A 115,343-nucleotide genomic window follows, 5' to 3' on the forward strand; every position below is an offset into this window, starting at 1 on the left:
CAATAATACAGAGTTCAAGTGCATCTATGGGTATGTTGGTTGCATTAGCAGCAGAAGGTTTAATACCACTAGCAGCAGCATTACCAATTCTTTATGGTCAAAATATTGGTACATGTGTAACTTCATTGCTATCAAGTATTGGTGCTAATAAAAATGCACGAAGAGCAGCTATGATGCATTTAATCTTCAATGTTTTGGGAACAGTAATATTCTTATTGTTGTTGAATAAACCAATTGTAAATTTAGTTACAAGTTGGGACCCAAGTAATGTTGCAAGACAAATAGCTAATACACACACATTGTTTAATATTATATCCGTCTTAATACTTCTACCATTTACAAAGGTTATCATAAAACTAGCCATTAAGCTTGTTCCTGATAAAGCTGGTGATGCAGATGAAGATGAAGCTAAGACTATTAAATATATAGATGATAGAATGATAGAAACTCCTTCCATAGCTCTTGCCAATACGATAAAAGAAGCACTTCGTATGGGAGAAAAAGCTAAGGAAAGCTTAAATGCATCTATGGAAGCGTTAGTAGAACATTCAACTGAAAAAATAGATAAGACATACAGACGTGAAAAACTAATAAATGATTTACAAAAAGCTATCTTAAATTACTTGCTTAAACTTTCAAAGGCACCTTTAGATGATAATTCTAGAGAAGTTGTAGACACCTTATTTAATACAGTTAATGATATAGAAAGAATTGGTGACCATGCTAAAAATATAGCTGAATTATCTCAAGTTGCAATAGATTCAAATATTTCTTTCTCTGAAGAAGGACAAGCTGAACTTGATATTATGTACAATAAAGTTGTTTCAGCTTATACTTATGCTTTAGAGTCAATGAGAACTGATGATGTGGATTTAGCCTGTAAGGTTATAAAAATTGAAGAGCAAGTTGATATAATGGAGAAGTCTTGTAGAGCTAATCATATGTATAGATTGAATAATAATTTATGTAGTATAGAAAATGGAGTTATTTATTTAGATGTAATAAGTAATCTAGAAAGAATATCTGACCACGCTGTTAATATAGCACAACAAGTTATAGCTAAGAGATTGGGAACTGATTAAAAATAGTAATTTAAAATAAAATAAGAATTAAAATAGATAATGAACAAAAAAGAAGGAGTTGTCTTAAAATTGATTTTTTCTAATCAAATTTTAAGTTCAACTCCTTTAAAATTTAGGCTAATTATTCTTAATGAATCATCATAAAGAATAATTGTTTTAATGTCTAATGGCGATACAATTTGTTTATAACACTGTATATTTTATAATCAAAATATTAAGCTATTTCTTTAATTTGTTTAAATGAATTTTCATTTCCATTTCCACCAATTTGTGTTACTGATTTAAATCTCATAGTTTTAAATAGTTCTTTTTGACTATAGTCTAGTAAATTTCCTACTAGTATTACAGGAGATTTAGTTTTTCCAGCTAAAACCCCAACAGATAAACCATCTATTAAATCATCTTGTTTATTGATTCCATTTTTAGCTACATATAGGTTATTTATATTAGAATCCTTGTAGAACTCTTTTATTACTTTTGCATTTGTTTCATTTCTAGTACTACCTGATATTCTTTGTGGATTTTTAAGTTTGTTTTCTATATTTTTAGAAACTGTATATTCTCCACCTATTATATAAGATTTATCTATTTTTTTATCTTTGAATAAATCATTTATTTCAGTTATATTACTATTTTCATTAGTAAGTATTATAGGCATATCATTTTGAGCTGATGCTGCACCAATACTTACTGCATCTGCTAATCCTTTTTCACCATTAACTACTGATATTTTTGATATATTACTAATTCCTTTTAATTCTTTAGCAAGATTTAGAGAAGTCTCATATCTATCATTTCCTGAAATTCTAGATACAGACATATTATCTGACTTTATAGTATCTAAAGATTTTTCGTTTACAGAAGCTTCACCACCGATTACATATACATTTTTAACTTTTAATCTCTTTAATTCAGCTAAAGTCTTCTCATTTATTTGAGAACTTCCAGTTAACAATATAGGAGCATCTTTTTTATATGCAAATGGTGTTGCAGCCAAAGCATCTGCAATTGCAGAATCATTTATTAAAACGGCATTTTCAGCGTTTTCCCAACCTGCTTGGCTTATCTTAATAGAAGTTTCATATCTATCAGTTCCTGTTAATGCATTTGCATTTACTTCATCTTGGTATGTAACTTCAAATTTGGCATTTGGACTTCCTAAGAAAGCTATTACGCCTCCTTTTGGCAATCTAACTCTATTATTCTTTGTCACTAAAGAGTAATTTACAGGAGTTCCTTTATCATCATAAACTGCAAAAGATGAATTTTGAGGAAGATTAACTTCTATTTTTTTATTTGCTATATCATCGCCAATTTTGTACCATTTTGCATACCCTTTTGAATCTATTTGATATGTAAAAGATTTTTCTGATGATAAATTAGTTAGGGAATCTTCACTTACATATGTTTGTGTTGCAAATTTTAGGTATTCTGTACCATTTTCTTTATACAGTTTGATATCACTCAAATCACGACCCATTACACCAGGTATTTCTATAAAAGCATTTGAATTATTCTCATCTATTATTTTAGTATTAGCTAAAAAACCTGGAGTTTTATCAGAAACACCAAGCATTGCTTTAACAGAGCCAAACATATAGTATTGAGAAGTATATTTTTCATCTACTAGATAGTAACCTTTTTCACCTCTTTTTTCCCATGCTTCTTTGACACTATTTGATATATTATTGTCATCTACCTTTTGAGCTACATAGTATAAACTTGCTGTCTGACCTAATCCAGGAACATCATCATAAGAGCTCATATTTAAATATGTGATATTATTTTTTTCTTTTACAAATTTTAGGCAACTATTACCTTTTTCAGATACGAATCTATCTTGACCTATGTATACATATTTATCTTCAGGTCCATTTTCTATGTATGGAGAAGATACTGTTAGAGTACCATTATCATTAACATCAACTTTTAGCATATTTGAAGAAGCATAAAGTCCACTATTTTCTTTTAAGTAACTTGGCATTTTGACTTGTTGTGGCTTACTAAATGTTTTATCAGGTTTTATTTCTTTAATTTTACCTTTTTCTTTTAATGCAGATAGTAAAATTTCTTGTCCGATTACTTCGTTAAGTTGACTACTTCCACCAGAAGAAACAACTGCAACTGCCATATTTTCATCTGGAAGCACTGTAAGATTACTATGGAATAATAAAGAATCTCCACCTTTTGTAAGTGCTTTTAGATTATATTGATTAAATGGATAAGTGTTGACACAATCCCATCCTAAACCATATCCAAGGATAGAGTCTTCTCCCTCAGGCCATAGACCATTTAAATATTCTTTACTTTCCATAGCTTTTACTGAAGCAGGAGAAAGAATTCCATTTGATTTTTTCATAAATGTTTGTGCAAATGTACATAGATTTTCTGCACTTGAATATAAACCACCTGCACCTATAGTATTAAGGTTATCTTGTGGAACTGCATCTTCCCAATAAGGTACATAGGCTTTTGCAAGTTTTGAACTATCAAAGCTATTTTCTGGAGTTTTTGTGTTTTGTAAGTTAAGTGGATTGTTTATGTATTTATCAAGAAAATTAGTAAATGACATACCAGATACTCTTTCTACTAAAATTTCAGCTAAAGTAAATCCATCATTACAATAAACAGAAAAAGCTCCTGGCTTAGCTTTTAATCTTTGTTTCTTTAATTCTTCTAAGAAATTATCATGATTATAAGAATCATTGTCTCCCAATAAAAGGGCATTTTTAAAACTACTTCCCATTAGCCCTGATGAGTGATTTAATAACATTCTTGGAGTGATTTCTTTATATCTATCATCAGCCATTTTAAATTCAGGTATATATTTTACAACAGGAGTATCTAAATTTACTTTTCCCTGTTCAACCAACTTCATAACAGCTGTAGTAGTAAATACTTTACTGATAGAGGCAATATTGTACATATTATCCTTAGTTAAATTTTTATTATCTTGTTTGCTGTATACTCCACCATTTCCAGAAATCTCAATTTTACCATTATCAATTAGAGCATATTGAGCGCTTACAGCTCCATATTTAGATAGTAAAGTTTGAATTTTCTCTTTAGCAAGAGCTCTAGTTTTTGTGTAAGACTCCGAACCTTTACTATAATCATTTAACTCTATATCAGAGCTTTGATACTTATCAGAGATGTTTTTTGTGTCATTATCAGCAAAAGCAATATTTGGAGTAGCTGTAAATAACATACTAAGTACCAATGTGCTAGATAATAACTTAAATAATCTTTGCTTAAACATATTAAATTACCTCTTTTCCCTTTTAATAATTACAATTAGCATAACATTCTTAATTATTTTAATCAACAGATTATTATTAAGAAAAATACATTTATAATAAGTTACATTTTATATATATGAGAGAAATAAAAAGATAACATTTTGCTATTGGACTATTCATTTATTTAATTAAAATTTTATAATTGACAAATAGTTGTAATATTTAGAAGAATCGATTTCCTAATAATGCTTGAGGATATATGCATTATTTTGTGGCAAACTTTTTAAAAAAACACCTAGATTTTATGTTATAATCTCTGTAAAACGCATATGCTGAAAAGAGGGATTTAAATGGGAAAAATAAATTTTGATTATAGTAAAGCTACGGAATTTTTTTGCCAAAAAGAAATAGATGTCATGCAGCCGTATGTAGATGTGGCACATGATATGTTACATAATAAAACTGGTTTAGGAAATACTTTTTTAGGATGGATAGACCTTCCTAAAAATTATGATAAGGAAGAGTTTGCTAGAATAAAAAAATCTGCTGAGAAGATAAAATCTGATTCAGAGGTTCTTCTAGTAATCGGTATAGGAGGCTCTTATTTGGGTTCAAGAGCTGCGATAGACATGGTAAGTCATTCTTTTAGAAATGGGCTTAAAAAAGAGCAAAGAAATGCTCCTGAAGTATATTTTGTAGGTCATAACATAAGCTCAACATATATTATGGATTTACTAGATGTAATTGAAGGTAAAGATGTTTCTGTAAATGTAATATCTAAATCAGGTACTACTACAGAGCCAGCTCTTGCTTTTAGAATATTTAAAAATTATTTAGAAAAAAAATATGGAAAAGAAGAAGCTAGAAAGAGAATATATGCAACAACAGATTCAAGTAAAGGGGCGCTTAGACAATTAGCTACAGAAGAAGGATATGAGACTTTTGTAATACCAGATGATGTAGGTGGTCGTTTTTCTGTATTGACAGCTGTTGGATTACTTCCTATTGCAGCTGCAGGACTTGATATTGATGCCATAATGAATGGTGCAAATGATGCTCGTGAAGCATTTCAAAATTCTGACTTAAAAAATAATGACAGTTATAAATATGCTGTAGCTAGAACAATTTTACATAGAAAAGGAAAAGATGTAGAGTTATTGGTTAACTATGAACCTCAACTACATTATATGAGTGAGTGGTGGAAACAACTTTATGGAGAAAGTGAAGGAAAAGAAAATAAAGGATTATTTCCTGCTTCTGTAGATTTTTCAACAGACTTACATTCTATGGGACAATATATTCAAGATGGAAAAAGACTTTTATTTGAAACAGTACTTAATGTTGAAAGTTCTAAGAGAAATATAACTATAAATTCAGAAGAAGTAGATTTAGATGGTTTAAATTATTTAGCAGGCAAAACTGTAGATTTTGTAAATCATAAAGCTTTTGAAGGTACTCTATTAGCACATACTGATGGAAAAGTGCCTAACTTGGTAATAAATATACCTAAATTAGATGAGTATAATTTTGGATATTTAGTGTATTTCTTTGAAAAAGCTTGTGGAATAAGTGGATATTTACTAGGAGTTAATCCATTTGACCAACCAGGAGTAGAAGCATACAAGAAAAATATGTTTGCTTTACTAGGAAAACCAGGTTATGAAAAAGAAAAAGAAGAATTAGAAAAAAGACTTAAATAATTTTAGATAGTTAAGGTTTAATTAAGATTAGAATAATATAATGAAATCATCGAAAGAGAGTTTACTCAAAATAGATGATTTCATTTTTTTATGGAAAATTGGGAAAAATATATTTTGATAATTTATATTATATTTAGATAGGGAGTGGTATGAGATGTCAAGAAGAAAGAAAGGTATAAGTTTAGTAATATTAGTCGCTATAATAAGTTCAATACTTAGTAGTTTGCTAACAATAATTTTAGTTAAAGATAATTTAGGAAGTAAATCTACAGGAAGTTCTACGCCCATAGTTGTAAATGATGATGGAAAGAGCCAAAACATTTACCAAGCAGTTGCAGAAAAGGCAACACCATCTGTTGTAGGTATTACGACAACTAGCGTCGATACTAGTAATATGTTTGCAATACCAACTGAAACACAAGGAGTAGGAACTGGGATTATAGTAGATTCAAATGGATATATACTTACTAATTCTCATGTTATATCAGATGGCCAAGCAACTAGTGTTAATGTTTTATTTAATGATGGTTCAACAACATCAGGTAAAGTGGTATGGTTTGACCAACAACTTGATTTGGCCATAGTTAAAGTTGATAAAACTGGATTAACACCAGCTGAATTTGCAGATAGTGATAAAGTAAAAGTTGGAGATATATCAATAGCAATAGGTAACCCACTTGGACTAGACTTCCAAAAGACAGTTACTCAAGGTATAATAAGTGGATTAGATAGAACTATACAAACAGAAAAAACTAATATGACAGGGTTATTACAAACTGATGCAAGTATAAATGCAGGAAATAGTGGAGGGCCATTGTTAAATCAAAAAGGTCAAGTAATTGGTATAAATACAGCAAAAGCTTCTCAAGCAGAAGGGTTAGGATTTGCGATACCAATCAATACAGCTAAAAGTATAGTTGAAGAAGTAATAAAAACTGGAAAATATGAAAAAGTAACTTTAGGTATAAAAGGGACAGATGTATCAAATTATGAAGCAGCTACAGGTACAAAATTAAGTACTGACAAAGGAGTATATGTTGCAGAAGTAATATCTGGTTCATCAGCAGAAAAAGCAGGAGTAAAAGTAGGGGATATTATAACTAAAGTAGGAGATGCAGATATAACTGGTATGAATGACCTTAATAAAAAGTTATATACTTTCTCAAAAGGTGCTAGCACAAAAATTACATTAAATAGAGGCGGAAAAGCAGTAACAATAAATGTAAAATTCTAAATGTTACTAGAGAAACAGAGACTACATGGTAAAGTGTAGTCTCTGTTTTTATTTAATTTTTATAGTATATATATCTAAATTAATTAAAATAACATATTGTTTATAGAGATTATCTATATTTACTTATAAAAATAAAATTAATAAATATTTAAATTTAATTTATAAAATCAATATAAATATCATAATAAAATAAAAATTTTTAATATTACTAAAAAAATATAGACAAAATAATAACGAATATAGTATTATGTAATTGTAGAAATGCTTTTCATAGAAATAACCTATGAAGATGAATTACATAAAGATAAAAAAAAGGAATGGATATTCTTTAGGGGTGAAAAAATTATGAATCCATTAGTTATAAATTTACAAAAATGTAGTATACATGATGGTCCAGGGATAAGAAGTACAGTTTTTTTTAAAGGATGCCCACTTGAATGTGTTTGGTGTCATAATCCAGAAAGTCAAACATATACAAAACAAGTTTTGTATAATGAAGAGAGATGTTCAAGATGTGAAGCATGTATAAATATATGTCCTCACAAAGCAATTTACAAAGGTAAAACAAAAATATGTCTAGACCAAGAAAAATGTGAGTTTTGTGAAACTTGTTTAGATTATTGTATAAACAATGCTAGAGAAATAGTAGGTCAAGAGTATTCTGTTAAAGAACTGGTTAAAGAGATAGAAAAAGATAGAATTTTCTATGAAGAATCAGGTGGAGGAGTAACTTTATCAGGTGGAGAAGTAATGGCTCAAGATATGGATTTTATTTGTGGAGTAATAAACATGTGTAAATCAAAGGGAATTCATGTGGCAATTGATACTTGTGGATATGCAAAGTCAGAAAATTACGAAAGAGTTGCTGAATGTGCAGATTTGTTCTTATACGATATTAAACTTATTGATGAGGAAAAACATATAAAATTTACAGGAAAATCAAATGATTTAATACTTAAAAATGTTAAACTTTTGAGTGAATCAGGAGCTAATATAAATATAAGAATACCATTAATTGTAGGAGTAAATGTAGATGATGAAAATTTAGAGGTTAAAAAAATGATAGAGTTTTTAAAGCCTTTGAATATAAAAGATGTAAGTCTTCTTCCATATCATAACATTGGTAAACATAAGTATTATAAAATTTATAAAAAGTATGAAGGAGAAGAGTTACAAAGACCTACTGAAGAAAAATTAGAAGAAATAAAAAGGCTGTTTGAAGCAAGTAATTTCAATACTAAGATTGGGGGGTAATAAAATGTTAAGAGGAACTTTTGAAAGAACTAAAAAATTAAGAGAAGAAAGTGTTAATGCAGAACCACACATATCTATTGAAAGAGCAGTACTTATGACAGAAGCTTATAAAAAATATGAAGGAAGTGTAGAAATTCCTGTACTTCGTGCTTTATCATTTAAACATTACATTGAAAACAGAACTCTTAGTATAAATGATGGAGAATTAATAGTAGGCGAAAAAGGAGATTCACCTAATGGAGCACCAACATATCCAGAAATTTGTTGTCATACAATGGAAGATTTAGAAGTAATGCATAATAGAGACATAATAAATTTTAGTGTGTCTGAAGAATCTAGAAAAATACATCAAGAGGAAATAATACCTTTCTGGAAGAAGAGACAAACCAGAGATAAGATAATAAATGCTATGACACCTGAATGGTTAGCAGCATATGAAGCAGGTATGTTTACAGAGTTTATGGAACAAAGAGCTCCAGGACACACAGTTTGTGGAGATACAATATATAAAAAAGGATTTTTAGATTTAAAGAAAGATATAGAAGCAAGACTAAAAGAATTAGATTTCCTTAATGACTTAGATGCATATAATAAAAAAGCTGATTTAGAAGCTATGGCAATAGCTTGTGATGCAATGGTTATATTAGGAAAGAGATATGCTGAAAAGGCAAGAAAAATGGCAGAAGAAGAAACTGATGAAGCTAAGAAAAAAGACTTATTGTTAATTGCTGAAACTTGTGATGTTGTACCAGCTCATAAACCAGAAACTTATCATCAAGCTATACAAATGTACTGGTTTGTTCATATAGGGGTTACTACTGAGCTTAATATATGGGATGCATTTACTCCAGGAAGACTAGACCAACATCTAAATCCTTTTTATGAAAGAGATGTAGAAAATGGAATATTAGATAGAGATAGAGCACAAGAATTACTTGAATGTTTATGGGTTAAATTTAACAATCAACCAGCACCACCAAAAGTTGGTATAACACTGAAAGAGAGTAGCACATATACAGACTTTGCAAATATAAATACTGGTGGAATAAATCCAGATGGTCAAGATGGTGTTAATGAAGTTAGTTATATAATACTTGATGTTATGGATGAAATGAAATTAATACAACCTAGTTCAAATGTTCAAATAAGTAAAAAGACTCCTCAAAAATTCTTAAAGAGAGCTTGTGAAATATCAAGAAAAGGATGGGGTCAACCAGCATTTTATAATACTGAAGCAATAGTTCAAGAGCTTATGGAAGCTGGTAAAACTATAGAAGATGCAAGACTTGGAGGAACTAGTGGTTGTGTTGAAACTGGATGTTTTGGTAAAGAAGCATATGTTTTAACTGGATATATGAATATTCCAAAAATACTTGAATTAACACTAAATAACGGTTATGACCCAATTGCGAAAAAGCAAATAGGTATTGAAACTGGAGACCCTAGAGATTTTAAATCTTATGAAGAATTATTTGACGCATTTAAAAAGCAGTTACATTATATGATTGATATAAAAATACAAGGAAATGCTGTAATAGAAAATATATGTGCAAAACATATGCCTTGCCCACTTATGTCTACAATAGTTGATGATTGTATAGCAAAAGGTAAAGACTATCAAAGAGGTGGAGCAAGATATAACACTAGATATATACAAGGTGTTGGTATAGGAACTATAACAGATAGTTTAACAGCAATAAAATATAATGTATTTGACAAGAAAAAATTTGATATGGATACATTACTTAAGGCACTTGATTCTAACTTTGAAGGATATGAAGCTATACTTAATATAGTTTCAAATAAAACTCCTAAGTATGGAAATGATGATGATTATGCTGATGGAATAATGGAAGAAATATTTAATGCATATTACAATGAAGTAACTGGTAGACCAACTGTTTGTGGTGGAGAATATAGAGTAGATATGTTGCCAACTACTTGCCATGTATACTTTGGAGAAATTATGGGAGCAAGTGCAAATGGTAGACTTTGTGCAAAGCCAGTTTCAGAAGGAATCTCTCCAGAAAAAGGTGGAGATACTAATGGACCTACAGCAGTTATAAAATCTTGTGCTAAGATGGACCATATAAAAACTGGTGGAACATTGTTAAATCAAAGATTTGCACCATCAGTAGTACAAGGTGAAAAAGGATTAGACAACATGGCTAATCTAGTAAGAGCATACTTTAATATGGATGGACATCATATACAATTCAATGTATTTGATAAAAATGTATTATTAGAGGCTCAAAAGAATCCTCAAGATTACAAAGACTTAATAGTTAGAGTTGCAGGATATAGTGACCATTTCAACAATTTAAGTAGAACATTACAAGATGAAATAATAGGTAGAACTGAGCAAACATTCTAGGATTGTTTGTAAATAAAACTTCTTACTATATAAAAATGTAACTGGTATAATAGTATATATTACCAGATACCATTTTAAAAAATTTTAGATTAATTCTGAGCTAACTTTCTGGATGGGAAGTTAGCTCGTTGAGTTTAATGAAAAAATCGTTAAATTTATATTTAATAAACTATATAAAGAAGTAATTTATAATAATCATAATAAAATTATATTTTATAATAACTAAGATAATTTTAAGCAGTTAAAATATTATAAATTTAGCTACTTTAAAATAAAAACTAATAGAAAAAGAGGAGATTTGATATGAAAACTTTAGGATTTATTGGTTCAGGAAATATGGGAAGTGCAATGATAGGTGGTATAGTAAAATCAGGATTAGTAAAAGCAGAAGATATAACTGTATCAGACTTAAGTCAAGTTGCTTTAGATAAAGTAAAAGAACAATTTGGAATAAATACTACAACTGATTCAAAGGTGGCTGTTGCAAATTCAGATGTAGTGATAGTAGCACTTAAGCCTAATATATGTGAAAAAGCTTTAGCTCCACTTAAAGAATTAATAGATGCAAGTAAAATAATAGTATCAATAGCAGCAGGAAAAACTATAGAAACTCTTGAAAGTATTATAGGTTCAGATAAAAAGATAGTAAGAGTAATGCCAAATACTCCAGCACTTGTTGGAGAAGGTATGTCAGCTCTTTGTAAAAATTCAAATGTTACTGATGAAGAATTGAATATGATTAAAGCTCTATTTGAATCATTCGGAGAAGCAGAAATAGTAGCAGAATATTTAATGGATACAGTTACAGGTATTAGTGGCTCTTCTCCTGCATATGTATTTATGTTTATAGAAGCTATTGCAGACGCAGCAGTACTAGCTGGTATGCCAAGACAGCAAGCTTATAAATTTGCATCTCAAGCTGTTATGGGCTCAGCTAAGATGGTTCTTGAAACTGGAAAACATCCAGGAGAATTAAAAGATATGGTTTGTTCTCCAGCAGGAACTACTATAGAAGCAGTTAAAGTGTTAGAAGAAGAAGGATTTAGATCAGCAGTTATAAAATCTATTGTCGCTTGCATAGATAAATCTAAAGATATGAGTAAATAGTAAATTAAGAATAAGATAAAAATATATGTCTCAAAATGAATTTTGTAGTTTATTTTGAGACATTATTTATATGTATTAACAACTATAATTCTACTAAATAAAAAAGAAGTAATCTTCATATTGATTTTTTACAGATTATATAGATATGTATTAATCTTTTTAAATATTAGTTTGATAATATGAATTTTATTTTAAAATAAAATATTTATATAAATAGCCAATAGAATCTATTATTTTAACGGTTTTTGATATATGGAAAAACTAGCAAAAGAACTTGGTGTTGAAATTGATATATGTCTTAGTTCTATTAAAGATAGAAAAACACAAAATGAAGTGTACATAGAGCTAATTGACAGTAGTATATATGTCTTAATTATAAGACCTAAAGATACTACAGATATGGATGCCCAGTTAGAAGCAGTGAAACAAATCATTGCAGGAACACAATCAAGTACTATATATGGACGGAAAGGTATTAGCATAAACCGCTATAAATGAAGCCTATTACGTGGCTAGAGGAGAAAGAATTAACTATACTGACACTTTGGATAATGGTAGTGAAAAACCAATATCAGCGAGTCTTATTATTGGACGCTTGGTTATAAAAGAAAATTTAGATAAGATACTAATTGATAGCAAATGTTATACAAAAGAAGAAGTTTATGGTTCTAATTAATTAATAATTATAACCATAATTAATAAAAATTCTTATGGTTTTTTAATGATACCATAGGAATTTTTATTTTATATTTTATTTTTCAGCCCATGCATACCTTTTGTAATAAATATACTAATAATTTTTGCAGTTTTTTCTGCTGCTTCTGAATTATTTCCACTATATTCTTTAGAAATCATTTCTAAACAGCCATCTATAATTCCTCCTATAATACAAGCATCCAAAATATCAACTGTTTTTTTATCTTCTATTGTATGACTACTTTCTTGAATGCCTTTTTTCAGTATTTCTTTATATTTATAAAAAAAGGATGTACTTTTACCATTACAAGATAAATTTTTAATTGTGTTTGCATGTTCTTGGAAAAAGGTAACAATTTCTAAAATTTGAGGATATGGATTTTCAACAATATCATAAATATTACTTTCCTTCATTAGACTTATACATTTATTGAATAGTTCTTCTTCTATTTGTTCTTGAACATCATAAATATCTTTAAAGTGTGCATAAAATGTTCCTCTACTTACATCAGCTAATTCTAAAACTTCTTTCACAGTAATTTTACTAATATCACTATTTATACTTAGTTTAATAAATGCTTGCTTTATTGCTTCTTTTGATTTTCTTATATCTCTTCTTTCTTTTTTCATCTTCTAATTATCTCCAATAATTTTTTGATATATGTATAAATTCATACAAAATTTATTTAATTTGTATAGAACTATACAAAATATTTATAATTTATACATTGTGTATAATATTATATAATAGTATACTCTATCTAAAATAAAAATCAAGTTTTTGGAAAGGTGGAATTTTATATGAATAGTATAAAAAAAGAAATAGAAAATATAGTATCTTCTTCTAAAAAAATTGGGAAAGCATACCATGAAACTGGTGTTGAAGTTGGAAAAGCTTATGCAAAAGCAGGTAAAAAAACTGCAAAATTATTCAAAGAATTATATGATGGTGAAGAAACATATGAGGTAAAAACAAAAGAAGATTGATTTGTAGAAACATAGGGAGTTGAACATGAAGTTAGGTAATAAGAGACTAAATAAGTAAATAAGAGACTAAATAAGTAAAAAAGAAGCTATTACACAACAATTTACATTTGTTTGTGTGATAGCTTCTATATTGTTATAATAAGATTTTTGTAAGAACTATTTTTGAAAGATAGCTCTTTAAATTTATTTTTAAATTAAAATATTTACATATTAGTGTGTACTACTTTTTTTATTACTGTTTTCCTCACCTGAGCAAGAATTAGTACTTGGACATCCAGAACAACCAGAACATCCACTACAGCTATTTCCATTTTTGGTAGATTTAAATTTATTAAACAAAATTAAAAATGCAAGAACTATGATTATTCCGCCGATTAAAGCTTCCATTATTGAATTTCCCATAAATAATACTCCGCCAATACTTTTAACTATAAAAGCCATTATCCATGCTAATATAAACTGATATGCAAATGATGTAAACATCATTTTATTTCCATATTCTTTTTTCATAGTTGCAAGAGCAGCTATACATGGAGTATATAGAGCTGTAAATATTAAGAATGTATATGCAGTAACACCATTAAATATTGTTGGTAATACAACAGTCAAATTACCATATAGTATATTCAAAGAGTTTACCACGATTTCTTTTGCTCCAAGACCACTTAAGATAGCAACTGAAGTTCTCCAGTCATCAAAACCAAGAGGTTTAAATATAGGAGATATAATATGACCTATAGTAGCTAAAAAGCTTACATTTATATCTTCTGTAAATCCAAATACATTAAATGAAGAAAGTCCCCAAATAACAACTGACATTGCAAACATTACAGTAACTACTCTTATTAAAAACCCTTTTGATTTATTCCAAGTATTTTTAATAAGTGCGTCTATAGTAGGTATTCTATATTCTGGTAACTCTAATATAAATGGTTCAGCCTCTGTCTTAAAAGCTGTTTTATTTAAAACTAGTGCAACCACAATTGCCATAATGATACCGACCAAGTATAATGATGTAGTTACTAAAGCAGCATGGTGTGGGAAAAATATAGCTACAAATAATGCATATATAGGTAGCTTTGCTCCACAAGTCATAAGTGGTGCAATAAGAGCTGTAACTCTTCTGTCTTTTTCACTTTCTAGTGTTCTAGTTGCCATTATAGCAGGAGAAGAACATCCCATACCCATAACTATGGGTATAAAAGCTTTACCAGATAGACCAACCTTTCTCATAACTTTATCCATCAAAAATGCTGTTCTTGACATATATCCACTATCTTCAAATAGAGATATACCAAAGAATAATGTAAATATTAAAGGGAAGAATGGTAAAGTACCACCAACACCTCCAATTATTCCATCAACAATAAGTGATTTAAACCATGGGCTAGAGTTAGCTAACATATCACTAACGGGTGTAGAGATATAAGCTTCTATAAGGCCTGCAAAGCCCTCTTGAAGTGGGCCTCCAACCCAATCAAAGGTGAACTTAAATAAAAGAAACAATACACCAATAAATATTGGATAGGCTAATATAGGATTTAAAACTATATTGTCTATTTTATCACTGATAGATTTTTTGTGTGTATATGTAGTCTTTGTACATCTTGATAAGATAGATTCTAACTTCTTATACGTTTCTGTTTCGCTTCCAAAGTCTGTTCGATATTTAAATGATTTTTTAGTAGCATCTTTAATTTCTGATTCTATTTTTTCTACGCCATCTTTCTTTTTTGCGATGATTGGAACAACAATTACTCCAAGTTCTTCACTTAATTTTTTATCATCTATATTAACACCCTTAGATTCTGCAATATCTAACATGTTAAGCAGTATAACGATAGGTTTATTAAATTGCATAAGTTGAGTTGTTAAGTAGAGATTTCTTGATAAGTTAGAAGCATCTACTACATTCACTATTACATCAACATCTTCATTTTCTAAATATGACTTAGAAACCTTTTCTTCATTTGAGAAAGTATCCATTGCATATATACCAGGTAAATCTACAACCTTTATTTCTTTCCCAATAAATCCTTCTTTTTTCTCAATAGTAACACCAGGCCAGTTACCAACATACTGATTTGAGCCTGTAAGCAAGTTAAAAACAGTAGTCTTACCAACATTTGGGTTTCCTAATAATGCTACATTAATCACAGGTAGCTCCTCCTCTATTATTGTAAAGAAATATTTTTAGCATCAGATTTTCTAATAGCTAAGTCAAATCCTCTAAATCTAATTATAATTGGGTCTCCAAATGGAGCAACTTTTTTAACTTCTATTTCAGTACTATTTATACATCCAAGTGCAAGTAATCTTTTAGATAATTTAATATCTCCATCTATATTATTAATAAGTCCTTTTTCTCCTATTTTCAAATCGTAAACAGTCATTATTAACACCTCCTAATGAAATTCATTATCATTAAAATTGTAACAAGTATGATACAAAAAGTCAAGGATTATAGGGGGAATTACAAGTTCAAATTGATGATATTTACTTTAAATATATTATAGAATATTTTAGTCTAAATTAGGTGTTTTTATATATTTTGTATTATAATGTAATATGATATATAAAATTTGGAGGAATTAACTTAATGAAAACTAGAAAAATGACATTTTTAGGTCTTATGATAGGATACAGTTTAGCCTTATATGTACTAGAGGCATATATACCAAACCCTCTTATAATTATATTTCCAGGAGCAAAATTGGGTTTGAGTAATATTATAACTTTAATTTCATTAATGTTGTTAGGTGTCAGAGATACTGTTATAATTGTTACTATCAGGGTAATTTTGTCATCAATATTTGCAGGTCCTCTATCTTATCTTTTATTTAGCATAGGAGGAGCTTATTTGAGCCTTTTATTTATGTATTTAGCAAGTAAAATAAAGGGATTATCAATGATAGGAATAAGTATTTTAGGGGCAATAGGGCATAATATAGGTCAATTAATAGTTGCAAGTTTAATAATAGAAAATATACTTGCTATAGGATACTTGCCATTTATGTTAATGGCATCATTAGTAACGGGTATGTTTGTAGGATTAGTATCTAGGTATACGGTGCCCAAATTAAAGCATTTTTATAGTAAGTTTTATTGACATAATATTGACAAAATATAATATTGTTTGATAAAATGTATATAAAAATATACAAATTTGTAATAGTGGTGATTATTATGGCGAACAATGAATTAGAAGCGTTAAAAAATGAAATTGAAGCAGTTAGGGAAGAGATAAATACATACATAGAATATCCAGAAATATTTCAAGAAGAGCTCGTAGAATCAAGTAAGAAAATAGATATATTAATAAATAAATACATGTACTTAAGCAAATAGCCCACAGTTGTGGGTTTTTTTGTATTAAAAATTAACAGATATTACTATTTATCATATACTAATAATAATATTAAGGTATAAGATGTTATTTCTGATATAGAAATTATCTGTATGATATGATGTAGAAGTTATTTATATGATATAAATTATAATTGGGTCAGGAGGTTTTATATTATGGGCGATATAGGAACTAAGGAGATAGCAATAAGATTATTATTAGCATTAGTTATAGGAGGAATAATAGGACTAGAGAGAGAAAAGATAAGGCAATTTGCAGGATTTAGAACACATATATTAATAGCAATAGGTTCTTGTATTACTTCAATAACTTCAATCCAGTTATTGTCTGACTATAGTTTATATACAAATGCTGACCCAGCAAGAATGCCTGCTCAAGTGTTGTCTGGAATTGGTTTTTTAGGTGCAGGAGCAATTCTAAAGAACAAAGGTGGAGTGAAGGGGCTTACTACAGCCGCTGGGATGTGGGCAACTGCATGTATTGGTATAGCGGTTGGTTATGGTTATTATGAGCTAGCAATTTTAGGATGGTTGTTTGTAATGATAGCATTATTTGTGCTTAGGATACTAAATACGTTTCTATTTAGTCAAGAAAAAAATGTATTGATATTAAAAATAAATAATTTAGATTCAATACCTTTTTTATATGATAAATTTGAAAAAAATCAACTTATTGTAAGGAATATGGAAATAGAATGTCGTAGTGAAGAATATTGGAAAGTAAACTTTTTTATATCTTATGATAAGAGAATACACTTACATGATATTATGAAAGAAATAAATATGATAGAAGGAGTAATAAATGTAGATTATTTGGACTAAAATATATACAATATATTTTGTAAAGTAAATAAAATATAAAAATGAATTAAAATAGAGGTGTATAATATGGGAACTGATAGAAGTACGATAGAAGAAAAATACAAATGGAAAATAGATAAGATGTACTCTACTAAAGAAGATATTGAAAAAGACATAAGTAAAGTAAAAAATCTTATTCAAGAAGTAAAAGAATACAAAGGTAAATTTTCTGAGAGTAAGGAAAATTTATACAAAGTATTAAGTATCTCTGAAAATGCATCTAGAATCATCCAAAATCTATATGTATATACTCATATGAAACAACATGAAGATACTAGAATCAATGATAATCAAGGAAGAGCCACTAAGACAGAAATGTTATCAACTGATTTAGGAGTGGCTACTTCTTATATAGTTCCAGAAATACTGTCCATAGAAGAAGACAGATTAAATGAATATTTGAAGGATGAGAAGTTATCATTTTATACAAAATATATAAAAGATATATTGAGAGATAAGCCTCATACTTTGAGTGAAAAAGAAGAAGAGATACTTGCAGCTACATCTGAATTATCAACAGTTCCAGAAAATGTATATGATATGTTAGCATATGCAGATATGGAATTTCCTGAGATAGAGGATGAAAAAGGTAATAAGGTTAAACTTTCTCATTCAAACTATTCTCTATTTATAAAAAGTAAAAATGGAAGAGTTAGAAAAGAAGCTTTTGAAGGAGAATTTTCTACTTATGGAAAATATAAAAACACATTTGCTTCAACACTTTATGGTGGAATAAAGTCAGAGATATTTTATGCAAAAACTAGAAAATATAATTCAGCAATAGAAGCATCGCTATTTTCAGATGATGTAAGCTTAGAGGTTTATAATAATCTTATATCAGCAATAGATGAAAGTATTCCTACTTTGAATAAGTATGTTGAACTTAAAAAGAAGTTCTTGGGATTAAATGAAATACACATGTATGACTTATATGTTCCTCTAACTGATAAATTTGATATGGATATACCTTATGAAAAAGCACAGAGCATTATATTAAAGGCACTTAAGCCTTTAGGAGAAGAATACTTAAAAGTTATAAAAAATGCATTTGAAGAAGGTTGGATTGATGTATATGATAATGAAGGTAAAAAAGGAGGAGCTTACTCTTGGGGAAGCTATGATTCACATCCTTATATATTAATGAGTTATAAAAATGACCTTAACTCTCTATTTACATTAATTCATGAATTAGGTCATTCTGTCCATAGCCATTATTCGAGAACAAGTCAGCCATTTTTATATTCAGATTATAAAATATTTGTTGCAGAAGTTGCATCTACATTAAATGAATTACTTCTTATAAATTATTTATTAGAAAATTCTAAGTCTAAAGATGAAACTATATATCTATTAAATTATTATTTAGAGCAATTTAGGACTACTGTTTATAGACAAACTATGTTTGCTGAATTTGAAAAAATTGTACATGAAAGAGTAGAAAGTGGAGAGCCACTTACTGCTGATGAATTTACTGATATATACTATAAATTAAATGAGAAGTATTATGGAAAATCTGCAATAGTAGATGAGCAAATAGGGATAGAGTGGGCAAGAATTCCACATTTTTATTCAAATTTCTATGTGTATAAGTATGCTACAGGATTTTCTGCTGCAAGTGCATTAAGTCAACAGATACTTTCAGAAGGTAGTAAAGCTGTAGATAGATATATAAACTTCTTAAAAAGTGGAGGGTCAGAGTATCCTTTAGAACAATTGAAATCTGCTGGTGTAGATATGACGAAAAAACAATCTATAGAAGAAGCTTTAAATGTGTTTGCTAGTTTGGTTAATAAATTAGAAAAAGAATTATAAAATATGATAAATTAATAGCTTAGATAAAAAATTATAAGAATATTATATGATGTATTATACTAGTGTTGATTGGAAAACACTTAAAAAAATTAATCTAATTTTAAATATACTATATAAAATTAGATTTTTACATGTATTTAACAATATTTACATTTACTTAACCTCGCTCTAATATTCACTTAACAAAAAATATGTATTATTAAAATATAGCAAATATGAAAACAAAAAAATTAAAATATAAGCGGGGGTAAGTAAAATGTTCAAAAAGAAAATAGGAGTTCTTTTAGCTAGTACAATGTTGGTTGGAGTCTTAGCAGTAGGATGTGGTTCTGACTCTGGAGGTTCAGGAGATTCAAATAAAGTTTCTGTTTCAGGTTCAACTTCAATAGGGCCTCTTATGGAAACTATTGGAGAGAAGTTTCAGGAAAAAAATCAAGGTGTTAGTGTAGAAGTACAACAAATTGGTTCTTCTGGAGGTATAAAAAATGCAATAGAAGGAACGTCTGAAATAGGTATGAGTTCAAGAGATTTAAAAGATGAAGAAAAAAGTGCTGGATTAAAGGAAACTAAGATAGCAATAGATGGTATAGCATTAATAACTAATAAAGACAACCCAGTAAAAAATCTTACAATGGACCAAATAAAAGGTATATACACAGGAAAGATAACTAACTGGAAAGAAGTTAACGGAAATGATGAACCAATAGTAATAGTATCAAGAGAAGAAGGTTCAGGAACTAGAGATGGATTCCAAGAAATTGTAGGATTCAAGTCAGAAGAATTGACTAAAGATGCACAAATAAGTGATGGTTCAGGAAATATAAAAACTACAGTTGAAGGAAATAAAAATGCTATAGGATATATATCATTTGGATATGTTGATGAGAAAGTAAATAGTTTAAAAGTAAATGATGTTGATGCAACTGATGCCAATGTAATAGCTAATAAATATCCAATATCAAGACCATTTATATTAGTTAATAAAGAAGATAAATTATCAGAAAAAGGTAAGGCTTTGATAGACTATATATTGAGTGATGAAGGACAAGCACTTGTTTCAGAAAAAGGATTCATTAAAGTTAATCAATAAGATAAAGCTAATTATTAAGATAAAAACTTAACATAAAAAAATATATGATACCCTGCAAAGTCAGCTTATAAAAATGCTACTATAACTTGCAGGGTATTGTCTATTATTGATGATAGAAATATAAACATTTTTAAATAAAAAATATATATAGTTAGTACATTATATTTAAAAAATATGTAAATATTGACAAGATAATATTACAATGTTAGAATAGAAATGAAATTTATCAGAACAATTTAAACAAGTTTAATGAAAATATTTTAGAAACTGAGAAGTATATCTTATTATTGGGCATCTAGAGGTATATGGAGTTAGTGGTGCAACCGGCTATGAATATAATTTTATATTACATAGCCTTTTTTTTGTTTTAAATTTAACATAGTTGATATGAAATTTGAAAATTATAAGCTTTAATAACTTTACTTATATATATAAATGGCTATATTTAGCCAAAGTAGCCCTTTGTTGGAAAAGGGAAATTTTTTAAAAAATATAATGCAATTATAACGAAGATATAATAATTTTATAATCAATTAAAATACATAATATAATTTTTTTATAACAATGTACTTACCAAAATAATACAATTTATTTTATATTATAACCATATAAATCGTATAAATCAATACTCAAACTGGCTAATGGACAAGTTTCTATAAATATCGTATATATATGAGATATAATGATTTTAAGTTCCATTTTTCCAACAATCGGAGACTTTGATTAGTATTTAATAATGAATGCTTAATATTTAAGACAATGTTCAAGAATTATTCAAAAATACTTAAGTTTTATAGTCTAGTTTGTAAAGATATTATAAAATAATAATATTAGTTAGATAAGAGGTAAAACATTATAATTTGTAATACTTATAACTTTAGATTATGATTAAAATATTTTTGAATGGAGTGGTGTAATGTATAACTTATTAGTTGTAGATGATGATGTTGATATTTTAAACATAAATCAAATTTATTTTTCTAACATAGGTTTTAACGTATACACAGCAGAGACTGCTAAACGTGCAATGAAGATAGTAGAAAGTATAGTTTTAGACTGTATAATACTAGATATTGCACTACCAGATTCAGATGGATATAAAATATGTAATGCTATAAAAGAAAAGGTTAACATACCTATAATATTTTTATCTAATTACGAACATGAAGAGGAAAGAGTGCAAGGTTTTTTATCTGGAGGAGATGATTATATAACAAAGCCATATAGCTTAAAAGAACTTGAACTTAGAATCTATGCTCGGATGAGGCAATATAAAAACATTACATCAGTTCCTAATGTGTTAAAGTTTTCATCCCTAGTAATAAATGTAAATTCAAGAAAAGTAACCTTTGATGAAAAGGGTATTGACTTAACCACCATGGAGTTTGAAATACTATTATTTTTAGCTGAAAATAAAGAACAAGTATTTTCAAAAATAGAGATATATAATCAAGTTTGGAAAATGCCTGATGTTGGAGATCAACATACTGTACAAGTTCATATTGCACAGATGAGGAAAAAAATTAATTCTTTAAGCAGAGAGCATCAATATATTCAAACCGTGTGGGGTAAAGGATATAAGTTTGTACCATAAGCAAGATAATCTAAGCAATAAATAGTTCTTATTTTATCATTTAATATTACTACAAAAGAAAGAGATGTGGTTAATGCAATGAAAAAGTCTAATGTACTAAAAGGAACTCTCATTGTATTGATAGTCTCTCTGTTGGCAATAATAGGATTAAATTTTCTTTATAAATATGATAATAAATATACATATAAGTCTATTAGAGCAAGTAATGGAATTTTAATTATAGATGAGGATACTTTTTCTAAAAATAAACTTGTTTTTCTAATAGATGATTGGGAATTTTATAACCATAAGATATTTAAGCCAAAAGATTTTAGAGAGAAACATATAAAACCAGAATACATTTTCATAGGACAATATCCAGATTTTTCCATGAGAAAAGAAAAACAATCGCCATATGGAAATGCAACTTATCGCATGAGGATAAAAAATGAAGGTAAAGACAAAGTACTAAGCCTAGAACTTCCAGAAATCTTTTGTTCAAGTGAAGTTTGGATAAATGGTGAAATAGTCTCTAAGTTAGGAGATATAGGTACAGAAAGATATAGACCTAAAATTAAAAACACAGTAGTAAGTTTTGTTGCAAAGAAAGATACAGAAATTATAATCAATGTGTCCAATTTCTCACATTATTATAGCGGTTTGTATTATCCACCTGCATTAGGAAAAACAAAAGATGTAAGTAATATGATATTTTATAGATTAGTTTTTTATAGTGTTATTTGTTTTACAACTATTGCAATAGCTATATTTTCTCTAGCTGTTTGGGTACTTTCAAAACAAAGCAAGCTATATTTATACTTTGGATGTATGTGTATTTTTTTTGCTATACACGTGTCATATCCTTTTATACATTTAATGGGGCTTCCTTTAGTGAACTTTACATATGCAGTTGAAGATTCATCATACTTTATAGCAGTTTTATGTATTATTTGTATAAATGGAAATATATCCAAAATTGAAAGAAATAAAGTATATAGATTTTTAATTTTACCATTAGGAATTACTATGTGTATCATATCCATTGTGATACCAGTTATTCTTCTTCCATATGATATATACTTTGTTAATATCTATGGAAAATTAATAGACATATATAAATATGTTGTATTTATTTATATATTGATGTCTTCAATAGTTTCAATTTATAAAAAAACATACTTTGAGCAATTAAGCTCCTATATTTTAGTTTCAGCAAACATAGTGTTTGGTGTCAGTATATTATTTGATGTAGTGACTAGTAATAGGTTTGAACCTATATTTACAGGATGGCAAACAGAATACTGTGGTTTTTTAATAGTTATTTTATTTTCTATTATGATGATAAATAGAAATAGAATAATAATAAAAGAAAATGAAAAACTCACACAAAATCTTGAGCATGAAGTTGAAGTAAGAACTAATGAACTTACAACACTATTAAATGAACGTAAAAAATTCTTGGCAGATGTAGCACATGATTTAAAGGCACCTGTTTCAGCTATACAGGCATTTATAGATTTAATAAAGGTGGGGAATATTCATGTAGATGAGGAGACAAGAACCTATCTTTATGCAATAAACCAAAAATCAAATGAAGTTCAAAATAGAGTACGTAGTTTACAAGAATTTACATTACAAGATAAAAAAATTGGTCTTAGTGAAAAAATATGTCTGAATGATTTTATTAAAGAGGTATATGAAAATAATTTACCAGATACACAAGCATGTGGTGTAAATTTTGAAGTTTATATATTAGATAAAAAAATATATGCAAAAGTAAATAAAGAAAGATTGGCTAGAGCATTTGAAAATTTAATTTATAATGCTTTGAGCTTTACTTCATTTGATGGGAAAATAATTTTGTCAGTGAATAAAGAAGATGGATTTGCAATTATTAAAATTTCTGATAATGGTAAAGGTATACCAGCAGAAAATATACCAAAGATATTTGACCGATTCTTTACAGAAAGGGACAATAGTACTTCAAAAGGTCAAGGGTTAGGATTATATATTGTTAAATCCATTATAAGAGAGCATGATGGAGAGATTTTTGTAGATTCAGAGTTGGGAAAAGGAACTGTTTTTACAATAAAATTAAGTTTATGTTTTTTATAATAAATAGTTATTTAATATAAAAGAATAATGATATTTAGGAGTGATTATAATGCAAACTAAGATATTAATAATAGATGGAGACAAGAATAATTGCCAGGAATTAAAAAATTTCTTGGAGCAAAAAGGAATAAATGTAGATTTGGCGTATAACTGTGAAGAAGCTATTGGAAAAATATTTAGCAATAAATACGATTTGATATTTTTAGAAATAATCTTAACTGATGGTGATGGATGGACTTTATGTAAAAAGATTAGAAATGTAACTACGTGTCCGATTGTTTATATGACTTATATAAATGAAGACCAAAGTATTTTAAATGCTTTAAATTCTGGTGGTGATGATTATTTAATCAAACCTTTAAATTTGGAAATACTATATGCAAAGGTAAAAGCAATTTTAAGAAGAGTAAATTCATATATAAATAACAATGAAAGCAATACAAGATTAGAAGAATACAATAGAACAAGTGGAGTAATAAAATTAGAAGATAAAATAATAAAATTAACTCCAACAGAAAATAAGTTGTTGAACTATTTTATAGAGAATCCAGAAAAGACATTAACTACCAAAGAGATATATGAACATGTATGGTTAAATGATTATCTAGAGGATAATTATAGTGTAGTAGTTGCAGTGAACGGACTGAGAAAGAAAATAGAGAAAGATTACAAAAATCCTCAAAAAATCATAACAATAAGAGGAGCAGGGTATTACTTTAATAAGGAATAATAAATATATAGATTATAAAAGGTTAAATCTAGTTAACAAATTTTAATAGCAGATATAAATAATAAATTACGTGTAGTACGTATTATTACTTATATCTGCTATTTTATTGTTGCCAAATATAGTTAAATTGTAAAGTAAATGTCAAATATAGTCCAAAAAGTAAAATTAATGTTAAAAAAGTGAATATAATTTTACACTTGTTTAACTTAAACCTAATATAGATTTAACTTAAAAAAAGTAGAATAAAAATATAGAAAATTTAATAATGACGAACTTATAAAAATTTAAATTTTAAATACAGAACGAAAATAAATAGGTATATTTTAATGGGAGGATATTATGATAGTAAAATCTAGGTTAGTAGGTTTAGAAAAAAATGACAATAATGGAAATAAGACTAAATATATAGTCGAAAAAGTAGCAAAAAATATATTTCTATTAAGTGCTTTAGTAGCAGTCGCAAGTTTACTTTTGATAATAGGATTTGTATTTTATAAAGGGTTAAGACCTTTTATATTTGAGGGATACTCATTTATAGATTTTTTAACAGGTGCGGATTGGGTTCCTTCAGCTAATAAGTTTGGAATATCATCTATGATAGCAGCATCAATAGTTGCTACAATTGGTGCACTTATAATAGGAGTACCAATTGGAATATTAACATCTATATTTATAGCAGAAGTAGCACCTAAAAGATTAGCAAAAATAATGTCACCAGCAGTTGAACTTCTGGCAGGTATACCTTCAGTACTATATGGGGTGTTTGGCCTTGCAGTAATAGTTCCAATGATACAAAGTATATTTAATCTTCCAAAAGGACAGAGTTTATTAGCAATAATAATAGTATTAGCAGTAATGATGCTTCCAACAATAATATCTGTATCAGAAACAGCTATAAGAGCAGTACCAAAAGCATATAAAGAGGGTTCATTAGCACTTGGTGCATCAAAAATAGAAACAATATTTAAAGTTGTATTACCAGCTGCAAAGTCTGGAGTATTAGCAGCAGTAGTACTAGGCGTAGGAAGAGCTTTAGGAGAGACAATGGCAGTAATACTTGTTGCAGGAAATTCACCAGTTATGCCAACTTCTATAACAGATAGTGTAAGACCACTTACAACTAATATAGCACTTGAAATGGGATATGCATTTGGGACACATCAAGAAATGTTATTTGCAACTGGAGTAGTATTGTTTACATTTATATTAATTTTAAACTTAGTTTTAAATAAACTTTCAAATAAGGCGGTAAATTAAGATGAGAAAGTTCAGAGAGAATATATTGAAATTATTAGTATATCTATCAGCATTATTTACAATAGTATCACTAGTAGTTATAGTAGGATTTATATTTATAAAGGGAATCGGAAATATGAATTTTAACTTCTTATTTAGTAATTATTCAGCATCAGGTGATGGTGGTATATTCCCAATGATAATTACAACATTATATACTGTATTGGTTTCTATAATTGTAGCAACACCAATAGGAATCTTAGCAGCTATATATTTACAAGAATATGCTAAAAAAGGAAAAGCAGTTACAGCTATAAGGTTTGCCACTGAAAGTTTGTCAGGAATACCATCTATAGTTTATGGATTATTTGGAGGAATTTTCTTTGTAGTTACCTTAAAAATGGGATATTCAATAGTTGCAGGGTCACTTACAGTTGCAATAATAATATTACCAGTAATAATTCGTACAACAGAAGAAGCTTTAAAGACAGTTCCTCAATCATATAGGGAATCATCTCTAGCATTAGGAGCTACTAAATTTCAAACTTTATATAAAGTAGTACTTCCAAGTGCAGTACCAGGAATTTTGTCAGGAGTAATATTGTCAGTTGGTCGTATAATTGGAGAATCAGCTGCTATACTACTTACAGCAGGTACTGTAGCTAAGATGCCAGGAGGAATATTTGATAGTGCAAGAACACTAACTGTACACTCATACTTACTAACTAAAGAGAGTGGAGACATAGCAACAGCAGCTAGTATAGGTATTGTTTTAATAGTAATTGTATTAGTATTAAATATGTTAGCAAGATTTGTTGCTAAGAAGTTAAATAAGGCTAATTATTAAATTTAAGAGGTGTGAATGATGGAATTAATCAATAAAATAAAAATGAGTGTAAAAGATTTGGATTTATTTTATGGTGACAAACAAGCTCTAAATAAAATAAATATGGATATAAAAGAAAATAAAGTTACTGCCTTAATAGGTCCATCTGGATGTGGAAAATCTACTTTTATAAGAACATTAAATAGAATGAATGACCTAATAGAAAATGTAACAATTACAGGGACTATTTCCGTTGATGGAGAAGATATCTATACTTCAGATGATGTTATAAACCTTCGTACAAAAGTAGGAATGGTATTTCAAAAACCCAATCCATTTCCTATGAGTATATATGATAATGTTGCATATGGACCTCGTACGCATGGGTTAAGAGATAAAAAGCAACTAGACAAGATAGTAGAAGAAAGTTTGAAGGGAGCAGCTATTTGGGAGGAAGTTAAAGATAGGCTTAAATCATCTGCATTAGGATTATCTGGAGGACAACAACAACGTATATGTATAGCGAGAGCAATTGCTATGAGACCAGAAGTTATACTTATGGATGAACCTACATCTGCTTTAGACCCAATTTCAACATTAAAAGTAGAAGAACTTATAGAAGATTTGAAAAAGGACTATACAATAGTCATAGTTACACATAATATGCAACAAGCTGCTCGTATATCAGATGAAACAGCTTTTTTCCTAAATGGAGAGGTTATAGAATTTAGTGATACAAAAACTATGTTTACTACTCCTGTGGATAAAAGAACAGAAGACTATATAACAGGTAGATTCGGTTAAAATATATAACTATAAAGGAGTTAGACAATGGTCAATAATAGTTTAGATATAAGTATTGATACTTTAAAAGAGCAGACAGTACTTATGATGGAAAAATGTGAAGAGGCAATAGAAAAGTCTGTAACTTGTATGATAGAAAAAGATTTAGAAGGTGCAAGAAAAGTAGTGGATGATGATGAAGAAATAAATAAATTGAGAGAAGAAATAAGAGATAAAAGTATAGAATTAATAGTGCTAAAACAGCCAATGGCGAGAGACTTAAGATTTATTTATTCTTTGGGAAACATATCAATAGAATTAGAACGAATTGGAGATTATGCAGCAAATATAGCTAGAGAAATGTTGAAAATAGGTGGAGAAGCTTATATAAAAGAGTTGATAGATATACCTAAAATGGCAAAGGAATGTAAGAATATGATGTCTCAAACTAGAGAGGCTTTAATATCATTTGATGCAAGTATAGCTTATAATGTTGGAAGTAAAGATGACATTGTAGATGATTTATATGAGCAAGTACAAATTGATTGTTTAAAAATAATGCATGAAAATTCAAATACAATAGATCAAGGTGTAAAACTTTTACTTATAGGAAGATACCTTGAACGAATTGGAGACCATATAACAAATGTATGTGAAAAAATAATCTTTGCAATTGAAGGTAAAATGGTAGAGATAGGATAAAAAACTGCTTTATAGCAGTTTTTTTATTGTCTAAATTAAAAAGCAATTGTTAAAAAAATGCGATTAATGGGTAAATTTAAAAAATTGTGATATACTAGGAACATATTAAATATGAGGATGCGTATTTTATATAAGGTGCTTTTAGGAGGTGGAAATTTGAAACTTCAAAAGATGGGTATGAGGACTATAAAGACAGGAATTAGTGTAACTTTATGTATGCTTCTTGGTAATTATTTAGTTGAGAATATGTTTTATTCTCTAGTAGCATGTATAATTTCTGTTCAGGACACAGTGAAAGGTTCTTTAAAGACAGGAATCAATAGAGTAGAAGGTACTATTTTGGGTGGTATAATAGGATTTTTATTTGCTATCACCAAAGCAGGAGACCCATTTTTATGTGGTCTTGGTGTAATGTGTTCAATATATCTATGTAATCTGTTTAAAATAAAGTCAGTAGTTGTTGCCTGTGTCACTTTTCTAGCCATACATCTAGGTGTAGGAAACAATGACCCCGTATACTATTCTTTACACAGGGTATTAGATACATCTGTAGGAGTTTTATTTGGTGTACTCGTTAATTATTATGTTGCTAGACCAAACTACCTAAATAGTGTTATAGATGAGTTTAAAAAAATAGAAGAACTTTCAATGTTGCTTATTGAAGAAAAAATACTTAGAAAAGAAAATCTAGATGTAGAAAAATTTGAAGAAGAAGTAGAAAAATTGGAAGAAATATATTCAAAACTTATCGACGAGCTAGACTATAGTTTAAGTGAAACCAATATAGAAAAAATAGAAAATGCCTTAAGGATATGTAGAGAAATCCACTTTCACATGCAATCTATAGAGTTACTAGAAAATAAACTCTATTTAAAAGAGCATACATATAAATACCTTAAGAAAACATATGGTGTGGATGAACTGGATTGGAATGTAGATGAAGAAAAAAGTCCAGTGTTTAACTATCATTTAATGAAAATAATGCTTGAAATAGAATTATTGAAAAAATTAAATAAGTCATATCAATAATAGTCAATAAATAATAAATAAAAAATAGTATCTTTGTAAATATTAAACATATATAAGTTTAATTTACGGAGGTACTATTTTTTATGAATACTATAAATGATAATTCTAAAATATTAGAAAGATACAAAATGAAGCTTTTTGGAGAACTTGTAAAGGCAGTATGGAATGAGGATACAGAAGATATTGAAAACTTGCCTGAAAAAATTTTAAGTGAAGAGTTAAACGAAAATTTAGATAGTCATTTTGATAATCAATTTGACAAAGATACTATGGTGAATTTAATCAGGGTAACTATGGGATTGGATGTAACAGGAGATACAGATAAAAACCTAAAAGATGCATTGCACGAAGCTGTAAATTTGGATGAAGTAAAAAGACCAATAATATCTATAATATCAGATGCTTGTAAATATTGTGATGAAAATAATAAAGAAGATGAGTCATGCAATATAAGAAATAAGCATATTAATTGTAATGAGGAAGATACATGTAGTGCCTGTGGTGATTGTGTGTCAAGATGTAAATTAGGTGCGATATCAGATAAGATTGAATTCATACCAATGATAAAGCTATTAAAAGATATAAAGAGTCCCGTATATGCAATAGTCGCACCAGCTTTTGTAGGTCAATTTGGAAAAGATGTAAGTCCTGGTAAGTTAAGAACTGCATTAAAAAAGATAGGATTTGAAGATATGATAGAAGTTGCTTTAGCAGCAGATATGCTTACTGCAAAAGAAGCATATGACTATTATGAGCATATGAAAAAGGACGAAGAAGGATGCTTTATAACTAGTTGCTGTTGCCCTATTTGGGTTAGCTTAATACAAAATAGTTTTCCTCAAATATTAGATAAGGTATCACCATCTGTGTCACCTATGATTGCTTGTGGTAGAGCTGTAAAGATTTTAAATCCAGAGGCTAAAGTTGTATTTATAGGCCCTTGTATGGCAAAGAAGAAAGAAGCAATGTTGGAAGATATAAAGGATGCAGTTGATTTTGTACTTACGTTTAAAGAATTACAGGAAATATTTGATGCATTAGAACTAAATCCAGCAGTAATGGATGAAAGTAATAGAGTAGAAGCATCTCTTTCAGGTAGAGTTTATGCTAGAACAGGGGGTGTAAGTAAAGCAGTCAAATTATCAGTTAGAAGAATTGATAAAAACATAAAGTTTAAAGAAAAAGCATTTGAAGGAACAAAAGAATGTATGGATGGTCTGAAGAAAGTTTTAAATAAAGAGATAGAGGCTACTTTCATAGAAGGAATGGGCTGCGTAGGAGGTTGTGTGGGAGGTCCTAAGCGTATTTTAAGTGTAGAAGAAGGTACTAAGAATGTTGATGAATACAGTGAAAGTACAAATATGGAAACACCATTTGATAATTTAAATGTTCTACAATTTTTAACTTCTATGGGAATAAAGAGAGTAGAATCATTGGGAGAAAAAGAAGAAGAACAAGTAAAGAAAATATTTAGCAGAGACATAAAAAGTAATAAGAAGGACAATAAATATAAAAAATAATTTTTTTAGTTTGAGTTTATGTTTTTATAAAAAGGGAGATATGGGGGATGAAAATTAAAGATAATAAAACTGTTTTTCATGTAATTATACGTGTATTTCTTGTAGCTGTTTTAATTTTAACTGGGACATTATTAGAAGAAAAAATTAACAATGTTCCAGTTGAAAATCTCAATACAAAAGATAAAACTACATTAGAATTACTTTCTCAAAATAACACTTTAGGAGAAATTATATATAAAACATCTCAAGAAGAGAGGAAAGGACCAGGAGCTACATCTGAAAAAGTTGCATACATAACAATAGATGATGGACCATCAAAATATACAAATGCGTTGCTCGATATTTTAAAAGAAAATGATGTCAAAGCGACATTTTTCATGCTTAATCAAAATATGAAAAACCACAAAGAAGAGGTGAAGAGAGTCTTAGAAGAACAAAATTCGATAGGATTTCATAGTGTAAGTCATGATATACATAAGTTGTATAAGAGTCCAGAAGTAACAGTTGGAGAATTTGACACATGTAATAAAACGCTACAGGATATAACTGGTCAAAGCTCAAAGTTAATAAGACTACCATATGGAAGTAAGCCATATATGCCAGAAGGTTCATACGATAAGCTTATGGCAAATAATTACCTAATTTGGGATTGGAATTTAGATACACAAGACTGGAAATCGTCCACAAGTCAAATAGTTAGTAATATTTTATATTATGGAAGAAAAAGAGATGAATTAGTAGTATTAATTCATGAAAAAGAACAAAGTGTAAATGCTTTAAATAATATGATAAGAATTTTAAAAGAGAGAGGATATACTATATTGCCAATTACAGAGAATGTTATGCCTAAAAACTTCTGGCAAGAAAACCTATAGTGAACTTTAAAAAATATAAAATAAAGCATTTATAAAATATAATACATAACTTAATTACATTTAAAATATTATAGTTAAAATGTCATATAGGAAAATAACATATAAAGTGAAACTAACATAAAATTAATAAAATAGTAGTAAAAATGTCAATAAAGTAATAGAATAATTATTGACTATGTAAAACAAAATAATTTAAAAAAATAGTATAGATTATAATAATTAGCATAGAATATAAAAAATGATAATTGGGAAAATTCAGAAAAAATAAAATAAAAATAATTGACAAAGAGAATAATATTTGTATATAATAATATATAATATTAAAGACTAAGAAGAAGAGGAGTAAGTAAATACTACTAAAAGAGAGGAAAATTCACTGGCTGTAAGATTTTCTAAGTATAAGGTTTGCTGAATGTAGCTTTGGAGTTTCTAAACTGAACTATTAGTAAGTTTAGACGGTTAGAATCGTTAAATTCTTTGAGAGTCAAAGTTATTAAGATTGTCATTAACTATTAATTTAATTATGTGTTGATGAATTTTTAATCTTTGGAATTAAGGTGGTAACGCGAGCTTTTCGTCCTTTTAAAAGAGGATGAAAGGCTCTTTTTTATTCCCAAAAATATTTAAAAAATTTATTTATAAAAATATAGGAGGCAATACAATGGAAAATACGAACTTATCAAAAACTTATAATCCTAAAGATTTTGAGGCTAGGCTATATAAAAAATGGATGGATGAAGGGTATTTTAAATCTAAACCAAACCCAGATAAAAAACCATTTACAATAATGATGCCGCCTCCAAATATAACAGGTCAATTGCACATGGGACATGCTCTTGACCATACTCTTCAAGATATACTTATTAGATGGAAACGTATGGATGGATATGAAGCTTTTTGGCTTCCAGGAACTGACCATGCTTCTATAGCAACTGAAGTTAAAGTTGTTGAAAGAATAAAAAAAGAAGAAGGTAAGACTAAATACGAAATAGGAAGAGAAGAATTTTTGAAGAGAGCTTGGGCATGGAGAGACGAATTTGGAGGAAAAATAGTTAATCAGCTTAAACAATTAGGAGATTCTTGTGATTGGGATAAAGAAAGATTTACTATGGATGAAGGTTGTAATGAAGCAGTTATAGAGTTCTTTGTAAACCTATATGAAAAAGGACATATATATAGAGGGAATAGAATAATAAACTGGTGTCCAGACTGTAAAACTACTTTATCAGATGCAGAAGTTGAGCATGAAGAGCAGGATGGAAACTTTTATCATATAAAATATCCATTAAAAGATAGTGAAGACTTCTTGGAAATAGCTACTACTAGACCTGAAACAATGATAGGGGATACTGGTATAGCTGTGAATCCAGACGATGATAGATACAAACACTTAATAGGAAAAACAGCAATACTTCCATTAGTAGGAAGAGAACTTCCAATAGTTGCAGATAGCTATGTAGATTTAGAGTTTGGAACTGGTGCTGTTAAGATGACTCCAGCTCATGACCCTAACGATTTTGAAGTAGGTTTAAGACATAATCTTGAGCAATTAAATACAATGAATGAAGATGGAACTATGAACGAAGTTTGTGGAAAATATGAAGGTATGGATAGATTTGAGTGTAGAAAAGCCATCATAGCAGACTTAAAAGAACAAGGGTATCTAATCAAGATAAAAGAGCATAATCACAATGTAGGAACTTGTTATAGATGCCATACAGTAATTGAGCCTAGATTATCAGAGCAATGGTTTGTTAAGATGGAAGAACTTGCAAAACCAGCTATAGATATTCTTAAAAAAGGAGAATTAGAATTTGTTCCAGATAAATTTGATAAAACTTATTTACAATGGTTAGAAAATATAAGAGATTGGTGTATATCAAGACAATTATGGTGGGGTCATCAAATACCAGCTTACTATTGTCAAGAGTGTGGAGAAATAGTAGTTGCTAAAAAGATGCCAGATAAATGTCCTAAATGTGAAAGCACTCATTTTAAACAAGATGAAGACGCACTAGATACTTGGTTTAGTTCTGCATTATGGCCTTTCTCTACCCTAGGATGGCCAAATAAGACAGATGCATTAGATTATTATTATCCAACAAGTGTACTTGTTACAGGATACGATATAATATTCTTCTGGGTAGTTAGAATGGCATTTGCAGGTATGTTCTGTATGAATGAAAAGCCATTTGACCATGTACTAGTTCATGGCTTAGTAAGAGACTCTCAAGGTAGAAAAATGAGTAAATCTTTAGGAAATGGTATCGACCCATTAGAAATAATCGAGCAATATGGAGCTGATGCACTAAGATTTACATTAACAACTGGAAATTCCCCAGGAAATGATATGAGATTCTATATGGAAAGAGTAGAATTTGCTAGAAACTTTGCTAATAAATTGTGGAATGCATCAAGATTTGTATTTATGAATATTGATGAGGAGATAATTAAGAATATAAATAGAGAAAATGTAAAAGATAATTTAACTCTAGCTGACAAATGGATAATATCAAGAGCCAATAATATTGTAAAAGAAGCTACTAATAATATGGATAAATTTGATTTAGGGATAGCATTACAAAAGATATATGATTTTACTTGGTCAGAATACTGTGACTGGTATATTGAAATGGTAAAACCTAGATTATATGGAGACGATACAGATGCTAAGTCTGCTGCTTTATATACATTAACTTATGTACTTGAAAAAATATTAAAATTACTACATCCATATATGCCATTTATAACAGAGGAAATATACACTCATCTTCCTACTGTTGAAGGTTGTATAATAGTATCTGAATGGCCAAAATATAATGAAGAAGATAATATGGTTGATGAAGAAGAAATGATGAGTTTATTAATGGAAGGTATAAGAAGTATAAGAAATGTGAGAGCAGAAATGAATGTACCACCTTCTAAGAAGGCTAAATTAATAATAGTACCAAGTGAAGATAAGATAGAAACTATTGAACTTGGTAAGGATTATTTTATAACTTTAGCATCTGCTTCAACTGTTGAGATAGCAAAAGACAAATCAAATGTACCAGAAGATGCAGTTGGTGTAGTTATTGATGGTGTTGAAATATTCATACCTCTTAATGAATTAGTTGACTTTGAAAAAGAAATTGAAAGGCTATCTAAAGAAATGAAAAAGTTAGAGGGAGAGATAAAGAGAGTTAATGGAAAACTTGCAAATCAAGGATTCTTAGCAAAAGCTCCTGAAAGCTTAATAGAAGAAGAAAAAGCTAAAAAAGAAAAATTTGAAGAAATGATTAAATCTGTTGAGGAAAGATTAGCAAATTTAAAAACTAAAGTAAAATAAATGTGTGGGATAAAAACATACAAAGAGTACTAAATATGTATTCTTTGTATGTTTTTCTTTCTATGTAGATAAATATGATGTTATAATTTTTTAGAGATATGTGATATTTTTATCTTATTATGACTGTATTAATTTTATATTTTTGAACTTTATAATCAATAAAAAATTGATATATTATAATATTTAATATAGGATAATAAATACATGTTGCGTTTGTTTTCCTATATTTTTTATGTTGTATAGTTAAAAAAAAAGATAAATATGTCAAAAAATAAGTTTATATATCAAAAATAATTGTTATGAGTAATTTAATCGACAATTTAAATTTATATCAAAATTTAAATATAAAGCTAGTTAGATACAGTTTGTAAATTGAAATAAAGTAAACTAAATGATATTTTAGATTTGGAGGTGATATTATGTTTAGGGTAGTTATATGTGATGACGAGAAAATACAAAGAAGCATACTAAAAGAGTTTGCAGAAAAACTGTTGTCTGAAAGGTGTCTAAATTATCAAATATTGGAATTTTCCTGTGGAGAAGATTTACTCTCCAAATACCCAGAAAAAATTGACATTATATTTTTGGATATCCAAATGAAAGATATTAATGGAATCGAGGTGGCTAAAAAAATAAGAAAATTTGATGAAAAGGTAGAGATTATATTTACGACAGCTTTTTCAGAGTATGCCCCACAAGGTTATGAAGTTCGTGCTTATAGGTATTTAGTAAAACCTATAGAGTATAGTAATTTCGCAATGGGTGTAAATCTTTGTATTGACAACCTTCAAAGAAAGAAGGAGCGTTATATAGTTTTGTACAATAAAAAAGGATTTAACAGAATACTGATAGATTCTATTTTGTATGTTGAAACTGTAAAGAGAGATTTAGTTGTACATACATCAGGTAGAGATTATAAAGCTAATATGAGTATGAAACAAGCGGAAAAGTTATTGTGTGAAAATGGCTTTTTTAGATGTCATACAAGTTTCATTGTTAACTTGAGAAGAATAGAAGATATTGGAGACAATATGATTACTATTAATGAAAAATTTATACCTATTAGTAAGTACAGACTTAAAGATTTAAAAGCAACTTTAACAAGCTTGTTATGTGATATAATGTATTAATTTTGAAAAAGGTAAAGAAATATAGTAAAAAATATTTAATGTCATCACAAAGCTATTGATTCAAAGCTGTCTTAATGTAGAAGAAATTTTCTATATTAAGACAGTTTCTATTATGTAAAGTGGTAATTTAGTAGTTATCAATATTGTTTTATATGTAAGGTATCCCAATTATAATCTGCATTAATTTAATTTTTAAATATTAACCTCAATATAGTATATTTTATATTTTGTACTATATCATATGTTGTATATAGTATTATAATATAATTCCAAATAAAAATATGGATATTGCACCTACAGCTATTGATACTGCAATAGATTTAAATTTATAAGCTACTAATAGTACTATTATGCTTGAAATAATCTTAGGATTAGTAAATGAAAGGTATAGATTATCTCCATTAAAGAAAATATCTTTTGCTATTAGTGAACTAAGTATAGCAATAGGTATAAATTTCATGATATCTTTAATAGATTCAGGCATATCATTTTTTGAGAATATTATCATAGGTAAAATTCTTGGAATATAAGTAACAATTGCCATGCCTAAGATAACTATAATTATGTAGTTATTATTCATAGTTGCCTTCCTTTCTATGTGTTAATTTTTGAATATAAAAACCAAATAAAGCAGATAAAATAGATGCTATTATAATAACTAAACTATTCTTAAAGAAAGTATATAAAACTACTGATAATAATATAGAAAGTATAGAAACAAGTACATATATTTTATTTTTAATTTGATTAACTATTAGAGTAATGAACATAGCTGTCAGCAGAAAGCCAGCAACAGAATCGCTTATATGAACAATCTCTCCAAGAAATGCACCCACGAAGCAACTTACAGCCCATACTATTATACAAAGGTTATTTAAGTATAAAGCATGTGTATCAGTCCAATTTCCATAAGTATATTTTTCTAAGTTTATAGCAAATGTTTCATCTGTAACACCATGACAAAAATACATTAAAAATTTCATGTTCTTATTTTTTATGTGCATATGTAAGTTAGAGCTCATTAGGAAGTTGCGAAGATTCAATATAAATGTAGTTAAAATTATTGAAGTAATACTTCCGTTTGAAGCGAGCATAGAAGCAGCTACAAATTGTGAGCTACCAGCAAATACTATAAATGACATAAACAATATATAGAAGGCTGGTAGACCTGATTTTTGAAGCATAATACCACAAATAAGTCCTAAGGGAATATATCCTAGAAATATTGGGATTGATGCTAGAAAGCTTTCCTTTAAGATTTCTCTTTTTGACATGTCTTTTTTCAAATACAATCACCCCTTAAAAATAATGAATATTTATAAAATTCTATAAATAATTGTTTCATTTTATTATAGCTATTTTAGCTAGTTATATCAATGATTAAGATGGTAGCCTGTAAGTATCAAAAATTCACTTATAGTCTGTAGAACTTATGGTAATGATTTTATAAATAGTTTAATTCTATTAAAAGATTTCCTTTTATGCAATTTATTTATTGAAATATGATATAATGTATAGATATATGGTATTATTTAACATGCAAGAGAAATTTTATTTGATTGGATTTTTTAGATACTAACAAAATATAGTTTTTTAATATTACTTACGGATATTAATTTTTAGAATAGTGCTTAAATGGGTTGTACAACATATAAAGATAATTATTCCCCTAGATAAATAGAATTAAGATATATAACATTTAAATTACAAAATATGAAATATAATTAATTGTGAATAATAAATAATAAAATATACAAGGGGATTGTCTAATAAAAAAGACAGTCCCCTTTTTACAAATAATTCTAAAATGTGATATAAATCTAAAAATTTTATCGTAATATTTAACAATTTAATGACAATAATTGATATAATTAAGATGAATTAAGTATATAGTGTACTTATTTTACGTTTTTAGCAACAAATATAGCATTTAAAAGATAAATTGTGCCACATAAATTAAAGTTTAAGATGAACTATTAATGTAGATATATTAAAAACTTTTAGTAATGGAGAATATATGTGATATGAATAATAAAGTTAAGGTTGCAGTATTAGATACAGGAATAGATAAAGAACATGATTACTTAAAAGATAACTTAGTTGGAGGAATTGCTTTTGAATGTATGCATGACTATATCTTTATATCAGACAAATTTGATGATGAGGATGGTCATGGAACTGCTTGTGCATCAATAATAAAAAAGGAGTATGAAGATGTAGAACTATTTGTGATAAAAGTTTTAGGTAAAGATAGTATTGCAAATATAAAGGTTCTTGAAGAGGCATTAAAATACCTTTTGGATACTAATATAAGACTGATTAACTTAAGTTTATCAGTTATAGGTGTAGAAAGTGTTAAAGGTTTATTTGAAGTTTGCTATGAATTGTTTAGAAAAGGAAAGATAATAGTATGTTCCTTAGCCAATAACTTTGACTTGAGTTATCCAGCTATGTTTAACAATGTTATAGGTGTAAGGGCTTCTACTTTAGATATAGAGAATTCTTTTTGGTACAATAAAAAATATGATGTTCAATGTGTTATGGATAGTAATTCATATATAAGTTGTGATATAAATAATTCTTTCAGATTGCCACCAAAATGTAATAGTTATGTAGCTGCAAAATTTACTGGGAAAATAGCTAAAATATTGTCAGAAGAACCAAACATAACAGTATCTGCGTTAAATAAAAAACTTGAGTCTCTAGCAACCAAAAATTGTTGGAGTAGTCGTGATTTAGATAAGTATAGTAGGATTCCAGATTTTAAAGTGGATTTATATGATAAGGAAAATGCTCTGCTTATGGAAGTTGCGGATGTTATTAGAGAGTGTTTAAATACTGAAGCTGAGAATGAAAAATTATTTCAATGTAGTCTTTTTAATAAAGAGATAGGATTAGTTTATGATAATTGTTTTAATCTATTAGAAAAATTAGAGAAAAGATTTGATTTGAAATTTAATTATATGGATATATCAAAATATGACTTAGTTTCAATATATATATTAACTGAATTAGTAGAAAGATATAAAAATACAAAAAATAAATAAAAATTTATTAACTAAATTTAATGTAGAAGGTGTTAGATTATATGTATTCTTTGTCAGTAGATTAAAAGTTAAAAATATACTATAATTAGATAACATAAAATAAAATGCCAATACAGGGGGAATTAGATAATGAAATATGAAGAAGCATTAGAATATATATCACAAACCAATAAGTTTGGTATAAGATTAGGGTTAGAGAATATTGGAAAATTATTAGAACTGTTGGAAAATCCACAAGAAACTTTAAATATAATACATGTAGCTGGAACTAATGGAAAAGGTTCAGTGTGTTCTTTTATTTCTAATATATTAAGAGAAAGTGGATATAAGGTCGGCTTATACACATCTCCATATCTAGAAACTTTTACTGAGCGTATAAGAGTAAATGGAGAGAATATACCACAAGAAGATGTTGCTAGAATAATTGGTTTAATAAAAGAAAAGATAGAAGTCATGGTAAGTCAAGGTTATGCATATCCAACTGAATTTGAAGTGGTTACTGCAATGGCATTTTATTACTATTCCGAGCAGAAAGTAGATTTTGTAGCTTTAGAAGTTGGATTAGGTGGAAGATATGATGCTACAAATATAATAACAAAATCACTTGTAAGTGTAATAACATCTATAAGTTTAGACCATACAGGAATACTTGGAGATACAATAGAAAAAATAGCATATGAAAAAGCTGGTATAATAAAGGAAAATGGAATAGTACTTGTATATGACCAGACTGATGAAGCAAAGGATGTTATAAAGTCAGTTTGCAAAGAAAAAAATGCAAAATACATAGAAGTTAATTTTGATGATATAAATATAAAAAAATCAAACATAAACTCTCAAATATATGACTGTAATATAATGGGAGAAACTTATAAGAATCTTGAAATAATGTTGATAGGTGAACATCAAATAAATAATTCTATATTGGCAATGAGTGTACTAAAATATCTAAAAGATATAAAAAAATTAGATAATATAAGTGAAGAATCTATAAGAAAAGGTCTTATAACTACTAAATGGCCAGGAAGAATAGAAAAGATAAAAGAAAGTCCAATATTTATAATAGATGGAGCACATAACGAAGATGGAGCAAAATCTTTAGCAAAAGCACTTGATAAACATTTTAAAGACAAAAAACTAACTTTATTAATAGGCATGTTGGAAGATAAAGATATTGATGGTGTCTTGGACATACTAATGCCTAAATTTAGCAAAGTAGTGACAACAACTCCTAATAATCCAAGAGCTATAAATTCAGATATATTAAAAGAAAAAATATTAAAATATGTAAGTGATGTAACATCAAAGCATGAAATAGAAGATGCAGTTAATTATACATTGGAAACATCAAACAAAGATGATATTATAATAAGTGCAGGTTCTTTATATATGATAGGCACAGTTAGAACTTTGGTAAAGAAATTATAATCTTATAAAATAAATACATAGATATAAATATATGGATATAAATAAAAGATATATAAAGAGGAGTTGGCTAAAATAATAGACAACTCCTTTTTTAATGAAATCAGTTTTTAGATTAGCGTATCACTATATATTAGTAATATCTATATAGATTGACGAATAGCTTTAGATAATTGGTCTGGGCAAGAAGTACCCTTACCTCCACAATCAATACCATTTAATTTATCAGCAATTTCAAGAGCATTTTGACCAATTATTAAACTCTTAAGCCCTAATAAATTTCCATTACATCCGCCTATAAACTCAGCATCAACAATCACATTATTTTCATCAACTTCAAAAAACATCTCTCTACAACAAACACCACTTGGGTTAAAAGTAACCTTCATAAAAAAGACCTCCATTAATTATTATTTCATTGTGTCAACATCAATAATAATACCAAATATATGTATAATAATGCAACTATAAAGCATAATACAAGCTAATAAAATAATATATTATTGTAGTATATGTATTGTAGAGAGGAGGGGTTATGTGAAAATCTATATTTCTAACTACCTATCAAAGAGCATTAGTATAGTTGATTATTCTACACTTGAACTAGAAAAAGAAATAGTATTAGAGGATAATATATATCCACATCATTTTTGCATAGAAAAGGAAAAAAATTTGATATACATACCTAGTTCGAGCAATGGAATACTATATGTTTTAGACTTAAGTAATGATAAAATAATTGATACTGTTTCTATAGGAGGAAGTCTTAGTCAAGTTATGCTTAGTGATAATGAGCTATTTGTAGCAAATGAAGATTCAAATAGCATATATGTGTTGGATAAAAATACATTAAATCCAATAGGAATCATTGGTGTTGATAATATGCCACATGGATTTGATTTTGACAGAGAGAGTAAAAAGTTATATGTACCATGTATAAATTCGATAGTATGTATAGACACAATAAATAAAAGTATACAAAAGAAAATCAATATGGACTTTAGAGCATGGCATATAGCACTTGATAAACAAAAGAAAGAAATGTATATATCAACACTTGATGGAAAGCTTGTAATAGTTGATGAAGTAAGTATGGATATAAAAAAGGTATTATATGAATTCTTATTGCCAGTAGAAATAAGGTTTAATTATAGTGGGAAAAAAGTTTATGTTGCTGACTTGGGTTATAATAATGTAAGAATTTTGGATTATACAACAAGTAAATATATTGGAAATATTGAAATAGATGGAATTCCTCAGGGATTAGAAATATCTAAAGATGAAAAGTTATTATTTGTATCAGATACTCAAGAAAACTCAGTTAAAGTATATGAAACTGCAAATAATAAATTAATAAAAGTAATCAAGGTAGGAAAAGAGCCTACAACTATAGTTTGTTTGTAGGCCTTAATGTATGTCTCTTATAAGTAAGTCGATAACTTCAGCATACATATAAGATGCATTGTTTTTCCAATTGTTACAAATAAGTTTTGCTTGTTTCTCTGATGAAACATTTAGATTTAAATCTATTAAGTTAGATTGATTTTCTATGACTCTAAGATTGACAATAAATTCATTATCACTTTGTTTTACGAAGCTAGATTTTACTTGAGTATCTGCTAGTAAATTTTCTTTATTAGAATCTATATACTTGTCTATTTTTTCAGTAACACTAGTAGGTATTCGATTAAAAAAGTATTCTAGACTTTCTACACCTCTTTGAGTAAGAGCATAATATTCTCTGTCAGAGTCTTTATATGTAGTCAAAAACTTAGATTCCATAAGCTGAGATAAAAGCTGTTGTAATGAAAAGTAATTCATCATTTCAGTCTCTAATACTACTTGAGTTATTTGAGAATTAGTTAAATCCATTTTAATTTTTTCCAATATATACAAAATTAAAAGTTTGTGATAAGCTAATTCTTCAGATGAGTTTTCAAACATAAATATCATCCTCCGTCAAACTATTTCTATATATAATATATTAAACTAATTTATACAAAATTAAAAGAATAATTTGTATAGTATCATTAATCTTTAACAAATTAGATAAAATTAATTTTATAAATGAAGACAAGAAAACAGGGCTACCAATCGGCAGCCCTGTTGATACCCAGGTGTCAAAATTTACTATCTATTTTCCAGCCATTTGTCTTTCAGCCATTTCAACTAATTTCTTAGTCATGTATCCACCAACATATCCATTTTCTCTAGCTGTTAAGTTACCTTTGTCTATGTTTTCATAGTTAGATAAACCTATTTCGTTAGCTATTTCTAATTTCATTTGATTTAAAGCTGCTTTTGCTTCTGGCACTACTGTTCTGTTTGAATTTGACATAGTAAATTTCCTCCTTAAATAATTAGTTTATGATGTCTAACAACACTTTTATTTATGTGATGTTAATACTAATTTCTCCAAAATAAAAATAATATATACAGAAAAATAAAGGTAAAAATGTAAAAAATATAAAAAAATTAAAAAAAGTAGTATTTTAAAGGATTTAATTGGCCTAATATAGAGTTTATTTTTTTATTTGTTGTCCTATAAATTAAATATTACAGTACTTTTTTGAGCTAAAAAAAAATAAATTTTAAATATAGAAGAATTTATTTAAAAGGGGGAACAGTATGAAAAGAGAAGTTAAGAGAACTAAAGCTTTAATATATAGTGTTTTATTTTTTTCATTATTATTGGTACTAATATTTGCTCTTGTTTATGGAATAAAATATGTGTGCTCTAAATCTGATAACTCAAAAATGCCTATATATAGAGTTGATACAAATGAGAAAAAGATAGCTCTGAGTTTTGATGTTGCTTGGGGAACTGATAACATGGATGATATTCTTAAAATTTTGGATAAACATAACATAAAAGCTACTTTTTTTCTAGTTGGTAGTTGGGTGGATGATAACAAAGAAATTGTTAAAGCTATAGATGAAAAAGGACATGAGATTGGAAATCATTCAAATACACATGCTAATTTAAAAGAGATATCAAAAGAGGATATAAAAGAAGAAATAGAAACTACATCGGAAAAAATATTTAGCATAACAGGTAAAAAGACTAATCTATTTAGACCACCTTTTGGAGACGTAAACAATAAAGCTATGGACATTTGTGGGGATTTAGGTTATAAAGTAATTAAGTGGGATGTAGATTCGATAGATTGGAAAGAGCTTGGCCCAAATCATGTAATTGAAAAAGTAATAAAAGAAGCTCAGCCTGGTTCAATAGTTTTATTTCATGCTAATATAAATGATGTAGATAACTATTTGGACACCATAATAAATAGACTTAAAAAAGATGGATATAGCTTAGTAAAAATATCTGATTTATTATATAAAGACAATTACATAGTTGATTCTAATGGAGTACAAAAACTAAAAAATTAATAATTAATAAATGTATATTTTTAGCAGTGTTGTGGGAAATTATATAGTATATGTTAGAAAAGTGTCGATAAAAAGACGGTGTCTGTTTTTTGACACTTTTTTATGTATGTATGTAATATCAATAATTATAGATTAAATCAGTAAAAAAAACGTCTAATAATTGACTTTTTTTATTGGGTTTAAATGATTAAATTGAATTATAAACGCTGTAAGATAGTATTTTCAAAGGGTATAACTTTGTTTAAAAGTTGGCATAGAAATTGCTTTGATAATAAGCGATATGTTCTATAGAAATAAACAATATGTTAAAGTCTTGTAATAGAAAAACAAGATTAATATTATTTGAACAGCTTATAAAAAAAATTAATATATTTAAGGGGGCGTACTAGTTGAACAAACTATATTCTATTTTATTAAAACAACACGTTGGTGGTCCAGATAAGCCAGTAGTAAGTGTTGGAGATGTAGTAAAAAAAGGAACTCTAATCGCAGAACCAGCTGGATTAGGAGCAAATATTTATGCCAGTGTTAGTGGAAAAATAAGTGAAATAAATGACCAAGCTATAGTAATTGAAGCTGATGAAGCACAAGATGATACTTTTGAACCATTAAAAGGAGAAAGTATACTTGACTTAATTAAAGAAGCTGGAGTTGTAGGAATGGGTGGAGCAGGATTCCCTACTCATATAAAATTAAACATAGATTTAAAAGGTGGAACAATATTAGCAAATGCAGCTGAATGTGAACCTTTACTAGCTCATAACATAAAAGAAATAGAAGAAAATCCAGAAATAGTTTACAAAGGTATAAAATATGCTATGGAAGTTACTAATGCTGGAAAAGGTATGCTAGCAATAAAAAGCAAACATCCAGAAGCAATAGCAGCATTCAAAAAAGTAATAAAACCAGGAGACAATATAGAAGTTGCTGAACTAGTTGATATGTACCCAATGGGAGAAGAGAGAGCTATAGTAAGAGATGTTCTAGGAAAATTACTTGAGCCAACTCAATTACCTTCAGAAGCTAATGCAGTAGTAATAAACGTGGAAACATTAACTAGAATAGTAGAAGCTGTTGAGCAAAAAAGACCAGTTATATCTAAAAATATAACTGTAGTTGGTCAATTAAACAGTGGAAAAGAATCTATAGTATTTGAAGATGTGCCAATCGGAACTACTGTTGGAGAATTAATTGAAAGAGCTGGTGGAATAAAAGGTGAATATGGTGAAATAATCCTAGGAGGACCTTTCACAGGAAAAGCTACTACTTTAGATACTCCAATAACTAAAACTAGTGGTGGTATAATAGTTACTATGCCATTTGTTAATGAAAAAAGAAAAATGGGTCTTTTAGTCTGTGCATGTGGACCTAACGAAGAAAGAATGAGAGATATAGCAGCTAAAATGGGCGTTACTGATATAGTATCAGTTCAAAAATGTAAACAAGCTCAAGAAATAAAAGGTGCATTAAAATGTGAAAATCCAGGACACTGTCCAGGACAAGCTCAAAAATGTATAGAATTTAAAAAAGCTGGAGCAGAAGTTATATTAATAGGTAACTGTACTGACTGTAGTAATACAGTAATGGGTTCTGCACCAAAATTAAAATTAGGTGTATATCATATAACTGACCATGTAATGAGAACAGTTAATCACCCATTAATAAGAAGAATAAAAGGTGACGTAAGATTAAAAATAAAATAATTAATTAATGTAAAATCATATATTAATTAATGTAAAATCATATAATAAAAACATCTTTAGAAGTGAGTCTTAAAAATTACTTCTGAGGATGTTTTTTTATGTAATATATAAGTTAAATTTATAAAATATATAAATGAAATGGAAAAAATAGACAAAAATTAATCTATATTGTATAATAATGACAATAGCTATTAAAATTATATCAGACAAAAATAGTAAAGCTCAAGTATGTGATTTGTGTTGACATATATAAATTAAATTTAGTTAACTATCCAATAGAGTAAAAGTTTTTGTGTTATTTAAAGATACTCCATGGTATCTTTTTTAGTATAGAAACGAATTTTTGTCTTATTTTTGTCTTATATTAGAAAAATTATTTTGAAATATTAGTTTGTATTTTAATACATTCATAAAAAGTGCACTTAAAGAGTTAAAGCATTGAACAAAATATTAAAAAAATAAAAATTACAAAAACCTATTTATAGAAACTTTGAAGTATATCTTAAATTTGGGCACTTAAGGGATATATGGAGTTAGTAGTGCAACCTGCTATAAATATAAATAGGAGTAACTTTTAATTATCAAAAATATATAAACAGATATAATAAAGTACATAAATCATAGTAAATATAAATAAATATAAAATATATTTTTGAAATAGCTCCCTACATTCATAAAGAGTGTAGAGTGGCAGAACATCTGCCCAAAACTCCTTTAATTGCTGGAAGTTCCTAAAGCTAACTAAACCACAACATAATCATGAAATAAGGATAGATGTGATAGAGTGTCTATTTGATAGATACTTGATGGTTACGAAAGTAGAAAAAATTAGTTAGATAGCATAAGGTTAAATCCTAAGTGCCTTAAAAATGGATAATCAGCAGGTAAGCTTCGAAAAGAAGAAACTTCAACGACTAGAGAGGAATCTCGTACCTACAAGTGTGGGGAAATGGGGAGTACCTAATTATTAGGTAATGATATAGTCTGTGCTTAATAGAAATATTAAGAAGTTCATTAGAGAACTGGTTAGGATTAACGACCCTAATTGAACACGCTAAAGATGTATTGTGGAATCAAATCTATACAAGAATATAATATTTTGAATTATATTAGATAGATACAATATATATTTTTAGTATCAGGAGAATTTTGAAAGTAAAAATTAAAAAATCAAGCATAATTAGTTTAGCTATCGCTTTTAGTATGGTATTTGCTACATTTACGCCAATAGTATCTTACGCTGCTGAAATGAAGGGCAAAGATGTAGTTCTTGATGGTGAGAAGCCATCAGAGGGACAAACTCCAGAGGGAGAACAACCATCAGAGGGACAAACTCCAGAAGGAGAACAACCATCAGAGGGACAAACTCCAGAGGGAGAACAACCATCAGAGGGACAAACTCCAGAAGGAGAACAACCATCAGAGGGACAAACTCCAGAAGGGGAACAACCATCAGAGGGACAAACTCCAGAGGGAGAGCAACCATCAGAGGGGCAAACTCCAGAGGGAGAACAACCATCAGAGGGGCAAACTCCAGAGGGAGAGCAACCATCAGAGGGGCAAACTCCAGAGGGAGAACAAACTCCAGAAGAAGAACTAGTAGTAGAAGAAATGAACTTAAAGCAAAATATTGAGAAAATTCTTGATATGACTTTATCTCAGATAACTAAAATTGTATATAATTTCTGGGAAGATGAAGAATCTGTAAAAACAGATGAACAATCAGAAATTAGACAAGTACTTACTTCAAAAGATCAAAATTTACATCTATGGTATGATAAAAAAGCAAAAGTAAAAAATACATGTTTACTAAAAGAAGATGGTTCAAATAGACCTTATTATGATATAAGATTTGATGATATTACAAAGACGTTAACTTTTGATTATATAGTAGAGGGTCTTATAGGCGCAAGTACTAAAGATAACAAATATATAATAGATGGAGAAGATGGCGAACAAACTGCATTTTGTTATAATAATCATCTAAAAGCTCCAACCAGTGATGGTAAGAGTCCATATTTACCAGCAGAAGATTTTAATGGTCAAGAAAATAAAAATGAAGATGCAATTAAATCTATAATCTATGCAGGTTCTGAATTTGATGGATTTGGATATAAACAACAGTTCAATTTAGGTGGAGAAGAAAATGAAGGTGCAGTTTATTCAGCAACTCAAAGTGCAATATGGATTATGCTTGGACAAGTGGATGAACAAGCAAAACTTAAACAATATCAAGGAAGTATGAACTTTTATGATATACTTATAGAAAGTGCAAAGACTGAAGAAGAAAAAGTTGAATATCAAAAAGGTAAAGAACAAGCAATAAATATAAAAGCTTATTTAGAAGCATTGTTAGATGCAGGTCATAAACAACTAAAACCAGATGATACAGGAAAACCTAGCCTAAGCAATGGTTCAACTGATATTAAATTTGATAAAAATGAAGATGGAACTTATGAAACAGAAGCTATAGCTTTAGTGGGTTATAGTGGTGTAGTTAAGTTAAGATTGCCAAATGGAGTAACTGCCTATGACGAAGAGGGCAATATAATAGGTACAGGTGAAGTAGAAGTTTCAACACAACATAAATTTAAACTTAAAAGTGTTGAAAAGCCAGATTCAAAGGCTAATATCTCTGCAGTATCTTATGATTATATTTTCCCTAAAGCTATTCAATATTATAAGTCAGTTTTTGATTTTGGAGAGAAAGACCATTCATCTTTATTACCAGCTAGTAAGCAAAATTTATTGAGTTATACAATAGAACAAAAGAATGGTGAAGAAGTTAACTTTAATATAGGTTTACCAACAGATGGAGGTTCAGATGTAAATCCACCAGTGCCACCAACAGATGATACTGTAAATCCACCAGTACCACCATCAGGAGGAGGAGACTCAAATGGACATAAGCCATCACCACCAACAGATGACACAGTGATAAATCCACCAGTGCCACCAGCAGATGATACTGTGATAAACCCACCAGTACCACCAACAGATGATACTGTGATAAACCCACCAGTGCCACCAACAGATGATACTGTGGTAAATCCACCAGTACCACCATCAGGTGATACTGTGGTAGATACATCAGTACCACCAACAGATGATACTGTAATAAATCCACCAGTACCACCAACAGATGATACTGTGGTAAAATCACCAAAAACAGGTGACGAAACTCAAATAATGTCATATGTATTTATTGGCATAATTGCAATTTGTGGATTAGGGTATCATTGTAAAAGAGCAAAAAATTAATCTAGATTATTACTTATTAAGTTTAAAAATACATTGTCTCAAATTGATTTAAAAATCGTTTTGAGACATTTTTTTTGCGTAAGTATAACTTATTTTAAAGTGTACACTAACTGTTTTATGAATAGAAAAATGGTTTGAAGGTGAAAATAGTATTGAAAAAGTAATGTACTAAGTATATAATTCATTTGATTTTATTTGTATGAATTAAAAGTCAATTTTAGTGATTATACAAATTTAGATATTAATCTCTTAAGAAATTTTAATATTAATTATTCAATAAATTATTATTATAATATGCTAGAATAAATATATATAAATAAGTTTTGATGAGGTACTACTATAAAGGGGGGACTTTATGTTTTCGATACCAGAAGTAAAAAAAGTAGAAGAAGTAATGGATACAAAATTTACAACTATAGACGAAGACACAAAAATAGAAAGTGCAATAAAAGAAATGATAAGAAGTAATACAAAAACTCTAATGGTAATAGATTCATCTAGTGAATTAAAAGGAATTATATCTATGACTGATATACATAATCTTTATGAGATGCATAAAAAATATGAAGGCCAACCAGTAAAACTTATAATGAAAAAAGATGTTATATATGTCAGTGAAGGCTTAACCTTAGATGAGTGTAGAGATATAATGATATTAAAAAATATAGGTATTCTTCCTGTGCTTAGAGATAATAAAATCATTGGTGTCTTGAAACAAGAGCATATTAGAGATTATTTATACATGCATTTAGAAGATTATGGATTAACTTTAAAATACATTATAGGTCAGATTAAAGAAGGAATTTGTGCTATAAATAATGAAGGTGTTGTAATTTTATGGAATAATTTTATGGAAGAAAGGTATGATATAAAGTCTGAAGACATAGTGGGTCGACCGATGAACGAGTTTTTGGAAAATACTATTTCAGAAAAAGTACTAAATAGTAAAGTCGGTATGAGTGATTTATATTTTACTGACAAAAAAGAAAACATGTATGCATTAGTTCATGCAAATCCTATATTTTATAAAGAAGAATTCATTGGTGTTGTATGTACTGAAGTAGACGTTACAGAAGCTAAGATATTAGCTCTTGAACTTGAAAAAGTAAATGATACATTAAAATATTTAAAAGATGAAGTAAAAAATTTATCTAAAGGTAGCTTTGACAAGATTTTAGGTAAAAGTTATAAATTGGAAAAATCGAAAGCGATTGCAAAACAAGTAGCTAGAACCAACAGTAGTATATTCATTTGGGGCGAAAGTGGTACAGGTAAAGAAGTATTTGCTAGAGCTATTCATGATTATAGTGAGAGAAAAGGTCAATTTATACCTGTTAACTGTAGTGCTATACCAAATGAATTATTTGAGAGCGAATTTTTTGGTTATGAATCAGGTGCATTCACTGGAGCAAGTAAAAAAGGTAGAATAGGTATATTTGAACTTGCGAAGGATGGAACAGTATTTTTGGATGAAATCGCAGATTTACCTCTTAGTATGCAAGCTAAATTGCTTAGAGTATTGCAAGAAAAAGAAATAAGACGAGTTGGTGGAGATACTACAATAAAAATAAATCCTAGAATAATATCAGCTACTAATAAAGATTTAGAAAAAATGGTAAAAGCAGAAAAATTTAGAGAAGATTTATATTATAGATTAAATGTTGTAGAAATAAAAATACCACCTCTTAGAGAGAGAAAAGAAGATATAGGATTATTAGTGCATAGTTTCTTGGAAGAAATATGCAAACAAAACAATAAGCCTGTTCTTACAATAAGTAAAGATGTAATTGATATATTTCAAAATTATAGATGGAAAGGGAATATAAGGGAATTAAAAAACACAATTGAAAATATTGTTGTCCTATCCCAAAATCCTAGAATAGAAGTAGATGATGTACCAAGCTATATGATGGATTCTAGAAATAACAATACAGAGGAAGAAGAATATCCTCTAGATTTGACGAAAGCTACTCAAAAGATTGAAGTAAAAAATATAACAAAGGCACTTAAAATGTCTAATGGAAATAAAGCTAAAGCTGCTAAAATATTAAACATACCAAGAACTACGTTATATTATAAGATAGATCAGTATAAAATAGATGTGTCTAAAATATGACACATGACTAAATTTTGACAAAATAATAATCTTTAATTTGAAACCAAGCAAAATCAATGTTTGGAGTAGTATGATATATGTGACTGTGTTAAAAAAAATAAAAAAGTGTTGATTAATTGACACTTTTTTTGTTTTGAGAAAATGTTTCCAAACATAAAAAACAGGGTGTTGTAAATAAATAGTTATATAATATTTGGCTAAAAATAGCGATAGAGGAAGGTTGTATTATAGAAAATATCTTTTTGTTAATAAGTTGGCATAGGAATTGCTTATATATAAAGTGACTTCAAATGAGAAAAAAATAGTATTAATTATGACGATTTATGTAAGTTGAAAAGTTTTAACACTTAGGGCTGTTAGTAGGGAACAGTAAATATGTTAATTATTAAGAGTGTTAGGGCATCAATATAAATTAAAAATCAAATGAAGGAGGCATTTTATTATGTCAATAACTTTAGAAACAGCTCAAGCCCATGCAAATGATCCAGCAGTATGCTGCTGTAGATTTGAAGAAGGAACAATAATAGCACCAGAAAACTTAGAAGACCCAGCAATATTTGGAGATTTAGAAGATTCAGGATTATTAGTTATTCCAGAAAATCATTTAACAGTTGGTCAAGTATTAGGAGCTAAATTAACAAAAACTTTAGATGCATTATCTCCAATGACTACAGATAATGTAGAAGGATATAAAGTAGCAAAAACAGATGCTGAAGAATCTGCTAAAGAAGTAGAAGCTCCAGTAGTTCAAGTAACGCCAGCTCAAGGTGCTACAGTTCAAGCTACAACAGGTCAAGTAATAAAAATACACATAAAAGAAGGTAAAGATATAAACTTAGAAATACCTTTGAAAATAGCTGCTCAAATGGGAGTAGTACCACAAAAATAATAGTTGAAATATAACTATTAAAGCCGGTTTTAATTTACTTGATTCCTCAGTTAAGGGGTTACCTGTTGAGGAATCGAGATTTAAAATAATAAATAAGAAAATAATGTAAGGAGGTATTTTATACTATGTCAATAACTTTAGAAACAGCTCAAGCCCATGCAAATGACCCAGCAGTATGTTGTTGTAGATTTGAAGCGGGAACAATAATAGCACCAGAAAACTTAGAAGATCCAGCAATATTTGCAGACTTAGAGGATTCTGGATTATTAACAATACCAGAAAATGGATTAACTATAGGTCAAGTACTAGGAGCTAAGTTAAAAGAAACTTTAGATGCTCTATCTCCAATGACTACAGAAAATGTAGAAGGATACAAAGCAGGAGAAGCTAAAGAAGTAGTAGAAGAAGCAGTAGTAGAAGAAGCTCCAGCAGCTTTAGAAGCAGTAGTGCCAGTAAGCACAGGAGTTTTAGGTGAAACAGTTAAAATACACATAGGTGAAGGTAAAGATATAAGCTTAGAAATACCTTTATCAGTAGCTGGTCAAGCGGGAGTTGTTGCTCCAGTAGCAAACGTTGCTGCTCCAGTAGCAGGTGCAGTAGCAGAAGTAGCTCCAAAAGCTGAAGAAAAGAAATTATTAAGAAGCTTAACTAAAAAACACTTTAAAATAGACAAAGTTGAATTTGCTGATGAAACTAAAATAGAAGGAACTACTTTATACATCAGAAATGCAGCAGAAATATGTAAGGAAGCTAATGACACTCAAGAATTAGTTGTTGATGTTAAATTAGAAATAATAACTCCTGATAAGTATGAAACTTACAGTGAGGCTGTATTAGATATACAACCAATCGCTACTAAAGAAGAAGGCGAATTAGGTTCAGGTATAACAAGAGTTATAGATGGAGCTATAATGGTATTAACTGGTACAGATGAAGATGGAGTTCAAATAGGTGAATTCGGTTCTTCAGAAGGTGAATTAAACACTACTATAATGTGGGGTAGACCAGGTGCTGCTGACAAAGGTGAAATATTCATCAAAGGTCAAGTAACAATAAAAGCTGGAACTAACATGGAAAGACCAGGACCTTTAGCTGCTCACCGTGCTTTTGATTATATAACTCAAGAGATAAGAGAAGCTTTAAAGAAAGTTGACAACTCTTTAGTAGTAGATGAAGAAGTAATCGAGCAATATAGAAGAGAAGGTAAAAAGAAAGTTGTTGTTATAAAAGAAATAATGGGACAAGGTGCAATGCATGATAACTTAATATTACCAGTTGAACCAGTTGGTACATTAGGAGCTCAACCAAACGTTGACTTAGGAAACATGCCAGTTGTATTATCTCCACTTGAAGTATTAGATGGTGGTATCCATGCATTAACTTGTATAGGACCTGCATCAAAAGAAATGTCAAGACATTACTGGAGAGAGCCATTAGTAATAAGAGCTATGCAAGATGAAGAAATAGATTTAGTAGGTGTTGTATTTGTTGGTTCTCCACAAGTAAATGCTGAGAAATTCTATGTATCTAAGAGATTAGGTATGTTAGTTGAAGCTATGGAAGTTGATGGAGCTGTAGTAACTACTGAAGGTTTCGGAAACAACCATATAGATTTCGCATCTCACATAGAGCAAATAGGTATGAGAGGTATACCAGTAGTTGGTGTAACTTATTCAGCAGTTCAAGGTGCTCTAGTTGTTGGTAATAAATACATGACTCACATGGTAGACAATAACAAGTCTAAGCAAGGTATAGAAAATGAAATATTATCAAACAATACATTAGCTCCAGAAGAGGCTATAAGAATCATGGCTATGCTTAAAAATGCTATTGCAGGTGTAGAAGTTAAAGCTCCTGAAAGAAAATGGAATCCAAATGTTAAGTTAAATAACATAGAGGCTATAGAAAAAGCTACAGGAGAAAAAATAGTATTAGAAGATAATGAGCAATCTTTACCAATGAGTAAGAAGAGAAGAGAAATATACGAAAAAGACGAAAACTAAAATTTAGATAATAACTAAGATTTAGATAACAATATAAATTTAGATCCAAGTTTAAAATAAGTATAGAGAGGTAAAATTATAATGGATAGATTAAAATATATCTCATCAGAGACTTTTTATGAGGGTGTTATAGTCGAAATCATGGGTGGTGGAGTAACTATAGACCTAAAAGGTAGACTTGGACAATTTAAAATACCTAATAGAATGCTTATAACTGACTACGAACTTAAGATAGGTCAAGAGGTTGGATTCATGCTAAGCTATCCTGAGGTATTAAGTCCAGAACCTAATCATGAGTATGTAGAAAATATTAGGAGAGAAAAAGAAAAGCAAGCAGAAATGCAAGCTAAAAAGAAGCAAGAAGAAGAAAAATAATAATAATTAATCGTTTGAAAATAGAAGGGAGAGGAAATATATGAGCCTTACAACAGTACAAGGACTTCAATCTGAAATATTTGTTCCAATAACACCTCCTCCAGTTTGGACTCCTGTAACTAAAGAATTAAAAGATATGACTATAGCTTTAGCTACAGCAGCTGGTGTTCACTTAAAATCTGACAAGAGATTCAATCTAGCAGGAGATACTACTTTTAGAGCTGTACCTAACACAGCTACAGTTGATGAAATGATGGTATCACATGGTGGATACGATAATGGAGATGTAAATAAAGATATAAACTGTATGTTCCCTATAGATAGACTACATGAATTAGCTGCAGAAGGATTTATAAAAGCAGTAGCTCCTATGCACTATGCATTCATGGGTGGTGGAGGAAACCAACATGTCTTCACTGAAGAAACTGGTCCTGCTATCGCTGCTAAACTTAAAGAAGAGGGAGTAGACGGTGTAGTCATGACAGCTGGCTGAGGTACTTGCCATAGAACTGCCGTGATCGTGCAGAGAGCAATAGAGGAAGCTGGAATACCTACAATAATAATCGCAGCTCTTCCTCCAGTAGTTAGACAAAACGGAACTCCTAGAGCAGTTGCTCCATTAGTTCCAATGGGTGCTAATGCTGGTGAACCACATAACATAGAAATGCAAACACATATATTAAGAGATACATTAGAGCAATTAGTTGCTATACCATCTGCTGGTAAGATAGTTCCATTACCATACGAATATAAAGCTCACGTTTAAAATGTAATTTATATTTGAAAATACAAAACCCTTCTCCTACATAATTAGGAGAGGGGTTTTAAGAACAAAGGTGGCTATTATGGAAGAAAAAATAATGAGAAGACTTGTTATAAAACCGTTTCATATGAATGAAGTTAATTTCGGTTCAAAAACTTCTATAAAGAAAGATGTACTTACAATTGATTTATCAAGTATAGATGAAATAAAAGCAAGAGAAGATTTAATAACAGATATAAAAGTAGATATTATAAAACCTGGAGACTATGACAGGGAAATTAATACTATTATGGACATTATACCAATATCAACCAAAGTTTTAGGCAGATTGGGAGAGGGAATTACACATACTTTAACTGGTGTATATGTAATGCTAACTGGTGCAGACGAAGATGGAAATCAAATGCATGAATTTGGTTCTTCAGAAGGAATTTTGAGTGAACAAATGGTGTTTGGGAGATATGGGACTCCATCAGTTGAAGACTATATAATCCATGTGGATGTAACTCTTAAGGGAGGTTTACCTTTTGAAAGAACACTTCCACTTGCAGCATTTAAAGCATGTGATGATTTTATACAAGAAATAAGAACGTCTTTGAAAATGGAAGACGGAAGAAATGCTACTCAAGTTCGTGAATATTTTGACAAAATTCGACCAAATGCAAAAAAGGTTGTCATAGTAAAACAAATAGCAGGTCAAGGGGCTATGTATGACAATCAGTTATTCTCAAAGGAACCTAGTGGTTTTGAAGGAGGAACATCAATTATAGATATGGGAAATGTACCTATGATTATATCTCCTAATGAATATAGAGATGGTGCCCTTAGAGCTATGACTTAAGAGAGGTGGATATTATGGGAATAGGACCTTCAACAAAAGAAACATCTCTTCATCACTTTAGAGACCCACTTTTGGATATAGTTGAAAGTGATAAAGATGTAGATTTACTTGGAGTAATAGTAGTAGGAACTCCAGATGGAAATGAAAATAAAACTTTTGTAGGACAGAGAACAGCTGCTTGGCTGGAAGCTATGAGAGTAGATGGAGCTATAGTCTCTTCAGATGGTTGGGGAAACTCACATGTTGACTATGCTAATACATTTGAAGAAATAGGAAAAAGAGATATACCTGTAGTTGGAGTAACATTTAATGGTACTCAAGCTAAGTTTGTTGTAAGCAATCAATATATGGATACCATAGTTGATATGAATAAATCAAAAGAAGGTATTGAGACAGAAGTTGTTGGAGAAAACAACACAAATGAGATTGATGCTAAAAAAGCTTTGGCATTTTTAAAATTAAAAATGAGAAAGCATGGATAAAAAATTTAAGTAAGGGGATGAGTTTTGTGGGAATTTCTACATCAATGAAAAACACATCACTTCAGATTTTTAGAGACCCATTACTTGATTTAATAGACAATGATCCTGACGTAGATTTGCTAGGAGTAGTTGTAGTTGGTACATCAGAGCACAATGAATGGAAATCCTTTTTATCAGCCAGGCTTGGAAGATGGGTTGAAGCATTGCGACCTGATGGAGTGATTATAACCTTAGATATGGCAGGAAACCAGCATATTGATTTTACAAATGCTATATCAGAGTTTGTAAAATCAGACATACCTACAGTAGGTCTTACTATTATGGGAGCAGATGGTCTAGTAGTTACCAATCAGTACTTAGATAAAGCTACCATAATTGATTATAAAAAGACAACAGGCTACATAGAAACAGAAGTAGTTGGAGACAATCACTTGGATGAAGTTGATGTAAAAAAAGCATTAGCTTTTCTAAAACTAAAAATGCGTAAAAACGCAAAATAAACCTAAGGGGGAATTTGATATGAAATTTAGCAGAAGTATACAAGCTATAGACTCTCATACAGCAGGAGAAGCAACTAGAATAGTTGTAGGTGGAATACCTAACATAAAAGGAAATTCTATGCCTGAGAAAAAAGAATATTTAGAAAAAAATCTAGATTATTTAAGAACTGCTATAATGTTAGAGCCAAGAGGACATAATGATATGTTTGGTTCTGTAATGACTCAACCTTGTTGCCCAGATGCTGACTTTGGAATAATCTTCATGGACGGTGGCGGATACCTTAACATGTGTGGCCATGGTACAATAGGAGCTATGACAGCAGCTATAGAAACAGGTGTAGTTCCAGCAGTAGAGCCTATAACTCATGTAGTTATGGAAGCTCCAGCAGGAATAATAAGAGGGGACGTTACAGTTGTAGATGGAAAAGCTAAAGAAGTATCATTCTTAAACGTACCAGCTTTCTTATATAAAGAAGGTGTTGAAGTTGACTTACCAGGTGTTGGAACAGTTAAATTTGATATATCATTTGGTGGAAGCTTCTTTGCTATAATACATGCAAGTCAATTAGGTTTAAAAATAGAACCTCAAAATGCTGGTAAATTAACTGAACTAGCTATGAAACTTAGAGATATAATAAACGAAAAAATAGAAATACAACATCCAACTTTAGCTCATATAAAAACTGTAGATTTAGTTGAAATATATGATGAGCCAACTCATCCAGAAGCTACTTACAAAAACGTAGTTATATTTGGTCAAGGTCAAGTTGACAGATCTCCATGTGGAACTGGAACAAGTGCTAAATTAGCTACTTTACATGCTAAAGGTGAATTAAAAGTAGGAGAAAAATTCGTATATGAAAGTATATTAGGAACTTTATTCAAAGGTGAAATAGTTGAAGAAACTAAAGTTGCAGATTTCAATGCTGTAGTACCTAAAATAAGTGGTTCTGCTTATATAACTGGATTTAATCACTTTGTAATAGATGAAGAAGATCCACTTAAACATGGATTTATTCTTAAATAGAAACAAATAAATTGGGAAATTAAAATAGAATAGTAACCTCTTGCTGGTTACTATTCTATAGCTTTTAGGCTATAAGATTCAGAATATATAAAAAAATAAAAAAACAGGAGGATGGATTATGGTAGCAATCTTAAAGGCATTATACGTAGTATTCGCAGCAATCTTTGCAGTTGTATTTGGTAAAGACGTAGCTAAAGCAAACAAAGAGGGGAAACTAGAAGAACAAAGTACTCCAAAAGTTGCTGTAACAGGATTTATAACAGATTTTTTTGATACATTAGGAATAGGCTCATTTGCTCCAACAATAGCAATGTCAAAAGCTTTAAAATTAAACATACCAGATAAGAAAATGCCTGGTACGTTAAACGTAGCACATACTATTCCAGTTGTTACTGAAGCATTTATATTTACATCAATCATACCAGTTGATGGTGTAACTCTAGTATCTATGGTTGTAGCAGCAGCAGTTGGTTCATATATAGGTGCAGGAATAATAGCTAAAATGGACGAAAGAAAGATACAAATGGTTATGGGTGTGACTCTAGCATTAACAGCAATATTAATGTTATTAGGTCATCCTTGGGTTAATGTATTACCAGGTGGAGGAAATGAATTAGGTCTTACTGGTGTTAAGTTAGTAATAGGTGTAGTAGGTAACTTTATACTAGGTGCTTTAATGACAGCTGGTATAGGACTATATGCTCCAGGTATGGCAATGGTTTACTTCTTAGGAATGTCTGCAAAAGTTGCGTTCCCAATAGTTATGGGTTCTTGTGCATTATTAATGCCAGTTGCAAGTATGAAATTCATAAAAGAAGATGCATATACTAAAAAAGCATCAGTTATAATAGCTATCTGTGGTTTAATAGGGGTTTTCGTAGCAGCATATATAGTAAAAACTTTACCAATGGATATATTAAAAGCATTAGTAATAATAGTTATAGCTTACACTTCTGCTACAATGATAATGGCTGCAAATAAAAATAAAAAGACTGCTTAGTATTTATTAAATATTACAGCTAACAATAAAAATTATAAACTGCTTTGGAACGTTAATATTAATGTTCTAAGGCAGTTTTTTATTTATTAGATATAATTATATAAAGCAATTAGTGTGCCAATTATACAATATATATATAAGTTTAGTAAATTAAGTATAAATATAGCTATATTTTTTAAAGTTAAGGTGTAAACTGAAGTTAAATATTTAAATTTAATACTAGATATAAGAAAAAAAGTTAATATATTGATGTATATTAACAAAAATATTAGTATAATAAGTCGGATATAACTTATAATTGAAGAAAATTGAGTTTATAATGACTTGATAGTTATCTGAATCATTCGGATTAATTTAAAATATTGATATTGCTTATGTGTATAAATTAGCCTTGAGTTATATATGACTTAAAAGTAGATAAGAAGTAATTTAATAATTAATTTTGATTAAAATAAATAATATATTGTATGAATCCATAATAGTTTTATAAACTTTAAATCAAAAGATTAAATGAAATTTATAAATAAATAAAAAGTTTTAAACAGCAATCAAAGATTTGTAATAAAATACATCACTCACAAATATATTTATTATATAAGCTGATACCAGAAATATAAGAATTAACAATTGTGGAGGGATAAAATATGATAGCTGTTAAAGATGAGAATAACGTAGTAAACTTAAGAGGGGAGTTAGACAATAAGCTAGAATTTAGTCATGAGATATTTGGAGAGAAATTTTATAATGTGAAAATAAAGATAAACAGACTAAGTGATTCCTTTGATACACTTCCTATGACTGTGTCAGAGAGACTTCTTCAAGATATTGATATCAGTAAACAAAATTTAGTCAATGTTGTAGGTCAATTGAGATCATATAATAAAACCTTAAATAATAAAAATAGATTAGTGCTTACAGTATTTGTTAGAGAAATAAAGGCTATAGAAGAGGAAAATAAAGACCCAAACAGCATATTTCTAGATGGGTATGTATGTAAAGAGCCTGTGTATAGGAAAACTCCTTTAGGCAGGGAAATAACTGATTTATTGGTAGCTATAAACAGACCTTATAATAAATCTGATTATATACCATCAATAGTCTGGGGGAGAAATGCAAAGTTTGCAAAAAACTTAAAAGTTGGTGATAGAATACAGCTTTGGGGTAGAGTTCAAAGTAGAGAGTATGAGAAAAAAATAGATGAGGATAATGTAGTGAAAAAAATGGCATATGAAGTATCTATATCAAAAATAAAAAAATTAGATGAAAATAATAATGATTAAATATTAAAAATATATTGTTTTTTCATTAAAAAAACTAATAAATTTGCTATAATAATATATTAAAAATAAATAAAGATTGTTTAAAAAAATACTAATGAAATATCTCTTGAATAGTTGCTCGCCATTTATTATAATGTAATCTGTACATAATTTATAATTGAGAAAATGAAGAGGTGAAGCATTGTGAAAAGCATATTATATCAGATAAATAGACAGCCAGTTAAAGCTAAATATACATCTGATGAATTAGAATGTTTTTTGGATACAATTGAGTATAATGTAGGGGATAAAATATTGCTTGTTGGCCATATAGGAAACCTAGGCAAGAGATTAAGAGGTCTTGGTACTTCTGTGACTATACTAGAGAATAGTAACTATGAAGATGTATGTTATTCTTTAGTATATAATGAAAATTGCAATGTAGTTAAAGGTAAGTTAGAGTTTTTGCCGTTTGATGATAATCAGTTCAACAAGATAATAATAGTAGACCAATTTAATGTTATTACAGATTGTGAAAAAGCTTCATCTGAAATACAAAGAGTTTTAAAAGGTAATGGAGAGGTTATATTAGAAGATTTAAACTTAAAAAATTTAAAAGTTAAACTAAACTATCTTAAGCATAAATTTTGTGGTTCTGTAGCAAAGATTCACTATCCACATGAAGTATTTAATATATTTTCAAGATTAAATTTTGATGGTATGATTAAAGAGTCAAATAAATTAAAATATATTTATGTGGGAAAAAGAAGATAAATGAGTTAAAATATAAATATGGATATAATATAAAAGACTAGGTTAAGCCTAGTCTTTTGTTATAAGGAGATGTAGATATGGAAATAAATTATGAGTTAATAATAATTGTTATGCTCTTTGTAATCCTAATGTCAATTCAATTTACTTTAAATAAGATATATTTAATCCTTAAGGAAATAAGACAAATACTTATGTTAAGAAAAAATAAGGAATGATAACTATGATAGATTTAGAATATATAAAATCTGATATTCAGAACATAGCTGAAGCTATAGTTTCAGTACTCAATATAGATGTAACTATAGTAAATAGAGACTTATTTAGGATTGCGGGTACAGGTATATATGTAGATAAAATAGGTGAAAAAGTAGATAAATATACAGCTTTTAAAAAGTCACTTACAGAACAAATTACAATACTAATTGATGACCCAAAGAGCAGTGATATATGTAGAGAATGTTATAAAAATAATGTCTGTGTGGAGTTTGCAGAAGTATGTTGCCCAATTATATGTGATGGAGAGTCTCATGGTGTTATAGGTCTTATAGCATTTACGAAAGAACAAGCACAGATTATAGAAAATAATAAAAGTGGACTTATAAACTTTTTATGTAAGATGGCAGACTTGATATCCAATAAACTAAAAGCTCAAATTAAAACGTACGAACTGGAATTAGAAAAGAAAAAATTAGAGACTTTATTAAACAATATGGATAAAGCTGTTGTGTCCATTGATGTAGATGGTAAGATTGATAAATATAATTCAAAGTTTAAAGAACTTTTCAATCTAAAGGACAATATAACTGGGAAAGATATATTCACTGAGCTAGATTTTATAAAGAAACCTTCTATAAATAACTTTAAGAAGGACAAATCATGTAGCTTTTTTTATAGGAGATACGGATATGATTCAAAAGGGATATATAACATCAATAAAATAGTATTAAAAAATGAACTAAAAGGATATGTTATTGACTTTATAGATAAAAGAGATGCTATAAAAAACTACAATAAGATGAATAAAGATTATAAGATAAAACTGGAAAATATAATTGGAGAGAGTATGGCTATAAGAAATTCAAAAAAAGAAGCCTTAATGGCTTCTAAATCTACTTCAACAGTACTTATTACTGGTGAAAGTGGAACAGGTAAAGAGCTATTTGCAAGAGCTATACACAACCATAGTAATAGGGTAGATAATCCTTTTATAGCTGTAAACTGTGCAGCGATACCAGATAATTTATTAGAGAGTGAATTATTTGGATATGAAGAAGGTGCTTTTACAGGGGCTAAAAAAGGTGGAAAACTTGGTATGTTTGAAATAGCCCATAAAGGAAGTATATTTTTAGATGAAATAGGAGATATGAGCTTGCATTTACAGTCAAAGTTGTTGAGGGTATTACAAGAAAAAGAGCTCAACAAGATTGGTAGTAAATCTAATGTTCTTATAGATGTAAGAATTATTGCTGCGACAAATAAAGATTTAGAAAAAATGGTTCAGAATGAAACTTTTAGAGAAGATTTATATTATAGATTAAATGTCATACCAATAAAGCTTCCAAGTTTAAGAGAAAGAAAAGATGATATACCACTTATAATAAAGCATATGATTAGAGAATACTCAAAAAAACTAGATAAAAATGTTATCGATATAGATACTAGGGTTGTCGATGCTATGATTGAATATAGGTGGCCAGGGAATATAAGAGAATTGCAGAATATTATTGAATACAGTGTGAATATGTCTTCATCTCCAATAATTACGATGAATGTAATTCCTCAGAAGATTAAAAATACATCAATAGAAGAATTAGAAGTTAGAAGTGATAAGATAATTCCATTAGAAGAACTTGAGAAAATTGAGATAATAAAAGCTTTAAATAAATACAAAGATTATAAAAGAGATAAAGAATTAACAGCCAAGGCACTTGGAATATCAAGAGCCACATTATATAGAAAAATTGAAAAATACAATATAATTTCTTAGTGATATAAAGTAATATAAGAATACAATAAAAAGTGATATAAAATTTAAATGTAAACAAATAACAATAGTCTATAAAGAGTAGTGGATGCTTAAATCCTGAGAATCTAAAAAATAGTAACTATTAAAATAATAATCGTCTCAAAATGATATAGAATCTCATTTTGAGATTTTTTTTTGTCTTTTTGCGAAATTGTCGTCTATTTAGCGAGTAAAAAAAATATAAAATCTATATCTGAGTAAAAAAAAATATAATTAAAAGCAGTTATTTCAATGGATATACAATATCAAAGTGAAAAAATTGAAAAAAATAAAAAATGTGGCATGTATTTTGCTATAAATATAGATAAGAAATTATTTAATAAAATTATTTAAGTACTAAAATTAAACTTAATTGGGAGGTTTATATATAATGAGAGATATAAGAAAAGAATTAGTGGAAATGTTAAAAGCAGAGGTTAAACCAGCAGTAGGATGTACTGAACCAGTAGCTTTAGCTCTAGCATGTGCAAAGGCAAAAGAATTACTAGGAGAAGAAATAGTAGAAAATCACATGTTAGTTAGCCCTAGTATCTATAAAAATGGTATGTGTGTAGGTATACCAGGAACTGAAAGATTAGGATTAAAAATAGCAGCAGCTCTAGGGATAATAGGAGGACATTCTGAAAACGGATTAAGTGTATTAGAAACTTTAACAAAGGAAGAAGTTAAAATAGCAGAAGATTATATGGACAATACTCCTTTATCAATAACACCTGCTGATACAAGAGAGAAAGTTTTTATAGAAGTTGCATTAAAAGGAGCAAATCATAATGCTAAAGTTAGAATAAGAACTAAACATGATAACTTTACATTTTTAGAAAAAGATGGAGAAGTATTATTGGATAATGAACCAAAAGTATCAGTTTCAAATGCTTCAGCAGAAAAAGTTGAGAGCTTAATGGATACTGTAACTATACAAGAATTAATAAAGAATGTAGAAGGCATTGATTTTAAAGATATAGAGTTTTTACTAGATGGAGTAAAAATGAATGAAGAAATGGCTGAATATGGATTGAAACAAAAGACTGGAATTGGTGTTGGATACGGAATCAAAAAGTCTATGGAAGAAGGTCTTTTAGGTAATGATGTTATAAACTATGCAATGATGTTAACTGCTGGAGCTTCAGATGCAAGAATGGCAGGAGTAAAAATGCCTGTTATGAGTTCAAATGGTAGTGGAAATCACGGATTAACAGCAATTCTTCCAATTGTTGCTTACAACAAAAAATTCCCACAATCTGATGAAAGACTAGCAAAAGCTTTAGCTATATCTCATTTAGTAACTGGTTATATTAAGAATTATACAGGTAGATTATCTGCTGTATGTGGCTGTGGAGTTGCAGCATCTACTGGAGCAACTGCTGGTATATCTTGGCTTATGGATGGAAGCGAAAAACAAATAGAAGGTGCAATAGAAAATATGATAGCTGACTTAAGTGGAATGATATGCGACGGAGCAAAAGCTGGTTGTGCATTAAAATTATCATCTGCTGCATCTGCTGCAATACAAAGTGCTATAATAGCTAAGCAAGACTGTTTTGTACCACCATTAAATGGTATAGTTGGTTCAAGTGTTGAGCAAAGTATACAAAACTTAGGAAGAGTAAGTGATAAAGGTATGTCTATAACAGATGAGATAATATTAAATGTAATGAATGACATGAATAAAGTTGATTAATATATTACAATATTTCTTATATTGCAATATATAGTAAAGCTGATATAAATAAATTTAATTAGTACCCTCTAATAAATTATGATTATGTATAAATGGGAAAAACTTGCTAGTGCAAGTTTTTTCTTTTTTGTCTAAAATATATAGTATATGATTTAGTAGAGATATATGATTTACTTAAAATAGATAATATCTTGTTAATAATTGTTGAATATACTTAAAAACTCAATAATATTGGCTAATATTGAATAAGAGTATTGAAAAAGTGAGCAATCTCTTATAAAATTAAGAAGGATTATTACAATTGGAGGTCTTTTTATGGATATAGAAACAAAAAAATGGGAAGTATTGTATTCAGAAGAAAAAATTAATGATAAATTAAAAGAATTAGGAGCAATTATAGAGAAGGACTACAAAGATAAAAATCTTATGATTGTGTCTCTATTAAAAGGAAGTTTTATATTTTGTGCAGATTTAGTTAGAAATATAAACTTACCTCTTAGAGTCAACTTTATGACTACTTCTAGTTATGGAAACAGTGAAGAAAGCACTGGAACAGTTAAGGTTGTTTCAGATGTAACTACTGATATAAAAGGATATGATGTATTGGTTGTAGACGATATTACTGACTCTGCCTTAACTATGGATTTTGTTTTAAAGCATCTAAAAGCTAAAAATCCTGCTAGTTTAAAATGTTGTGTACTTTTAGACAAGCCAAGCAGAAGAAAGGTTGATTTAGTACCAGATTATTGTGGGTTTGAGATAGAAGACAAATTCGTAGTAGGATATGGATTTGATTTTGGGGATTACTATAGGAATGTTCCTTATATATTTAATGTAACTGATGAAGATAGATAAGCAATTATTTAATTTTATAGGTATCTCGATATGATTTTGATAAATTATATTGAGGTACCTTTTTATTTTTAGGTCTGATTTGGAATTATCTTCTATTTATATCAAGCTATAAGTCCAACATAGTAAAATTGTTTTGATAGTTTTATCCAAGTTTTAATTCTGTGTTTGGAAATATAAAAAATTTTAAAAATTTGATAGGAAATACGATTTTTAATTGTATTAGTAGTTGTAGAAGCTTTTACAAAGGAGGAGTTAACTTGGAGGATAAATTGATAATTAAAAATATAATAAAGAAAAAAGAAAAGGGTATGGAAATGCTTATAGATGAGTATGGGAATTTTATAGCATCTATAGTTAGAAGGACTCTTATGAATGCTAAAATTTATGAGGAAGAATGTATTGATGATGTGCTTTTGGCAATTTGGAATAACATAGAAAAATTTGATAATGAAAAAAACTCTTTTAAAAACTGGATAGGTTCTATTTCTAAATACAGAGCGATTAATTATAGGAAAAAGTATATAAGTAGTAACACTTATTTAAATATAGAACATGAAGAAATACCATATATAGATAAAGAGTTGAGTATGAGAGAAATTGAAGAGGAAATAAATGACCTTATAGGCACATTAAATGATAAAGATGCAGAAATTTTTAGAAGATATTATTTAGAAGATATATCACTAAAGGATATAGCTATACAAAATGAAACCAGCGTTGAAAACTTACATAATAGATTATCAAGAGGAAGAAAGAAGTTGAGGCTGCATTTAAATAAAAAGAAAGTTTAGAGATAAGATAATTAAGAATTTAAATATAGAAAATATAGAATAAAAGGAGAATTTTTATGAAAGATAAATTTGATTTATTTAATGAAACAAATATAGATATAGAAAAATACGATGATGTTGTATTAAGTAATAAAGAAAAAGATGAAATGAAGAAGAGAATGAAATCTAAGGTTCAATATAGTAAAAAGAATAATTTTAAGAGATATGCTTTAGTAGGAGGATTATCAGTGGTTATTTTAGGTTCAACTGCATTTACTAATGAAACTACATTAGCATATATGCAACATCTTGGAAAGCAGATAGAATATTTCTTTAATAAGGATACTGAAGAACTTAAACCTTATAAAAATATTGTAGATGATATTGCTACAGATAAAGGAATAGATATAAAGTTAAATGAGATTATGCTTGGCGATGGAGAATTATTTTTAAATATAAGTGTTGATGATAGCAAACTTGATAAAGATGCTTTGGGATTAAAGAAACAAGAAGGATTTTTAGGAATTGATGATATCAAAATAAAGGTTGGAGATATGAATTTTGTTTCAATAACAGGTCCTTCCACATCAGAAAAAAATAAAGATGGTACTACTAATATGGTTATGACTTGTAAGCTTGATAATCTGGATAAAGATGGAGATGGAAAAGGCGATATTGAAAATTTTGATTTACTAAAAAATGTGGATTTAAATAAAGACTATGATATAAATATAAGTATAAATAAAGTTGAGTATGAATTAAATAAAGATATAAAAACATCAAAAGAGATAGAGATAGGAAATATGGGAGGAGTAGAGGGTGAACACCTAAATGGCTATCTTAGCGGGAATTGGACATTTAATACAAGTATAAATGGTTCAAATATAGTCAAAGATACAAGAGTTTATAATGTAGATAAAAATGTAAAATTAAAAAATAAAAATATTGATGTGGATTTAGTCTTAAAAGAAGTAAGAGTCTCTCCTACGAAAATCAGAGTGATTTATGGATTTAAAACTAACAAATATAATTTCAATAAAGGTGATGATACACCAAAGATACTTGAGTTTGCACTTAAAGATGGAAGAGGAAAAGATTTAGAATTACTTAGTGGAGCAGGAGGTTATGACTTAAGTTACTCTAAGGGTAATTATATTGAATCTTCTTTAGAGTATGAAATTAAGAAAGATGTTAAAAACCTAAAAATAACGCCAATAATAGAAGATTGGAGTAAAGAAATTAATAATATAATAGAATTTAAAAATCAAAGTATAGATGTTGATATAAGTAAATAGATGTATTATCACATAATAAATTGTCTGTTCATATAATTATATAGAGCAATGTTAGATACTTGTATAATATTGCTCTAATTTTAAAATAGAGAGGATTTATTATATGGATGATTACAAAGACAATTTAGGTCCAAGTTTATATCAAGATGTAGGGCCAACGGGACCAACAGGACCAACAGGTCCGACAGGTCCTAAGGGAGCAACAGGGGCAACAGGAGCAAATGGAATAACAGGCCCAACAGGAAATACAGGAGCAACAGGAGCAACAGGGGCAAATGGAATAACAGGCCCAACAGGAAACACAGGAGCAACAGGAGCAAATGGAGTAACAGGAGCAACAGGTCCAGAAGGAGCAACAGGAGCAACAGGCTCAACAGGAAATACAGGAGCAACAGGAGCAGATGGAGTAACAGGAGCAACAGGGGCAATAGGGGCAACAGGTCCAACAGGAGCAGATGGAGAGGTAGGTCCAACAGGAGCAGTAGGAGCAACAGGTCCAGATGGAGCAATAGGTCCAACAGGAGTAGATGGGGCAACAGGCCCAACAGGAGCAGATGGAGCAGCAGGCCCAACAGGAGCAACAGGTCCAACAGGAGCAGATGGAGAGGTAGGTCCAACAGGAAATACAGGAGCGACAGGAGCAGATGGAGCAGTAGGCCCAACAGGAGCAGTAGGAGCAACAGGTCCAACAGGAGCAGATGGAGAGGTAGGTCCAACAGGAAATACAGGAGCAACAGGAGCAGATGGAGCAGTAGGTCCAACAGGAGCGACAGGAGCAACAGGAGAAACAGGAGCAACAGGAGCAGTGGGAGCAACAGGCCCAACAGGAGCAGATGGAGTAGCTGGAGCAACAGGTCCAACAGGAGCAACAGGAGAAAATGGAGCAGTAGGTCCAACAGGGGCAATAGGAGCAACAGGTCCAACAGGAGCAGCAGGGGCAATAGGTCCAACAGGGGCAACAGGGGCAAATGGAGCAACAGGGGCAACAGGAAATACAGGAGCAACAGGAGCAGATGGAGCAACAGGTCCAACAGGAGCAACAGGAGCAACAGGAGTGTTGGCGTCAAATAATGCACAGTTTGTAGTGTCTTCTACAACCTTAACAAATAACTCATTAGTTACATTTAACTCATCATTTATAAATGGAACTAATATAACTTTACCAACAAGTAGTACTATAAATCTTGCAGTGGGAGGTATATACAATGTATCTTTTGGTGTGCGTGCGACACTTTCACTTGCAGGATATATGTCAATCACTACTAACTTTAATGGAACTGCTCAAAGTAACTTTATTGCAAAAGCAGTAAATACACTTACATCATCAGATGTAAGTGTAGGGTTAGATTTCTTAGTCGATGCCAGAGCAGCAGCTGTTACTTTAAGCTTTACTTTTAATTCAACTACATCAGGGACTTCAGCGGCTGGATTTGTCTCAGTATATAGAATACAATAATTTGCCATAGGGGAAAAAATATAAAATAGCAAATATAGTAATGTATAACAGTAGGTAAAATATTAACTGAAAAGTGCTGTTAACAAGAAAGAAAATGATGTAGAGGTTATAATTTTTTAGAAAGTATATTAAAAAATCTCAATCTATTTATAAATAGATTGAGATTTATTATGTATAAAAAAATTATCCTAATATATCTGACATTTTATAAAGCCCAGACTTTCTACCAACTAAAAATTTAGCTGCAACTATAGAACCATCTGCAAAGACTTCATCAGATTGAGAATGGTGACTTAATGTAAGAACTTCATTATCACCTGCAAATATAACATCATGGTCACTGATTATATTACCACCTCTTATAGAGTGTATTCCAATTTCATTTGATTTCCTTTTACAATCTCTACCATATCTTCCATATCTATTTTCACTTTCAGGTAAGACCTCTTTAATTGCATTGGCTATCATATTAGCAGTACCACTAGGAGCATCTTCCTTTCTGTTATGATGCTTTTCTATGATTTCAATATCAAAGCCTTCTAACATTTTTGATGCATCTTTAACTAATTTTATTAAAATATTTACACCTAGAGATGTATTTGAGGATAATAATATAGGAATATTTTTTGATGCTTTTTCTATTTTATTTAATTCATCCTCATCATATCCAGTAGTAGCTAATACTACAGGGGTATTGTTTTTTAGTGCGTATGATAAGATTGGGTCTAAAGTTTCATGATGTGAGAAATCTATTATAACATCAGCTTTTTCAGTTACATCAGTCATTGTCTTAAAAAGTTTCGTATCACCATGATAAGTATTTTCATCAGCAGACCTAGCTACACCACAAACTAACTCTAATTCACTATCTTTTTTTACACATTCTGCTAACACTCTTCCCATTGTTCCATTATAACCGCTAATTATAACTTTTAACATAAAATCCTCCTATGAAATTAATAAAAATTTGTTATATTTCTATAAGTTTATTTTATCACTAATATAATTTATATAAAATAATATTAGTCATAATAAACTTATAATTTGCTGGATATTAAAAAATTTTATTTATATTTAACATATATTAAATATAAGTTTGTATATCATAAAATTTACTTAAAAATCAATATTATTATATTAAAATTAATAAAGATGCATGTTTAAAAATATATAAATTTAGAGTATTAATTTTAAACCCAACAATTTGAGCATTAAAAGTGATATTATTAAATTAGAAGTATCTTAACTTAATATAATAAGATGGGAGAGGTGGCTATGTTAAATGAAGAAAAAACTTATCAAGAAAAGGATGCTAAAGCATTTAATGGAGTAGTAGCTTTGATAATGATTATCTTGTTTTTAGTAGTTTCAATAGGTGTTATGGTTTTTGGAATAATAAAACTTGACAATGGATTCACTGGAATAGGTTCGTTTATGTTAGTTTTAAGTATTTTATTTATAGTGATAGATTTTATACTGTGCTTTGGACTAAAAATGATTAACCCAAAAGAAGCTATAGTTCTAGTTTTATTTGGGAACTACTATGGAACTATAAAAAAAGAAGGATACTATTGGGTAAATCCATTTTGTTCAGCAGTAAATCCAACATCATCAGGAATTAATGTATCAAAATCTTCATCTACTGAAAAAGTAGATATATCCTCTAATCCAAGAGGAAAGAAAGTATCTTTAAAAACAATGACTCTTAATAATGAAAAACAAAAAGTTAATGACTTATTAGGAAATCCTATTATAATAGGTGTTGTTGTAATTTGGAAAGTTATAGATGCAACTAAAGCTGTATTTAATGTTGATAATTATAATACTTTTTTATCAATTCAATGTGATTCAACTATTCGTAATGTTTCAAGACTTTATCCATATGATGTGTCTGAAGATGGTGATGAAAAATCTCTTCGTGGTAGTAGTCAAGAGATAGCAGATAAATTACAAAAAGAATTACAATCTAGGGTAGATATTGCAGGAATTGAAGTATGTGAAGTAAGAATTACTCACCTTTCTTATGCACCAGAGATTGCAGCGGCTATGTTACAACGCCAACAAGCAGAAGCTATAATAGCAGCACGTAAAAAGATTGTTGAGGGGGCTGTAAGTATGGTAGAGATGGCATTAACTAATTTAAGTGAGAATAATGTAGTGACTTTAGATGAGGAACATAAAGCAGCTATGGTGAGCAATTTATTGGTTGTTCTTTGTGGTAATAAAGATGCACAACCAGTAGTAAATAGTGGCTCAATTTATTAGTATAAAAGTAATATCATTAAATTAAGAGTATTTAATTAATATGTAATAAAGTCAAGAGTGCTTAGCTTGTATATAAGAAAATCAGTAAATTAAGGATATTTTAATTAGAGTGTAAGAAAATCAATAAATTAAAAATGTTTAAATTGCATGCAAGTAAATTAAGGGGATGTAACAAAGATAAATTAAATAGCTATAAAAAAGAGGGTGTCTCTAATGAATTAAATTCATATAGAGACACCTTTTAATCAATAATATTATTTTATAATTAGTCTAAGCTTCTAAGGTCTTCCATAAGTTTAGTCTTGTCAGCCGTTTTTTCGTCTTTCATTTTTATAACTTTAGCAGGAGAACCAGCAACAACAGCACCAGCTTCTACATCAGTAGTTACAACAGCACCAGCTGCAACAACAGCACCTTTACCGATTCTAACACCTTCAAGAACAACTGCATTAGCTCCTATTAAAACATCATCTTCAACTATAACAGGAGTAGCAGAAGGTGGCTCTAAAACACCAGCAACAACAGCACCAGCGCCTAAATGAACATTTTTACCAAGAGTACCTCTAGCACCAATAACAGCATTCATATCTACCATAGAACCTTCACCGATAACAGCTCCTATATTTATAACAGCTCCCATCATTACAACAGCATTTTTTTCTATAGTAACCATATCTCTTATTATTGCACCTGGTTCGATTCTTGCATGTTCACTTAAAGTATTTTTTAGAGGAATAGCAGAATTTCTTCTATCATATTCCACATGAGTATCTATTATATCGTTACCATGTTTATCTAATACTTCCATTATATCTTCATAGTCACCTACAAATACATAAGAACCATTGTTTCCAAATACTTTAAATTTATCAGTTGATTGGAAATGTAAAGAGTTAGTATTTACATATACTTTAACAGGTGTTTTCTTTTTAACTTCTTTTATATATCTTGCTATTTCATAAGCATCGTTTAAATTTACCATTTGTTAATTCTCCTTGTATTTCATTATATTTCTTTTATTATATACTCAGATATACTAATTTATCAACTTTAGTATATACTTACTATTATTTATTTTTTAATAGCATTATTATTTTAGCATAATATTGAGTAAATTTATTTGTTATATCATATATTTTTACTTGTTTATATTTTTTACTTGTGATATAGATTTTTACTATCCTAACATACTATCCATGTTATAAAATCCTGGTTTTTGTTTAACCAAGTATTTAGCAGCAGCTATAGAACCACTTGCAAAAATACCACGAGATTGAGCTTGATGACTTATTGTAAGGACTTCATTATCTCCAGCAAATAGAGCATCATGTTCACCAACGATATTTCCACCTCTTATAGCGTGGATACCAACCTCATTTGGTTGTCTTTTTGCACTACGCCCATATCTACCATAATTATTTTCAACGTTTGGTAAAACCTCTTTTATAGCGTTAGCAATCATAACAGCTGTACCACTTGGGGCATCTACTTTTCTGTTGTGATGTTTTTCTATTATTTCTATATCGAATCCTTCTAATAATTTAGCTGCATCTTTAACCAATTTCACTAATACATTTACACCAAGAGACATATTATATGATTGGAATACAGGAATAACTTTAGCCGCTTCATGTATTCTATTAATTTCTTCATCATTATATCCAGTAGTAGCAATTACTAAAGGAGTTTTAGTTTTTAAAACATAAGATAAAATATTATCTAAATTAGAGTGATGAGAAAAATCTATAACTACATCAGCTTCTTCAACTATAGCATTCATATCTTCATAAATTTTAAGATTGCCTTCACAGCTATCCATACCTCTAGCTGCAACACAAACTAATTCTAGTTCACTATCATCTCTTATAGTATCGGCTAAAATCTTGCCCATTTTTCCATCATAACCAGTTGCTATAACTTTTAACATAATTTCCTCCTATGATTAAGGGCTAACTTTTGACCAAACTTAGTCTTTTATCATGCATTAATTTGTACTATGCATTAACTTTTAGTCCAAAGTTAACTAATTCTTTCTTTAATACCTCTAAGTTTGCTGGGTCCATTTCTGCTAGAGGAAGTCTTAAATCTCCAACATTGAATCCTAATAAATTCATTGCAGTCTTAACTGGTATAGGATTTACTTCTATAAATAAAGCAGCGATTAAAGCATCCATACCAAGTTGTAATTTTCTAGAACCTTCTATATCGCCTTCAAAGAATTTAGCTACTAAATCGTGTGTTTCTTGAGGGCAAACATTAGCAAGTACTGATATAACTCCTTGACCTCCTAAAGACAATAAAGGAAGTATAGTATCATCATTACCAGAGTAGATAGCAAAGTCGTCTGGAACTAAGCTAGCTATTTCTGCAACTTGTCCTAAGTCCCCACTAGCTTCCTTTACAGCAACTATATTATCTATCTTAGCAAGTTCAACTATGAGACTAGGGCTTATATTAACACAAGTTCTTCCAGGTACATTGTAAAGTATAATTGGAAGTTTAACACTGTTAGCGATTGTTTCAAAATGACGTTTAAGTCCAGCTTTATTGGCTTTATTGTAATAAGGAGTTATTATTAATAGAGCATCTACTCCTAATTTTTCAGCTTCTTGACTTAAATTAACTGAGTGCATAGTATCATTAGAACCACTTCCTGCGATAACAGGAACTCTTTTATTAACTTTTTCAACAACATACTTAATAGTAGCAAGTTGTTCTTCATCAGTCATAGTATTAGCTTCGCCAGTAGTACCACAAGCTACTATAGCATCAGTACCGTTAGCGATTTGGTATTCAACTAATTCACCTAATTTGTCAAAATCAACTTTGCTATCCTTTGTAAATGGAGTAACTAGAGCAACAGCAGAACCTTTAAATATCATAAAAAATCAATCCCCTCTTTTTTAGTTTTGTGTTTTATATTACAGTTACTTCTAATGCTTATCTTTACTTATTATTAATATTTTACAAAATCATATATTTATACAAATTTGTATACTATACTAAATCATATGATATAGCCATTTCAGCTATTTGGATTGCATTAGTTGCAGCACCTTTTCTTATATTGTCAGCAACAACCCAAAGGTTTACACCATTATCAACACTAAAGTCTCTTCTAATTCTTCCAACAAACACTTCATCTCTATCATCAAATTCTACAGCAGTTGGATATTCATTTTTAGCAGGATTATCAACTACTACAACTCCTGGAGCTTCTTCAAGTGTTTTTACTAAGTCTTCTAATTCAAATGGATTATTAAACTCAATGTTTATAGATTCACTATGACCATTTTTTACTGGAACTCTTACAGTAGTTGCAGTTATTTTTAAGTCGTAGTTATCAAGTATTTTCATAGTTTCGTTTACCATTTTCATTTCTTCCTTAGTATATCCATTTTCAGTAAATGAATCTATATGAGGAAGACAGTTATAAGAAATTTGATGTGGATAGAATCCAGTAGGATTACCAGTCATTCCTTTTTCTAAATCTTCAACCCCTTTAACACCAGAACCAGATACAGCTTGGTAAGTAGAGTAAACAACTCTCTTAATTTTGTATTTGTCATCAAGAGGTTTAAGAGGAACCATAGCTTGTATAGTAGAGCAGTTTGGATTAGCTATTATACCTTTATGTTTTTTTATAGCTTCTGGATTTACCTCAGGAACAACCAAAGGAACATCTGGATTCATTCTCCATTGACTAGAGTTATCTACTACCAAGATTCCATTTGATGCAGCTATTGGAGCATATTTTTCACTAATGCTTCCTCCAGCAGAGAATAACGCTATTTGTATTCCTCTATCAGTAAATGAAGTTTCTTTTAATTCTTCTACTATATATTCTTTACCACAAAACATTACTTTAGAACCAGCAGATTTAGAAGAAGAGAATAAAAATAGATTTTCTATTGGAAAATTTCTTTCTTCTAATACTTTTAAAAATGTTCTACCTACCATTCCAGTAGCACCAACTATTGCCACATTTACTTTTTTCATATTAAATTCACCCCAATTTTTAATTATTAAAACATTATTTGATTTTAGCTATACAAGTAAGATATGTTAATATTTTTATATGTCTAAAAACTTTAATATTATATTAACAACTTTAATTATATACAAAAAACGTACAAAGGTATACTTTGTACGTCTAGTTTATCACTCAAAGTAAACCCTGTAGCTCATCACCTATACAAATAAGTGACAGTATTACACATCTTATGTGTAATCCCAGAAAATATTATTGCAAGAAATATTTTCTTCGGCTATAAATCCTTTTTCCAATCATTAACGCTTGCCAGCTCCTATTGGATACTCTTATTTACAGCTACCTCTACCCTAGGTTAATAGGATATTAAAATTTGATTATTCTAATAATAATACATATTTTAGAAAAAATCAACTTATTTATAGAAATATTGCTAAAATTTAAATCCAAAATTTGTCAATTCTTGTTTTAAGACATTAAGATTAGCTTCTTCCATTTCAGCTAAAGGAAGTCTTAAATCTCCAACATTAAAACCTAAAATATTCATAGCAGTTTTAACTGGAACTGGATTTACTTCTATAAATAAGGCGTCAATTAAAGTATCCATATCAAGTTGTAATTTTTTAGAGCCTTCAATGTCACCTTCAAAGAATTTAGTTACTAAATCATGGGTTTCTTTAGGGCATATATTAGCAAGTACAGAGATAACACCACTTCCACCTAATGATAATAGAGGTAGTATAGTATCATCATTACCGGAGTATATAGCGAAGTCTTTAGGCACTAATTTAGCTATTTCTGCAACCTGAGCTAAATCTCCACTAGCTTCCTTCACAGCAACTATATTATCTATTTTAGCAAGCTCAGCCACAACAGATGGCTTTATATTTACCTTAGTTCTTCCTGGTACATTATATAAAATAATTGGTAATTTAACGCTTTTTGCTATTGTTTCAAAGTGAAGTTTAAGACCTTTTTCATTAGTCTTATTATAGTAAGGAGTTATGATTAAAAGACCATCCACTCCCAATTTTTCAGCTTCTTGGCTCATATGAACAGACAACATAGTATTGTTTGAACCAGTACCTGCTATAACTGGTATTCTCTTGTTGACTTTTTCAACTGTATATTTTATTACAGCAAAAATCTCAGATTCACTCATAGTAGTAGCTTCACCTGTTGTTCCACAAACAACTAGTGCATCTGTGTCATTTTCAATATGGTATTCGATTAATTCACCTAATTTTTCAAAGTTGACATTGTTATCCTCCGTAAATGGGGTAACTAAAGCAACAGCAGAACCTTTAAATAACATATAATCAAATCTCCTTTTTTATTTAAATTTAATTTTTTAAGTACAATAATAATTATAGTACAAATTAATTAATTTTAATAGGTATAGTTAATATCTTAACTGTATAAAGTAAGATATTTATATTATATTAATATTAAAAAAATTTAAAATAAATGTTTTATTCTCAAAATATGCATATTAATTTAATAAAATATACCAAAATGGAAATAAAAAATAAATTTTATGCGAATTTAATAACTAATAATTAATATATTTAGGTTATAATAAATATGTGCGTAAAAATAAATAATAAGCATTAACATAGAAAATTTAGGAGGAATAATATGGATACTTTAAAGGAACTTTTTAAAATAGGAAGTGGACCTTCAAGTTCTCATACTATGGGGCCACAAAGAGCAGCGGAAAGATTTAAAAATGAAAATCCAGATGCAGAAAGTTTTAGAGCAATATTATATGGTAGTTTAGCTGCTACAGGAAAAGGTCACTTAACAGATTATATAATTGAAAAAACTATAGCTCCAAAGAAAGTTGAAATCGTTTGGGAGGAAGATATAATAAAAGATTTTCATCCAAATGGAATGAAGTTTGAAGCTTTAGATAAAGATGGAAATGTGACAGCTGAATGGACTGTATATTCTGTTGGTGGAGGAACTATAGCAGAAGAAGGTCAAAGAAACAGTAAAAGCAATAGTATATATCACTTAGACACTATGGATGAAATAGTAAAATGGTGTAAAGAAAATAATAAAACTTTAGTTGATTTTGTGTTAGAATGTGAACCATCTGATATAAAAGACTATATAAAAACTATAAAAGATGCTATGAGAAAATCTATTGATGATGGACTAAGCACAGATGAAGTAATACCAGGTAAATTATTATTAAAAAGAAGAGCAAATAATTTTTATAAAGCGTATCAAGAAGATAAAAGTTTTTCAACACTTGTATATGCATATGCACTAGCAGCTTCAGAGCAAAATGCTTCTGGTAATATAATAGTTACAGCACCGACTTGTGGTTCTGCTGGGGTAATACCAGGAATATTCTTTGCAATGCAAGATTTTTATAAATACGATGATGAAAAAATAATTGAAGCATTACTTGTAGCTGGAATAATTGGAAATATAATAAAAACTAATGCATCAATATCTGGTGCAGAAGTAGGATGTCAAGGTGAAGTTGGAGCAGCTTGTTCGATGGCAGCAGCGGCAGTAGCGTATTTAAAGGGTGGTACTATAGACCATATTGAATATGCAGCAGAGATAGCACTTGAACATCATCTAGGAATGACTTGTGACCCTGTATATGGATATGTTCAAATTCCATGTATAGAAAGAAATGCAATGGCAGCTCAAAGAGCTTATGATGCAGCTAAGTATGCATTATTAACTGATGGCTCACATTCTGTCTCCTTGGACCAAGTCGTTGAAACAATGAAAGAAACTGGTATCGATATGATGGATAAATACAAAGAAACTGCAAAAGGTGGACTTGCTAAACACTTCTTCTCTTGCTAAAATTAAAAATTTTTCAATAATAATTCCCCTGTTTTGATTTATGAAACAGGGGAATTATTATTAATGGTGAATTATTTAATAATGCAAAATATTTTTATATTCAATTTAGTTTTTTATTTTTAAATATGAAAGTATATTATATAATATTTTAATTATAAGAGATATAGAAATATTTTTATAATAAATTATAATTTGGAGGAGATTACATGAGAGAGGCATCGTATTTACAAGAACAACTTTACAAGCATAGGAATGCATTAAATCCTATTGCAGAAATTGGAAGAAAAGAGTATAAGACTTCAAAATATATAAGGGATTATCTTGATAAAATAGGAGTTGAATATGAAGTTTATTTAGAAACAGGAATAGTAGGTGTGATAGAAGGCAAAAGGCCAAGAAAAGATATAGCTTTTAGAGCTGATATAGATGGTCTTCGTAGTGAAGAAGGTGTAAAACACTTATGTGGCCATGATGGACATGCTACTATATTGCTTGGATTAATTGAGTATTTAAATGATAATAAAGAAGATTTAAATGATAATGTTGTATTTATATTCCAACCAGCAGAAGAAGGACCAGGTGGAGCAAAAGCATTGATAGATGCAGGTGTGCTTAGAAAATACAATGTGGATGAGATATATGGGCTTCATATATACCCAGAATTACCAGAAGGTTATGTAGGTACAAGAGAAGGATACTTCATGGCTCAAATAGGAGATATTGATATAGAAATAGTATCTAAAAGTGGACATGGAGCTATGCCACAAAATGGAATTGATGGTATAGTGATAGCTTCAAACTTTATAAGTTCACTTCAAACTATAGTATCAAGAAATATAAGTCCAATAGACAATGCAGTGTTGACTATAGGTAGAATTGAAGGAGGGGCTAGAAGAAATATAATAGCTGAAAATATAAAGATGGAAGGCACTATTAGATGTTTTAATCCAGAAGTGTATGAGAGAATGAAACTTAGAGTTAAAGAACTTGCTAGAGGCTTTGAATTGTCTTATAACTGTAAGGTAAATATAAATATTATGGATGATTATATAGCTGTTAAAAATGATAAGGACTTGTATAAAGAGTTTGTAGAAGCTGTTGGAAAGGATACGGCTATAGAATTAGACCCACTTATGATATCAGAAGATTTCTCTTATTATCAAAAAGAAGTTCCAGGACTGTTCTTTATGTTGGGTTCAAGAAATGAAAAAAAAGGATTTGTAAATGGACTTCATAATATAAACTTTAACTTTGATGAAAAAATATGTGTGAATGCACTAAATGTCTATGCAAAACTATTAAAATATAAAAAAGCAATAGATTAAAATATATTCAGTTTTGTAATGAATAAGTTGTAGATAGCTTATATAAAAAGGTCAATTTTTTTGGTAAGACTGTAAATAACATATATTAAAATTATAAATAACACATACTTAGAAAGAATAATTTTAAAAAGTCATAAATTTAAAATACTTACATTTAAAAACATATGAATTGATAAATACCCCTTACTTATTTGTATAAATTTCTTTTAATTGACAAAAATACAAATAAGAAGGGGTGATTTTTTTGAAAGAAAATATGAAAAGAGAAAAGAAGATAACTAATGGCAAGAATACTAAAATATTGACAAATGATGATATAATGAAATATGAGATAGCCTCTGAACTAGGTCTTATGGACAAAGTTGGAGAACGTGGGTGGGCAGGACTTACAGCTAAAGAAGCTGGAAGAATTGGAGGTATGCTTACATCACGCAAAAAGAGGCTGAGAAAGATTGTGGAGGGGCAGAATAAAAAGGATGAGTCAATATAGTGATTTTGCGTTTGTATATGATGAACTTATGAATGAAGTTGATTATGATGGATGGGTTAAATATATAGAAGATATAATAGCTAATGAAGGTGTAAAAGTAAAAAATATATTGGAATTAGCATGTGGTACAGGTAATCTCACAATTCCATTAACTAAAAAGAGCTATGATATAGCTGGAATTGATATATCTGATGAAATGCTTAGTGTAGCAAGAGAAAAGGCAGAAAAAGAAGGCGTAGAGTTAGTTTTACTTCAACAAGATATATCAGAGCTGGACTTTGATATATCCGATTTGGATTGTGTACTTTGTGCTTGTGATGGATTTAATTATATAACTTATGATGATGATTTAGAAAATGTATTTTCAAAAACATATGAATTATTAAAGAAAGATGGAATCTTTATATTTGATATAAGTTCATTTTATAAATTAGCCAATATATTAGGAAATAATATGTATGGAGAAAACCGAGAAGATATAGCTTATATGTGGCAAAATTACTTTGATGATGAAGAAAATTTGATTGAAATGGAACTGACATTTTTTATTAAAGATGAATATGGAAAGTTTGAAAGATTTGAAGAAGTACATCAACAAAGGGCATATACTGAGGATGAAATAGTTGATATGCTTAAAAAATCTGGATTTAGGGATATAAAATTTTATGGAGATTTTACATTTGAAAAACCTAATGAAGAAAGTCAAAGGATATTCTTTGTATGTAAAAAATAAAGCTTTTATTGTTGTGTACAAAAAGAAGTGTTATTGATATAAAATATTATTGATGAAGATATAAAATATTATTGGTAAAAATAAAAAAGGTAAAGTTTTCTGTATTAAAAATTAAAGTAATTTAAAGTAGTAATATAGAAAAAAATAATAATATAGAAAAATAGTATGATTAACAAAATGTGGAGGAATACAGATGAAAGATTATGTACTAAGAGCGACATCAGGAAATGGTCAAGTTAGAGCATTTGTTGCAACTACTAGAAATACAGTAGAAGAAGCTAGAAGATTACATGAAACTACAAAAGTAGCAACAGCAGCACTTGGTAGAACATTAACAGCAACATCTATAATGGGATTGATGATGAAAAATGACAGTGATAAATTGACTGTAATAATAAAAGGTGGTGGACCAATTGGAACTATCATCGCAACAGCAAATTCTAAGGGGATAGTAAAAGGCTATGTAGGAAATCCTCATGTAGAAGTTGAAGATTATCCAAATGGAAAGTTGAATGTTGCAGCAGCAGTGGGGACAGAAGGTGTTGTAAAAGTTATTAAAGACTTAGGTCTTAGAGAGCCATATAATGGAACTTATCCATTAGTAAGTGGAGAAATTGCAGAAGACTTTACTTATTACTTTGCAGTGTCAGAACAAACTCCATCAGTGGTGGCTTTAGGTGTTCTTACAAAAGAGGATGAAGTTGAGTTTGCTGGAGGCTTTATAGTTCAATTAATGCCAGATGCAGAAGAAGAAACTATCGCAAAATTAGAAGAAAATGTAGCTAAATTACCTTCAATAACTAATATGTTAAAGGAAGGAAACTTACCAGAAGATATATTAAATAGAGTTTTAGATGGTTTAGAGCCTAAAGTACTTGATACTTGTGAAGTTGGATTTGAGTGTGAGTGCTCAAAGGAAAGAGTGAAAACTGCTTTAGTGGCAATAGGGAAAAAATCTTTGGCTCAAATAATAGAAGAAGATAAACAGGCAGAAGTTGGATGTCAGTTCTGTAACGAGAAATATATGTATAGTGAAGAAGAGTTGATTGAAATTTTAAAGGAAATGTAGAATAAAATGAATGTGGAATATTAAAATATCAGTATTAATATAGAAATTTAAATATAATTCATTAAAAATAAGAATTATATGTTAAAGATGTTAAGAAAGAAATCTAAGATATGTTGAGAAAGATAAACTTAATAAATTTTAAGAATTAAAGGGCTTTCTAATTGCAGTATTTGTAATATTGCGATTGGAGAGCTTTTTTAGTTTATTGTGCCTTGTGTCAAAGATTGTATAAAGCTACAAATTATTGTAAAATAATTTGTGTATTTTAACCTATTTACAACAAAAATTTACAAGATATTTGAATTGATAAAAAGGAGAAAATTTTAAGAATGGAAAACAAAAAAAAGCACATAGTCATAAGTATATTAATACTGTTTATGATATTTATAATGGCTATTAACCTTAATGGTAAACTCGAGACACCTATTCCACAGAGCAATAGCAGAAAATTTAAATCTAATGCTGTATTTTACCCACAGCATCAAGATGATGAAGTCTTATGGGGAGGAAGTGCTATTGTTAATGCAATAAAACAATGTGGAACTGATAATGTATATGTTGTGTTGGTATCAGATGGCTCTGGAGTGAACGTTTTTAGAGCTAATACTAAATTTAGAAATTTAACTAGGAAGCAAAAGGAAGAGCTTAGGAACAATGAATTTAAGTCAGCACTAAAAGAGCTTGGAGTAAAACAACAAAATATAATTATACTTGCTGATATAGATAAAAAAGAGGGGACACATTATAAGTTAATGGAAAAGACAATATTAGATTTTGAACATAAATTTAAGGGTGATGTCACTCATATAGCTCATCATTATAAGTACGATGACCATATAATGCATAGAAAAAATGGGGCAGTTTTAAAGAAGCTTAAACGTGAACGTAAGATAAAAGATGACTTGTATTTTATAAAACCAAAATATGTAAGGTACATACCAAGAAATGAAAGAGCTATTTATAAAGCAACTAATTTTAATGATTATAGTAAGGTCAAAAGTGCGTGTTATGAATATAAGGTTGTAAATTCAAAACGAAAAATGTATGGTATAGGGTATATCTCAGCACATAGCTATTTTGAAAACCTTTTAAATGACCCTGAACTTACGTCTGTGTTAAGTGAAGATTAAAGTAATTTACATAAAGGTATCTTAAAAATATTATTTACTAATGATAAAAAAGTATTTGAGGATAATAAGAATATATTATGATTAGACAAGGTTTAGTATCTCAGTTATGATTTTAAAAATCATTTTGAGGTACTTTTTTTATGCTCTTAATAAGTTTATATAGACTTTTTATATGAAATTTTAAACCCTACAGTATACAACCAAGGGATAGGTCACGTGCTATAATTTGCTATAAAAACAATTTAGGAGGTTAAAGTATGGGTAATGAATTTATAGTTTTAAAAGGATGTAAGGAAAATAATCTAGATAATATTTCATTAAAAATACCAAAAAGAAAAATAACTATATTTACAGGTGTATCTGGTTCTGGAAAATCATCTATTGTTTTTGAAACAATTGCAAAAGAATCACAACGTCAATTAAATGAGAGATTTAGTACTTTTGTAAGAAGTTTTTTACCTAAGTATGGAGAAGTTAAAGCTGATTGTATAGAAAATTTATCAACACCGATTATTATAGACCAAAGTAGACTTGGAGGTAATTCAAGGTCAACCTTAGGTACTATCACAGATGTAAATTCCTTTTTAAGGGCTTTATATTCTAGATTTGGAAGCAAGCATATAGGTAATGCTAACATGTTTTCCTTTAATGATGTTAATGGTATGTGTCCAGATTGTCATGGGCTTGGGAAAAAACTAATACCTAACATGAAGCATATTCTTGATATGAATAAATCGCTAAATGAGGGTGCTATTTTGCTTTCAGGTTTCGGAGTGGGTTCTTGGCACTGGAATATATTTGCCGAATCAGGATACTTTAATATTGATAAGAAAATATGTGATTATTCAGAGAAAGAGCTGAAAAAATTTTTATATGGTGAGCCAGAAAAGATTATAGTAGAAGAAACTGGAAAAATAAATATGACATATGAAGGCTTAATGGTTAAGTTTAATCGTCTATATCTAAGTAAAGAAGGAGAAATTTCTGAGACTACTAAGAAAAAATTGAGTAAACTCCTTATAGAAGACAAGTGTCCTGTTTGCAATGGAAGAAGACTTCATGAAAGCGTATATAAATCTTTAATTAATGGCTACAATATTGCAGACTTGACAAGTATGCAACTTGATGAATTAGTTAAGGTTATTAAAGATATAAATGAGCCAGAAGCACAACCTCTACTTAAAGGAATACTAGAAAAACTAAATAACATCATAGATATAGGTCTAGGGTACTTAACTTTAGATAGAGAAACATCATCACTATCAGGTGGAGAATCTCAGCGTGTAAAGATGGTAAAATATTTAAATAGTAACCTTGTAGATTTGATGTATATTTTTGATGAGCCAAGTATAGGTCTTCATCCAAGAGATGTTTATAAATTAAATAATCTTCTAAGAAAATTACGTGATAAAGGAAATACAATTATAGTTGTTGAGCATGACCCAGATGTTATTAAAATTGCAGACCACATTGTAGATGTAGGTCCAAAAGCTGGTAGGTATGGGGGTAAAGTTGTATATGAAGGAAGTTATGAAAAGTTGCTTTTAAGTGGGACATTGACAGGAAATGCCTTAAATAAAGCTCTTTCTATTAAGGAAAATGTAAGAGAACATAGAGGATATTTAGAGGTTAAAGATTGTAATAAAAACAATTTAAAAAATATATCTATAAAGATACCTAAAGGTGTATTAACTTTAGTGACAGGAGTAGCAGGAGCTGGTAAGAGTACATTAATTAAACATGAATTTTTAAAGCAAAATACAGATGCTGTATTAATAGACCAAAGCCCTGTATCAGCTAATTCTAGGTCAAGCTTAGCAACATATAGTGGAATTATGAACGATATAAGAAACAGTTTTGCAAAAGTAAATGGTGTTAAAGCGTCTTTGTTTAGCTCAAATTCAGAAGGAGCTTGTGATAATTGTAAAGGCTCTGGAACAGTATAAACAAACCTTGCATTTATGGAAAGTATAAAAAGTACTTGCAATATTTGTGAAGGAAAAAAATTTAAAAAAGAAGTTTTAGAATATAGATTTCAAGGGCAAAATATAATAGAAATTCTTGAAATGTCAGTTTCAGATGCGATTGAATTTTTTAGTCTAAAACAGATTAAAAAGAAATTACAGTGCATTGAAAAAATGGGAATCGGATACCTTACTTTAGGGCAAACTCTGGATACATTATCTGGAGGAGAGTGTCAAAGATTAAAGCTTGCTAATGAATTAAATAAGGAAAGTTCAGTGTATATATTAGATGAGCCGACAACAGGTCTTCATATGGCTGACATTGAAAATTTTATAAGTATAATTGAAGAGATTGTAGATAATGGAAATACAGTTATCATAATTGAACATAATATAGATATAATTAAAAGAGCAGATTGGATTATTGATATGGGTCCTGAGGGAGGGACAAAAGGTGGGAAAGTAATCTTTGAAGGAACTCCAAAACAATTGTCTAACAATAAAATATCGCTAACAGCAAAATATATAGTATAATAAATAAAATACAATAAATATAGATGATATATGAGTAAATATAATGGGTATATAATATGATAGTTAAGTTTAACAATAATAAATAATATGATAAATATTCAAATTTAATTAAATATAGTGTCAGAAATCCGTTTAAATAGCAAGTTTTTAACGGTTCTGACATTTTTTATTATTTTCATGAAGATTGACAAGGTAGGATTTTCTATTAGTTACTTTTTAGTGTCTACTTGAAAGTTTTGTATTATGACCTTAACATGTAATTTATGGAATAATTTACTTAGTGTAGTAAGATGCAGTCTATAACTAAACTATAATTTTATAATTTGAATCTTATTAAGTAAAACTCATAAAAGGAGTGTAAGTAATGCTAAACGATATGCTAACGCTATTATCTGAAAGAAGTGATTTTTTTATAAAACTATCCATCGAACATTTGACAATTTCTATTATTTCTATAATAATTGCAATTGTTTTAGGTGGTATAATTGGTATCATTGTAAGTGAATTTCACAAGTCTTCTAAGCCCATCTTGGGGACTATCAATTTTCTATACACTATACCATCTATTTCTATGTTAGGTTTTTTGATACCATTATCTGGAATTGGAAATACTACAGCTGTTATTGCTCTTACTATATATGCATTATTACCTATGGTTAGAAATACATATACTGGAATTACTAACGTAGATAAAAATATACTTGAAGCAGCGAAAGGTATGGGAAGTACAGACTTTCAGATACTATATAAAATAAAACTTCCACTAGCCTTACCTGTTATTATGTCTGGGATTAGAAACATGGTTATTATGACAATTGCATTGACTGGTATCGCTTCATTTATAGGTGCTGGTGGTCTGGGGGTAGCTATATATAGAGGAATCACAACAAACAACACAGTAATGACAGTCACTGGAAGCATTCTTATTGCTCTATTGGCTTTGTTATTTGATTTTATTCTAGGATTAGTAGAAAGATTTTTACAAAGAAAAAGAAAAAAGAAAAATAGGAAAAAAGTATTTGCCATTCTAGGAAGTCTTATCCTCATAACAACTATCTTTACATCTTATTTTTTTAACTCTGCAAAGACTCAAACTATTCATATTGCTACAAAACCAATGACTGAACAATATATTCTTGGTGAAATGTTGGATATTTTAATTGAAAAAAATACAGATTTAAAAGTAGAAATTACACAAGGTGTAGGCGGAGGAACATCCAATATTCAGCCAGCTATGGAGAATGGAGAATTTGATATTTATCCAGAGTATACAGGGACAGGATGGAATATGGTACTGAAGAAAAATGAATTATACACTGAAAATATGTTTGAAAAATTACAATCTGAATATAAAACTAAACTTAAAATGCAGTGGACTGGGATGTATGGTTTTTCTAATAGTTATGCGTTGGCAGTCAGAAAAGAAATTGCAGATAAATATAAATTAAAGAATATCTCAGATTTGAGAGATATATCTTCTAAATTGATATTTGGTGCAGAGTATGATTTTTATGAAAGAGAAGATGGCTATACTCCACTATGTAATACCTATGACTTACACTTTAAAAACACAGTTGATTTAGATATTGGACTTAAATATCAGGCAATCAATGAGGGAAAAATTGATGTAATGCCTATATTTACAACTGATGGTCAGTATAGTGTTTCAGATGTTGTAGTTTTAAATGATGATAAAAGCTTTTATCCATCTTATCAATGTGGAAATGTTATTCGTTCAGAGGTGTTAGAGGAACATCCAGAACTTTCAAAAGTATTTCAGATGGTTAAAAATATTTTAACTGATAAAGAGATGGCTAAATTGAATTACGATGTAGAAAATAATAATTTAGAGCCTAGAGAAGTTGCACGTGAGTTTTTGAACAAAAAGGGACTTTTATAATTGGAGGAAATATAATGACACCTATTATACAATTTAAAAATATTGAAAAACAATATAATGATAAAACAATCATAAATAATCTAAATTTAGATATAGAAAAAGGAGAATTTTTAACTGTTATTGGGTCATCTGGAAGTGGAAAAACAACACTTCTAAAAATGATTAATGGTCTTATTTTGCCAGATGGAGGAGATATTTTAATTAATAAAACAGACATTAAAAATGAGGACTTAATTAAATTAAGAAGAAAAATAGGCTATTGTGTGCAGGGAAGTGTTCTTTTTCCTCATATGACTGTTGAAGAAAATATTTCATATGTGCCAAATCTCCTTAATCGAAAAAATAAGTTAGAGATAAAAAATGCTGTAGACAAATGGATGCAAATCGTGGGATTACCAAATGATATGAAAACAAGATACCCATCTGAATTATCAGGTGGTCAGCAACAGCGTGTAGGGATTGCACGTGCTTTAGCTTCTTCACCAGAAATCTTATTGATGGATGAACCTTTTGGAGCTGTTGATGAAATTACACGAAAACAGTTACAAAAAGAGATAAAAGAAATTCATAAAAAAACAGGAATTACGATTATCTTTATTACACATGATATTTATGAGGCCTTGATTTTGGGTACAAAAACTTTAGTATTGAATCATGGAGTCATTCAACAATATGATACTCCTGAAAATATTTTAAATGCTCCTGCGAATCAATTTGTAGACCAATTACTGAATGTAAAAAAATCTATAACAAGTTATGATGACTTAAAAGAATAAAGTTAATCCAAAAATTAAATTATGATAATACTGAAAAGCTATTGACCTTGAGTTAACTTTAAGTCGTATACTAAAAATGTAAGAATAGTTAAGCAAGGCATAGGAGGTATTAAATATGGATAGAGAAAGAGATTTAGGTACAGGAGCAGTTTTCCCTATTGGGGAAGAAAACAAAGCATTTGCACAGTATTTTACAGGAGAATGTTATTTAAATATGCTTACTACTAAGGGTGTGGGAATTGGTAATGTGACTTTTGCTCCTTCTACAATCAATTCATGGCACATACATCATAAGGGTGGACAGATTTTACTTGTAACTGGAGGTAGAGGATATTATCAAGAGTTTGGAAAACCAGCTCAGGAATTGCATGCAGGTGATGTAGTTAATATACCACCAGATGTAAAACACTGGCATGGAGCTGCACCAGATAGTTGGTTTCAGCATCTAGCTGTAGAAGTACCAGCAGAGGGAGCCTTCAATGAATGGTTGGAGCCTGTATCTGATGAAGACTATGGTAAACTAAAATAGAATATTTATAAACTTATAAAAAATGAAGAGTGTATATTAGTTAAAATTACTAAATATACGCTCTTTTTATTTTGAATTAATGAAAACTTAAGAGAATAATAGTTTTTTAGAAAATAAAATTAGTATAATAAAATAGGAAACTCAATGATTTAATGTGTATAAAAAATATGGAGGAAATAAAATGGAAACTATAATGGTTGTAGAAGATGATATTATGCTTAATAATGGTATATGTTTTAACTTACAAAGTGATGGATTTCGAGTTGTACCAACATATAGTCTAAAAGAAGCTAAAGAGAAATTTGAGAAAGAAAAAATAGATTTAATGATATTAGATGTAAATCTTCCTGATGGAAATGGATTTGACTTGTGCAAGGAAATAAGAGCTAGCTCAAAAGTAGGTATTCTGTTTTTGACAGCATGTGATATGGAATCTGATATTGTAAATGGATTTAAGATAGGAGCAGATGATTACATAACAAAGCCATTTAGTATAAACATATTGATACAAAGAATAAAAGCACTGCTTAGAAGATGTAATGTTGAAATACAAGAAGAGGTCTTATTTGAGGGAGAATTTGAATTTAATTTTGATAATATGATTGTAACTAGAAATAGCGAAAATATAATCCTTTCACCTATAGAATATAGAATTCTAAAGAAATTGGTGCAACATAAAAATGAAATAGTTACAAGACAAGCATTGATAGATGCAATATGGGACAATGATAGTGAGTATATGGAAGAACATGCATTGACTGTAAATATAAATAGATTGAGAAAGAGAATAGACCAGAAAACATCAAAGCATAAGTACATAAGAACTATTTATGGAATAGGGTATATGTGGGTTGGTGAACAAGATGAAAAATAATAAAAGTTTAAATAAGAGCTATTACAAGAACATTTCTATTATATATTTCATAGTATCATGTCTATCCTTAATAATAATAAGAATGCAAACTAACAAAATTTTATATGTGCATCCTGACTTAGCTGAATTTATTGTAAATATTAATTGTATAATTTTAATTTTTATATTTACTATGTTTTTTATATCGTTATTTTTTGTATATAAAATAAGAAAAGACATAGTTGAATTTAGTAGTAATATCATATATAACATAGATGAATTTATATCGGGTAATAAAAATATGCATTTTGATTTAAATAAAGATACTTTAACTGCAAAAGTTCAAAATAAAATTAAATATATGATAGAGGTTATGGAAGTTAAAAACAGCAAGTATTCAGAGGAGAAAGAAAATATAAAAACTTTAATATCAGATATATCGCATCAAATAAAAATACCAATAGCTAATATATCTATGTATAATGAGACTCTAATACAAAAAGAGTTAGATAGAAAGAATCAAGTATTGTTTTTAGAAAACATGCAAAGTCAGGTAAATAAATTGGACTGGCTGGGAAAAGCACTTATAAAAATTTCTAGGTTAGAAACTGGTATTATATCTTTGAATACGACTAAAAGCAGAATAAGTGATACTATTGCAAGTGCATTAAGTGGAGTCTTTTTAAAATTAGAAGAAAAAAATATATTACTAGAAATTGATTTAGATGATAAAATTGAAGTTTGTCACGATAAAAAGTGGACTAGTGAAGCTTTATTTAATATTATAGAAAATGCAGTAAAGTATACCAATGAGGAAGGAAAGATAAGTATAAAGACTGATAAAATGGATATATTCACTAAAATTATCATAAGTGACAATGGAATGGGTATAGATGAGAGTGAAATAAACAATATATTTAAAAGGTTCTATAGAAGTAGAGAAGTTGGGAATATAGAAGGTATTGGAGTTGGATTGTACTTAGCAAGAGAAATTATAAATAAACAGAATGGATATATAAAAGTAGATTCTCAAAAAAATATTGGAACTACATTTAATATTTATATGAAAAATTAGACTTAGCATTTATTTAAAATTGATGCTTATAATATATAACTTGAAAATAAAATCAAAAATTCTTAGAAGTAGTGTATATAGTGTTTATTAGATAACATTATATGCACTATTTTTAGTTTCACTTCAATAAATATCACAAAATATCTCAAAATTGTTATAATTCATATCTAAAATATAACAGCACTGTGAGGATTGGATAGGGGCTTACATGATAATATCTAAGTAAGGAATCAATAAGCGTGAAAGTTTAATATACAATTAAAAAATATATAAAATAAAGTAAGAGGGAGATTTGATTATGAAAATACTGGAGACTAATAATTTAAAAAAATATTATGGAAAAGGTGAAAATATAGTAAAAGCTTTAGATGGAATAAATATAAGTATAAATAGAGGGGAGTTTGTAGCTATAGTTGGGACTTCAGGTAGTGGAAAAAGTACCTTGTTACATATGATAGGGGGACTTGATAGAGCAAGTGATGGAAAAGTAATTGTTGATAATAATGATATATTTGCTATGGATGATGAAGAACTTACAATATTTAGAAGACGTAATGTAGGCTTTATATTTCAAAATTATAATTTAGTTCCAATACTAAATGTTTATGAAAATATAGTATTACCTATAGAACTTGATGGATGTAAAATAGACACTAAATATATAGATGAGATAATAGAAGTTTTAGGATTAAGTCAAAAAGTGGATGACCTACCAAATAATCTATCAGGAGGACAGCAACAGAGAGTAGCTATTGCAAGAGCTTTAGCAACAAAACCATCAATAATACTAGCTGATGAACCAACAGGTAATTTAGATAGCAAAACAGAACAAGATGTGCTAGGACTTTTAAAAGTTACTAGTAATAAGTTTAGCCAAACTATAATTATGATAACTCATAATGAACAAATTGCTCAAATGGCTGATAGAATTATAAGGATTGAGGATGGAAAAGTTGTAAATAGAGGTGAGAACAATGTTACAAAATAACAATAAGGAAATTATAAAAAAGTTAAGTAATAGAAGTTTCAAAACAAATAAAATGAGAAATATAGTTTCAGTGCTTGCAATAGTATTGACAACAGTTTTGTTTACATCATTGTTTACAGTGGGATATAGTATGTTGGACGCTTTTAATAGTTACAAAGCTATGGAATATGGGACAAAGAACTATGTTCAATTTCAAGCTTTAAGTAATAGGCAAATTGAAATTATAAAAAAAGATAGTTCAGTAGACAAAAACAGTATTGGAATAGTAAAAAACATAGCAAGTTTAAAAAATCCAGAGTTTTCAACTCAGACAGTGAATTTAACCGTTTATGATAAAAAAAGTCTTGAAAATGCTGCAAATGTAGAGATGATTGAAGGGAGTTTACCAAAAAATAATGATGAAATAGTCATGCCTACAAAGATATTAGATATGTTAGATGTACCTCATAAAATAGGTGCTGAAGTAAAATTAATAATTCCAAAAACTAAAGATGGGGTACTAACTAATGAAAAAGAAACGTTCAAATTTAAACTAGTTGGATATTTTGAATACAAAACAGCTACAGCAATACCTCTTCATGATGTATTTACGAGTGAAGCTTTCTATGATAATTACAAAAAAACAAATGAAGTAGCTCCTACAAGTGTATCCTTTAATTTTTTTAATGATAAAGATTTGCAGTCTAAATTTGATAAACTAACTGAGAAAATCCAACCTTATTCAGGAAAATCAACTATAAATCCTATATATTTAAGTAAACAAGCAACTACTTTCAAAGAAGTTGTTAAAAATGTATTACCAATAATCTTAATTGTAATGCTTATACTTTTAAGTGGATATTTATTAATTTATAATATTTTTTATATTTCAGTTGTTAAAGATATAAAATATTATGGATTATTAAAAACAATAGGAACATCTCCATATCAATTAAAAAAATTGATTATTAAACAAGCTAATAGATTATGTATAATAGCTATACCAATAGGTTTATTATTGGGATTTTTAATAGGAATAGTGTTTGTTCCTCTAGTTGGTAAGTTTATGGATGGATTAAATAAAACTGCATTTGAATATTTTAATCCGTTAATATTTGTATTTGCCGTTGTATTTTCATATGTAACTGTTAGATTGTCATGCAAAAAACCTGCTAAGATTGTAAGTTCTGTATCTCCTATAGATGCTGTAAGATATAGTGATAAAAGTAATAAGATTAAACGTAAGTCTAAAAGAGGGAAAAGTGGTTCTAAAATTCATAAGATGGCATTTGCAAATGTGTTTAGAAATAGACGCAAAGCTATTTTAGTTTTAGTTTCTATGTCACTAAGTTGTATAATATTTTTGACTGTATCTGCAATTATAAGTAGCTCTAATCCAGAAAGAGCTGCTGAAGGTATGATGTTAGGGGATATAGAAATACGTCATGGACTTGCAGACACTGCTAAATCTGAAGATAACGAAGTTGCTCCAATTGACGAAAATCTTATAAAAGATATTAAGAATCTTGATGGAGTGAGTAATGTAAGTAAGGTGTATAAGGATTTAAGTTATATAGTTTATGAAGGAGATTTAAAAGATGAGATATTGACTCAAAAAGTAGATGAAGAATATAAAAAGCAATTTCTTCAGGGCAGAGACCCAAAAGAAATTGCAGAAAATAATGGTTTTTTAGCCTCAGATACAGTTGGATTATCTTCAGGTAGATTATTAAGTAAACTATCAAAAAACAATATTATATATTCTCAAAAGAATTCTAAAATACTGTCAGGTTCTATAGATGAGAAAAAATTTGATGAAGGTGGATATGTAGTAATTACTGGACATGAAGGAAGTAAAATAAAAGCAGGAGATAAAATTAAGTTTAGATATTTAAAAGGAGATACTATAGGGAAAGGATATATAGATAAAGAGTTTAAAGTCATGGCAGTTTTTGATGGTGCACAAAATTTTAATATGGGGATGTACATTAATGAAAATGACTTTAAAAATATGGTTATAAAGCCATATATAGAAAATCTGGTAATTGATATAAATGGTGATGTGAAGTCTGTTGAAAATAAAATAAATAATTTGAATAAGAAATACAATAATCCATATACAAAAGTTTATTCAAAAAATATCTATATAGAAGAGGCAAGAGAGAGTCAAAAGGTTATAAAGATTGTAGGTATGAGTGCGGTATTTATAATAGGATTGATTGGAGTGCTAAACTTTATAAATACTATGATAACAAATATAATGTCTCGTAAACAAGAGTTTGCAATGATTGAGGCAGTAGGAATGACAAGAAAACAGCTTCAAAGAATGATAATGCTTGAAGGTTTTTATTATGGGGTGATAATAACTATTGTAAATCTTACTTTTGGAAGTATCGCAACATTTTTAGGGTTTAATATTATGAAATTAAGATATTCTGTGTATGCTTATCCATTAGGGGCGCTTATAATAAGTATATTAATAGTATTTTTGATAACGTCTATAGTGCCTTTAATAGTTTATCATAATGTTTCTAAGGATAGTATTGTTGAAAGAATTAGGGAAGCTGAATAATAATTAAATATAATAGAAACTGAATAATGGTTAAATATAATCCAAGCTAAATAATAATTAAATGTAGCATAAAAAAATATTTTTTTATATGCACAATAGAAAGAGGATGTCTCAAAATGAGCTTTTTGGTTCATGAGGCACTCTTTTTTTGTATGAAATCAAATATATTTTCATTATTTAAACAATGAAAAAGAGACTTATCCCTATTTTGAGACAGCCCCTTTTTAGAAGTTGTTTTTAATATAGTATTTTAAGCTTTACATGATTTGTATAGATTTGTATGCATAATTTTAAAGACAAATAAAATACTTATATCTTATGTAAAATTTATTTTAATATTAATTTTTTATTTTCTTAATATATCACTTTTAGTCAGTCCATTTGATTTACCTTGAGGAGTCCAATGATAATTAGACATAGATTTAAATAGAAATCTAGGAAAGTTAGGTGATATAAAAATATTATCTTTACTAGAAGTGTTACTATCTATGTTGTTACTAAGTATATTCTTTGATAGTTCTCCTAATGAAGTTCCTAAGCTTTTTTTGGGACCTTTACCTAAAGGAGTAGATTGTAATGAACCTAGCATTTCTCCTCCACCAATTCCTATTCCTTGAACCCATGTAAAGTTAACCCTTTTACACCAATTTTCTATCATTTGAATTGCTAAATGAGTTTGTTTCCCTTCATAGAATCCACAGTTAACTATTGCATATACTGGAATAGATTTTTTATTTAGTTTCTTCACATTCCTCTAAAAAACGAATTAAATGAGAAGGAATGCCATCTACATAAAGAGGAAATGCAATTATTAACCTATCACAAGTAAGTATGGCTTCAATAGCTTTAGGATATTTAGATACATTGTCTATTTTAAATGTGAGAATGTCATTATCCTTTTGTATAAGTTTTTCTACTTCAGATAAAAAGTATTGTGAATTATTTTCTTTTACTTTTGGGCTTCCATTTATCATTACTATATTCATAAAGATTCACCTCTTACATCTTGTGGATTTTTAAAAAATGAAACAGAATGTTCCTTCATATTGAGATTTACAGCATTTGCACGTACTAGATTAGTAGCAGTGTCTTTTTCAGTATCTGTAATACAATCCCCATAGAATAAAGCATTTAAATTTATCTGTTTTTCATATCTATTCTTATGATGCATTTCATTATTCTTCATTACGAAGTATGGAAGGAGATAGTTTATACTTCTATCAAGTATATTTTTGACAAATGGGCTAAATCCACCGTAACAACATCTACTTATTATAATAAGTTCATCAGAATCAGCTATCAATTTACCCATATTTCTGTAATAGTCTTTTATGACACATGTAGTAGGTGTTTTAATCCAACAACCAAAACAACCAATACACTTGTGGATTTCTTCAGTGTTTGAAAGTATTTTTATATTGTTATCAAGTTTAGGTAATAAATTATCTAAATCTTTTTCAGTTAAATCATGTATTAAAAGTCTCATAAGTTTTACCCCTTTATATTATGTAGGTTGACTTTTGTAATTCTATCCTACAATTTTTTTAATAAATCATTACACCAATTAATTACAAAACTATAATAGTCAACGCCATAAATCATTGTGAAATACATACATGTGTATTGGTCAATACAACAATTTTGTTCTACCTCAGTTTTTTGTGCATCTAATTTATTTAAAAGTAATTCAATTTCAGCTATCAACATTTTTAAGTTTGTTTCAATTATTTCCTTAGGTAAGTACTCATAAAAAAATATGTTAACAAGGTGGTTATGCTTTGTCTTAGAAAATTTAATTGGTTTTTCTAACCACTCGAGAAAGTATGATTTCCCTATATCAGTTATGGAATATAGTTTTTTTAATTTACCCCCATCTATAACTTCGCGATAGTAGATATAATCTTTTTCTTCTAATCTTTTAAGTGCAGGATAAATACTACCAAAACTAGCATCAAAAAAGTATGAAGTACTTTGTGACATCTTTTGTTTTAAATCATATCCACTTAATTCTTTTTCCATCAGAAATCCTAAAATAATGTATTCTAACATAGTGCCTCCTAATATCGTTTATGTATATATTGTTTAGTTATATATCGTTTTAATATATTGATTATTACAAATAATGGGTAGACTGTCAATATGTTTTTCAATTAAGTTTTAAACAGAAATACAGATTATCGCTTAAACACTAGGTTTATTATCAATATCTTAAGTTTTAAGAGTTGAATTTACCACTTACATAAGAACTTTGATATGATAATATGATTAAAAGCATATAAATTATTTGAATAGTGCACAAAACCGCAGATTGTATATAATTCACTAATTAGTGAATTATATACAATCTGCGGTTTTTATTCGCTGAATTTATAGCCAACACCCCAAACAGCCAATATATTGTGGATTGTCTGAGTCAGGCTCTATTTTTTTCTTAGTTTTGTACAAATGACGACGTTAGATTATTAACCTTTTATGGTATTGTCATAGCTCCAGATGCTTTCGTATAGCTGTTTTTTTGCAAATTTAACTACTTCCATCCAGTTATAACCTTCTAGTCAATTTCAAATTTTCTAGTCAGTCAATGATAAAGATAAACTGAAATTTGGGAACTCCATGTTATGCCCATAATAGATTTACTTGCTAGATAACAAAAATAATTTTTTTGTAGTGCTGGCATTCACTTTTATCGTTGCTTTCACTGGAAAAAGAACATTTCCGCTATTGATATAGGTGCTAACATTCAAAAATCCCATACCTTCAAATGCCGCCTTTAATAATGGCATTGACACTTTGTTTTTACCACTAATGTTTATGACACGAAAAAGAGCAATATATTTTTCCAACTTAAAGAACCTCCATCTATTATAAATAATCTTTGCTTCAACTTTCAATTTGCATTTACACCCAACGCTTAAATACTACAATTTCAGCATCAGAATCATAAACGCTATACTCAGATACCATGAGATATTTTTCATCAGCAATAATTCCATAATATCTGTCACTGTCTTTTTTGCTAAGCTGATTTCCAAAGTAAATTTTATTATCGTCCCAAAACTTTACAAGCTGCCCTTTTGGCAAGGTATATTCAATGTTAATGAAAGAGCCTTTCAGTGCATTAAGTTCTGTGACTTCTTCCATATCTTGTATATTAAGTGCATTAAATGCTGCAATCAAATTCTTTTTGAATTTGTATAGAGCATCTTTACCTTCTTTCAAACATAATGCAACCAAGCACTCTGAACCAAAAGGATGACCTTTCGTTTCAGCACATCCATTACAAGTGTTACTCAATTCGCATTTCCTACAATCAACTCCGCAAATAGACTTAGTCATTTTTAATTTTCCTCCTTAAATTTTATTTTATCGAGTACGTCTTATCTACTTAGTTTGGATTTTACAGTGGATAGGCGTACATCTTTTTCACAGGTCTAATGTACTTAAAATACTGGTCTGGGTTATAATAAAAGTACATGATTCTTCCAGGGGTAATATCAGGACAGTAACCCTTACCAATGTAATCAAAAGTTGCCATAGCCATTTCAATCTTTTCTTCAACACTACAATTTTCCTGTTCATAATTAAATGGACCATGTTCAAAGATGATATACTCGGCTTCAGGAATATCAATCATAAGCATTTGTGGCGGAAGTTCCCCTCTATAATCAAAAGGAAGTCGTACGCCCCAACACTCTGTACGGAGAATACCCCAATCGCAGAGCCTGCCATCTGGACTGTTTATATAAGCCATAATCTGACCACTTCCACAGTTAGCTTCGCTTCCACCATCATCATCCAATTTACCCTTGATGCTGTCGAGCAAACCACAAATTGTTTCGTGGTCCTGTCCTGGAATAAGGTTTTGTTTTCTCCAAAAATCCCAATACCCGTTACTCTCATTGTTTTTAATGTACAAAAATTTATGTGCAGGTATGGTTGCAAAATAAATCTTGACACCATCTGTTGATTTAATCATTCCTATTTCTCCTAATCCTAAAAAGTAGCGGTCAAAAGGGGTTATTTTTGTACGAAGAACGACTGGCTTAGGATTTTTTCGATATTCACTTGGTGTTACACCATAAGTTCTTTTGAAAGCTCTGGTAAAAGCTTCATGTGATGAAAATCCATAATCAAAAGCAATGTCCAATAGACTCTTATCACTGTCCCTAACCTCTTTTAATGCAAAGGCTAATTTTCTATTCCGCAAGTAATCTCTAAACTGCATACCCGATATTTCTTTGAATTTTTTCGTTGTATAAAATTCAGAATATCCTAATTTGCGAGAAAGAAAGCGTAACGTTAAGACTTCGCCGTTGTAATTTTTAATACATTTGTCAATCTCGTCAATGATTATCTGAATTTGTTGTTGCCACTCATACATTTAACTATTCACCTCGTTTCAATTACCCTACATTCATTATAACGAAATAGAGAAGTTATGGCTTGATTTTACTTGTTGTCATTTAATTTTAATTCTGTGGATTTGCATCTTGTCTAATTTACTATATTATGTCACATTGACATGACAGCTTAAAAGGAATTAAGAATTAGGAACTATTGACAAAGTGTAAATTTAGCAGTAAAATAATTGCATGAGCAAATAGATTGTTGCGCTCGCAACAAAAATATAAATAACAATATTAAGGAGAGAACATGAGAGAGCTATTAAAATGGGTTTCCATTATAAATAGATATAACGCAAACTATATTGATAGGAAATTGGCTGATATTGGAATTAATAATAGCCAATATTTTTATGTATTACACATATGTAGTAATCCAGGTATTACACAGGATACTATATTTAAAAGAATTCTTGTAAATCCTAGTAATATAACAAGAGCTTTGGCAAACCTAGAAAAAGAAGGGTTTATCACTAGAGAACCAAGTGTTAAAGATAAAAGAACATGGCATCTGTATCCTACAGAAAAATCTTTGGCATGTTATGATGAAATAATAAAAATAACGAATGGATATGTAGAGGAATTGTTAAGTTCATTTAAAAAAGAAGAGCAAGAGTTGTTCATGTCAATGTTAAAAAAGACTGCTTTTATAGCTATTGATATGAATGAAGAAGCAAAATTGGAGGCGAAGGAAGATGGAAGAAAAATATAAAGAACCATTGGAGTATGAGAAAGTTTCAAAATTATTGACTAAGTATGCAATACCTAGCATTATAGCAATGTTAGTAAGTGCGTTATATAACATAGTTGACCAAATTTTTATCGGGCAAGGTGTTGGAGTGTTAGGTAATGCTGCTACAAATGTTAGCTTTCCACTAACAACAATATGTACTGCAATTGCTTTATTATTAGGTATTGGTGGAGCATCTAAGTGCTCATTAGAATTAGGTGCTAAAAATTCAGAAAAAGCTACAAAATCAGCGGGAAATTCTATTTGTCTAATGGCTATCTTTGGAATAAGTTTGTTTATAATAGTATCAATATTTTTAACACCACTATTGAAATTCTTTGGTTCCACATCAGAAATATTACCTTATGCACACACATACACAAAGATTACATCAATTGGATTGCCATTTCTTATAATGTCTACTGGAATGAGTAAGTTGATACTTGCTGATGGAAAACCAAAAGCTTCTATGTTTTGTATGTTGGTAGGAGCAGTTATTAACACAATTTTAAATCCACTATTCATATTTGTGCTTGATATGGGAATTGCTGGGTCTGCTTTAGCTACTGTTATTGGTCAACTTATATCTTTTGGCTTTAGTGTTTATTATGTAATGAATTTTCAACATATTAAACTACATAAGAAAAGTTTTAAATTAGAAAGTATAATTTATAAACATATATTTGCGCTAGGTTCAAGTTCATGTTTTAACCAATTAGCAATGACTGTAACACAAATAGTTATGAATAATACGTTGGCATATTACGGAGCTAGGTCAGTTTATGGAAGTGAAATTCCACTTGCTTGTGTTGGTATCATTATTAAAGTAAATATGATTTTTATATCTATAATTATTGGTATATCACAAGGGATGCAACCAATTATAGGATACAATTATGGAGCTGAAAAATATAATCGTGTAAAAGAAGCATATAAGTTAGCAGTAGGAAGTGCAACTGTTATATCTGTTATTGCATTCTTATGCTTCCAATTCTTCCCACGACAAATTACATCTATATTTGGTAATGGGAATGAAACTTACTTTATATTTGCAGAACATTATTTTAGAACTTTCTTGTTCTTAACATTTATAAATGGTGTTCAAATAGTATCATCAACTTTCTTTACATCAATTGGAAAATCAGTACTGGGACTTTTTACTTCTTTGACTCGTCAGATTCTGTTTTTAATTCCATTAATAGTGATTTTACCAATGTTTATGGGTATTGATGGAGTAATGTATGCGGGGCCAATAGCGGATGCCGCTGCTGCAATGGTATGTATATATTTTGCAGTTCATGAAATGAAATCATTGACTATAAAGCAAAATAAAGTAGTGAGTAATCATAAGGAGATTGTAGAGGTATAAGATAATCTTCAATAGTTCTAACAGCATAGTAATCAAATTATTTTTTATGGTAAGTAAATTGTTTTTATTGAATTTACTTACCATATTTTAATTATAAATAGTTATTTATCTCCATTTAGTTACATCATTTAACTTTAATCTAGGTCTTTTTGCTGGTTGTTCATCAGGATAACCTAACGATATTGCTGCAACCAATTGACTATCTGTATCTAACCACTCACATAATTCACGATATGCAAAGTACACATCACAAATCCAAAGACTACCTAAACCTAATTCTACAGCTGTAAGAGACATATTTTGAATTGCAGCTCCAATTGATTGTATGTTTGCCATCTCATAAAAACGTTCTTCAGCAGATAAGTTTTCTAAAGGTGACTTTCCCAACTTGTTTAAAATAAAAATTGTTATGGGAGCTTGTTTCATAATTTCAACAGTATAATTTGCTCCTGCAATATGTTGACGACTTTCTGGAAGAAGTCCATTGTTATCAATTTCATTTTGAATACCTTTGCTCATCGCTCTAAGCATAGATTCTTTTTCTTTTTCAGTGACAACAATAAATTTCCATGGTTGTCTATTTTTAGATGAAGGTGCATCTATTCCAGCTTCAATTATTTTTTCTATAGTTTCATGTGAAATATTTTGATTTTTATATTTTCTAATGCTACGTCTTTTCGATATAGAATTGCTTATCATTATAGTAACCTCCATTTATTTTTGTTAATTTTTCCAAGTAAGGTTTTTATTTAAAAGATTATATTAGTTTTAAAAATATATTTAGATAAAATCTATTTATATAAAATATATTTACGTTATGTTTACAAAAAACATATTCACATATAGAAGAATTGTTTTAATTATTTTATCATTAATTTAGAAAAAAGTCATTGTCTTTAGAAGTAGAACATGAGAATTCTGGTAAAAATAACACTGAAAATTTAATGTAGCTTTATCAAGGTATTAGTACTTGTATATTTACAACCTAGTGCAGAAAGCTCACTCTTTTAGGTGTGGATGGATAGCATAGATAGTGTATAAAAATATTGACATTAAGGGATTAACATACTATAATTATTTAAACATAAACATAAACATAAACATAAACATAAACATAAACATAAACATAAACATAAATATAAACATAAACATAAAAACAAAAATAAATACTTATGAGGTGATGTAATGAGATTTGATATGGATAATCTGTTATATATACTAATTTATATGACATTATTAGTATCTATCCTTGGATGCATAATTTACTTTTGTAAAGACCTCTTATATCATAAAATTAAATATGTTTTAAGGAAAAACATATTTATAAATAGATTTACATATTCTGAAAAAAGATTGCCTAAGCATTATATTGTTTTTCAAAAATATGATATTTGGAGGTATTATAGTATATTTTAATTTGAAATGATTCTATTACAGTTCAAGAATTTAAAATAAAAGGAGAGAATAGAATGGATTTCATTTCAAATATACTACAAGAGGTATTAAATATATTATTTAGTTTTACAGGAGATTTTGGGATTGCAATAGTACTTATAACTTTAATAGTAAAGTTGATGCTAATGCCATTGTCATTAAAACAAAGATTTTCTATGAAAAAACAACAAGAATTGGCAGAAAAGATGGAACATATAAAAGAAAAATATAAGGATAATGCTAAAGAACTTGAAAAGCAACTACAGATGCACTCTGTGGAAAGTATGAAGAGTATGATTGGGTGTTCCACAATTTTACTACAAATGCCAGTAATATATGCACTGTATCATGTATGCTTAAACATGCCAAAGGGATTTACGACAGTTATAATTCCTTGGATTGCTAATTTAAATACAGCTGATAATTTATTTATACTACCTTGTATATACACATTAACTATGCTAGCTCCAAATTTAATAAATTATATACCATATTTTAAGGTGAGTTCTCAAAGAACATTTAATAAACAAACGATTATAATGACTACTATAACGAGTCTTATAATAACTGTTAGAACTCCAGTAGCCCTAGGTCTATATTTTATAACAAGTGCAATTTATGCATTAATTGAAGAGATTTGCTTTAGAATATATTTTAATCAAAAAAATAAACTAGTATTAAAATAATATAATAAGTATTTTATAAATTCTTAGCCTGCCAACATGAATCAAAGTTGGCAGGCTATTTTTATAAATTGGTAGGTTATTTTTATAAACATATTATTTTCTAAAAAATAGTTATAAAATAAATTAATATAAACTAAAATAAAGTTAAAAAACTGAGATGATAAAATAATAATGGCTAAAATATTAGTAGTAGAAGATGAAAAAAGAATGCAAGATATCATTGTAGAATATATGCAAAAAGGAGGATATACTTGCGTAACTGCTGATGATGGAGTAGAAGCACTTACAATAGTGAAGAATAATGATATAGATTTAATGATATTGGATATTATGATGCCATATTTAGATGGATTCTCAGTATGTAGAGTTTCACGTGAAATGACTAATATACCTATTATTATGTTGACAGCTAAAGGTGAAGAAGAAGATAAATTAAAAGGCTATGAGTATGGGGCTGATGATTATAAAATGTTATGATGTATGAGAGTATCTCATTAAAATGATTTTTTATAAAAAGATTGTTCAAAAACTTCATGATTTCAATAATCACAGATTTAGGAGTATAGAGAAGCTTTTTATCAAGAATAGGAGAAATATTTTATTTTCAACATGGTATAGTGGGGAAGATGTAAGACTTAAATGTAGTTAAAGTAGAGTAGTTAAAGAATTAAGAAGACTCAATAATTAAGAATATTATAGAAAGGAATAATGTATTATGAAAATGCCCAATAAGATTGAAAATATTATGTTTGCTCCCTGTGGGATGAACTGTAAAGTCTGTTATAAACATTGTTATTCAAAGAAACCTTGTCAGGGATGTTATGCAGGTGACTTGGGGAAACCAGAACATTGCAGAAAGTGTAATATAAAAGAGTGTACAAAGATAGAAAAGATTACATACTGTTTTGAGTGTGAAAAATTTCCATGCAAATTGGTCAAAAACTTGGAAAAAAGTTACAATAAAAGATACGAAGAGAGCCTTATAAAAAATAATATTTTAGCTAAAGAGTCTGGAATAACTACTTTGATGGAAGCAGAATTAAAAAAATGGACTTGTATTTATTGTGGTGGCATTATTTCTTTACATGACTCTGAATGTTCTGAGTGTCATGCTAAAAAGGAATCAAAATAATAATAGCCTTATTGGCATATAGCTTTTCTCCGTTTCATTTAATTCTTGATGAAAATGAATATGTAAATGAAACGGAGGTCTATAAAATTTGAACTAGGTTAATTAAAACTATCGTAGTGATTAAAACTATCTTAGTGTATTATGTATAAAAATCAAAATAGAACAATTAAAATTTATCTAGTATATTACCTAGTTTATTTAGTGTATTACTTAATTTTTTTAGTATATTACTTAGTTTCTTTAGCATATTATTTAATTTCTTTTGATTTAAAGATGCCTTGCTTATAAAATTGTCCTGAATAAGGAATAGATAAAGCAAAAAATGCAATTATTACACCTGAAACAATAATCAAGAAATTAATAGATACCATATCAGCAAGTGGTCCAAAGAGTATCATCCCAAGAGGTATAAGACCAGTATATATAATAGTAGGTAAGCCCAATACACGACCTTGCATTTCTGGTACTACATGTTCTTGCAACATGGTCATAGCTGTTGCTTGAATAATTGGGATTGAAAAACTGGTAAAAAACATGAATATGAAAAATTGCCAAGATTGTGTAACAGACCCCAAAATAATAGAAAAGATAGCATAAGATAACATTGCCAAGAAAAATGTCTTATTTCGATTTTTAAAGCCACCAAATATTCCTATAACTAATCCACCTAGAACCATACCTGAAAAGCCAATCATTTCAATAATAGATAGATAAATATACCCCTTACCAAATGTACGCTCAATCAATAATCCTATAAGAAAGCCTGATGGTACGCAAAGAAAAATGAAAGCGCCATAAGTAAAAACTACTTTTCTAATAAATTTATCCGAAAAAGAGTATTTTATTCCAGATATCATGTCTGTTAAAAATGATACTTTTTCAGTTTGTTTTATTATATTATGTTTAGGTATTTTAATGAAGCAGAGTAATACAATAGCAATAATTGCAGTAATAATATCAATTAAAAGTACTTGAGATATTTTATTTCCTAGACCAAGAATTGCTGCGGATACAATAGGAACTATAAATTGAACTATAGATTGAAGACTGCCATTCATACCATTAAAACGCATTAAGTGTTCCTCTGGCACAAGTTGAGGAATCAGTGCATTTACAGCAGGTGTCTGTACACCACTTCCTAAAGAACGAATAATAGATACAACAGCAATTGCGATTAATTCATTTTCTCCTTTAATTCCTGACATCATAAGCATAAGTAGTATTAGTGTAGAAGCAGCGATTATAGTATCAGATACAATGATGAGTATTTTTCGATTATAGTAATCTGCCCATACACCTGCAAAAAAAGATATTAGCATTTGTGGTATGAAGGAGCATACAGTTAAGATTGTTACCCATATGCCTGATGACGTTTGAAGTGTGATATACCATATCATTGCCATCTGTACAAGTGATGAACCAAATAGGGAAATATATTGGCTCACTAAAAAGGTAAGGATTTTTTGCTTCCATGTAAAATGAGTATTTTTGTTTTCCATTCTATTCCTCCTTTGATTTGTGTGTTTAATTTTTCTTGCTCTTAAGAATAACACACAAATCAAAGTATGGAGTTAGAGTGGAGGGTTAAGAAAATTGTTCTTTCATGCTTTGAAGATGAGATTTCATTGATTTTGCGTTGTATTCCGCCTCTTTCAATGAGGTTATCAATTTGTCACATACTGAGATAATTTCATCATCGTCTTTTGGAGTATCAATAATATTTTTAATATTAGCATTGGGATTACAAGACAAAGCATTTAACATTCTTAAAATAGCTGAAAGAGAATAGTTTGCAGAGCGTAACGAATTAATAATTTTAAGGCGCTTTATATCTTCATCAGTATATACACGATAACCATTTTGCTTTCTTTTTACTTTTAATAACCCGTTCATTTCCCAATTTCTTAAAGTATCTATTGTAACCTTTAAGTGTTCTGAGGTTTCTTTTCTAGTTAAAAATAACTTGTCTGTCTCTTGTGTGTTTCCATTTAAAATTTCTTTAACAATATTGATTGCTTCCTCAGCATTTGATTTTTCTATTTCTAATTGTTGTAAGTAATGACTAACAAGAGAAATAGCTTTGTCAAAATCTTTATTTGCTGATGTTCTGACAATCTCAATTGCATTTTTTCTCAATCCTCTTTGTGTAACTTCAATTTTTAAGGCTGTACGAGCAAATTTAAATTGCTCTATATGAAAATCGTTAAAAATACGATAGCCATTAGGATTACGCTTAGGTTTAGGTATTAGTTCAAGTTCTTCATATAAACGTACTGTATTAGGATGTATACCAATCAAATCTGCTATTTCTGATGTTGTGTAGGTATTCATTTATATTCAACTCCTCTTGTGTGTATATAGCATCAACAATAATATCACTAAACGAAAGTCTGGTGTTATAGTGGAGGGTTGTTATAATCATTCCATATACAACTATTCTATTATAGAAGTAAGTATATGTTTTTTAATAAGCTGCCATCTATCACGAGGTTTAAAAACTATCTTAGATGGTATTGCTATAACCAAATCGTACTTTGGTATACAACAGATGGCATTTCCTCCAGCTCCCATTGCTGAATACCAAAGAGTTCCATCTTCTTCACATAGCCACCATAGATAACCATACTCATTGGAATTCATTTTGGTTGATTCTTCAATCCATGATTTAGATATAATACATTTATTATTCCAAATACCATCATTTAAATACAGAGAACCAAATCGTAACATATCTCTGGCACTCAATGTAAGTCCCCAGCCACCAGCAGTATTACCTTGCCTGTCTTTTGCCCAACCTTTAAGATTTTTTCCAAATAAATCTTCAAAATCAAAATTTTCTATATCATAATCGGGTATTTCTCTCATACCAATAGGTTTGAATAGATGTTCATTAGCAAACTCACGAGCACACTTTCCTGTAGTATTTGTAATAATAGCTGAAAGTAGGTGAACTCCAGCTGAAGAATATTTGAAAGTTCCAATGTTTTTGTTTTGACCAAGTTGATTTAGGGCATATTTTACCCAATCTCGTTGTTTAGAAAGTCTCTCTAATGATTCAGTTGTATTTTTAAAAGGGTATGGTGCAGTCATCGTAAGCAAGTGGCGTATAGTTACTGCTTTTTTGTATATATCAGCAGGGCTACAATTATATTCAGGAAAAAAATCAACAACTTTTTGCTCAACATCCTTTATATAACCCTTGTCTATTGCGATACCAATTAGGGCTGATATGATACTTTTTGTGACAGATGCAACATGAAAAGTATCGTCAGCATTATAACCATTATAATATTTTTCAAAGACGATATTTCCTCTTCTCGCTATGATTATTGCGTTTATATTGCTATATTGTGAGATTATTAAAGGTTCAAGCTGTGAAAGTTTTTTTGAATCCATTCCAACACTTGAAGGGTCTATATTTTCAAATTTCAAATCTAAGCAGTAACCTTTATCCATTATAAATACCTCCCTGTTATAGACTTTGAGTTTTCTTTTAGTTGTTGAGGAGAACCCTCTGCAATGATATATCCGCCTTTGTCTCCTCCTTCTGGACCAAGTTCAATAATCCAGTCACAAGTATTTAGAACTTCTATATCATGTTCAACAACAATTACAGAATTTCCATTTTCGATTAATTCATCCAACAATTGAATTAGTTTAGCAGTATCATACAGACTTAGACCAGTAGTGGGTTCATCCAACACATAGAGGATATTGCCTTTTCGTTTTTTACCAATCTCTTTTGCAAGCTTGATTCTTTGAGATTCTCCACCACTTAAAGTAGGGGTAGGTTGACCTAGTTTTATATAACCCATACCAATTTGTTCTAGTACTTTTAAGTGTGAAACAATATTTGGAGTATCTTCAAAAAAAACAACAGCTTCAGATACACTCATATTTAAGACATCATAGATATTTTTATTCTTATATTTAATGGATAGGGATTCATCATTAAATCTTTTTCCATGACACTCATTACATATACTGTCCATACTTAAATTATTTCCCAACCAGATTTTTTCATATCCACTACCACTACACTTAGGACAAGCACCTTTTGAATTGAATGAAAAATGCCCAGCAGTGAAATTTTGTTTTATTGATTCTGGTTGACCTGCAAATAAAACACGTATCTTATCCCATATCCCAATATAAGAGGCAGGAGTTGAGTTCATATTTCTACCAATAGGAGTTTGAGATATTTCTGAATATCCAGAGATATATTGTGTACCACTTAATTTATCAGCAATAGTTTCTACAATTGTATAATCATCCTCATTACTTACTTCATTTTCTTTAATAGTGGTTTTATTATTACTTGCTTGATTGTTGAAGTAACTTCTAAGAAGAGGGAGTAATGTATCTGATATAAGGGAACTTTTTCCACTACCAGATTTTCCAGCTATTCCAACCATAGCACCTAAAGGTAATGATGCAGTAATGTTTTTAAGATTATTTGTACTTGCATTTTGAACAACTATACAATGCATTTTTTCAATGTCCGTAATATTTTTAGATGATGTTCTAGTAGGCATGGAGTATTTTCCTGAGATATATTGTCCAGTAATTGATTCATTTGACTTAAGTAGACCTTCTAAATCTCCTTGATATATTAATTGTCCACCTTCAATACCAGCTTTTGGCCCTATATCAATAATATGTTCTGCCATATTAATTGTATTTTTGTCGTGTTCAACTACAATGACAGTGTTACCTAAATCTTTTAAATCTTTAATGGATTTTAGAATGTCGATTTTTTCGGATTCATGTAATCCCGCAGTTGGTTCGTCAAGTACGTAAATTAATGAGTCCATCTCTGAATCAAGGTGAGAATTTAAAAATAGCCTTTGTATTTCTCCACCACTTAAAGTTGACATCTCTCTGTATAAGGACAGATGACCTAGTCGTGCCTTTATTAGATTATTTGTCTTAATTAAAATATCAGCTATTAAATTTTTACCTAGAATAGTTAGTTTGTCTTGATTCAATAATGACTTTAGGAATTCATGAACTTCTAAAATGCTCATCTTTCCAAGTTCACCAATATGCTTTCCATTTAATAAAACTTGGCGTGCTTCTTCACCAATTTTAAAACCATGGCACTCAGAACAAGTAGTCATGCTATAAATACCATTTAAGTCTTCACCTCTTTGGTGACGACCATGAAGTACTTTTGCTAAAGAAGAACTTTGTTTTCCATTTTCATAGTGACCATATAGTACCTCGTTTTGTACTTCCTCAGGCAATTGTAAGAATGGTATATCTAAGTAATCTTTGAATTTTTTAGATAACACTCTCAAATATCCTGGTGTGATTTGGGCTCTATCCAAAACTTTTTTTAGGGTAGTGCGCTTATCCAAGATAAGTTTTTCAATATTAATCTCAAAGTATGCTCCACGTCCAGAACATTTCATACACATTCCATCTGAAGAGGTATATGAGAAATAACTTGGTCTTAAGCGTTCTTCTTTATTACCACAATTATTACAAATAAGATTGTTGTCTACAGGAGTGTTACACGCAGAACATATTACTTGTCCTTCTCCTGCATATAATAGTGTAAGCATACTAATAATATTGGTTCTAGTACCTACTGTTGAACGAGGATTACTCTGACGGATGATATTTTGTTTAACAGCTATAGTAGGAGCTAATCCTTGAATATTGTCAAATTTATTCTCATTATCAATGCCTGAAAGTATGCCTAAGGACTGTAAGTACTGTTTACGCCCTTCCTCAAATACAATATCGAACATAAGACTGGATTTACCTGAACCACTAACACCTGTTGCAACTACAAGCTTATTTTTGGGGATAGAGATATTTATATTTTTTAGGTTATGTATTTTTGCACCTTTGATTTTTATTTCTTTCATTAATTCACCTCATTTTATTAATTTTATCAAACTATAAAATTAGTATGTTTTAATCATTAATATAAGAAGAGGTTAAGCGAAATCATAGTATTAAAAAGGCTCTATAGGTAAATATATATCAACTATATGTTTATTTTGTGGGTGACTATTTGGGTCATTAAGATATACTTCAAAAGGAAAAGAATTACGTAGTTTATGCTCATCATTTGATAGCCATTCATTATACATAAAATCCCAAGCATCACTATATTCATCTTGAAAAATACTAAAATGTCCCACCAGATATTTCCCAGAAGGTATTGTAATATTGCCAAGGTCGCTATTTTCTTTGACAACAATATTATCTGGAATTGTCATACAAATACTAGTCCTCAAATGATGTTCTTGTGTAAATTGAGGATTATCATGATAAATAGCTAATATCTTTGTCTTTTCAAGTTCAATTAGATTCTGCTCATTTGCATAATCAAAGAGTTTTTCTACAATCTTTGGAAAGTGACTGGCCAAATTTCCATATGACCCAGTGTATCTAATATAAGCTGTATTTACATTATCAAGTTCTAAGATTTCAATTTCTCCCTTAACCTCTCTCTTATTTTTAGATTTAAGTTTTGATATGTGTCTATTATACTGAGAAATTTTATATGGTTCTTTGCAATTCTTGCTATAATTGTTTCTATATTTTATAGGGCTTATCTTATAATAATTTTTGAAGGCTCGCGAAAAAACTGCGGAATCAGTAAAACCGAAATAATGTGCAATATCAGTAACTGTCATATCAGTACGATGAATAAGAAAAGAAGTGGCTCCTTCTAGTTTTAACCTATTTACATACTGTGACAATGTTTCTTTTTCTATCGCTTTGAAAATTCTATGAAAATGAAACTTTGAAAAACCTGCTATATTAGAAAGCTCTTCAAGAGAAAGAGAATCATACAAATGCTCTTCTATGTAGTCTTGTACTTTGCAAATACGACGTAAGTATTCTTTTTTAATTTGGGAATCGGTCATAAGTATACCTCCTTATTGTAAAAATATATATTTTAAATACCCTTATTTATAGTAAATAAAGCGTTGAGTATGTGAAATTTAAAGTAAAAAAATGTTAAATAGATTTTTTATTAGGAGTTTTTCTTATATATAACAACAATTTATATTATAAGAGAATTTCTATCTTACTTTGTAACACTTAGTATAACATAGTGATATATTTTTAGATTGTATATTTGATTATACATTTATATAAAGTTAGAGACTATAACATGGACAAAAACTTAATATCTAGTAGGGTTGTAAACTTTGATACTAAGAACAATATATCAATTTTAAGAAAATGTTTACTAAATAATAAAATATTTATATTAAAAAAATTATTAAATTTATTGTTTAAATAAAAAAGTTAAATCTCATCTATTAACATAGAGCCTTTAAAACTTTAAAATGAAAAATATAGAAGAATGATTTTTAATAAAATATAATCATCTAATAAATTATTAAGAAATACAAAAATACTTACAAACAACTATTTATTTTAATTGGGGGAATAAGAATATGAACAATGGTTTTTATCAATTAAATTCAGCAGTATTATATTTTAACGAGCGAAGTGATGTAAACAAAATAAGGTTTAATCACTATATAATGAGAAAAGAAAACATACAAAGATTAAGGGGAACTTTACCAAGGGGACAGTTTATGATGACTGTAAGAAAGGCTGCATCTGACCTTGATTTATCAATATCTACAATAAGTAGGCTTGTAAATGAATTTATAGATTTAGGAATATTGAGACTAATAAGTCGAGGAGTGAAGGGAAATTGTTGCTCTGTATATAGTTATATATGCTCTGAAAGTAATGATACAGGTGTAATAAAGAAACGTAGAAGTTTTTTTGAAGATATATTAGAAAATATTAATGAAACAAATAATAGTAGCCAAAAGGTATCAAAACATGAATATAAGTATGACAAAGATAAGGCCAGTGATACCAATATGTATAGCTATGTAGATAAAGAGTATAGACAATGGGGTTATGACCCAGAACTTCATACTGTAGATGAAACAGAAGATGTAACAAAGAAAAAAGAATTATTAAAAAAAAATTTAAAAAAAGAGTTATTAAAAAAGAACTCCAAGAAAAATACTTATGTGGAAGAGGAATACTGTTATATAGAAAGTATTTATGAAAATATTATAAAAAAGTTAAATAAAGAGTCAGGGGAAAGTTTTAGGTTTGATTCAGAAACAGATAATAAACTTATAGCTGAAAGAAGAAAAGAAGGCCATAGCTTAGAAGATTTTTATAAAGTTATAGAATCAAGAGTGAAGAGCTGGAAGGAGACTCCTACGCTAGTGGATATAAAGCCAGAGATTCTATTTGGTCATGAATTCAAGACTTACTTAAATAAAAAGTGATTATAGTGGATAAGAGATATAAGTGGATAAGAGATATACTAGAATAGATATTATGAAAAATCTAAAATTTAGATATAGTTTATGTTCAGATATATTATATGTATAGAAAATAGGGTTATTAGTGTTATTAATAATAAAAAATATTACTGGAATTTTTAAAATTCCAGTAATATAAAATTTAAATTACAGTAATAAATAAGAAAATTTTTATAAACTGTATCATTAGAGTTATATACTATACTGTATCAACTTCATATTCTAATATTTTTCCAGTGATTGCACTGATTGTTATATCATATTCATTATTTCCCTTTATTATTTCGCCTTCATATTCTTTATCATCTTTATCATATTGAAATTTTACTATTTTACCACCAGGTACTTTGTTTAGCATTATTGACTTAGCTTTTTCAATGCTAATTATAGAGTTATTGTTATTAGAATCACTATTATTGTGATTATTATCAAAGTCATCATAATCATTATCATCATAATCATCGTCCATATCAATATCTATAATTCTTCCATCAAATGCATTTATCTCTATTTCATATGTTTTATTATCTTTTACAACTTTAGCCTCATATTCATTATCGTCAGCATCATATTTACAGTATATTAAATTACTATTAGGAATGGCATCTAGTATTATAGATTTAGCTTTATCTAAAGATATATTTTTGACACCTAAATTATTATTTATATCATCATCTTTTTCAATTTCTATTATTTTACCAGAGTAGGCATCTATTTCTACTTCATATACAATATTATCCTTTATAACCTTACTGTCGTATTTATTATCATCTTGGTCGTAGTAACAAACTAAAACATTACTTTCTGGAACAGCTTTTTTTAATATTTCCTTAGCTTCAATTAAAGATATTTTTTTAGTTTTATTTCTTATATCGACATTTTTTAGCTTTAAGATATCCTCAAATGCTTTTTGGTTATCACCTCCGCCAACTTGTGTTACTTCTTTTATGTCTTTATTGTTAATAAAATCTTTTTGGCTGTTTACAAGAGTGCCATTAGATATTATTACAGGAGAATTTTCTTTGGCTGCCAATACTCCTATTGATAATGCGTCTACTAGTGCATTTTCCTTGTTCATACCATCTTTAGTAACAAACACATTTTTTATACTTTTGGTTTTGTAAAATTGTTCAATAATTTTGGCATTGGTATTGTTTCTATCTGAACCACTGATTCTTTCTTTATTCGGATATTTTTTTACTGTATTGTCTGATAAAATCTTATTTCCACCAACTATATAAGATTTTTTTATAGACCTATTGTTTAAGAAATTTATACTGCTATTATTGCTGTTTTCCTCTGATACTAGTATTATAGGCATATTATGTATTGCTGATGGAGAAGCTATGCTAACAGCATCAGATAACCCCTTTAATCCATTTACAACTGCTACATTTTCCACTTTTTTTATTTTATCTATTTCTTTAAGTAAATTTGTAGACATTTCATAGATATTATTTCCTACTATTTTATTTACCTTTATGTTGAGTGATTTTATTTCATTTTCTACTTTATTAGATATACTATTTCCACTGTCCACTATATATACATTATCTACGCCAAGTCTTTTAAGTTCAGTTTTAGTTGAACTTTCTATACTATTATCATTTACTAATAGTATAGGAGCATTTTTTAATTTAGCAAAAGGATTTGCACAAAGTGCACTTTGAATAGAGTTGCCATTGACTATAATTGCTACTTTTGATTGAACCCATCCTAATTTACTCACTTCTACAGCCGTTTCATATCTTGTTTTACCTATTAATCTTTCTTGCTTTGTTACGTTGTTTGCAAAGATTACTGAAGAGCTAGAAAAAAACATCATACCTGCCACTAATATAGCTAAGTTTTTCTTATTCATATTTTTTACCTCACAATCCTTATATTTTATTATTTAGTATGAACTAGTAAAATATAATCTTAAAATCAAGTTACTATTAAATGTAACATTTTAAAATTAACAGATAAGAGTATTCAATATAAAGCTTTTATTTTACTATTTAACATTGTATCATAAATCTTTGGGAAAATGTTTTCGATATTGAATATATGTAAATCAGGATGGATTATTTTTATCATTTGATAAATAGGTTTTTCCCCATTATTTCATGTGTTCTAAAACAGGGACAAAGTTTATTCCTAAATCTGTTAGGAAATATTCTACTTTAGGTGGAATTTCTTGATAAATTTTTATAGTATTTAATTAAAAAATAAAAAAACTATTGACTTGAAGTTAACTCTAAGTAGTAAAGTATAATTATAGAAAATTTATAAATATTTAAAAACATAAATTAAAGTAGAGAATACATAAAGGGGGAAGCAGGACAATGGAACAAAAAAAATTAGGGTTTGGGTTAATGCGTTTACCAATAAAAGACGAAAATGATGCTACAAGTATTGATATGGATTACTTAAATAATATGGTTGATACTTTTTTAGAGAGAGGATTCACATATTTTGATACAGCATATGTATACCATATGGGTAAAAGTGAAATAGCACTTAGAGAATCTCTAGTAAAGAGACATAAAAGAGAAAGTTTTACAGTAGCTACAAAACTACCACTAATGGCTTTAAAAACAAAAGAAGAGCAGGAGCCTATTTTTAATGAACAGTTAGAAAAATGTGGTGTAGATTATTTTGATTATTATCTTTTACATAACATTGGTG

The 115,343-nt window shown here is 29.0% G+C and carries 101 protein-coding genes, 2 pseudogenes, 3 riboswitches and 1 other annotated feature (2 of these 107 running past the window's edge); of the genes and pseudogenes, 73 read left to right on the plus strand and 30 right to left on the minus strand.

Annotated features, from left to right (window positions below):
• Positions 1–1,082, plus strand: partial view of a Na/Pi cotransporter family protein gene (locus IC174_RS00520; RefSeq protein WP_227435832.1) — the 3' portion only. Its footprint begins 547 nt before the window's first position; the window shows 1,082 of its 1,629 coding nt (coding positions 548–1,629); its start codon lies beyond the left edge, outside the window; it ends in the stop codon at positions 1,080–1,082.
• 214 nt (positions 1,083–1,296) lie between these two features.
• Here the strand turns inward: IC174_RS00520 and IC174_RS00525 are convergent, their stop codons facing one another.
• Positions 1,297–4,341 carry a serine hydrolase gene (locus IC174_RS00525; RefSeq protein WP_227481855.1) on the minus strand — a complete coding sequence of 1,015 codons (3,045 nt, stop codon included), beginning with the start codon at positions 4,339–4,341 and terminating at the stop codon, positions 1,297–1,299.
• A gap of 330 nt (positions 4,342–4,671) precedes the next feature.
• Here IC174_RS00525 and IC174_RS00530 point away from each other — a divergent pair, with 330 nt between their 5' ends.
• From IC174_RS00530 to IC174_RS00560, 7 genes are all read left to right on the plus strand, one after another.
• Positions 4,672–6,021: a glucose-6-phosphate isomerase gene (locus tag IC174_RS00530; RefSeq protein WP_227433670.1), complete on the plus strand. Its 1,350-nt coding sequence runs from the start codon at positions 4,672–4,674 to the stop codon at positions 6,019–6,021.
• A 154-nt stretch (positions 6,022–6,175) separates the two neighbouring features.
• Entirely contained in the window at positions 6,176–7,255 is a 1,080-nt protein-coding gene (gene htrA, locus IC174_RS00535; RefSeq protein ID WP_227481856.1) for a serine protease HtrA, read from the plus strand.
• A gap of 345 nt (positions 7,256–7,600) precedes the next feature.
• A complete protein-coding gene (locus IC174_RS00540; RefSeq protein ID WP_227481857.1) occupies positions 7,601–8,509 on the plus strand; it encodes a trans-4-hydroxy-L-proline dehydratase activase in 909 nt (302 codons plus the stop codon).
• Positions 8,510–8,513: 4 nt separating this feature from the next.
• Positions 8,514–10,883 carry a trans-4-hydroxy-L-proline dehydratase gene (hypD, locus tag IC174_RS00545; protein ID WP_227433673.1) on the plus strand — a complete coding sequence of 790 codons (2,370 nt, stop codon included), beginning with the start codon at positions 8,514–8,516 and terminating at the stop codon, positions 10,881–10,883.
• A gap of 303 nt (positions 10,884–11,186) precedes the next feature.
• Positions 11,187–11,990 carry a pyrroline-5-carboxylate reductase gene (gene proC / locus IC174_RS00550; protein WP_227433674.1) on the plus strand — a complete coding sequence of 268 codons (804 nt, stop codon included), beginning with the start codon at positions 11,187–11,189 and terminating at the stop codon, positions 11,988–11,990.
• Between the two features lie 252 nt (positions 11,991–12,242).
• Positions 12,243–12,488: a hypothetical protein gene (locus IC174_RS00555; RefSeq protein ID WP_227481858.1), complete on the plus strand. Its 246-nt coding sequence runs from the start codon at positions 12,243–12,245 to the stop codon at positions 12,486–12,488.
• A gap of 10 nt (positions 12,489–12,498) precedes the next feature.
• Positions 12,499–12,666: a hypothetical protein gene (locus IC174_RS00560; protein WP_227433676.1), complete on the plus strand. Its 168-nt coding sequence runs from the start codon at positions 12,499–12,501 to the stop codon at positions 12,664–12,666.
• Between the two features lie 68 nt (positions 12,667–12,734).
• Here the strand turns inward: IC174_RS00560 and IC174_RS00565 are convergent, their stop codons facing one another.
• Entirely contained in the window at positions 12,735–13,316 is a 582-nt protein-coding gene (locus IC174_RS00565; protein WP_227481859.1) for a TetR/AcrR family transcriptional regulator, read from the minus strand.
• 171 nt (positions 13,317–13,487) lie between these two features.
• Here IC174_RS00565 and IC174_RS00570 point away from each other — a divergent pair, with 171 nt between their 5' ends.
• Complete coding sequence (locus IC174_RS00570; RefSeq protein ID WP_227433678.1) at positions 13,488–13,673, plus strand: hypothetical protein; 186 nt, start codon at positions 13,488–13,490, stop codon at positions 13,671–13,673.
• Positions 13,674–13,883: 210 nt separating this feature from the next.
• Here the strand turns inward: IC174_RS00570 and feoB are convergent, their stop codons facing one another.
• A complete protein-coding gene (feoB, locus tag IC174_RS00575; protein WP_227481860.1) occupies positions 13,884–15,830 on the minus strand; it encodes a ferrous iron transport protein B in 1,947 nt (648 codons plus the stop codon).
• 17 nt (positions 15,831–15,847) lie between these two features.
• Complete coding sequence (locus IC174_RS00580; protein WP_227433680.1) at positions 15,848–16,066, minus strand: FeoA family protein; 219 nt, start codon at positions 16,064–16,066, stop codon at positions 15,848–15,850.
• Positions 16,067–16,272: 206 nt separating this feature from the next.
• Between IC174_RS00580 and IC174_RS00585 the strand changes: the two genes are divergently transcribed.
• The 17 genes from IC174_RS00585 to rgaR all read left to right on the plus strand — a co-directional run bounded on the left by IC174_RS00585 (position 16,273) and on the right by rgaR (position 36,649).
• Positions 16,273–16,782 carry a Gx transporter family protein gene (locus tag IC174_RS00585; RefSeq protein ID WP_227481861.1) on the plus strand — a complete coding sequence of 170 codons (510 nt, stop codon included), beginning with the start codon at positions 16,273–16,275 and terminating at the stop codon, positions 16,780–16,782.
• 77 nt (positions 16,783–16,859) lie between these two features.
• Entirely contained in the window at positions 16,860–17,021 is a 162-nt protein-coding gene (locus IC174_RS00590) for an aspartyl-phosphate phosphatase Spo0E family protein (RefSeq protein ID WP_009891746.1), read from the plus strand.
• Between the two features lie 174 nt (positions 17,022–17,195).
• The gene (locus IC174_RS00595; RefSeq protein WP_227433682.1) at positions 17,196–17,861 is read left to right on the plus strand and encodes an MgtC/SapB family protein; all 666 of its coding nucleotides are present in this window, start codon (positions 17,196–17,198) and stop codon (positions 17,859–17,861) included.
• 66 nt (positions 17,862–17,927) lie between these two features.
• Positions 17,928–19,712: an oligoendopeptidase F gene (gene pepF / locus IC174_RS00600; RefSeq protein ID WP_227481862.1), complete on the plus strand. Its 1,785-nt coding sequence runs from the start codon at positions 17,928–17,930 to the stop codon at positions 19,710–19,712.
• A gap of 256 nt (positions 19,713–19,968) precedes the next feature.
• Positions 19,969–20,802, plus strand: coding sequence for a phosphate ABC transporter substrate-binding protein (locus IC174_RS00605; RefSeq protein ID WP_227433684.1), 834 nt, complete (start codon positions 19,969–19,971; stop codon positions 20,800–20,802).
• 254 nt (positions 20,803–21,056) lie between these two features.
• Positions 21,057–21,140, plus strand: a riboswitch (cyclic di-GMP riboswitch).
• 578 nt (positions 21,141–21,718) lie between these two features.
• Positions 21,719–22,396: a response regulator transcription factor gene (locus IC174_RS00610; protein WP_227433685.1), complete on the plus strand. Its 678-nt coding sequence runs from the start codon at positions 21,719–21,721 to the stop codon at positions 22,394–22,396.
• Positions 22,397–22,474: 78 nt separating this feature from the next.
• Positions 22,475–24,490: a sensor histidine kinase gene (locus tag IC174_RS00615; RefSeq protein WP_227481863.1), complete on the plus strand. Its 2,016-nt coding sequence runs from the start codon at positions 22,475–22,477 to the stop codon at positions 24,488–24,490.
• Between the two features lie 49 nt (positions 24,491–24,539).
• Positions 24,540–25,220, plus strand: coding sequence for a response regulator transcription factor (locus IC174_RS00620; RefSeq protein ID WP_227433687.1), 681 nt, complete (start codon positions 24,540–24,542; stop codon positions 25,218–25,220).
• 339 nt (positions 25,221–25,559) lie between these two features.
• Complete coding sequence (gene pstC, locus IC174_RS00625) at positions 25,560–26,477, plus strand: phosphate ABC transporter permease subunit PstC (RefSeq protein ID WP_227433688.1); 918 nt, start codon at positions 25,560–25,562, stop codon at positions 26,475–26,477.
• 1 nt (position 26,478) lies between these two features.
• Positions 26,479–27,303: a phosphate ABC transporter permease PstA gene (pstA, locus tag IC174_RS00630; protein WP_227433689.1), complete on the plus strand. Its 825-nt coding sequence runs from the start codon at positions 26,479–26,481 to the stop codon at positions 27,301–27,303.
• An 18-nt stretch (positions 27,304–27,321) separates the two neighbouring features.
• Entirely contained in the window at positions 27,322–28,086 is a 765-nt protein-coding gene (gene pstB / locus IC174_RS00635) for a phosphate ABC transporter ATP-binding protein PstB (RefSeq protein WP_227433690.1), read from the plus strand.
• Between the two features lie 27 nt (positions 28,087–28,113).
• Positions 28,114–28,767, plus strand: coding sequence for a phosphate signaling complex protein PhoU (gene phoU, locus IC174_RS00640; protein WP_227433691.1), 654 nt, complete (start codon positions 28,114–28,116; stop codon positions 28,765–28,767).
• Positions 28,768–28,923: 156 nt separating this feature from the next.
• Entirely contained in the window at positions 28,924–29,796 is an 873-nt protein-coding gene (locus IC174_RS00645) for an FUSC family protein (protein ID WP_227433692.1), read from the plus strand.
• Between the two features lie 83 nt (positions 29,797–29,879).
• Positions 29,880–31,316 (plus strand): [Fe-Fe] hydrogenase large subunit C-terminal domain-containing protein, encoded by a 1,437-nt coding sequence (locus tag IC174_RS00650; RefSeq protein ID WP_227433693.1) that lies wholly within the window; start codon positions 29,880–29,882, stop codon positions 31,314–31,316.
• A gap of 47 nt (positions 31,317–31,363) precedes the next feature.
• The gene (locus IC174_RS00655; RefSeq protein ID WP_227433694.1) at positions 31,364–32,191 is read left to right on the plus strand and encodes a polysaccharide deacetylase family protein; all 828 of its coding nucleotides are present in this window, start codon (positions 31,364–31,366) and stop codon (positions 32,189–32,191) included.
• A gap of 320 nt (positions 32,192–32,511) precedes the next feature.
• Positions 32,512–32,776, plus strand: a binding site (T-box leader).
• Positions 32,777–32,852: 76 nt separating this feature from the next.
• Positions 32,853–35,519: a valine--tRNA ligase gene (locus IC174_RS00660; protein WP_227481864.1), complete on the plus strand. Its 2,667-nt coding sequence runs from the start codon at positions 32,853–32,855 to the stop codon at positions 35,517–35,519.
• A gap of 419 nt (positions 35,520–35,938) precedes the next feature.
• Positions 35,939–36,649 carry a two-component system response regulator RgaR gene (gene rgaR / locus IC174_RS00665; RefSeq protein ID WP_227433696.1) on the plus strand — a complete coding sequence of 237 codons (711 nt, stop codon included), beginning with the start codon at positions 35,939–35,941 and terminating at the stop codon, positions 36,647–36,649.
• A 256-nt stretch (positions 36,650–36,905) separates the two neighbouring features.
• On the opposite strand, the gene IC174_RS00670 is transcribed toward rgaR, so the two are convergent.
• Both IC174_RS00670 and IC174_RS00675 read right to left on the minus strand, forming a co-directional pair.
• Positions 36,906–37,229 carry an AzlD domain-containing protein gene (locus IC174_RS00670; RefSeq protein ID WP_227481865.1) on the minus strand — a complete coding sequence of 108 codons (324 nt, stop codon included), beginning with the start codon at positions 37,227–37,229 and terminating at the stop codon, positions 36,906–36,908.
• Positions 37,222–37,935 carry an AzlC family ABC transporter permease gene (locus tag IC174_RS00675; protein WP_227481866.1) on the minus strand — a complete coding sequence of 238 codons (714 nt, stop codon included), beginning with the start codon at positions 37,933–37,935 and terminating at the stop codon, positions 37,222–37,224. Before IC174_RS00675 ends, IC174_RS00670 begins: the two co-directional genes overlap by 8 nt.
• Positions 37,936–38,673: 738 nt before the next feature.
• On the opposite strand from IC174_RS00675, the gene IC174_RS00680 reads away from it, so the two are divergent.
• Both IC174_RS00680 and IC174_RS00685 read left to right on the plus strand, forming a co-directional pair.
• Positions 38,674–39,696, plus strand: coding sequence for a S8 family peptidase (locus IC174_RS00680; RefSeq protein ID WP_227481867.1), 1,023 nt, complete (start codon positions 38,674–38,676; stop codon positions 39,694–39,696).
• A gap of 129 nt (positions 39,697–39,825) precedes the next feature.
• Positions 39,826–41,124 carry a bifunctional folylpolyglutamate synthase/dihydrofolate synthase gene (locus IC174_RS00685; protein ID WP_227481868.1) on the plus strand — a complete coding sequence of 433 codons (1,299 nt, stop codon included), beginning with the start codon at positions 39,826–39,828 and terminating at the stop codon, positions 41,122–41,124.
• Between the two features lie 140 nt (positions 41,125–41,264).
• Here the strand turns inward: IC174_RS00685 and IC174_RS00690 are convergent, their stop codons facing one another.
• The gene (locus tag IC174_RS00690) at positions 41,265–41,510 is read right to left on the minus strand and encodes a TIGR03905 family TSCPD domain-containing protein (RefSeq protein ID WP_227433701.1); all 246 of its coding nucleotides are present in this window, start codon (positions 41,508–41,510) and stop codon (positions 41,265–41,267) included.
• 148 nt (positions 41,511–41,658) lie between these two features.
• Here IC174_RS00690 and IC174_RS00695 point away from each other — a divergent pair, with 148 nt between their 5' ends.
• Positions 41,659–42,525, plus strand: coding sequence for a YncE family protein (locus IC174_RS00695; protein WP_227433702.1), 867 nt, complete (start codon positions 41,659–41,661; stop codon positions 42,523–42,525).
• A 3-nt stretch (positions 42,526–42,528) separates the two neighbouring features.
• Here IC174_RS00695 and IC174_RS00700 read toward each other — a convergent pair whose 3' ends face one another.
• Together IC174_RS00700 and IC174_RS00705 are read right to left on the minus strand one after the other, a co-directional pair.
• A complete protein-coding gene (locus tag IC174_RS00700; protein WP_009891708.1) occupies positions 42,529–43,065 on the minus strand; it encodes a DUF4364 family protein in 537 nt (178 codons plus the stop codon).
• Positions 43,066–43,255: 190 nt separating this feature from the next.
• Positions 43,256–43,459: an alpha/beta-type small acid-soluble spore protein gene (locus IC174_RS00705; protein ID WP_003422115.1), complete on the minus strand. Its 204-nt coding sequence runs from the start codon at positions 43,457–43,459 to the stop codon at positions 43,256–43,258.
• Between the two features lie 290 nt (positions 43,460–43,749).
• On the opposite strand from IC174_RS00705, the gene IC174_RS00710 reads away from it, so the two are divergent.
• The 21 genes and pseudogenes from IC174_RS00710 to IC174_RS00805 form a co-directional block, all read left to right on the plus strand.
• Positions 43,750–44,514 carry a polysaccharide deacetylase family protein gene (locus tag IC174_RS00710; RefSeq protein ID WP_227481869.1) on the plus strand — a complete coding sequence of 255 codons (765 nt, stop codon included), beginning with the start codon at positions 43,750–43,752 and terminating at the stop codon, positions 44,512–44,514.
• A gap of 389 nt (positions 44,515–44,903) precedes the next feature.
• Entirely contained in the window at positions 44,904–46,217 is a 1,314-nt protein-coding gene (gene prdC, locus IC174_RS00715; protein ID WP_227433704.1) for a proline reductase-associated electron transfer protein PrdC, read from the plus strand.
• 474 nt (positions 46,218–46,691) lie between these two features.
• A riboswitch (cyclic di-GMP riboswitch) is annotated at positions 46,692–46,777 on the plus strand.
• A 589-nt stretch (positions 46,778–47,366) separates the two neighbouring features.
• Entirely contained in the window at positions 47,367–49,478 is a 2,112-nt protein-coding gene (locus tag IC174_RS00720; RefSeq protein ID WP_227481870.1) for a Cys-Gln thioester bond-forming surface protein, read from the plus strand.
• Between the two features lie 355 nt (positions 49,479–49,833).
• Positions 49,834–51,594, plus strand: a complete 1,761-nt coding sequence (gene prdR / locus IC174_RS00725; protein ID WP_227433706.1) for a sigma-54 dependent transcriptional regulator PrdR — start codon at positions 49,834–49,836, stop codon at positions 51,592–51,594.
• 442 nt (positions 51,595–52,036) lie between these two features.
• Positions 52,037–52,298, plus strand: a pseudogene (locus tag IC174_RS21300) (D-proline reductase (dithiol) proprotein PrdA); the annotation flags it as partial.
• 310 nt (positions 52,299–52,608) lie between these two features.
• Positions 52,609–54,486, plus strand: coding sequence for a D-proline reductase (dithiol) proprotein PrdA (gene prdA, locus IC174_RS00735; RefSeq protein ID WP_227481872.1), 1,878 nt, complete (start codon positions 52,609–52,611; stop codon positions 54,484–54,486).
• A gap of 81 nt (positions 54,487–54,567) precedes the next feature.
• Positions 54,568–54,861, plus strand: coding sequence for a CBO2463/CBO2479 domain-containing protein (locus IC174_RS00740; RefSeq protein WP_227433709.1), 294 nt, complete (start codon positions 54,568–54,570; stop codon positions 54,859–54,861).
• Between the two features lie 40 nt (positions 54,862–54,901).
• Positions 54,902–55,627 (plus strand): D-proline reductase (dithiol) protein PrdB, encoded by a 726-nt coding sequence (gene prdB, locus IC174_RS00745; RefSeq protein WP_079739805.1) that lies wholly within the window; start codon positions 54,902–54,904, stop codon positions 55,625–55,627.
• Positions 55,628–55,706: 79 nt separating this feature from the next.
• Complete coding sequence (gene prdD / locus IC174_RS20985) at positions 55,707–56,465, plus strand: proline reductase cluster protein PrdD (RefSeq protein WP_255287823.1); 759 nt, start codon at positions 55,707–55,709, stop codon at positions 56,463–56,465.
• A gap of 14 nt (positions 56,466–56,479) precedes the next feature.
• Positions 56,480–56,947, plus strand: coding sequence for a glycine/sarcosine/betaine reductase component B subunit (locus IC174_RS20990; protein ID WP_003422094.1), 468 nt, complete (start codon positions 56,480–56,482; stop codon positions 56,945–56,947).
• Positions 56,948–56,973: 26 nt separating this feature from the next.
• Entirely contained in the window at positions 56,974–57,447 is a 474-nt protein-coding gene (locus tag IC174_RS00755; RefSeq protein ID WP_255606343.1) for a glycine/sarcosine/betaine reductase component B subunit, read from the plus strand.
• 19 nt (positions 57,448–57,466) lie between these two features.
• Positions 57,467–58,474, plus strand: coding sequence for a proline racemase (locus tag IC174_RS00760; RefSeq protein WP_021386243.1), 1,008 nt, complete (start codon positions 57,467–57,469; stop codon positions 58,472–58,474).
• 118 nt (positions 58,475–58,592) lie between these two features.
• Positions 58,593–59,474: a TSUP family transporter gene (locus IC174_RS00765; RefSeq protein WP_227433711.1), complete on the plus strand. Its 882-nt coding sequence runs from the start codon at positions 58,593–58,595 to the stop codon at positions 59,472–59,474.
• 644 nt (positions 59,475–60,118) lie between these two features.
• Positions 60,119–60,754: a single-stranded DNA-binding protein gene (locus IC174_RS00770; RefSeq protein WP_227481873.1), complete on the plus strand. Its 636-nt coding sequence runs from the start codon at positions 60,119–60,121 to the stop codon at positions 60,752–60,754.
• A 183-nt stretch (positions 60,755–60,937) separates the two neighbouring features.
• Entirely contained in the window at positions 60,938–61,507 is a 570-nt protein-coding gene (locus IC174_RS00775; protein ID WP_227433713.1) for a class I SAM-dependent methyltransferase, read from the plus strand.
• A gap of 211 nt (positions 61,508–61,718) precedes the next feature.
• Positions 61,719–63,494 (plus strand): sigma-54 interaction domain-containing protein, encoded by a 1,776-nt coding sequence (locus IC174_RS00780; protein ID WP_227433714.1) that lies wholly within the window; start codon positions 61,719–61,721, stop codon positions 63,492–63,494.
• 409 nt (positions 63,495–63,903) lie between these two features.
• Entirely contained in the window at positions 63,904–65,211 is a 1,308-nt protein-coding gene (locus IC174_RS00785) for a serine dehydratase subunit alpha family protein (RefSeq protein ID WP_227433715.1), read from the plus strand.
• A 315-nt stretch (positions 65,212–65,526) separates the two neighbouring features.
• A complete protein-coding gene (gene hpt / locus IC174_RS00790; RefSeq protein WP_227433716.1) occupies positions 65,527–66,066 on the plus strand; it encodes a hypoxanthine phosphoribosyltransferase in 540 nt (179 codons plus the stop codon).
• Positions 66,067–66,323: 257 nt separating this feature from the next.
• A complete protein-coding gene (locus tag IC174_RS00795) occupies positions 66,324–66,857 on the plus strand; it encodes a sigma-70 family RNA polymerase sigma factor (protein WP_227481874.1) in 534 nt (177 codons plus the stop codon).
• A gap of 56 nt (positions 66,858–66,913) precedes the next feature.
• Positions 66,914–68,131 carry a DUF4179 domain-containing protein gene (locus IC174_RS00800; RefSeq protein WP_227481875.1) on the plus strand — a complete coding sequence of 406 codons (1,218 nt, stop codon included), beginning with the start codon at positions 66,914–66,916 and terminating at the stop codon, positions 68,129–68,131.
• A 151-nt stretch (positions 68,132–68,282) separates the two neighbouring features.
• Positions 68,283–69,587 (plus strand): annotated as a pseudogene (locus IC174_RS00805) (exosporium protein); the annotation flags it as partial.
• Positions 69,588–69,770: 183 nt separating this feature from the next.
• Here the strand turns inward: IC174_RS00805 and dapB (IC174_RS00810) are convergent.
• Positions 69,771–70,526, minus strand: coding sequence for a 4-hydroxy-tetrahydrodipicolinate reductase (gene dapB / locus IC174_RS00810; RefSeq protein ID WP_227481877.1), 756 nt, complete (start codon positions 70,524–70,526; stop codon positions 69,771–69,773).
• Positions 70,527–70,862: 336 nt separating this feature from the next.
• Between dapB (IC174_RS00810) and IC174_RS00815 the strand changes: the two genes are divergently transcribed.
• Positions 70,863–71,852 carry an SPFH domain-containing protein gene (locus IC174_RS00815; RefSeq protein WP_227433721.1) on the plus strand — a complete coding sequence of 330 codons (990 nt, stop codon included), beginning with the start codon at positions 70,863–70,865 and terminating at the stop codon, positions 71,850–71,852.
• 265 nt (positions 71,853–72,117) lie between these two features.
• Here the strand turns inward: IC174_RS00815 and dapD are convergent, their stop codons facing one another.
• The 5 genes from dapD to dapA (IC174_RS00840) all read right to left on the minus strand — a co-directional run bounded on the left by dapD (position 72,118) and on the right by dapA (IC174_RS00840) (position 77,158).
• Positions 72,118–72,834 carry a 2,3,4,5-tetrahydropyridine-2,6-dicarboxylate N-acetyltransferase gene (dapD, locus tag IC174_RS00820; RefSeq protein ID WP_227433722.1) on the minus strand — a complete coding sequence of 239 codons (717 nt, stop codon included), beginning with the start codon at positions 72,832–72,834 and terminating at the stop codon, positions 72,118–72,120.
• A 195-nt stretch (positions 72,835–73,029) separates the two neighbouring features.
• Positions 73,030–73,779 (minus strand): 4-hydroxy-tetrahydrodipicolinate reductase, encoded by a 750-nt coding sequence (gene dapB / locus IC174_RS00825; RefSeq protein WP_227481878.1) that lies wholly within the window; start codon positions 73,777–73,779, stop codon positions 73,030–73,032.
• 67 nt (positions 73,780–73,846) lie between these two features.
• Positions 73,847–74,734, minus strand: a complete 888-nt coding sequence (gene dapA / locus IC174_RS00830) for a 4-hydroxy-tetrahydrodipicolinate synthase (protein ID WP_227433724.1) — start codon at positions 74,732–74,734, stop codon at positions 73,847–73,849.
• A gap of 115 nt (positions 74,735–74,849) precedes the next feature.
• Complete coding sequence (locus tag IC174_RS00835; protein ID WP_227433725.1) at positions 74,850–75,851, minus strand: aspartate-semialdehyde dehydrogenase; 1,002 nt, start codon at positions 75,849–75,851, stop codon at positions 74,850–74,852.
• 173 nt (positions 75,852–76,024) lie between these two features.
• A riboswitch (Lysine riboswitch) is annotated at positions 76,025–76,199 on the minus strand.
• Between the two features lie 77 nt (positions 76,200–76,276).
• A complete protein-coding gene (gene dapA / locus IC174_RS00840) occupies positions 76,277–77,158 on the minus strand; it encodes a 4-hydroxy-tetrahydrodipicolinate synthase (RefSeq protein WP_227481879.1) in 882 nt (293 codons plus the stop codon).
• A 323-nt stretch (positions 77,159–77,481) separates the two neighbouring features.
• On the opposite strand from dapA (IC174_RS00840), the gene IC174_RS00845 reads away from it, so the two are divergent.
• The 15 genes from IC174_RS00845 (at position 77,482) to IC174_RS00910 (ending at position 94,592) form a co-directional block, all read left to right on the plus strand.
• Positions 77,482–78,675 carry an L-serine ammonia-lyase gene (locus IC174_RS00845; protein WP_227433727.1) on the plus strand — a complete coding sequence of 398 codons (1,194 nt, stop codon included), beginning with the start codon at positions 77,482–77,484 and terminating at the stop codon, positions 78,673–78,675.
• 206 nt (positions 78,676–78,881) lie between these two features.
• Positions 78,882–80,000 (plus strand): N-acetyldiaminopimelate deacetylase, encoded by a 1,119-nt coding sequence (locus IC174_RS00850; protein ID WP_227433728.1) that lies wholly within the window; start codon positions 78,882–78,884, stop codon positions 79,998–80,000.
• Between the two features lie 256 nt (positions 80,001–80,256).
• The gene (locus tag IC174_RS00855) at positions 80,257–80,490 is read left to right on the plus strand and encodes a small, acid-soluble spore protein, alpha/beta type (RefSeq protein WP_227433989.1); all 234 of its coding nucleotides are present in this window, start codon (positions 80,257–80,259) and stop codon (positions 80,488–80,490) included.
• Complete coding sequence (locus tag IC174_RS00860; protein WP_227481880.1) at positions 80,477–81,223, plus strand: class I SAM-dependent methyltransferase; 747 nt, start codon at positions 80,477–80,479, stop codon at positions 81,221–81,223. Before IC174_RS00855 ends, IC174_RS00860 begins: the two co-directional genes overlap by 14 nt.
• A gap of 193 nt (positions 81,224–81,416) precedes the next feature.
• Positions 81,417–82,292: an Hsp33 family molecular chaperone HslO gene (hslO, locus tag IC174_RS00865; RefSeq protein WP_227433730.1), complete on the plus strand. Its 876-nt coding sequence runs from the start codon at positions 81,417–81,419 to the stop codon at positions 82,290–82,292.
• A gap of 329 nt (positions 82,293–82,621) precedes the next feature.
• Positions 82,622–83,422, plus strand: a complete 801-nt coding sequence (locus IC174_RS00870; RefSeq protein ID WP_227481881.1) for a PIG-L family deacetylase — start codon at positions 82,622–82,624, stop codon at positions 83,420–83,422.
• A gap of 257 nt (positions 83,423–83,679) precedes the next feature.
• A complete protein-coding gene (locus IC174_RS00875) occupies positions 83,680–85,368 on the plus strand; it encodes an excinuclease ABC subunit UvrA (RefSeq protein ID WP_413927166.1) in 1,689 nt (562 codons plus the stop codon).
• A gap of 15 nt (positions 85,369–85,383) precedes the next feature.
• Positions 85,384–85,920 carry an ATP-binding cassette domain-containing protein gene (locus IC174_RS21305; protein ID WP_413927167.1) on the plus strand — a complete coding sequence of 179 codons (537 nt, stop codon included), beginning with the start codon at positions 85,384–85,386 and terminating at the stop codon, positions 85,918–85,920.
• Between the two features lie 364 nt (positions 85,921–86,284).
• Positions 86,285–87,820 (plus strand): glycine betaine ABC transporter substrate-binding protein, encoded by a 1,536-nt coding sequence (locus IC174_RS00880; RefSeq protein WP_227481882.1) that lies wholly within the window; start codon positions 86,285–86,287, stop codon positions 87,818–87,820.
• A 14-nt stretch (positions 87,821–87,834) separates the two neighbouring features.
• The gene (locus IC174_RS00885) at positions 87,835–88,596 is read left to right on the plus strand and encodes an ABC transporter ATP-binding protein (RefSeq protein WP_227481883.1); all 762 of its coding nucleotides are present in this window, start codon (positions 87,835–87,837) and stop codon (positions 88,594–88,596) included.
• Positions 88,597–88,711: 115 nt separating this feature from the next.
• Complete coding sequence (locus IC174_RS00890; RefSeq protein ID WP_227433735.1) at positions 88,712–89,125, plus strand: cupin domain-containing protein; 414 nt, start codon at positions 88,712–88,714, stop codon at positions 89,123–89,125.
• 181 nt (positions 89,126–89,306) lie between these two features.
• Positions 89,307–89,999 carry a response regulator transcription factor gene (locus IC174_RS00895; protein ID WP_227481884.1) on the plus strand — a complete coding sequence of 231 codons (693 nt, stop codon included), beginning with the start codon at positions 89,307–89,309 and terminating at the stop codon, positions 89,997–89,999.
• Positions 89,989–91,053 carry a sensor histidine kinase gene (locus IC174_RS00900; protein ID WP_227481885.1) on the plus strand — a complete coding sequence of 355 codons (1,065 nt, stop codon included), beginning with the start codon at positions 89,989–89,991 and terminating at the stop codon, positions 91,051–91,053. The genes IC174_RS00895 and IC174_RS00900 overlap by 11 nt, the downstream gene beginning before the upstream one ends.
• Before the next feature lie 298 nt (positions 91,054–91,351).
• A complete protein-coding gene (locus tag IC174_RS00905) occupies positions 91,352–92,041 on the plus strand; it encodes an ABC transporter ATP-binding protein (protein ID WP_227481886.1) in 690 nt (229 codons plus the stop codon).
• A complete protein-coding gene (locus IC174_RS00910) occupies positions 92,028–94,592 on the plus strand; it encodes an ABC transporter permease (protein ID WP_227481887.1) in 2,565 nt (854 codons plus the stop codon). The genes IC174_RS00905 and IC174_RS00910 overlap by 14 nt, the downstream gene beginning before the upstream one ends.
• 346 nt (positions 94,593–94,938) lie before the next feature.
• Here the strand turns inward: IC174_RS00910 and IC174_RS00915 are convergent, their stop codons facing one another.
• The 7 genes from IC174_RS00915 to IC174_RS00945 form a co-directional block, all read right to left on the minus strand.
• The gene (locus tag IC174_RS00915; protein WP_227481888.1) at positions 94,939–95,340 is read right to left on the minus strand and encodes a hypothetical protein; all 402 of its coding nucleotides are present in this window, start codon (positions 95,338–95,340) and stop codon (positions 94,939–94,941) included.
• The gene (locus IC174_RS00920) at positions 95,324–95,578 is read right to left on the minus strand and encodes an NAD(P)H-dependent oxidoreductase (protein ID WP_227481889.1); all 255 of its coding nucleotides are present in this window, start codon (positions 95,576–95,578) and stop codon (positions 95,324–95,326) included. The genes IC174_RS00915 and IC174_RS00920 overlap by 17 nt, the downstream gene beginning before the upstream one ends.
• On the minus strand, positions 95,575–96,078 hold the full coding sequence (locus tag IC174_RS00925) for a flavodoxin family protein (protein ID WP_227481890.1): 504 nt from the start codon (positions 96,076–96,078) through the stop codon (positions 95,575–95,577). Before IC174_RS00925 ends, IC174_RS00920 begins: the two co-directional genes overlap by 4 nt.
• A gap of 47 nt (positions 96,079–96,125) precedes the next feature.
• Positions 96,126–96,641, minus strand: a complete 516-nt coding sequence (locus IC174_RS00930) for a helix-turn-helix transcriptional regulator (protein ID WP_227433742.1) — start codon at positions 96,639–96,641, stop codon at positions 96,126–96,128.
• Between the two features lie 584 nt (positions 96,642–97,225).
• Positions 97,226–97,435, minus strand: a complete 210-nt coding sequence (locus tag IC174_RS00935; protein ID WP_413927168.1) for a DUF1697 domain-containing protein — start codon at positions 97,433–97,435, stop codon at positions 97,226–97,228.
• 55 nt (positions 97,436–97,490) lie between these two features.
• Positions 97,491–97,928 (minus strand): DUF3795 domain-containing protein, encoded by a 438-nt coding sequence (locus IC174_RS00940; RefSeq protein WP_227481891.1) that lies wholly within the window; start codon positions 97,926–97,928, stop codon positions 97,491–97,493.
• 61 nt (positions 97,929–97,989) lie between these two features.
• On the minus strand, positions 97,990–98,973 hold the full coding sequence (locus IC174_RS00945; protein ID WP_227481892.1) for a helix-turn-helix transcriptional regulator: 984 nt from the start codon (positions 98,971–98,973) through the stop codon (positions 97,990–97,992).
• Between the two features lie 272 nt (positions 98,974–99,245).
• Here IC174_RS00945 and IC174_RS00950 point away from each other — a divergent pair, with 272 nt between their 5' ends.
• The gene (locus tag IC174_RS00950; protein ID WP_227433746.1) at positions 99,246–99,707 is read left to right on the plus strand and encodes a MarR family winged helix-turn-helix transcriptional regulator; all 462 of its coding nucleotides are present in this window, start codon (positions 99,246–99,248) and stop codon (positions 99,705–99,707) included.
• The gene (locus IC174_RS00955) at positions 99,691–101,094 is read left to right on the plus strand and encodes an MATE family efflux transporter (protein WP_227481893.1); all 1,404 of its coding nucleotides are present in this window, start codon (positions 99,691–99,693) and stop codon (positions 101,092–101,094) included. Before IC174_RS00950 ends, IC174_RS00955 begins: the two co-directional genes overlap by 17 nt.
• Positions 101,095–101,199: 105 nt before the next feature.
• Here IC174_RS00955 and IC174_RS00960 read toward each other — a convergent pair whose 3' ends face one another.
• Entirely contained in the window at positions 101,200–101,793 is a 594-nt protein-coding gene (locus tag IC174_RS00960; protein WP_227481894.1) for a nitroreductase family protein, read from the minus strand.
• A 770-nt stretch (positions 101,794–102,563) separates the two neighbouring features.
• Between IC174_RS00960 and IC174_RS00965 the strand changes: the two genes are divergently transcribed.
• The 3 genes from IC174_RS00965 to IC174_RS00975 all read left to right on the plus strand — a co-directional run bounded on the left by IC174_RS00965 (position 102,564) and on the right by IC174_RS00975 (position 104,346).
• A complete protein-coding gene (locus IC174_RS00965; protein WP_227433749.1) occupies positions 102,564–103,214 on the plus strand; it encodes a YidC/Oxa1 family membrane protein insertase in 651 nt (216 codons plus the stop codon).
• Between the two features lie 171 nt (positions 103,215–103,385).
• Positions 103,386–103,691, plus strand: a complete 306-nt coding sequence (locus tag IC174_RS00970) for a response regulator (RefSeq protein WP_413927169.1) — start codon at positions 103,386–103,388, stop codon at positions 103,689–103,691.
• A gap of 238 nt (positions 103,692–103,929) precedes the next feature.
• A complete protein-coding gene (locus IC174_RS00975; RefSeq protein WP_227433750.1) occupies positions 103,930–104,346 on the plus strand; it encodes a DUF3795 domain-containing protein in 417 nt (138 codons plus the stop codon).
• Between the two features lie 248 nt (positions 104,347–104,594).
• On the opposite strand, the gene IC174_RS00980 is transcribed toward IC174_RS00975, so the two are convergent.
• The 5 genes from IC174_RS00980 to IC174_RS01000 form a co-directional block, all read right to left on the minus strand.
• Positions 104,595–105,845 (minus strand): MFS transporter, encoded by a 1,251-nt coding sequence (locus IC174_RS00980; protein WP_227481895.1) that lies wholly within the window; start codon positions 105,843–105,845, stop codon positions 104,595–104,597.
• A gap of 85 nt (positions 105,846–105,930) precedes the next feature.
• Positions 105,931–106,677 (minus strand): MerR family transcriptional regulator, encoded by a 747-nt coding sequence (locus IC174_RS00985; RefSeq protein WP_227481896.1) that lies wholly within the window; start codon positions 106,675–106,677, stop codon positions 105,931–105,933.
• A gap of 102 nt (positions 106,678–106,779) precedes the next feature.
• Positions 106,780–107,802, minus strand: a complete 1,023-nt coding sequence (locus IC174_RS00990) for a serine hydrolase domain-containing protein (RefSeq protein WP_227433752.1) — start codon at positions 107,800–107,802, stop codon at positions 106,780–106,782.
• A complete protein-coding gene (locus IC174_RS00995) occupies positions 107,802–110,222 on the minus strand; it encodes an excinuclease ABC subunit UvrA (RefSeq protein ID WP_227433753.1) in 2,421 nt (806 codons plus the stop codon). Before IC174_RS00995 ends, IC174_RS00990 begins: the two co-directional genes overlap by 1 nt.
• Before the next feature lie 90 nt (positions 110,223–110,312).
• Positions 110,313–111,233 carry an AraC family transcriptional regulator gene (locus IC174_RS01000; protein ID WP_227433754.1) on the minus strand — a complete coding sequence of 307 codons (921 nt, stop codon included), beginning with the start codon at positions 111,231–111,233 and terminating at the stop codon, positions 110,313–110,315.
• Positions 111,234–111,773: 540 nt separating this feature from the next.
• Between IC174_RS01000 and IC174_RS01005 the strand changes: the two genes are divergently transcribed.
• Positions 111,774–112,637 (plus strand): conserved phage C-terminal domain-containing protein, encoded by an 864-nt coding sequence (locus IC174_RS01005; protein ID WP_227481897.1) that lies wholly within the window; start codon positions 111,774–111,776, stop codon positions 112,635–112,637.
• Between the two features lie 235 nt (positions 112,638–112,872).
• On the opposite strand, the gene IC174_RS01010 is transcribed toward IC174_RS01005, so the two are convergent.
• Entirely contained in the window at positions 112,873–114,534 is a 1,662-nt protein-coding gene (locus IC174_RS01010) for a cell wall-binding repeat-containing protein (RefSeq protein WP_227481898.1), read from the minus strand.
• A 240-nt stretch (positions 114,535–114,774) separates the two neighbouring features.
• Positions 114,775–114,867: a winged helix-turn-helix transcriptional regulator gene (locus tag IC174_RS21310; RefSeq protein WP_227433990.1), complete on the minus strand. Its 93-nt coding sequence runs from the start codon at positions 114,865–114,867 to the stop codon at positions 114,775–114,777.
• Positions 114,868–115,000: 133 nt separating this feature from the next.
• Between IC174_RS21310 and IC174_RS01020 the strand changes: the two genes are divergently transcribed.
• Positions 115,001–115,343, plus strand: partial view of an aldo/keto reductase gene (locus tag IC174_RS01020; RefSeq protein WP_227481899.1) — the start only. It continues 779 nt past the right edge of the window; only the first 343 of its 1,122 coding nucleotides appear in the window; its start codon is at positions 115,001–115,003; the stop codon falls past the right edge of the window.

The sequence above is a fragment of the Clostridioides sp. ES-S-0001-03 genome (assembly GCF_020676075.1).
In the GTDB taxonomy this organism is placed as follows: Bacteria; Bacillota; Clostridia; order Peptostreptococcales; family Peptostreptococcaceae; genus Clostridioides.

Coding starts and splice junctions, on each gene's coding strand:
- IC174_RS00525 (WP_227481855.1), bottom strand. CDS start 4,341: ATGTTTAAGCAAAGATTATTTAAGTTATTATCTAGCACATTGGTACTT.
- IC174_RS00530 (WP_227433670.1), top strand. CDS start 4,672: ATGGGAAAAATAAATTTTGATTATAGTAAAGCTACGGAATTTTTTTGC.
- htrA (WP_227481856.1), top strand. CDS start 6,176: ATGTCAAGAAGAAAGAAAGGTATAAGTTTAGTAATATTAGTCGCTATA.
- IC174_RS00540 (WP_227481857.1), top strand. CDS start 7,601: ATGAATCCATTAGTTATAAATTTACAAAAATGTAGTATACATGATGGT.
- hypD (WP_227433673.1), top strand. CDS start 8,514: ATGTTAAGAGGAACTTTTGAAAGAACTAAAAAATTAAGAGAAGAAAGT.
- proC (WP_227433674.1), top strand. CDS start 11,187: ATGAAAACTTTAGGATTTATTGGTTCAGGAAATATGGGAAGTGCAATG.
- IC174_RS00555 (WP_227481858.1), top strand. CDS start 12,243: ATGGAAAAACTAGCAAAAGAACTTGGTGTTGAAATTGATATATGTCTT.
- IC174_RS00565 (WP_227481859.1), bottom strand. CDS start 13,316: ATGAAAAAAGAAAGAAGAGATATAAGAAAATCAAAAGAAGCAATAAAG.
- IC174_RS00570 (WP_227433678.1), top strand. CDS start 13,488: ATGAATAGTATAAAAAAAGAAATAGAAAATATAGTATCTTCTTCTAAA.
- IC174_RS00580 (WP_227433680.1), bottom strand. CDS start 16,066: ATGACTGTTTACGATTTGAAAATAGGAGAAAAAGGACTTATTAATAAT.
- IC174_RS00585 (WP_227481861.1), top strand. CDS start 16,273: ATGAAAACTAGAAAAATGACATTTTTAGGTCTTATGATAGGATACAGT.
- IC174_RS00590 (WP_009891746.1), top strand. CDS start 16,860: ATGGCGAACAATGAATTAGAAGCGTTAAAAAATGAAATTGAAGCAGTT.
- IC174_RS00595 (WP_227433682.1), top strand. CDS start 17,196: ATGGGCGATATAGGAACTAAGGAGATAGCAATAAGATTATTATTAGCA.
- pepF (WP_227481862.1), top strand. CDS start 17,928: ATGGGAACTGATAGAAGTACGATAGAAGAAAAATACAAATGGAAAATA.
- IC174_RS00605 (WP_227433684.1), top strand. CDS start 19,969: ATGTTCAAAAAGAAAATAGGAGTTCTTTTAGCTAGTACAATGTTGGTT.
- IC174_RS00610 (WP_227433685.1), top strand. CDS start 21,719: ATGTATAACTTATTAGTTGTAGATGATGATGTTGATATTTTAAACATA.
- IC174_RS00615 (WP_227481863.1), top strand. CDS start 22,475: ATGAAAAAGTCTAATGTACTAAAAGGAACTCTCATTGTATTGATAGTC.
- IC174_RS00620 (WP_227433687.1), top strand. CDS start 24,540: ATGCAAACTAAGATATTAATAATAGATGGAGACAAGAATAATTGCCAG.
- pstC (WP_227433688.1), top strand. CDS start 25,560: ATGATAGTAAAATCTAGGTTAGTAGGTTTAGAAAAAAATGACAATAAT.
- pstA (WP_227433689.1), top strand. CDS start 26,479: ATGAGAAAGTTCAGAGAGAATATATTGAAATTATTAGTATATCTATCA.
- pstB (WP_227433690.1), top strand. CDS start 27,322: ATGGAATTAATCAATAAAATAAAAATGAGTGTAAAAGATTTGGATTTA.
- phoU (WP_227433691.1), top strand. CDS start 28,114: ATGGTCAATAATAGTTTAGATATAAGTATTGATACTTTAAAAGAGCAG.
- IC174_RS00650 (WP_227433693.1), top strand. CDS start 29,880: ATGAATACTATAAATGATAATTCTAAAATATTAGAAAGATACAAAATG.
- IC174_RS00655 (WP_227433694.1), top strand. CDS start 31,364: ATGAAAATTAAAGATAATAAAACTGTTTTTCATGTAATTATACGTGTA.
- IC174_RS00660 (WP_227481864.1), top strand. CDS start 32,853: ATGGAAAATACGAACTTATCAAAAACTTATAATCCTAAAGATTTTGAG.
- rgaR (WP_227433696.1), top strand. CDS start 35,939: ATGTTTAGGGTAGTTATATGTGATGACGAGAAAATACAAAGAAGCATA.
- IC174_RS00670 (WP_227481865.1), bottom strand. CDS start 37,229: ATGAATAATAACTACATAATTATAGTTATCTTAGGCATGGCAATTGTT.
- IC174_RS00680 (WP_227481867.1), top strand. CDS start 38,674: ATGAATAATAAAGTTAAGGTTGCAGTATTAGATACAGGAATAGATAAA.
- IC174_RS00685 (WP_227481868.1), top strand. CDS start 39,826: ATGAAATATGAAGAAGCATTAGAATATATATCACAAACCAATAAGTTT.
- IC174_RS00690 (WP_227433701.1), bottom strand. CDS start 41,510: ATGAAGGTTACTTTTAACCCAAGTGGTGTTTGTTGTAGAGAGATGTTT.
- IC174_RS00700 (WP_009891708.1), bottom strand. CDS start 43,065: ATGTTTGAAAACTCATCTGAAGAATTAGCTTATCACAAACTTTTAATT.
- IC174_RS00705 (WP_003422115.1), bottom strand. CDS start 43,459: ATGTCAAATTCAAACAGAACAGTAGTGCCAGAAGCAAAAGCAGCTTTA.
- IC174_RS00710 (WP_227481869.1), top strand. CDS start 43,750: ATGAAAAGAGAAGTTAAGAGAACTAAAGCTTTAATATATAGTGTTTTA.
- prdR (WP_227433706.1), top strand. CDS start 49,834: ATGTTTTCGATACCAGAAGTAAAAAAAGTAGAAGAAGTAATGGATACA.
- prdA (WP_227481872.1), top strand. CDS start 52,609: ATGTCAATAACTTTAGAAACAGCTCAAGCCCATGCAAATGACCCAGCA.
- IC174_RS00740 (WP_227433709.1), top strand. CDS start 54,568: ATGGATAGATTAAAATATATCTCATCAGAGACTTTTTATGAGGGTGTT.
- prdD (WP_255287823.1), top strand. CDS start 55,707: ATGGAAGAAAAAATAATGAGAAGACTTGTTATAAAACCGTTTCATATG.
- IC174_RS20990 (WP_003422094.1), top strand. CDS start 56,480: ATGGGAATAGGACCTTCAACAAAAGAAACATCTCTTCATCACTTTAGA.
- IC174_RS00760 (WP_021386243.1), top strand. CDS start 57,467: ATGAAATTTAGCAGAAGTATACAAGCTATAGACTCTCATACAGCAGGA.
- IC174_RS00765 (WP_227433711.1), top strand. CDS start 58,593: ATGGTAGCAATCTTAAAGGCATTATACGTAGTATTCGCAGCAATCTTT.
- IC174_RS00770 (WP_227481873.1), top strand. CDS start 60,119: ATGATAGCTGTTAAAGATGAGAATAACGTAGTAAACTTAAGAGGGGAG.
- IC174_RS00780 (WP_227433714.1), top strand. CDS start 61,719: ATGATAACTATGATAGATTTAGAATATATAAAATCTGATATTCAGAAC.
- IC174_RS00785 (WP_227433715.1), top strand. CDS start 63,904: ATGAGAGATATAAGAAAAGAATTAGTGGAAATGTTAAAAGCAGAGGTT.
- hpt (WP_227433716.1), top strand. CDS start 65,527: ATGGATATAGAAACAAAAAAATGGGAAGTATTGTATTCAGAAGAAAAA.
- IC174_RS00800 (WP_227481875.1), top strand. CDS start 66,914: ATGAAAGATAAATTTGATTTATTTAATGAAACAAATATAGATATAGAA.
- dapB (WP_227481877.1), bottom strand. CDS start 70,526: ATGTTAAAAGTTATAATTAGCGGTTATAATGGAACAATGGGAAGAGTG.
- IC174_RS00815 (WP_227433721.1), top strand. CDS start 70,863: ATGTTAAATGAAGAAAAAACTTATCAAGAAAAGGATGCTAAAGCATTT.
- dapD (WP_227433722.1), bottom strand. CDS start 72,834: ATGGTAAATTTAAACGATGCTTATGAAATAGCAAGATATATAAAAGAA.
- dapB (WP_227481878.1), bottom strand. CDS start 73,779: ATGTTAAAAGTTATAGCAACTGGTTATGATGGAAAAATGGGCAAGATT.
- dapA (WP_227433724.1), bottom strand. CDS start 74,734: ATGATATTTAAAGGTTCTGCTGTTGCTCTAGTTACTCCATTTACAAAG.
- IC174_RS00835 (WP_227433725.1), bottom strand. CDS start 75,851: ATGAAAAAAGTAAATGTGGCAATAGTTGGTGCTACTGGAATGGTAGGT.
- dapA (WP_227481879.1), bottom strand. CDS start 77,158: ATGTTATTTAAAGGTTCTGCTGTTGCTTTAGTTACCCCATTTACGGAG.
- IC174_RS00845 (WP_227433727.1), top strand. CDS start 77,482: ATGGATACTTTAAAGGAACTTTTTAAAATAGGAAGTGGACCTTCAAGT.
- IC174_RS00850 (WP_227433728.1), top strand. CDS start 78,882: ATGAGAGAGGCATCGTATTTACAAGAACAACTTTACAAGCATAGGAAT.
- IC174_RS00855 (WP_227433989.1), top strand. CDS start 80,257: ATGAAAAGAGAAAAGAAGATAACTAATGGCAAGAATACTAAAATATTG.
- IC174_RS00860 (WP_227481880.1), top strand. CDS start 80,477: ATGAGTCAATATAGTGATTTTGCGTTTGTATATGATGAACTTATGAAT.
- hslO (WP_227433730.1), top strand. CDS start 81,417: ATGAAAGATTATGTACTAAGAGCGACATCAGGAAATGGTCAAGTTAGA.
- IC174_RS00870 (WP_227481881.1), top strand. CDS start 82,622: ATGGAAAACAAAAAAAAGCACATAGTCATAAGTATATTAATACTGTTT.
- IC174_RS00875 (WP_413927166.1), top strand. CDS start 83,680: ATGGGTAATGAATTTATAGTTTTAAAAGGATGTAAGGAAAATAATCTA.
- IC174_RS21305 (WP_413927167.1), top strand. CDS start 85,384: ATGGAAAGTATAAAAAGTACTTGCAATATTTGTGAAGGAAAAAAATTT.
- IC174_RS00880 (WP_227481882.1), top strand. CDS start 86,285: ATGCTAAACGATATGCTAACGCTATTATCTGAAAGAAGTGATTTTTTT.
- IC174_RS00885 (WP_227481883.1), top strand. CDS start 87,835: ATGACACCTATTATACAATTTAAAAATATTGAAAAACAATATAATGAT.
- IC174_RS00890 (WP_227433735.1), top strand. CDS start 88,712: ATGGATAGAGAAAGAGATTTAGGTACAGGAGCAGTTTTCCCTATTGGG.
- IC174_RS00895 (WP_227481884.1), top strand. CDS start 89,307: ATGGAAACTATAATGGTTGTAGAAGATGATATTATGCTTAATAATGGT.
- IC174_RS00900 (WP_227481885.1), top strand. CDS start 89,989: ATGAAAAATAATAAAAGTTTAAATAAGAGCTATTACAAGAACATTTCT.
- IC174_RS00905 (WP_227481886.1), top strand. CDS start 91,352: ATGAAAATACTGGAGACTAATAATTTAAAAAAATATTATGGAAAAGGT.
- IC174_RS00910 (WP_227481887.1), top strand. CDS start 92,028: ATGTTACAAAATAACAATAAGGAAATTATAAAAAAGTTAAGTAATAGA.
- IC174_RS00920 (WP_227481889.1), bottom strand. CDS start 95,578: ATGAATATAGTAATGATAAATGGAAGCCCAAAAGTAAAAGAAAATAAT.
- IC174_RS00925 (WP_227481890.1), bottom strand. CDS start 96,078: ATGAGACTTTTAATACATGATTTAACTGAAAAAGATTTAGATAATTTA.
- IC174_RS00930 (WP_227433742.1), bottom strand. CDS start 96,641: ATGTTAGAATACATTATTTTAGGATTTCTGATGGAAAAAGAATTAAGT.
- IC174_RS00940 (WP_227481891.1), bottom strand. CDS start 97,928: ATGACTAAGTCTATTTGCGGAGTTGATTGTAGGAAATGCGAATTGAGT.
- IC174_RS00945 (WP_227481892.1), bottom strand. CDS start 98,973: ATGTATGAGTGGCAACAACAAATTCAGATAATCATTGACGAGATTGAC.
- IC174_RS00950 (WP_227433746.1), top strand. CDS start 99,246: ATGAGAGAGCTATTAAAATGGGTTTCCATTATAAATAGATATAACGCA.
- IC174_RS00955 (WP_227481893.1), top strand. CDS start 99,691: ATGGAAGAAAAATATAAAGAACCATTGGAGTATGAGAAAGTTTCAAAA.
- IC174_RS00960 (WP_227481894.1), bottom strand. CDS start 101,793: ATGATAAGCAATTCTATATCGAAAAGACGTAGCATTAGAAAATATAAA.
- IC174_RS00965 (WP_227433749.1), top strand. CDS start 102,564: ATGGATTTCATTTCAAATATACTACAAGAGGTATTAAATATATTATTT.
- IC174_RS00970 (WP_413927169.1), top strand. CDS start 103,386: ATGGCTAAAATATTAGTAGTAGAAGATGAAAAAAGAATGCAAGATATC.
- IC174_RS00975 (WP_227433750.1), top strand. CDS start 103,930: ATGAAAATGCCCAATAAGATTGAAAATATTATGTTTGCTCCCTGTGGG.
- IC174_RS00980 (WP_227481895.1), bottom strand. CDS start 105,845: ATGGAAAACAAAAATACTCATTTTACATGGAAGCAAAAAATCCTTACC.
- IC174_RS00985 (WP_227481896.1), bottom strand. CDS start 106,677: ATGAATACCTACACAACATCAGAAATAGCAGATTTGATTGGTATACAT.
- IC174_RS00990 (WP_227433752.1), bottom strand. CDS start 107,802: ATGGATAAAGGTTACTGCTTAGATTTGAAATTTGAAAATATAGACCCT.
- IC174_RS00995 (WP_227433753.1), bottom strand. CDS start 110,222: ATGAAAGAAATAAAAATCAAAGGTGCAAAAATACATAACCTAAAAAAT.
- IC174_RS01000 (WP_227433754.1), bottom strand. CDS start 111,233: ATGACCGATTCCCAAATTAAAAAAGAATACTTACGTCGTATTTGCAAA.
- IC174_RS01005 (WP_227481897.1), top strand. CDS start 111,774: ATGAACAATGGTTTTTATCAATTAAATTCAGCAGTATTATATTTTAAC.
- IC174_RS01010 (WP_227481898.1), bottom strand. CDS start 114,534: ATGAATAAGAAAAACTTAGCTATATTAGTGGCAGGTATGATGTTTTTT.